A 111,516-nucleotide genomic window follows, 5' to 3' on the forward strand; every position below is an offset into this window, starting at 1 on the left:
ACCGGATCAGGGCTTGGCGGCGTGCCAGATTTCCTTGAAGTTGTCGCCCGTCTTGTCGCCCGCCTTGGCGTCCTTGGAGAACGTGTACAGCGGCTTGCCCTTGCTGGCCCACTGCTTGGTGCCGTCGTCGCGGGTGATGATGGTCAGGTCGCCCATGGGCTTGGCGTCGGCGCTGGCCATGACGGGCGGCCAGATCTTGGCGCACTGGTCATTGCAGGCGCTCTTGCCGCCGGCATCCTTGTCGAAGGTGTAAAGCGTCATGCCGGCGCTGTTGACCAGCACGCCGTCCTGGGTCTTGACGGCCTGGGCCTGGGCGCCGGCCGAAAACAGGGCGGCGGCGGAGATGGCCAGGGCTGCGGCGATGTGTTTGCGCATGGTGTGCCTCGTACGTAGATAGGGAAATTGGGAGACTGCCCCCTACAGACGCTGCCGGTCCCGGCTTTATTCCAGCCGGGCTGAAAGAAGTTGCAAAGGGTCAGCCGGCCGGCCGGACCGCGCCGGGCTCGTGACGCATTTCATATTCCAGGTCGGTCTCCTCCACGGGGATGAAGCCCAGCGCTTCGTAGAGACGCCGGGCAGGGTTGCCCTTGAGCACGCTCAGGGTGACGGGGACGCCTTCGGCGTCGGCTTCGTCCAGCACGCCTTCCAGCAGGCGGCGGCCCAGCCCGCGGCCCTGGAAGGCGGGGTCGATCTGGATCTGCACGATGCGCCAGCCGGCCGGGTCGCGGCCGTGCTTGAACAGACCGGCGGGACGGCCGTCCAGCCAGACGATGCGGGCGTCCTCGAAGCGGTAACGGATGCGGGCCAGGTGGTGGTCGTCATCCAGCGGCGCGCCCGCGCGCTGCAGGTGTTCCTGCATGGTGGTCTTGCGCAGGGTAAGCAGGAAGGGCAGGTCGTCTTCGGTGGCGGGTTGCAACGCCAGGGAGCAGGTCTGGGTCATGGAAGCGGAGGAGGTAGGGGCGTCCGGCTGCCGCGCCGACGCGATTATCAGGTTATAGAGCGGTTGCGCGGCGGACGCCAGCCCGCTGGCGCCCGCCGCGTTGACCAGGCCCCTCGACCAAGTCCTTCAAGCTGGTCCTTCAAGCCAGCCCTTTGAACCGGCCCTTCAGGCCGCGCCGCCGTTGCGCGCGCACTCCCACCCCAGCTCGGCCAGCGGTTCCACCTTGGCGCCCATGCTCTGGGCGTCGTCGGCCGCGGCGTTGCCGCCCGAGGCGCGCGCGGCAACGCCCTGCAGGATGGCGGCCATGCGGAAGAAACTGTAGCCCAGGTAGAAGCCCCAGTCGGACACGCCGGCCAGCCCGCGCGCCTGGCAATACGCGGCCACGGCCTCGCTTTCGGTGGGGATGCCCAGCGCGCCGAGATCGGATCCGGCCACGCCGCGCCAGAGCTGCGGCGATACGCGCCAGCACATGCAGTAATAGGCCAGGTCCGCCAGCGGGTGTCCCAGGGTGGAAAGCTCCCAGTCCAGCAGGGCCAGCGCGCGGGGCTCGGTGGGATGGAAGATCAGGTTGTCCAGCCGGAAATCGCCATGCACCAGGCGGGTCTCGTCGCTGGCGGGAATGTTGCGGGGCAACCAGTCGATCAGCGATTCCATGGCGGGCAGGTCGGCCGCCGGCCGGCTTTCGCGGTATTGCCGCGTCCAGCGCGAGATCTGGCGGGCGTAATAGTTGCCGGGACGGCCATAGTTTTCGAGGCCCAGCGCCGCGTAGTCCAACTCGTGCAGGGCGGCGAGCACGCGGCTGGTTTCCGCGTAGATGGCGCCGCGTTCGGCCCGGTCCAGCCCCGGCAGGCTCGGGTCGACGAAGCTGCGGCCCTGCACGTAGTCCATCAGGTAAAATGGCGTGCCGAGCAGGCTGCCGTCGGCGCAATAGTCCAGCATGCGCGGCACGGGCACCTCGCTGCGCGCCAGCGCCCGCATGACCTGGAACTCGCGGTCGATGGCGTGCGCCGAGGGCAGCAGCTTGCCCGCGGGCTGCTTGCGCAACACGTACTGGCCGCCGCCTGTGGTTACGACGTAGGTCGGATTCGACTGGCCGCCGGCCAGGCGGCGCAACGCCACTTCCTCCGCCCGCCCCGCATACCCCGCACGCACCAGGTAGGCGGCCAGCGCGTCCTGGCCGTCGAGGACGTCCGCTGCCGCGCCCGTCACGATTGCGCCCCGGCCGGGTCCTGCGCCTGCCAATGCCAGAAGTCGTCGCCTTCGTCCATCAGGAACCGCGCCAGCACCATCTTGTGCACTTCCGAGGCGCCGTCGACCAGCCGTGCCTGGCGCGCGTAGCGGTAGATCCAGGCCAGGGCCGTATCGCGCGAATAGCCGCGCGCGCCGGTCAGCTGGATGGCGGTGTCGACCGCCTTGTGCAGCGTTTCGGAGACGACGATCTTCGCCATCGAGACCTCCTTGCGCGCGTAGCTGCCCTGGTCCAAGGCGACCGCGGCGCGCATCGTCAGCAGGCGGCCGATCTCGATCGCCATGGCGCATTCGCCCAGCATCCATTGCACGCCTTCGCGTTCGGCCAGCGCGGTGCCGAAGCTCTGGCGGGTTGCGACGTAGTCGCGCGCGATCGCCAGGGAGCGGCGGGCCAGCCCCAGCCAGCGCATGCAATGCGTCAGTCGCGCGGGCCCCAGCCGGATCTGCGTGACCTTCAGGCCGTCGCCCACGCCGAGCAGGCGGTTCTCGTCGGGGATCTCCAGCCCGTCGAACACCAGTTCGCAATGGCCGCCGTGTTCCTCCGGACCCATGATGGGGATGCGCCGTTCGATGCGCCAGCCGGGCTGGTCCGCGTCGAAGAGAAAGGCCGTCAGGCCCTTGCGCGGATCGTCCGAGGTCTTGGCCATCAGGATGAAGTGTTGCGCCACGCCCGCGCCGGTGATGAACCACTTCTTGCCATGCACCCGCCACTTGCCGTCCTGCAGGGTGGCGGTGGTGCGCATCATGGACGGGTCGGAGCCGCTGCCCGGATGCGGTTCGGTCATGGCGAACGAGGAGCGCACCTTGCCGTCCACGATGGGCTGCAGCCAGCGCGCCTTCTGCGCCTCGGTGGCGACTTTTTCCAGCACCATCATGTTGCCGTCGTCGGGCGCCGCGCTGTTGAACACCACCGGCCCGAAGATCGACACGTTCATCTCTTCGTAGCAGGCCGCCATGCCGACGCGCGACAGGCCCTGGCCGCCGCGTTCGCGCGGCATCTGCAGGGCCCACAGCCCGGCGTCGCGCGCGCGGCGGCGCAGCGGCTGCAAGACTTCCTCGCGGATGTTCTCGTGTTCGTCGTAGGAGGACGGGTCCGCCTCCACCCGCAGGATATGCGTCTCGACAAAGTCCTTGATGCGCCGGCGATAGCTTTCGATTTCTGGCGTGAGGCTGAAGTCCATGTTGCGTCCCGGAGTCAAAGCGTGGAAATGAGATGTCCGCCGTCCACCACCAGGATCGACCCGGTCATGAAGGAAGAGGCGTCGGAAGCCAGCAGCAGCAGGGGAGCCGACAGCTCCCGCGCCTGCCCGAGCCGGCGCTGCGGCACGCGCCGGATCAGCGCCTGCCCCGCGTCGCTGGCGAAGAATTCGCGGTTCAGGTCGGTTTCGATGTAGCCCGGCGCCAGCGCATTGACGCGGATGCCGTGGCGCGCCCATTCCAGCGCCAGGGCCTGCGTCAGCTGGATCAGGGCGGCCTTGGAGGCGGCGTAGGCGGGCACCTGCTGGGCCACCCGCAGCCCGAGGATGGAGGCAATGTTGATGATGCTGCCGCCGCCGTGCGCCTGCATGTGGCGCCCGGCTGCCTGCGCCACGCGCCAGGTGCCGTTGAGATTGACGTCGATCACGTCCATCCAATCGGCTTCGGTGTGTTCCAGCGCCGGCCGTGTGGCCGTGACGCCGGCGTTGTTGACCAGGATGTCGATGGCGCCGCCCAGGCGCTCGGATGCGGCATCGAACAGGCCCGCGATGCTGTCGGGCTGGGTCACGTCCAACGCGATGGCGCATGCCCGCCGGTCGGGGGCGGCCAGCTCCGCGGCCAGCTGCTCGCCGGCCTGCAGCCTGCGTCCAGCCAGGGCCACGTGCGCGCCCGCCGCGGACAGGGTGCGCGCGAACTCCGCGCCCAGGCCGCCGAAGGCGCCGGTCACCAGGGCCCGCTTGTTGCGTAGGTCCTCGAACATGCTTGTTCTCCTTCGGGCGATGCCGCCGCGCGGGTCAGGCAGGCTTGTACGCCGACGCTTCCACTTCGATCAGCCACTCGGGCCGGGCCAGGGCGCGCACCACGACCAGCGTCGCGGCGGGGCGGGCCTCGCCCAGATAGGCCAGCCTGACGGGGCCGAGCAGCGGCAGCTGGCTCTCGTCCGTGATGTAGGTCACGACCTTGACGAGATCGCCCGCATGCATTCCCGCGGCCTCCAGCATGGCCTGGATGTTGCGCCAGGCGGCATGGGCCTGGGCTTCGAAGCCCTGGGCGAGCGCGCCTTCGGACGATACTCCCACCTGGCCGGCAATGTGCAGCCAGCGTCCGGCGCCTTCGGTCAGCACGCCCTGGCTATAGGGGCCCAGCGGGGCGCAGACGCCCGCGGGATTGAGTGGTTGGCCTGCCATAAGGACTCCTCGTGAAAGATCAGGCCCGGCCCGCGCCGGGCAGCAGCAGATCGAGCGTCTTGTTGAACAGCGGATAGCTTCCGCCCGCGAAATCGGTCAGCAGATCGAAATGGTTGCGCTGCGGCACCACCAGGTTTTCGACCGCGTAGCCATGGCTGGCGCAATGCTGCGAGAAGTCCCGGCTTTGCCCGCGAAAGCCCTCGGTTTCCAGGGCGCCAGCCGCGAACACCATGGGCACTTCGTACAGCGCGGCGCGCTGGTACAGCCCAAGGCTGCGGGCTTCGGCCGCGCTCATGTGGAGATCGCGGTTGATGGAAGTGCGCAGCAGCGGCTCCAGATCGAACAGGCCGCTCAGGCCCACATAGCCGCGTATCCTGCCCGCCAGGGCGGGAACCAGGTCGCGGCACAGCGCGCGGGCGGCCATGTGCCCGCCCGCGGAGTGGCCGGACAGCACGATGCGGCTGGCGTCGTAGCCGTGGCGTTCGCCCTGCGCGGTCAGCCAGGAGACGGCGGTACAGGCTTCGTCGACGATCGCGGAGACGCTTGCGTGCGGCGCCAGGGTGTAGTTGGGCAGCGCCACCGCGACGCCGCGCGCCAGGTACTCGTCGGCGATGAATGAAAAGCCGTGCTTGTCCAGGGCGCGCCAATAGCCGCCGTGGATGAAGACCAGCAGCGGCGGCGCCGGCACGTCGGGAACGAACAGGTCCAGCACGCTCGAGGGCCGTTCGCCGAAGCGCAGGTCCAGGCGCGCCTCGCGCCGGCGGCGCGTGTCCGCGCTGCGGCGCGCATAGGTAAAGTAGATCTCCTCGCGTTCGGGATGCCGGGCGCGCAGGTTGTACTGCGCTTCCTGCTCCGGATCGATCGCCTGCTCCTGGGAAGAACATGTCATCGCTTCACCTGTCTCCTGTCAGGCGCCCAGATAGGCAGCCTGTACCCGTGTATCGTCGCGCAGCGCCTGGGCGCTGCCCGAATACGCCACCCGGCCTTCCTGCAGCACGTAGCCGTAGTCCGCGGCGCTCAAGGTCAGCCTGGCGTTCTGTTCGGCGATGAACAGCGTCAGCCCTTCCTGCTTGAGCCGCCGCAACGACAGGAAGATGTCCTTCACGACCAGGGGCGCCAGGCCCATGGAAGGTTCGTCCAGCATCAGCAGGCGCGGGCTGCTCATCAGGGCCCGGCCGATCGCGACCATCTGCTGCTCGCCGCCGGACAGCGTTCCCGCAGCCTGGCGGGCGCGTTCGGACAGCCGCGGGAACAGGTCCAGGACGAAGTCCAGATTGCGGCGGAATTCCGACTGACGGCGTTGCTTCAGCAGCTTGTAGCCGCCCATTTCCAGGTTTTCGCTGACCGACAGCGGCGCGAACACGCGCCGGCCTTCGGGCACCAGGACGATGCCGCGGTCGACGATGCGGTCCGCCGACAGCGTCTCTATCGCTTCGCCTTCGAAGCGCACACTGCCGCGCAGGGGGCGCAGCAGGCCGCTCAGGCTGCGCATGACGGTGGTCTTGCCGGCGCCGTTGGCGCCGAGCAGGCAGCCTATCTGTCCGGCGGGAATCTCCAGGCTGGTTTCCCGCAAGACGTCGCCGGCGCCATACGAGGCGCACAGGTTGGTGATTTCAAGCATCGGGCATGTCCTCCCCGAGATAGGCCTTCAGGACCAGGGGATCGACGCGCACCGCGTCGGCCTGGCCTTCGGCGATCTTGCGGCCGTAGTTCAGGACCAGGATGTCGTCGCACAGCTGCATGACGAAGCTCATGTTGTGCTCGACCAGCAGCACGGTCACCCCGCTGGCGTTCACTTCGCGTATGACCTGGGCCACCTGCGCCACTTCGGCATGCGGCACGCCCGCGACAGGTTCGTCCAGCAGCAGCAAGGTGGGATCGGCGGCCAGGGCGCGGGCGATTTCCAGGATCTTGGCCTGGCCGAAGCTCAGGTCCGCGGCCAGTACATCGGCGTGGCGGGCCAGATGCAGCTGTTCCAGCCGCTGCATCGCGATGTCGCGCATCTGCCGTTCGTCGCGGCGCTGGCGCGGCGTGCGCAGCATGCAGGCCCACAGGCCGGAGCCGAAGCGCGCATGGCAGCCCACCATGACGTTCTCCAGCACCGTCAAGTCCTTGAAGATCTGCAGGTTCTGGAAAGTGCGGGCGATGCCCAGCCTGACGCGCTGGTGCGGCGGCAGGCCCCGCACCGAGCGGCCGCGAAAGCGTACGTCGCCGCTCCCCGGCAGCAGCAGGCCCGCGACGATGTTGAACAAGGTGCTCTTGCCCGCGCCATTGGGGCCGATGAGGCCCTTGATCTGCCCTTGTTTCAGGTCGAAGGACAGGTCGGCAAGCGCGGCCAGCCCGCCGAAATTGATGCCCAGGTCCCGCACCGACAGGAAATCGTGATCAGCCATGGCGCACCTTTCCCTTCGTTGCCGCTACCGGGGCTGCGGGCAGGCTTGCGGAGCGCCGGCACAGCCGCTGCGCCAGTCCTGCCAACCCGCCCGGGAAGAACATCAGGACCAGAATCATGCCCAGCCCGAACAGCAGCAGCTCCACGTCGTGGAAGGCGCGCAGCAGTTCCGGCACCGCGGTGTAGACCAGCGCGCCGAACAGCGGTCCCCAGTACTTGCCCCAGCCTCCGACCGCGACCATGACCAGCAGCAGCACCGACGCGGAGAAACTGAAGGTTTCCGGCGACGCGAACTGGTTGAAGTGGACATAAAACGTGCCCGCCAGGGCCGCGACCGCGGCGCAGAGCACGAATACCGCCACCTTGAGCGCATAGGTGTTGATGCCCAGGCTGGCCGCGCCGACCTCGCTGCCGGCCACGCTGATCATGGCGCGGCCGATGCGCGAGCGGGTCAGGTTGAGGAAGCCCCACATCAGCAAGAGGCCCGCGGCCCAGGCCAGATAGAAGAAGCGCCGGTCGGTATCGAAGGCATAGCCCGCGATGGTGATGGGCTCAACCCCCGACAGGCCGTTGGGGCCGCCCGTGAAGTCCACCAGTTCGACGAACAGCACGGACAGGATAGCGTTGAATCCCAGCGTTGCCATTGCCAGGTAGTGCCCCCGCAGCCGCAGCACGGGCAGGGCGATCAACAGCGCCGCCGTGCTTGCGATCGCCAGCGCGGCCGGGATGGAGGCGAGCGCGGGAAGGCCGTACTTGGCCGACAAGGCGCCGCTGACATAGGCGCCCAGGCCGAAGAAGCCGGCCTGGCACATGGAGATTTGTCCGCAGTAGCCCATCAACAGGTTGAGGCTGGCGATCAGCATCAGGTTGATGCTGAACGTCACCGCCAGGCCCACGGCATAGCTGTTCGGCGCCACCAGCGGAAACAGCAGGAACAGGCCCCACAGCGCCAGCAGGATGCGCAGATCGTGGCGCGCGCCGTCCCCGGGCGGATGGATTTCGGATTTCATCGTCACCCCCTTCAGACCTTGTTGATTTCGGCTTTGCCCAGCAAGCCCTGGGGACGGTAGAACAGCACCAGAAGCAGCACGATGAAAGACAGCGCGTCCTTGTACTGCGAGGAAATCAGGCCGCCGCCCAGCGCTTCGATCACGCCCAGCAGCACGCCGCCCAGCAAGGCGCCTTGCAGGCTGCCCAGGCCGCCCAGCATCGCCGCGCTGAAACCCTTGAAGCCGAGCATGGTGCCGTGGTCATAGGACGTGAAGGTCAGCGGCGCGATGATCACGCCCGCGATGCCGCCGGCCAACGCCGCCAGCACGAAGGCCACCGTCACCGAGCGCCGCACGTTGATGCCGACCAGGGCGGCTGCATCGCGGTCGATGGCCGTGGCGCGCAGGGTCTTCCCCAGCAGCGTGCGCTCGAAGAAGAAGTGCGTGCCCAGCATGAAGAGCAGCGCCACCCCCATCACCCAGAAACTCTGCGGCGGAATCTGCGCGCCGGCCAGCGGCACCGGAGCGTCGCCGGAAAATGCGGGATAGCCCATGGGGGTCTTGCCCAGCCCCAGCATCACCAGGCTTTTGGTACAGATGGCCAGGCCGATGCTGAGCAGCGTCACCAGCAGGGGCGCGGGTTTCTTCAGCGGATGGATCACCAGGCGTTCGGACAGGCCGCCCGCCAAGGCCACCAGGGCCACCGCCGCGAGGCAGGACAGCCATAACGGCAGTTCGGCTACCGCGTAACAGGCCGCCGCCACCATGCCACCCATCATGACCCATTCGCCCTGGGCGAAGTTGATGGCGTCGGTGCTCTTGAAGATGACGTTGAATCCCACCGCCACGATGGCGTAGATGCTGCCGGTGGTGATTCCGGCGACCAGCAGTTGGATGATTTGCGCGGACATGTCCATGGCAAGGCCCCGGCGCCGGCTCAGTTGGGACGGCGCTTGGAAAGCGCGATGCCCGGCAGTTCGACGCCGAACTCGGCCAGGCGCCGCGTCACCGTCTCCAGATACGACCACAGGACCTCGTACTCCCGGTCGGCGGACGCGGCGCCCAGGCCGGCCTCGGCCGTCAGCGCGCTGGCTTGGCTTTCTGGGCCGTCGGGTTCCGCCAGCCAGGGGCAGTGATAGCCACGCAGTTCGATATCGTTCAGATAGCCCGACACGGCCTGGGCCACGGCGGCGCGGTCAGCGTCTGACCAGGCTGCCGCGCGTTCGGCCACATAGAGCCAGCCGAAGGTGGCATGGCGCTCCTTCGCCTGGACGCACTGTTCCAGGATGCGGCGCGCAACCGGTTCCCGGGCGTTCTCCAGGTAGGCCCGGAACAGTTCCAGTTCCAAGCCGTCTTCCACCGCGGCGTGCGTGGCGAAGAAGGCGTCGGCATTGCAGGCGGCATCCAGCACCTGGCGATGCCGGCACTGGTTGAAGATGGCTTCCTGCTGCGGACTGGGCGGGCGGTTCAGGTAGCCGCCCAGTAGCGTGGCGTAGCGGTGGAAGCACTCGATCTGCCAGGCTTCCTCGGTGTTGCGCACGGTGAGGAAGTACTTGGGGTCGGACTCGCGGCCGCTCTCCAGGCACAGGCGCACCAGGAGTGCCGGCGTTTCGCTCAGGCCCGCGTATTCCACCCAGGCGCGGCGGCTCCAGGTCAGGCGGGCCGCGTCGCGAACCCGCGCATCGAGCGCGCCGAGGTCCAGGCTGGCCCAGGGAATATCGGTCTCCGGCGCCCAGCGCTGCTGCTTGCCGGTTTCGTACAGTTCGCGGATCGAGGTAATGGACTGCTTGAGCGTCAGCGGGAAGCGGCGCTCAACGGGAATTCTGGTCGTAGCTGCGTTCATGACGGGTCCTCGGATTCAGAATTCGCCGATCTTCGGGTGGTGCAGCAGGGGCAGGTGCACGCCCCAGGGCTCCATCTGGCGGCGCACGCGCTGCACCGTTTCAACGAACAGGGGTTTTTCCAGTTCTTCGACCGTGGAGCCGAGGCCGGCTTCCCAGGTGAGCCGGTCCACTTCCATCTCGGCGCGGGAGGCCGGGTTGTCGGGCGCCAGCCATGCGCTGTGATAGCCGTTGAGCTCGACCTTTTCCATCATGTTGATCACCGCGTTTTCCACCACCTTGATTTCGGCGGCGGACATTTGCGGAATGCGGTGGTCGAGAAAGCGCCAGCCGAACGCGCAGTGCCGCACCTCGTCGCGCATGATGCGGGCGCAGATCTGCTTGGCGACGGGGTCGCGGGTGATCTCGACCAGGTGGCGGAAGACGTCGAACGCGATTTCCTCGGCGGCGCAGACCAGCGCGGCAAGGATCGCCTCGACCGACACTTCGGGGTCCAGCGCCATCTTGCGCACGCCATGAGTGGCGACGGACCCTTGGTATGCGGCTTGGGCAGGCTGCTCCATGTAGCCGCCCAGCGCTTCGGCCATGCGGTAGCAGGCTTCGGCGTGGCGGCTTTCCTCTTGCGAGCGGATGGTGAAGAACAGCCGCAGGTCGGGTTCGCACTTGTCGTGGCAGAAGCGGATCTGCAGGGCCGGGCTTTCCGAGATGGCGCCGTATTCGCTCCAGGCGCGGCGGCTCCAGTACTGGCGGGCCGCGTAGCGTTGCTCGGGCGTGTACTGCGTAGCGTCGAACAGATGCCAGTCGATGTCGGTGCGCGGGTCCCACTGCTTGACCGTTGCCAGGTGGTAGAGGTCGCGGATCTTGGGGATCCGGGTGTCCAGATCCAGCGGAAAGATGCTCTCTGGATCGTCGAGGATCGTACGCGGCTCGGCGCTTGCTACGTTCATGACTGCACTCCCTGGTTTGCAGCGCCCGCGGCGCGCGTGAGTGGAGGTTGCGGAGATGGAACTGCTTTACTTGTAGTCGGCCAGCCGGAACTGCCCGTCCCGGTAGCCGAGCATGACGATGTCGTCCTTATCCAGGCCCGAGTGGCGCTGGGGCGAGAAATTGAAGACCCCGCCCACGCCCTGGTAGCCGGTGATGGCGGTCAGCTGTTCGCGGGTCTTTTCCTTGTCGCCGCCGCTCTTGTCCAGGGCGGCGCGCGCCAGCATGATGGCGTCGTAGGTCTGGGCCACGAACTGGTTGGGCTTGCGCTTGTAGCGGGCCTCGAAGCGCTTGCTGAGATCCATGATGCGCGTCTTGATCGGATCGGCGTCGGGCAGGTCCTGGCCCACCGGGAACTTGACGCTGACCAGCAGCAGGTCCTTGACCGAGTCGCCGGCCAGCTTCATGTAGCGCTGGTCGACGAAGCCGTAGCTGTGCACCAGCGTGAGCTTGTCCAGGCCCAGCTGCTGCGCCTGCTTGATGAACACCACGCCAGCCGGGGTGACGGTCCAGCAGATGATGGCCTGCACCGATGCATTCTTGATGCGCGAGAGCTGCGGGGTCAGGTCGGTGTCGGCGGGGTTGAAGGATTCATACGTGATGTCGATGCCGCGCTTGGCGGCAAGCCGCTTCATCTGTTCGACGGCGCTCTGGCCGAAGCCGCTGTTGTCGGCCAGCAGGGCGGCGCGCTTGATGCCCTTTTTGTCGAAGTAGTCCAGCACCCGGTCGATGACCTGGTCGTCGTCCACGGTGCTCTTGAACACATACTTGCGTTCCGCCACCGGCATCACGATCTGCATCGAGCCTTCGGTGGAGATGAAGGGCGTGGCGGCCTTGTCCACCATCGGCAGCATGGCCATGGCGATGCCGCTCATGTTGCCGCCGCCGACGATGATGTCCACCTTGTCCTGGGACAGCAGCCGCTTGGTGGCGTTGATGGCCTTGGCGGTCTGGCTTTCGGCGTCGTAGAACACCCATTCGACCTTCTTGCCGCCGATGCCGCCGGCGGCGTTGATATCGTCGATGGCCATTTCCATGCCGGCCTTCATGTCTTCGCCCAAAAAGGCGGCGGGACCGGTCACGGACAGGATGGATCCTATCCGCACCGTATCCTGCGCGCTGGCGGCGTGCATGCCCAGCATCAGCGCGGCGGCCGGCAGCGCAATGGCCGCGCGGCGCGAGAACTCCAGAAACGTCTTAATGCAAGTCATGGTGCTACTCCTGTGCCTGATGCGGGATTAGAGGGGTGCAGCAACTTCCACGAACAGCGAAAACGTCGGCGGTCTAGTTCTCCGTCGCGCCGGGTGGATTGCGGAACTCGAGCGAGTCCGACACCTGGTCCGTCTTGCCTGCGCCGTTCAGCAGCGGCACGCGCACCGAGTACCGGACCTGGTCCGCGCGGTAATGCGACAGGCCGGACATGACCGGCCGGTCCTGTTTATCGAAATACACCAGGTGCCGCGTCAGGACCGGATCGCCGGGCAAGAGACTGAGGTAATCGGCATGTTCGGCCTGCACCGCGCCGCCCTCGATCTTGAGGTTGCCGTAGGCCAGCTCGACCTGACGGCCGATCAGCTCGAGCAAGGAGCCGGCTTCGGCCTGGCGGGCGTCGATGTGCGGGATGCGGTCGGTGCGCACATAGCGGTAGTCGATCGAGATCGGCACTTGCTGGACCGTGCGCCGGCGCAGGATGCTCCAGACCGGCGTGCCGGGCGCCACGTCCAGTTCGCGCGCCACGGCGGCCGAGGCAGGTTCCTGCGCGCAATGCAGCACCCGCAGGCTGAGGGGGCGGCCATGGGCGGACCATTGGTCGATGAAATCCATGGCCGGGCTGAACTGCTCGTCGATCTTGGGGGCGCAGACAAAGGTGCCGGAGCCGCGCACCCGCCGCAGATAGCCTTCGTCCACCAGTTCCTGGATCGCCTGGCGCACCGTCATGCGGCTGACGTTGAATTGTTCGCTCAGTTCGTGATCGGTGTGGAAGCGGTCGCTTTCCTGCTGCCAGTTCAGGATCATCATCAGCACGCGCCGCTTGATCTGCACATAGAGCGGCAGAGGGGAGTCGCGGTCCAGCGCCACGGGGCTGCTGGAGACGGGGGACTCGCTGCGGACGTTCGTAAGAGTGGACATGACAGCTGGTTTCCGGAATATGTATATAGGATTTGTATATTTGTCTAGTTAACTAGACTTTATGATATATTGATTTCGAAAGTCAAGTACGGATTAGCGATATGAATATTTCTACGCTCGACCTTGCGCTGGCGCTTGCGCCGCATAGCCTGGATGCCGTTCTGTCCTTTGATCAGCCCGCCTCGCTGGACCGGGCGGACGTGCTCATATGGAATCCCGCCGGCCTGTACCCCGTGCTGGAGGCGGCCTGCGAACGCGCCGATCCGCCGGTGCTGGGCGTGGGCGCGTCGGAATGGCTGCTGGCCACCAGCCGCCACTGGCGCGAGCAATTCAAGCGCCTGCTGGCCGCGGGCGGCACGCTGGCGGTGCTGGTGCCCGCGCCGCGCACGGTGGGCGTGCACACCTTGCAGGACATCCTTCCCTACGACTGGTCCGATCCGCTCTGGCCACGGACGGTGCGCAGCCAGCCGGTCGACGGCGATGCGCTGCCGCGGCAGGCGGGCGAGCCTTTCCGCACGCTCTTCACCGAAGCCGCGCGCTGTTTCCAGCCCTGCGCGACACTGGCCGAGGCGCCGGGCGCAAGCATCCTCGAGGATGGCCAGGGCATGACGCTGGCGAGCTATGCCAGCGAACCGCCGGGCCGCCTGCTGCTGCTCCCGGCGCTGGCCTCCGATCTGGCGCAGGACGAGGCCGGCTCGGCGCTGTTCCTGCAGGAGTTGCGCCGCTGCATCGAACGCCTGGGCCAGCGCAGCGGCGTGCGTCTGGCGGGGTGGCTGGACCTGCAGCGCGGCCCGGCAGACGAGAAATTGCACGCCCGCCGCGCGCAATGCCTGCGCGAGCGCCATGCGCTCGACCTGGAATTGCAGGAACTGGACCGCGCCATGGCCGAACGGGACTTCTTCAAGCAGCTGCTTGCCGGCGAAGGCCTGGGAGCGGGGCTGGCGGCCGCGGAAGTCTTCCGCCGCAAGAGCGCGCCAGTGCATGCGGACTGGGTAGAGAAAGACCTGCACATCGTCGAACTCGATCAGCGCAACCTGCTGCTCAAAGTGCGCCTGGCGGACGAGCCGCTGGACGCCGCGGCGCTGCGCCGGCTGGAAGACGCCCGCGTGCGGGTGGCGGATTACTTTTCCCGGCCCACGTCCATCCTGGTCGCGGACTGCGCCGACAACGCCTTGCCGCCGTCCGCGCGCGCGCCGCGCCGGCATGCCGTGCTGGAGGGCCTGGACGATGCCTATGTGCTGAACGGGCTGCACCTGTATGGCTGGCATCTGGAAACTTCCGGCGACAGTCCCGACCGCCTGCTGCAGCGCTTGATGCAGGCGGACGCGGACCTGAGCGATTCCCTGCTGCGCGCGACGCTGCGCGGCCTGACCCCGCTAGCCGACGCCTGAAGGGCGCGGTGAGCGTTTCGCTTCTGTGAGACTCCGATGCCCGCCGACACCCACGACCATCATGCGCAGGATATCGAACGCAACAGCGCCAACCATCTGGCGCTTTCGCCGCTGACCTTCATCGAGCGCGCGGCGAAGGTCTATCCGGAACGCACCGCCATCGTCCACGGCGCGCTGCGCCAGAGCTGGCGCGAAACCTATGCGCGCTGCCGCCGCCTGGCCAGCGGGCTGGCGCGCCTGGGCGTGCGGCCCGGCGATACGGTGGCCGTGATGGCGCCCAACATCCCGGCGCTGTACGAGGCCCATTTCGGCGTCGCCATGGCGGGCGCGGTGCTCAACGCCCTGAACACCCGGCTGGACGCGGAGACGCTGTCCTTCATCCTGGAGCATGGCGCGGCGGCGGTGCTGCTGACGGACCGCGAGTACGCGCCCGTCATGGCGCAGGCGCTGGCCAAGACCCGCAGGCGGATCCGCGTGGTGGATATCGACGATCCCGAATACGGCGGGCCGGGCGAGCCGATCGGCGAAATGAACTACGAAGCGCTGCTGGAGATGGGCGACGCGGCGGCCGAATTTGCGTGGCCGGAGGACGAATGGCAATCGCTGTGCCTGAACTACACCTCCGGCACCACTGGCAGCCCCAAGGGCGTGCTGTACCACCATCGCGGCGCCTATCTGAATGCGATGGGCAACGCCTTGGCCTGCGATATGCGCCAGCATGCCGTGTACCTCTGGACCCTGCCGATGTTCCACTGCAACGGCTGGAGCTTTCCCTGGACCATCGCGCTGCTGGCGGGAACCAATGTCTGCCTGCGGCGGGTCGAGGCCGGCGCCATCTTCGACGCCATTCAGGCGCATGGCGTTGATTATTTCTGCGCGGCGCCGGTGGTGCTGGGCATGCTCATCAACAGCCCGCCCGAAATCAAGCGGCGCGCGGTTCGGCCGGTGCAGGTGCTCACCGGCGGCTCTCCGCCTCCGGCCGCCGTCATCGCGGCGATGGACGAACTGGGCGTAGACGTCACGCACCTGTACGGCCTCACGGAGAGCTACGGTCCGTCGATCAGTTGCGCCTGGCATGAAGCCTGGAGCGACCTGCCGCTGGATGAACAGGCGGGGCTCAAGGCCCGCATCGGCGTGCGCAAGCACACGATGGAACAGGTCCGCGTGCTGGATCCCGCCACGATGGAACCGGTGCCGCCGGACGGCGTTACCGTGGGCGAGATCATGATGCGCGGCAATACGCTCATGAAGGGTTATCTGAAGAATCCGCAGGCCACGGCCGAGGCCTTCGCGGGAGGCTGGTTTCACACCGGCGATCTGGGCGTGGTGCACCCCGACGGCTACATGCAGATCAAGGACCGCGCCAAGGACATCGTGATATCAGGCGGCGAGAACATATCGACCGTCGAGGTCGAGGATGCGTTGTACGCGCATCCCGCCGTATTGGAAGCCGCCGTGGTGGCGCGGCCGGACGCCAAGTGGGGCGAGACGCCTTGCGCCTTCGTCACGCTGAAGGAGGGCGGCGCGGCGACGGCGGAGGAGCTGGCCAGCTTCTGCCGGGGCCGCCTGGCCGGCTTCAAGGTGCCGCGCACTTTCGTGTTCGGCCCGTTGCCCAAGACCGCCACGGGCAAGATCCAGAAGTATCTGCTGCGCGAACAGGCGCGACAACTGTGAATGCGTCGCCGCCGGCGCGGCTTTACGCGCGCTGCAGCAAATCCAGCGCATGCGCGTCAAAGCGCCGCAGGTTCGGGAACACAAGCCCCAGGTCCTCGCGGCTGGCGCCGAACCAGCCGCCCAGTGACGCGCCGAGCTGATCCACGGCCAGGGTCGGCAAGAGGCGGCCGTTGTCGACGAAGCCGGGGCCGTCCAGGGCGATTTCGGGGTGGCTGCCGTAGTAGCGTCCACCCTTGACCGCGCCGCCCAGCACGAAGTGGTGCGAGCCCCAGCCATGGTCGGAGCCGTTGCCGTTGGAACCCAGGGTGCGGCCGAACTCGGAGGCGGTGAAGGTGGTCACCTGGTCCGCCACGCCTATCGCGGACAAGGCCTGCTGGAACGCGGCCAGTGCCTGGCCCAGTTCCTTCAGCAACGCCGGGTGGGTGTCGTTCAAGCCGGAGTGGTTGTCGTAGCCGTTCTGCGAGACGAAGAAAACCTGGCGGCGCGCGCCCAGCGCCTGCCTGGCCGCGATGATGCGGGCGACGATCTTCAGCTGCTGCGCCAGGGGCGACGAGAAGTCGCCCGGCACGGCCACGTCCGCGAGCGCTGCGCGCAGGCGGCCGTCGGCGTCGATGGACTGGGCGGCGATGCGCGACATCTCGCGCTCCATCAGGTGTTCGCGCGGCTGCGTGATCAGCTGGCGCAGCAAGGCCGTGCAGGCGCTGGATCCATACATGTCGCGGCCCAGCAGGTCTATCTGCGTGGAGCCGTGGATGCCTACGCGGTATCCGGCGATCTTGCGTCCGGCCAGCAGCACGCTGCTGCCGCCCGCGGTGATGCCCGTGAAGGTGCGCTGCGCGTTGGCGTCGGCGAACAGATCGGTCAGCCTTCCGGCCCAGCCCGACGCCGCGCCTTCCGGCGCCAGCGCCTGCCAGTACGACTGCTGGTCGTTGTGCGAGAACAGCTTGGGCGGCAGGGGGACACGCGCGCCTATGTATTCCTGCTTGGATGTGGGTACAACCAGCGGGCCTATGTTCAGCAGCACCGCCATGTCGCCGCTTTCATACAAGGGCTTGAGCGGCGCCAGCGATGGCGCCAGCGCGAACTGGGCGCCGCCGGGCGCGGGCTCCTTGCCGCGCAGCGCCGTGGCCTGCAGGGTGTTGCGCGGCAAGGCGATGTCGGTGCGCGCCTGGGCGTAGGCCTTGTAGGCGGCCGTGTCATAGGGCACCAGCGAGTTGTAGGGGTCGTTGCCGCCGTACAGGAACACGCAGACCAGCGCCTTGTACGAGGAGGCCGGCGCCGATTGCGCCGCGGCCGCGCCCAGGGCCGCCAGGTTCAGCGCCAGCGGCGCGGCGGCGCCCGTGGCGCCCAGCGCGCAGGCGCGCAGCAGGAATTCGCGGCGGCTGGTTTGCGCGTCGTGGCGGGAATTCTTCATTTCTGCACCAGGTATTCGGGGCTGGCGGCCACCAGCATGATGGCGGCGCGCACGCGGTCGCGCGGCCGGCCCGCGGGTATCGTGGCCACGGCGCGCGCGATGCTGCCGGCGGTCTCGGCGGAATAGGCATCGCCCGCCAGCAGCAGCGCCACCCGCGCCACCAGGGCGGCCGGATCCTGCGCCAGCGCGATCTCGGCGGCGTAGGGCGTCTGCAGATCCTCCCAGCCCCGGTCCACATAGATGGCCAGGAAATTCAGGTAGCCGGCAATGCTGGTTTCGTCGGTGATCTGCAGTTCCGGCGCGACCAGATGCCGGCGCGCCAGCTCGGTCACCGGCGGCACGTAGCGCGGGCGGAAGAAATTGAAGACGCTGGCCGACCGCATCGGGCTCTGGGCCAGCCGGATCGTGTTGTCGGTGGTGTCCGGCATGGCCCAGGCGCCGTTGTTGGAGGTGGCGCCGAAGGCCCGCGCCCAGGCCGCAAAGCGCACGATGGGCTCGCGCACCTTGCCCCAGCCGGGCGCGGCCAGGTCCGGGTTGCGCGCCTCGGGGTCCAGCAGGACGGCGCGCACCACGGCTTTCAGGTTGCCGCGCGTGCCGCTGCCGTCGTCGTCGAAGGCGGCCGACACGCGCGCGACATAGGCGCGGCTGGGATTGCTGGTGACCAGCCGCTGGATCAACTGCGTGCCGATGAAGGGCCCCACGTTGGGATGGGCGCAGATCACCTCCATGGCGCGCTTGAGCGACAGGTGGCCGTCGGTCCCCGCCGGCACCACCGCGCCCAGAAAGCGCTTTTCAGCCAGCGAGTGCAGCGCGTTGTTCAGGGCCATGGGGCGCCGGTGGAATTCGACGTCGGTTTCCGGGCCGTTGATGTCCCAGCCGGTGAACACCTTGGCCAGTCCCTGCACGTCGGCGTTGGTGTAGGTCTCGACGGGTGCGCCGTTGACCATCCGGACGGACCCGTCCGCCTCCAGCTCCAACAGGCCGATGCTGAACAACTGCATGACCTCGCGGGCGTAGTTCTCGTCCGGATGACGGCCGGTCTTGGGATCTTCCTTGCGGTTGCCGCGATAGGTCAGCATGCAGCCCATCGACAGGTTTTGGGTGACGGCCGTCAGCAGCTGCCGGTAATTGCCCAGGGCATGTTCCGCCAGCAGGTCCATGAAACCCGCGGCGCCGAACAGCGGCCAGGACGCGGTGATGGACGATACGCCCACCACGAAGATCTCCGACAGCGCGAACGCCACCCGCGTGCGGACCTGATCCGGGGCGGAGATGAACTTGCGCCACAGCGTGGATTCCAGCGGCGCGTTGATGCCGTTGCCCTTGAATTCCTCGGTGTTCTTGCGCTGCTGCAGCAGCCAGTCGAAATGGGTCTGCGACGGCGGCATGGCCAGCTGCGCGTCCAGCCAGGCCGCGTAGCCGTCGCGCGCCACGGCGTCGATGTCGGCGGGCGTGGGGCCGAACGTGGCCTGCGCCAGGAAACGGGAAGCCTGGCCCGGGGTCGGTTTTGCAGGGGAAGTATCGGCGGACTGCGGCGCAGCCGCTGACGGCGTAGCGGACATGCGCGGCACCTCGTCGAATGCGAAAACCTACGGTACTGAAGCCCCGGGCGGGCTTCAATACCGTCATTCGGACGAGAGACTAGTCCTAAAGCATGAGCTTCAGACCGAACGCGTGATGCCGCCGTCGATGCGGATGTTCTGGCCGGTGATGTAGGAAGAAGCGTCGGAAGCGAGGAACGCGATCAGGTCGGCGACTTCTTCGGCGGTGCCGTAGCGGCCCATCGGAATACGCGTGCGGCGGTCTTCCTTTTCCGGCAGGCTGTCGATGAAGCCGGGCAGCACGTTGTTCATCCGCACATTGTGTGCGGCGTACTCGTCGGCGAACACCTTGGTGAAGGCGGCCAGCCCGGCGCGGAATACGCCTGAAGTCGGGAATAGCGCTTCCGGTTCGAAGGTGGCGTAGGTCGAAATATTGACGATGGCGCCGGATTTCTGCTGCTTCATCACCGGCGCGACCAGGCGCGCGATGCGCACCACGTTCAGCAGATAGAACTCCATGCCCAGGTGCCAGTCCTCGTCGCTGATCTCCAGCAGGGGGCCCTTGGGGCCGTGGCCGGCGCTGTTGACCACGGCATCGATCCTGCCCCATTTCTGCTGGGTGGCGTCCACCAGCCGCGCCAGGTCCTCGGGCGAGCGGTTGGACCCCGTGACGCCCAGGCCGCCCAGTTCCTGCGCCAGGGCTGCGCCCTTGCCGGAGGAGGACAGGATGGCCACGCGCCAGCCGTCGGCCGCCAGTTTGCGCGCCGCCGCCGCGCCCATGCCGCTGCCGCCGGCGGTGACGATCGCCACTTTTTCCGTGCTCATGCTCACTCCTGGTCTTGAATTATTTGGGAGCGGCCATTGTAGAAGCGGGAGCGACCCGCCACACCACATTGCCGACGTCGTCGGCGGTCAGCAGGCCGCCCTGGCGGTCTATCGCCACCCCTACCGGCCGGCCCTGGGCTTCGCCGCTTTCGTTCAGAAAGCCCGTCAGCACGTCGCGCGCCGGCCCGTCGGGCTTGCCGTCGCGAAAGGGCACGAAGATGACCTTGTAGCCGCTGCGCGGATCGCGGTTCCATGAGCCGTGCTGGCCCACGAACATGCCGTCCGTGTAGGGCGCGGGCAGGCGCGACCCGCTCGACCAGGCCAGCCCCAGCGAGGCGGTGTGCGGACCCAGCGCGTAGTCGGGCACGATGGCGCGCGCCACCAGGTCGGGGCGCGGCGGCTGGACCCGGGTGTCGACGTGCTGGCCGAAATAGCTGTAGGGCCAGCCGTAGAAGCCGCCGTCCCGCACCGAGGTCATGTAGTCGGGCACCAGGTCGCTGCCCAGTTCGTCGCGCTCGTTGACGGCCGTCCACAGCGTCTTGCCGTCGGGCGCCCAGGCCATGCCCACGGGGTTGCGCAGACCGGTGGCGTACAGGCGCTTGTTGCCGCTGGCCACGTCGATTTCCCAGATGGCGGCGCGGCCCTCTTCGATGTCCATGCCGTTTTCGCCGACGTTGCTGTTGGATCCCACGGATACATACAGTTTGCGGCCGTCGGGGCTGGCCAGCAGGTTCTTGGTCCAGTGATGATTCAGGCCCGCCGGCAGGTCGGTGACCTTGACGCCGGGGGCGCTGATGCGTTCTTGGCCGTTTTCGTAGGGAAAGCGCAGCACGGCGTCGGCATTGGCGACATACAGCTGGTTGCCGATCAAGGCCATGCCGAAGGGCGAGTTCAGGCCGTCGAGCAAGACGCTGCGCGTTTCGGCGACGCCGTCGTGGTCGGCATCGCGCAGCAGGGTGATGCGGTTTGCGCTCGGGGTCCGGGCGCCGGCGCGTTTCATCACCAGGCCGGCGACCCAGGCCTTGAGGCCGCCGGAAGCCGATTCGGGCTTGGGCGGCGCATTGGTCTCGGCCACCAGCACGTCGCCGTTGGGCAGCACGTACAGCCAGCGTGGGTGGTCCAGGCCGCTGGCGAACTGCGTCACCGCCAGGCCGCTGGCTGCCACCGGATGCGCACCCGCGGGCCAGCCGACGGCCTTGGCGGTCTTCACGGTGGGGATGGCGGTGGGATTGGGGGCGGGCAGCTGGGGCGACGGACCCATGCCGGCTTCGACCGGCAGCGTGGCCATTTCGCCGCAGGCGTTGAGCGTGGCGGCGGCCATCACGGCGGCCAGCAGGATGCGGGGTGTGGGCATGACGCATGTTCCGGGGGCGGTGAGGTCCATCATACGCTTGGACCTCCGCGGACCCTGGGGCGATCAGCGCATCTGGAACGCTTCCTGATGCCAGCGCACGGGCTGGGTGCCCAGCTTGCGCAGGCCGCGCCTGAGCGCGTCGGCCAGGCCGGCGGGCCCGCAGAACCAGACGTCGGCGACGCGGCCCGCGGCCACCTCGCCCTGCGCCAGCGTACCGGCCGTCAGCGTGTCGCCGTCGCGCCCGCTGTGGATGGCGAGCGTCACGCCGTCCAGCGCTGCGCAGCGTTCCTTGAGCAACGGCACGAAGGGATCGGTTGCAGCGTCGCGCACGCAGTAGTGCAGCCACACGCGCGGCGTCGGGGCCTGCCGGTCCTGCAGCGCCTCCAACCATGCGAGAAACGGCGTGACACCGATACCGCCCGCCACCCAGACCTGCGACGTCGAGGCCGCGTCCGGGGTCAATTGAAAGCGCCCGTATGGGCCTTCGACAGTTACCGGCTGGCCGATGCGCAGCGTGCGCGCCAGGCTGCGGGTGTAATCGCCCAGCGCCTTGATCTGGAACGTGACGCGGCGTTCGCCCTGATGCGGGGCGCTGGCGATGGTGTAGGGATGGGCGCCTTCCTTGCGGTCGAACGTGACGAAGGCGAACTGTCCCGCCTGGTGCAGCTGCCAATTGCCGTCGAGTTCGCAGCTGACCTCCAGGATGCCGCCTGGCTGGTGCGTCAGCGACACGATCCTGCCTTGCGCGCGGCGGCCGCTGCCCACGCGTCCCAGCAGCGCCACCAGCGCGGCATAGGAACCGGCGGCCAGCAGCGGAATCAGCAGCAGGCCGACGGGGCCGCTCCAGTAGCGCGCGGGCGCCAGCGCCGCCGTGTGGAACGCCAACGCCAGGAACAGCACAGGCATTGCGCGGTGCAGGAGACGCCATCCGCGGTAGGGAAAGCGCCGCCACAAGGTGATTGCGAGCATCGCGAGCAGCAGGTAGATCGACCATTCGCCCAGGTCCTTGGCCAGGCCGCGCGAGCTTTCAAAGAGCGTCAGCACGACGTCGCGGGCGGGGCGGTTGCCCGCGTCCGCCAGGCTTTTCAACGGGCCGCTGGCCAGCTTCAGCAACCAATGCGCGGCGCCTGCTGACACGGCGAGGATGCCGGCCCATTTATGCAGCCGGTAGATCTTGTCCATGCCGCCCAGCGGACGCTCCAGCCACGCGGGCCGCAGCGCCAGCAGCATGATCAAGGCCATCAGGCCGATGGACCAGACGCCGGTGAGGTAGAGGCCTTGCTGGCGCGCCACCCAGTACCAGGCGCCGGCGGCCGGCGGCTGCAGGATGAACGCGTCCAGGCCCCAGGCCAGGGTGAGGACTAGCAAGAAGCCGCCTACGGCGGCGCCGGTTCCTATCGGTTTCATGATGGCATCCGTGTTGGGGCGCTCGGCCCGCCGGATGCGGGCCGAGCGTGGGAAGGCGTGCGGGCGCCGGCGCTTCAGTCCTTGATGCGGCTGCGCAGGACGGCGCCGCTCTGGGCATCGACCCGCAGCTTCACGCGCTGGCCTTGGGCGTTGTCGGCCTTGACGTCGTAGCGGCCGTGCTCGAGCTCGATCTCGGTGATGTTGCGATAGCCGGCGGCGGTCAGCGTGTCGTAGATCTGGCGCACGGTCAGCGTCGCGTTGGCGGGCGCCGTGGCGGCGGGCTGGACCGGCGCCGGGGCGGGCGTCTGGGCGTGCACGGCGGCGGCGCCGGTCAGGGTTGCGGCGCCAAGCGCCAGGGCGGCCAGGGTGTTGCGGATTGCGGTCATGGAATGGCTCCTAGGTTGTTGCGGGTTGCCGGAATGGCGACCATGACCGCATTATTCGGGTGTGCGGATGAACCAATTCTGAAGCTGCCGTTCACGTGCCGTTCATTTTCCAGGCGCTATAAATGGGCGGACAATCGCCGCTCATGGCGAACTCCGAATTGCGGAAGGAAACATGACCCGAGCAACGCGTACCCGAATCTGGCTGTCCTGCGGCGCGCTGATGCTGGCGCTGGCCGCGGGCCCCAACGCGGGGCTGGCCGATGAAAGCGACCATGAACAGGCGCGCCAGGCCTTGCAGGCCGGCAAGGTGCTGCCCCTGCGCTCGGTGCTGGACATCGTCGAGCGCGATTATCCGGGGCAGGTGGTCAAGGTCGAATTCGAAGAGGACGACGGCGAGTTCATCTACGAGATCCGGCTGCTGCAGAGCGGCGGCCGGCTGGTCAAGCTGAAGATCGACGCGCGCGACGGCAAGGTGCTGGGCGTGAAGGGGCGCGACATCCAATTCCGGGACAAGCACTGATGCGCATACTCGTAGTGGAAGACGAACCGACGCTGGCGACGCAACTGGCCGACGCCTTGCGCCAGGCCGGCTATACCGTCGACACCGCCGCGGACGGCGGAACGGCCCAGTACATGGGCGCGGTCGAGGCCTACGACGTGGTGGTGCTGGACCTGGGCCTGCCGGTGATGGACGGCCTGACGGTGCTCAAGCAGTGGCGAGCCGGCGGCCAGGGCATGCCGGTGCTGATCCTCACTGCGCGCGACAACTGGCACGAGAAGGTTGCCGGCATCGATGCCGGGGCGGACGATTACCTGACCAAGCCCTTCCACATGGAAGAGCTGCTGGCGCGGGTGCGGGCGCTGTTGCGCCGCTCCAGCAGCCACGCCAGCGCGCAATGGCGCTGCGGCCCGCTGATGCTGGACACGCGCCTGGCCAAGGTCACGGTGGACGGGCAGGCGCTGTCCCTTACGAGCCATGAATTCAAAGTGCTGGCCGTGCTGATGCAGCGCGCGGGCGAAGTGATTTCGCGCAGCGAGCTGACCGAGCATGTCTACGCCCAGGACCACGACCGCGATTCCAACACCATCGATGTGTTCATCGCGCGGCTGCGCAAGAAGCTGCCGCCCGACACCATCGAAACCGTGCGCGGCCTGGGCTACCGCCTGGCCGGCGGCGCATGATGCCGCAGCGCGCGCCGGGCTCGCTGCGCTGGCGCTTGCTTGCCGGCACGCTGGCCTGGATCCTGGTCACGGTGGTGCTGGCCGGATGGGGCCTGGGCAGCCTGTTCCGCCAGCACATCACCGAACAATTGCGCGCCGAACTGACCCTGCACCTGAACCAGCTGACAGCCGCGGTAAACACCAGCCCGGATGGCCGCCTGGTGGTGTCGCCGCCCTTGAGCGACCCGCGGCTGGAACAGCCGCTGTCCGGCCTGTATTGGCAGATCGACCGGCTCGACGAACAGGGCCGCGCGGTGGCCGTGGGCGCGGCGCGCTCGCGGTCGCTCTGGGACCAGGTGCTGGCGCTGCCCGCCGCGGACAGCGCCGACGGGGCGTATGAAATCGCGGGGCCGGAAAAGCATAGCCTGACGGCCCTGACGCGCACGCTGGAACCGGCCGAGACCGAGGCAGCGCCGCTGCGCCTGATCGTGGCGGCCGACAGCCAGGTGTTGGCCGAGCCGATCGAACGCTTCAACCATATGCTGTTGATTTCGCTGGGTGCGCTGGCGGCAGGTTTGACGCTGGCGGCCGTGGTCCAGGTCCTGGTCGGGTTGCGGCCGCTGGCCAAGCTCAGGCGGCAGCTCGCCGGGCAGCAAGGGGGCGCCAGCGTGCGCATCGAAGGCCGTTTTCCCAGCGAAATCCAGCCGCTGGTCGACGACTTCAACCGCGTCCTGGCCGTCAATGCCGACATGGTGCAGCGTGCGCGCACGCAGGCCGGCAATCTGGCGCACGCGGTGAAAACGCCGCTGACGATCCTGGGCAATGCCGCGGCGCGCGAGGAAGGGCCGCTGGCGGCGCTGGTGCAGGAGCAGGTCGGCATGGCGCGCCGCCAGATCGACTATCACCTGGCGCGCGCCCGCGCTGCCGCCGCGTCCGGCGCGGCAGACAGCCGCACGCCGCTGCGCAAGCCCATCGAGGGGCTGCTGCGGGTCATGCAGCGCTTGTATGCGCAGCGCGGACTGCAGCTGGAAATGCCGGCGTTCGCCGACGGCCTGGTGTTCCGCGGCGAAGAACAGGATCTGCAGGAGATGGTCGGCAACCTGCTGGACAATGCCTGCAAATGGGCCGAGCGCCAGGTGCAGGTGAGCGCCAGCGCCGCCGGGCCGGGTCAGTTGCTCATCCAGATCGACGATGATGGCCCCGGCATTGCCGACGACGAGCGCGAACGCATCTTCCTGCGCGGCGTGCGCATGGATGAACAGCGTCCCGGATCGGGCCTGGGCCTGGATATCGTGCGCGACCTGGCCAGCACCTATGGCGGCCAGGCGCGCGCCGAGCGCTCGCAGTTGGGCGGCTTGAGGGTGTCGTTGTGGCTGCCGGCCGCCTGAGGCCGGCCTCCGGGACTTACTTGACCAGCGTGACCGGCACTTCGGCCAGTTGCAGCACCTGATTGGCGACCGAGCCGATCAGGATGTTCGTCAGCGAGCCATTGCCGCGCGTGCCCATGACGATGCGGGCGCAGCCATGATCGTGGGCGTATCCGGCGATTTCCGTGGCCGTATGGCCAAATGCCACGTGGCTGGTGTAGTCGGCGCCGGTCACATCCAGCAGCTTGCGCGCCTCGTCCGCGGCTTCCTGGCCTTCGCGCAGGTAGAACTCGTCGATCATGTCCTGCGTGATCAGGCGCGACAGGCCGGCGCGGCCTTGCACGGGCGTCTGGACGTTGAGCAGATGGATGCGCGCGGCGCCAGCGCCTTGGGCGAGCTGGCGGGCGTACAGGACGGCGCGGTTGGCGTTGTCGGAGCCGTCGACAGGGACCAGGATGTTCAGCATGGATGCTCCTTGACGGTTACTTGACCAGGGTGACGGGCAACTCCGTCAGATGCAGGACGCGGGTCGCGACCGAGCCCAGGAACCAGGACGACACCGAGCCCAGCCCGCGCGAGCCCATGTAGATTTCATCGGCGTCGGATTCGTCGGCCACGCGCACGATGGTCTCGGCGGCGGCGCCTACTTCGATGTGGGTCTGGAAGGGCACGCCGGCCCGGGTCAGCAATTCGCTGGCGGCTTGCAGCGCGTTGCGGCCTTCTTCCTCGTGATAGGCGTCGATCTCGGCCTGCGACAGGCCGCGGCCGATCTTGCCGGCTTTCAGGGGGATCTGGACCGTCAGGAGCTCCACGCGTTCGACGGGATCGTAGCTGCGGGCGTCGAGCAGGGCTTGGACCGCATGGACGGCGGGCTGCGAGCCGTCCACGGGAATCAGGATGCGTTTCATGAGCGTCTCCTTGTGTGCGCCGCGGGCGGCGTTGTAGTCCACTGTATCCGAATTATTCGCCGATTCGGACAGGGGCGTCATGCGCGGGATCAAACCAGGCGCAATCAGCCCGCGCCACCGGGCGGCGGACCCGACGCAAAGTCAGCGCCAGCGCGGCTCCAGGACGTGCGCGTCGGCAGCCTGCCCGAGCAGGCGGACGGCCAGCGCGCCCAGCGCCTCGGCCGAGCCGCTGGTCTCCAGGCGCAGTCCGCCCGGGCCGCCGGCGCGCAGCAGGCCGCGCTCCTGTAGCTGGTGGCGCAGCCGGCGCGCCACCGGGGCGCCCGTTTCCAGCAACGGCACATCGGCGCCGGCGGCCGCCTGGATCGCGTCGCGCAGGAAGGGAAAGTGGGTGCAGCCCAGCACCAGCACGTCGGCGCCGGCCCCGCGCAATTCCGCCACGGGCGCGCGCACCGCGGCCTCGGCCTGGGGGCCGCTGAGCACGCCTTGCTCCACCAGCCTCACCCACTCGGGGCAAGGCCTGAACAGGATGCGGACTTCGGGCGCCTCGCGCTGGACCAGGGCGGCGAATTTGGGGCTGGCCAGGGTGCCGGTGGTGGCGAACACGCCGACCACGCCGCTCGTGGTCAGGTGCGCGGCGGGCTTGATGGCCGGCTCCACGCCGATGATGATCAGCTGCGGATGGCGCAGGCGCAGCTGGGCGATGGCGGCCGCGGTGGCCGTATTGCAGGCCACCACCATGGCCTTGGCCTGGCGCGACACGAAGTAATCGGCGATCGTGCTGGCGCGCTGCTCGACGTAGTCCTGCGTTTTTTCGCCATAGGGCACGTGGGCGGAGTCGGCTACGTACAGCAGGGATTCGTGGGGCAGGGCGTCGCGGATGGCGCGCAGCACGCTCAGGCCGCCGACGCCGGAGTCGTAGATGCCTATGGGTGAATCTGGAGTCATGGCTGCAATGCGGAGTGCGGGTGCCGGGCAGTGTAGCGCCGCGCGCTCAGACCAGGGATTCCTCGCGCTGCCGCCGCGCCTCGCCGATCAGTTTGCGGGCTGCGCCGGAGAGCGCTTCGTCGCGCCAGATCAGGTTCAGCGGCGCGCGCAGTTCCGCCGGATGGGCCAGGTTGACGTAGGCCACGCCTTCGATGTTCACGCGGCGTAGCGACGCCGGCACCAGCGACACGCCCAGGCCGGCCGCGACCAGGCTCAGGGTGGACAGCATGCGCGGCGCTTCTTGCGCCACGCGCGGGCTGAAGCCGGCGGCGCCGCAGGCGGCGATGATGGCGTCGTACAGGCCCGGCCCGCTGTGGCGGCGGTAGAGGATCAGGGATTCATCGGCCAGTTCGGCCAGCGCAATGCGCTTGCGCGCACGGCCCTTGACGGCCGGGTGGTCGGCCGGAAACGCAGCCAGCATGGGTTCCTCCAGCACGGTTTCCACCACCACGCCGGGGTCCAGGCCATAGGGGCCGCGGATGAAGGCGACGTCCACGCGGCCCGCGGCCACGCCCTCCATGAGTTCGCCGGTGCTGCTTTCCTCCAGCACCAGCCGCACGTTGGGCGCCGCTTCGCGGAAGCGTCGGATGACGGAGGGCACAAAGGGATGGAAGGCCGCCGATCCGGTGAAGCCCACGGTCAGGCGTCCAGCCTCGCCCTGCGACACGCGCCGCACGCCTTCCACGGCCTGGTCCACCAGGGCGACGATGTTGCGCGCGTCGTCCAGCAGCGCGCGGCCGCTTTCGGTCAGCTCCATGCCGCGCGGCAGACGGTGGAACAGCGTCACCCCCAGCTCCTGCTCCAGTACGCGGATCTGCTGGCTGAGCGGGGGCTGGCGGATGCCCAGCCGCGCCGCGGCCTTGGTCAGATGGGATTCCTCGGCCACGGCCAGGAAGTAGCGCAGCAATCTTAAATCTACGGATGCCATATTCAACCGATATGAATATATAGTTAGTCATATATTAGACATTATCCAAGGCGAAGAGTAGGCTGCAATCTCGTTGTCCTTCCCCCGGTCCCACTCCGCGCCGCTTCCCCGGCGCCGGCATGAAAATGATGAACGCGGCACCTTCCATCTCCGAGGCCGATTTGCGGCCCGCGCCCACTTGCGGGCAATTGTTCTATGGCTTCCTGATGCTCGGCCTGACGGCCTTCGGCGGCGCCTTGCCGCTGGCGCGCCGCATGGTCGTCGAAAAGCACCGCTGGCTCAGCGGCGCCGAGTTCACCGACCTGCTGGGCCTGTGCCAGTTCCTGCCCGGCGGCAATATCATCAACCTGTCGGTGGCGCTGGGCATGAAGTTCCGCGGCCCGCGCGGCGCGTTCGCGGCGCTGATGGGCCTGATCCTGGCGCCATCCGCCATCGTGGTGCTGCTGGGCATGGTGTACGACCGCTTCCAGAACGATCCCCACATCCAGCACCTGTTTGCCGGGCTGGCCGCCGCCGCCGCGGGCTTGTTGATTTCCATGGCGGTGAAGATCGGGTTGCCGGTGGTCAAGCGCCGCGACTGGCTGGCCGGCGTGGTGGCCACGGCTTGCTTCATCGCCATCGCCGTGCTGCGCATTCCGCTTCTGCCCACCATGGCGGTGCTGACGCCGCTGAGCATCCTGATGGTCTGGAGGCAACGTCGATGATCCATACATTGATCGCCCTGGCCCTGATCTTCTCCGAGCTGTCCGTGCTGGCGTTCGGCGGGGGCAATACCATCCTGCCCGAGATGCAGCGCCAGGTGGTGGAAGTGCACGGCTGGATGAGCGCGGCGGATTTCTCCGCGCTGTTCGCCCTGGGACAGGCGGCCCCGGGCCCCAACCTGATGGTGGTCACGCTGGTCGGCTGGCATGTGGCGGGCGGCCTGGGCATGCTGGTCACCACCATCGCCAAGTTCGGCCCGTCGTCCATCATTACCGTGATCGCGCTGGGCCTGTGGGAACGCTTCAAGGACCGTCCCTGGCGCGGCGTCATTCAGGCGGGCATCTTCCCGATGACGGTGGGCTTGGTGGCGGCCAGCGCGGCGCTCATCACCGAGGCCTCGGTGCATACCTGGCTGCTGGGCGTCATTACCGCTGTGGTGGCGCTGCTGGGCAGCCTCACCCGCATCCATCCGCTGTGGCTGCTGTTCGGCGGCGCACTGGTCGGTTTGCTCGGCATCGGTTAGCGTTAGGGCTGCTCACACCAAAAGGAGCGCCGCATGCCGCCGCTCAAGGATTTCGAGCCCGAGGACGATTCCGCTGCCGGCGCCGCCCTGCCGTTCTTCCATGCGCATCGCCGCCTGGTCGGCTGCGCCGCGCTGCTGCTGGTCATGGCGGGCGGGCTGTACGCCCTGGGCGTGCCATGGGTGCTGGCGCTATTGCTGGGATTCGATGCGGGGGCGCTGGTGTTCCTGCTGATGACGGCGCGGGTGTTCGGCCGAACCAGCGCGGCGGCCATGCGCCAGCATGCGCAGCAGCAGGACGTGGGGCGCACCGGCGTGCTGTGGAGCAGCGTGGCGCTGTCCTGCATGGTGATGATGGCGCTGTGGGTGGAGCTGCGGGGGGAGAGCGGCGTGGGCAGCGTGCTGGCCATGCTGGCGGCCGCCGCGACCATCATCCTGTCGTGGCTCTACATGAACATGATCTTCGCCCTGCACTACGCGCATGGCTATTACGGCCATCGCAACGCCATGCACAAGGGGCTGGATTTTCCCGGCACGGAAGATCCGGACTACTGGGACTTCGCCTATTTCGCGCTGGTGCTGGGCATGACGTTCCAGGTGTCGGACGTGCAGATCGTGAACCGGCGCCTGCGCCGCACGGCGCTGACGCACAGCGTCATCGCCTTTTTCTTCAACGTCTTCATCATTGCCATCAGCGTCAACGTGGCGGCGGGGCGGGCCTAGAGCGTGTCATGAACTTTGCCGCGATCGCCCGACCGTAGTTGGGTGACAGCCTGCCGCCCCTAGCCAACAGACTGGCGGGGCTTCGCTTCGTGGTCTTCAGCATGCTGATGCCGGGAAATGCTGCCAACCTGCTCCAAAGTTCATAACACGGTCTAAATATCGGCTACATCGCGCAGCCGTACGCCGGAGAAGTTGGCCGCACTCAATGCGTCAAACATCGCGCGGTCGCAGATGGGAGGTGCTCCCATGCGATCCTGGCGGAAGATATGGGCATCTCCCACAACATCCTGTTTGAACACCAAGCTGGCTCCGCCGACGAGGCTATAAAGTTTCTCGTCCTCGCCGGTCTGATAATTGTGGTCGAGCTTGATCCTCACGCGAGAAGAGGCTTCATCCAGGGCATCGAGTCTGCGCAGCACATTGCCTAGGTAGTACTGAGGGGCGGGGCTGCCGTCAGCAAGGCTGAAGTCGCATGCCACAAATGCAAACGCCTCGGCGTCCAACTGCTCAAACAGTTGCTTCAACGGCTCCGACACAATCCATATGCCAGCGAGCTCTTCCAGATCGCGTGGCATTCCGCCCTTCTCCGGTACATGAACCAGGCGAGGACGCTCCGGATACTGATCCGGCATTCCATCAGGACGTGAGACGACATTCATCCCCGGATCGATCAGCTTCTCTTCGTTGGCGATCTCGATGCCGGGAACCCTGCCGTTTCCCAAGAAGCTGGCGTCGATCAGGAAAAATTCGCCCTTTTGAGATGCGGCTTCGGCTGAAACTTCAATGGCGGTCGGTTCGGTCACGCTGGCTTCCATCATGGATGCGGGGGCAGAACGGGAATGCGGTTGAGCCGATGCTGGCGGGGCTTGGGCGCAGCCACAAGTTCCGTCGAAGTGGTCTTCAGCATGCCGATGCTGGGAAATGCTGCCGACCTACTTCAAAGTTCATGGCACGCGCTGGGTCCGCCCCTGGGTCTTGCGTCAGGCCGCGCCGCGTCAGGCCGCGCCCAGGCGCCACAAGGACGTGACTTCCTTCGAACGCGCCGCATGCAGCGGGTCGCTCGCGTCTTGCGCGCGGCCGTGAGTGGGACGCGTGTCGATGCGCTCGATCACGCGCAAGCCGGCCTGGCTGATCATCTCCAGCAGCGCTTCGCGGCTGCGCAGGCCCAGATGCTCGGCCAGGTCCGACAGGATCAGCCAGCCTTCGCCGTTGGGCGTCAGATGCGCCGCCAGTCCATTCAGGAAGCCGCGCAGCATGCGGCTGTCGGGGTCGTAGACGGCATGTTCCACGGGCGAGCTGGGGCGGGCGGGCAGCCAGGGCGGGTTACAGACGATCAGCGACACCCGGCCTTCGGGGAACAGGTCGGTCTGTTCGACGTCGACCTGCTTGGACAGGCCCAGGCGCTCCAGGTTTTCACGGGCGCAGGCCAGCGCGCGCGGATCCATGTCGGTGGCGATGACGCGCTTGCCGCCGCGGCGCGCGATCACGGCAGCCAGCACGCCGGTGCCGGTGCCGATGTCGAAGGCCACGCTGCCGCGCGGCATCGGGGTGCGCGCCACCAGGTCAACGTACTCGCCGCGCAGCGGCGAGAACACGCCGTAGTGCGGATGGATGCGGGCATTCAGCGCGGGAATCTCCACGCCTTTCTTGCGCCATTCGAAGGCGCCGATCAGGCCCAGCAGTTCGCGCAGCGACGCGACGTAGGGCTCGGCGGCGGGACCGTGGGCTTCCTCGCAGGCCAGGCGCGCGTCGGGCGCGCGGCGCAGCGGAATGCCGTGACCGGCGTCGAACGGAATCAGCAGCATGCCCAGGATGCGGGCGCGCTGCGACTGGATCTGGCGGTGCTGGTTGAAGGCGTCCAGCAGGCTGTCCACGGGTTTGCGGGGACGCTTGTCGACCCGCCGCGTGATGGCTTGCAGCAATTGCCGCGCATTCTGGAAATCGCCGCGCCACAGCAGGCCGACACCTTCGCAGGCCTGGCGGTAGGCCATGTCGGCGGTCATGGTGTCGTCCGCCACCACCACGCGCTTGGGCGGCGCGGCGCCGGATTCGGAGCGCCAGCGGGCGGCGTGCGGGGTCTGGTTTTCTTCCCAGCGGATTTCAGGGACGGTCAACGTGTCGCTCCAGCAAGGCGGGGCGCGCGGGGCAAGGTGGTCATGGAGAAAGCAAAAAGAAGGGGCGCGGGCTGCCAATGTAGCAGCTTCGCGCCCCGTCGCGGCACCCGCCTGGCTCAGTGGAACAGCACCACCGCCTTCTGCAGCGTGATCCAGATGCCCCAGGCCAGGGGAATACCCACGCAGGCCCAGGCGAACACCACCAGCGCCGCCGGCGTGCGGAACGCGGATGTTCCGACCCCGTGCGTTTCCGTGGCGACCGCGCGTTCGTGGGCCAGCGCCTTCTCGCGCGCCAGCTCTTCGTCATTCATGAAGTACTTGGGATTCACGGGCCGGATCGCCAGGTTGCACAGGAAACCCAGCACCAGCATGCCCGCCAGGATGTACATGGTGATGTCGTACACCTGGGCGCGCGGCACGCCGATGGACAGCTGGTATTCGCGGATGTAGTTCACCAGCACCGGCCCGAAGATGCCCGCCGCCGACCAGGCCGTCAGCAGCCGGCCATGGATGGCGCCCACCATCTGCGTGCCGAACAGGTCGGCCAGGTACGCCGGCACAGTGGAGAAGCCGCCGCCGTACATGGACAGGATGATGCAGAAAGCGGCCACGAACAGAGCCAGCGCGCCGATGTGCGCGGTCCAGGGGATGGCCGAATACAGCGCGAAACCCAGCACGAAGAAGATGAAGTAGGTGGTCTTGCGGCCCAGCTTGTCGGACAGGCTGGCCCAGAAAAAGCGGCCGCCGATATTGAACAGGCTGAGCAGGCCGGTGAAGCCGGCGGCGATGGCGGCGATGGCCGCCAGTTGGTTCTTGTCCAGCTGCGAGTAACCCAGCTCAGGCTGGTTGATCAGGCCGCCGCCGAACACTTCCTGCAGCAGCGGCGAGGCCATGCCGAGGATGCCGATGCCGGCCGTGACGTTCAGGCACAGCGCCCACCACACCAGCCAGAACTGCGGCACGCCCCAGACGCGCTGCACATGGACGTGGCCCTTGGTGATCATGGCGTTGCCGGCATGCTTGGCCGGCGCGGTCCAGCCCTCGGGCTTCCAGCCGGTCGGCGGCACGCGGTAGCCCAGCGCGCCCGACATCATGAAGACGAAGTACACCGCTGCCATGGTCAGGAAGGTCTGCCAGACGCCCGGCGATTCAGGCGTGGCAAAGTGGCGCATCAGCAGGTCGGCCAGCGGCGCGCCTATCATGGCGCCGCCGCCAAAGCCCATGATGGCCATGCCCGTGGCCATGCCGCGGCGGTCGGGGAACCACTTGATCAGCGTGCTCACGGGCGAGATGTAGCCCAGCCCCAGGCCGATGCCGCCGATGACGCCCGAGCCCAGCCACAGCATCCACATCTGGTGCAGGTACACGCCCATGGCGGAGATGACCAGGCCGCCGCACCAGCACAGGGCCGACACCACGCCCGCCTTGCGCGGGCCCGCGCGTTCCAGCCAGCCGCCCCACAGCGCGGCCGAGCAGCCCAGCAGCACGAAGAACAGGGTGTACATCCACCCCATGGTCGAAATCTTCCAGTCGCAATTGGTGGCGAACAGCTCGGCGACGAGGCTCATGTCCGCGGGGCAGGCCAGCGGCTTGGCGCCGCCCACCACCTTGGACAGCGGCAGCCAGAACACCGAGAAGCCATAGGCCATGCCGATGCACAGGTGGATGGCAAGGGCGGCAGGGGGAACCAGCCAGCGCGAGAATCCCGGGCCGGCGATGGTGCGTTCCTTATCGAAAAAACCCGGCTTTGAACCGGGCAGGTCCAGCGTGGCAGTGCTTTGCATGTTGTCTCCTCTTTTGGCGCCGCTCATTGGCGTGCGTGGTCCGGCATCCGGCCGGTCCCGCCGCCTTTCTCTCTTGTGGTGTTTCTGTCGTCTTGCCGGGCGCTACTGCGTTACGCCACACGGGCGAGCGGCGTGAGGCGCTGGCGGTTCTGCGTGACCGCTTCCAGCACCAGCGGGTGCAGGCGTTCCTCGCCAGCATTGCCGTCCGGACTTCTTTCGAGAAAGTTCAGAAGCTCATTGCGCATGCGCGGCTCCCAGAACTTGTGGATATGGTTGGCCACGCCTTCCAGGGCCTCGGGCCGGTCGGGCATGGCTTCGAAGAATTGGCCGATGCGGTTGGCCATGCGGATCAGATTGCCGATTTCCATGCTTGGGTCAGGTCCGGTTCAGGGGGTGATGCGTGATGGGTGGGTGTACAGCGTGGCGTCGTCGCCGCGCAGAAAGCCCAGCAGGCTGACATTGGCGTCCTGGGCCAGGCGGATGGCGAGCGCCGTGGGCGCGGACACCGAGGCCAGCACGGCCACGCCGGCCGCCGCGGTTTTCTGCACCATTTCGAAACTGGCACGGCTGGACACCACGACGATGCCGTCGCCGGCATGCATGGCCTGGCGCGCCAGGGCGCCGACCAGCTTGTCCAGGGCGTTATGGCGCCCCACGTCCTCGCGCACCAGCGCGACAGTACCGTCGGCGCCGGCCCAGCCCGCGGCGTGGGTGGCGCCGGTGATGTCGTGCAGCGCCTGGCGCGCCCGCATTTCGCGCATGGCGGCCAGCACGGCCTGGATGCGCACGGGCGAGCCGTTGGTGACGGGCGCCACCGGCCGCAGCACTTCGGGTAGCGTCTCCACGCCGCACAGGCCGCAGCCGGTGCGCCCGGCCATGGCCCGGCGGCGCGACTTCAGCCGCACTTCACAGGCGGTGGAAATTTCCAGCTGGACCACGATGCCGTCGCATTGCGGCAGCAGGTCGATGCCGCGCACGTCGCTGACGCCGTCGATGATGCCCTCGGACAGCGCGAAGCCCACCGCGAAGTCTTCCAGGTCGGCCGGCGTGGTCAGCATGGTGGCGTGGCTGATGCCGTTGAACTCCAGCGCGACCGGCGTTTCCTCGGCCACGGAGTCGGCTTCGACCCCGGGGACCAGGGAGCCGCCCCGCACGCGGGTGACCTGTACCTGCGTGCAGTCGGGGCGGGAAGGCGGGGGCGTGGGCATGGCGGCGTCCTGGCGGTTCGGGCTGAGGGTTATTTCCCGGTCAGCGCCGCCTCGCTTTCGCGCGAACGTTCGCGCAGCAGCTTTTGCTGGATGTCGGCAAAGCGCGACCACTGGCGCTGCCACTCCGAAGGCTGGGACACGCGCGTGACCTGCACGGCCGTCACCTTGTACTCGGGGCAGTTGGTGGCCCAGTCGGAGCTGTCGGTGGTGACGACGTTGGCGCCGGACTCGGGGAAATGGAAGGTGGTGTATACCACGCCCGGCTGCACCCGGTCGGTCAGCGTGGCCCGCAACACGGTCTCGCCCGCGCGGCTCTGGATGCCGACCCAGTCGCCATCCTTCACGCCGCGGTCCTCGGCGTCCTGCGGATGCAGTTCCAGCACGTCCTCGCCATGCCACATGACGTTGGGCGTGCGTCGGGTCTGCGCGCCCACGTTGTACTGCGACAGGATGCGGCCCGTGGTCAGCAGCAGCGGGAAGCGGCGCGTGCTGCGCTCGTCCGTGGGCACGTACTTGGTGATCATGAACTTGCCCTTGCCGCGCACGAATTCGTCGATGTGCATGATGGGCGTGCCATCGGGCGCTTCGTCGTTGCAGGGCCATTGCAGGCTGCCCTGCTTGTCCAGCTTTTCATAGCTGACGCCGGTGAAGGTCGGCGTCAGGCGCGCGATCTCGTCCATGATCTCGCTGGGATGCTTGTAATTCATGGGGTAGCCCAGCGCGTTGGACAGCGCCACCGTCACTTCCCAGTCGGACTTGCCATTCTTGGGTTCCATCACCTTGCGCACGCGCGAGATGCGGCGTTCGGCGTTGGTGAAGGTGCCGTCTTTTTCCAGGAACGAGGAGCCGGGCAGGAATACGTGGGCGTACTTGGCGGTTTCGTTCAGGAACAGGTCCTGCACCACGATGCATTCCATGGCAGCAAGGGACGCCGCCACGTGCTGCGTGTTGGGGTCCGACTGCACGATGTCCTCGCCCTGGCAGTACAGGCCCTTGAACGAACCGCCCAGCGCGGCCTCGAACATGTTGGGGATGCGCAGGCCGGGTTCCGGCTGCAGGGTCACGCCCCAGTCCTGCTCGAACTGCGCGCGCACCGTGTTGTCGGAAATGTGGCGGTAGCCCGGCAGCTCATGCGGGAACGAGCCCATGTCGCACGAGCCCTGCACGTTGTTCTGCCCGCGCAGCGGGTTCACGCCCACGCCTTCGCGGCCGATGTTGCCGGTGGCCATGGCCAGGTTGGCGATGGCCATGACGGTGGTGGAGCCCTGGCTGTGTTCGGTCACGCCCAGGCCGTAGTAGATCGAGCCGTTGCCGCCGGTGGCATACAGGCGCGCCGCGCCGCGCACGGCCTGCGCCGGCACGCCGGTGATTTCTTCCATGGCTTCCGGCGAGTTCTCAGGCAGCGAGACGAAGTCACGCCATTCCTTGAAGGCCTTGGCTTCGCAGCGCTCGGCCACGAAGTCCTCGGCGATCAGGTTTTCGGTGGCGATCACGTGGGCCAACGAGGACAGCAGGGCGGTGTTGGTGCCGGGGCGCACCTGCAGGTGGAAGTCGGCCTTGATGTGCGGCGAACTGACCAGTTCGATGCGGCGCGGATCGATCACGATCAGGCGCGCGCCCTGGCGCAGGCGGCGCTTCAGGCGCGAGGCGAACACCGGATGGCCGCTGCTGGGGTTGGCGCCCATCACGATGACCACGTCGGTGTGCATGACGGAATCGAAGGTCTGGGTGCCGGCGGATTCGCCCAGCGTCTGCTTCAGGCCGTAACCGGTGGGCGAGTGGCAGACCCGCGCGCAGGTGTCGACGTTGTTGGTGCCGAAGGCGGCGCGTACCAGCTTTTGCACCAGCCAGGTTTCTTCGTTGGTGCAGCGCGAGGAGGTGATGCCGCCGACCGCATCGCGGCCGTACTGGCCCTGGATGCGGCGGAATTCGGAGGCCGCATAGTTGATCGCCTCGTCCCAGGACACTTCCTTCCAGGAGTCGGTGATGTGCTTGCGGATCATGGGCTTGAGCACGCGTTCCTTGTGCGTGGCGTAGCCCCAGGCGAAGCGGCCCTTGACGCAGGAATGGCCGCGGTTGGCCTGGCCGTCCTTCCAGGGCACCATGCGCACCACTTCCTGGCCCTTCATCTCGGCCTTGAAGCCGCAGCCCACGCCGCAGTAGGCGCAGGTGGTCACGACCGAGTGTTCGGCCTGGCCCATCATGATGACGGTCTTTTCCTGCAGGGTGGAGGTCGGACAGGCCTGCACGCAGGCGCCGCAGGACACGCATTCGCTATCCAGGAAGGGCTGGTCCTGCCCCGGCGACACGCGCGATTCGAAGCCCTTGCCGGAGATCGTCAGGGCGAAGGTGCCCTGCGTTTCCTCGCAGGCGCGCACGCAGCGGTTGCAGACGATGCACTTGGAAGCGTCATAGGTGAAGTACGGATTGGACTCGTCCTTTTCGCTCTTCAGGTGGTTGGCGCCGTCGTAGCCGTAGCGCACGTTGCGCAGGCCCACCACGCCGGCCATGTCCTGCAGTTCGCAGTCGCCGTTGGCCGGGCAGGTCAGGCAGTCCAGCGGGTGGTCGGAGATGTACAGCTCCATCACGCCGCGGCGCAGGTCGTGCAGCTTGGGGGTTTCGGTGTAGACCACCATGCCGTTCTCGGCCGGGGTGGTGCACGACGCGGGATAGCCGCGGCGGCCTTCGATCTGGACCAGGCACAGCCGGCACGAACCGAAGGGCTCCAGGCTGTCGGTGGCGCACAGCTTGGGAATGTTGATGCCGGCCTCGGCGGCCGCGCGCATCAGCGAGGTGCCTTCGGGCACCGTGATTTCCTGGCCGTCTATGGTCAGGGTGACGGTTACGGCGGACTCGCGCGCCGGCGTGCCCAGGTCGCGATCGCGCTTGATGACGGTTTCTAGCATGTCGGTCTCGGGTTCAGGCCGCGTGCGCGGCAGACTGGGAGGACTCGATGCCGAAGTCCTGCGGGAAGTGGTTCAGCGCGGACAGCACCGGGTAGGGCGCCATGCCCCCCAGCGCGCACAGCGATCCGCCCAGCATCGTGTCGCACAGGTCGCGCAGCAGATGCACCTGCTGCTCGCGGCCGGGGCCGCCCGCGACGATCTTGTCTATGGTTTCCACGCCGCGGGTGGAGCCGATGCGGCAGGGCGTGCATTTGCCGCAGGATTCGATGGCGCAGAACTCCATCGCGTAACGCGCCATGCGCGCCATGTCCACGGTGTCGTCGAAGGCCACCAGCCCGCCGTGGCCGACCATGGCGGATATCTGGATGTAGGCTTCGTAGTCCAGCGGCACGTCCCATTGCGATTCCGGCAGGTAGGCGCCCAGCGGGCCGCCCACCTGCACCGCGCGCAGCGGCCGGCCGGAAGCGCTGCCGCCGCCGAAGCCGTAGAGCAGGTCGCGCAGGCTCAGGCCGAAGGCCTTCTCGACCAGGCCGCCGTGCTTGAGGTTGCCGGCCAGCTGGAACGGCAGCGTGCCGTGCGAGCGGCCCACGCCGTAGTCGCGGTAATAGGCCGCGCCCTTGGCCAGGATGATGGGTACGGTGGCCAGCGAAATCACGTTGTTGATGACCGTGGGCTTGCCGAACAGGCCGGAGATCGCCGGCAGCGGCGGCTTGGCGCGGACCACGCCGCGCTTGCCCTCGATGCTTTCCAGCAGCGAGGTTTCCTCGCCGCAGATGTAGGCGCCCGCGCCCTTGCGCACTTCCATGTCGAAGCGGCGGCCGCTGCCGTGCACGTCATCGCCCAGCCAGCCCACGCTGCGCGCCCGCGCGATGGCGGCTTCCAGGGTGTCGATGGCTTGCGGATATTCCGAGCGGACGTAGATATAGCCGTAGGTGGCGCCCACCGCCAGGCCGGCAATGGTCATGCCTTCGATCAGCACATAGGGGTCGCCTTCCATCAGCAGGCGGTCGGCGAAGGTGCCGGAGTCGCCCTCGTCGGCGTTGCAGACGATGTACTTCTGGTCGCCGGGGGTGCCTGCCACCGTCTTCCACTTGATGCCGGTCGGGAATGCCGCGCCGCCGCGGCCGCGCAGGCCCGAGGCCACCATTTCGTCGACGATCTGCCCCGGCTCCATGGCCAGGGCGCGTTGCAGACCCTGCAGGCCGCCATGGGCGGCGTAGTCCTGCAGGGACAGCGGATCGGTCACGCCGACGCGGGCGAAGGTCAGGCGTTCCTGGTGCTTCAGGTAGGGGATTTCTTCGGTCAGGCCCAGGCGCAGCGGATGCTCGCCGCCACTTAGCCAGCCGGCGTCGAACAGCGCGGCGACGTCCTCGGGCTGCACCGGCCCGTAGGCGACGCGGCCCTGCGGGGTAGTGATTTCGACCATGGGTTCCAGCCACAGCAGCCCGCGCGAGCCATTGCGCACGATCTGCACCGACAGGCCGCGGGCGTCGGCGGCGCGTTCGATGTCGCGCGCCACCGTGTCGGCGTCCATGGCCAGCGCCGCGGCGTCGCGCGGCACGTAGATGACGATGGGGGAACTCATGATTGACCCTCCAGCGTGCGGGCCAGCAGGCGGTCCAGTTTTTCCGGCGTGACGCGGGCATGGGGCAGGCCGTCGATCATCACCGCCGGCGACTGGGCGCACAGGCCCAGGCAATACACCGGTTCCAGGGTGAAATCGCCGTTCTTGCTGTTGGCGTGGAAATCACAGCCCAGCGCCGTGCGCGCATGGGCGGCGAGGCGTTCGCCGCCCATGGCCTGACAGGCTTCGGCGCGGCAGACCTCCAGGGTGTGGCGCGCCGCGGGTTCGCTGCGGAAATGGGGGTAGAAGGTGATGACGCCGTGGACCTCGGCGCGGGACAGGTTCAGGGCCTCGGCGATGGTCTGCACCGCCGCGGCCGGAATACAGCCCAGTTCATGCTGGACCGCATGCAGCACGGGCAGCAGGGGCCCGGGCTGGTCCTTCAGCCGGGCGAGTATGCGGGCGGTGGCCGCGATGGCCGGGGTGGGGGACGCTTGGGCCGCGTCCAGGGCCATCTGGCCGCCGCGGGCGCCGCCGCTGGATGCCAGATCGGATGTTGCCTCGCGCTGATGCACGTCGGTCTCCTCCTGCGTTGCTGTTGTGCCGGGCTGGATGCTATTTGGGTTTATATGTTTTTAAAAGCATATAAAAACCCCTCCAGCCGCATTATTTGTGTACTCTAACGGGGTAATTCACCGTCTTCAATAAGAAATAAATGACATATAAGTTCCGTATCGGCCTGCGGCCGCAATGGACTCTGGGCGGAGACGACGACCAGGCGCCGGTGCCATTGCAGGACATGCTGGCGCTGCTGTCGGCCATTGACGCCACTGGCAATATTGCCGGGGCCTGCCGCGCCTGTGGCTTGTCGTACCGGCATGCCTGGGGCGTGCTGCGCCGTTTCGAGGCCATCTTCGGCACGCAGTTGCTCATCACCAACCGCCGGCAAGGCACGCAGCTGGCGCCGTTCGCGCAGCGCCTGCTGTGGGCCAACCGCCGCATCGAGGCCCGGCTGATGCCCACGCTGGACAGCATGGCTTCGGAACTGCAGGAAGAGCTGGAGCGCCTGCTGCCCGAGAGCGGCCCGCATCTGCGGCTGCACGCCAGCCACGGCTTCGCGGTGGAGTCGCTGATGCAGCACATGGGCAACCGCAAGCCGGGCCTGGAACTGCGCTACCGCACCGCCATCGAGGCGCTGGCCTCGCTGGAGCGGCGCGAGTGCGACCTGGCGGGCTTCCAGGTGCCGCTGGGCGATTTCGAAGCGCCCATCATGGAGCGCTACGCCCAATGGCTGCATGCGGACGAGTACATGCTGATCCACCTGGCGGTGCGCAATGCCGGCCTGTTCGTCACCGCCGGCAATCCCAAGCACATACGCGGCATGGCCGACCTGGCGCGGCCCGACGTGCGTTTCGTCAACCGCCAGATCGGCTCCAGCACGCGCTATCTGGTAGGCCTGATGCTGCAGCGGGCGGGGGTCTCGATCAGCGAGGTCCAGGGCTACGAAACCAATGAATTCACCCATATGGCCATCGCCGCGCACATCGCCAGCGGCATGGCCGATACGGGCGTGGGGGTGGAAACGGCCGCCTGCCGCTTCGGACTGGACTTCATTCCGCTGGTGCGGGAGCGCTATTTCTTCGCCATCCGCAAGTCCTCGCTGGAGACGCCGGCCATGCGCGACCTGCTGTCCATCATGCGCAGCCCGGACTACGTCGGTTACGTCGGCCAGCTGGCGGGCTACGACGCCCGCGACACCGGCCGGTTGCAGTCGTTGCAGGAGGCCTTTCCATGAGCGCGAAACGCGATGCGCCGGGATATGATGCTCCCATGAGCAAAGTGATCTTTCTTGCCGATCGCCGCAGCGGGCCGCTGGCCCCGCTGGCGCCCGGCGAACTTCCGCCGCACGGACAGCCCGCGCTGGATCAGCGCGCGCGTCCCCTGCGCGACTTGCGGATCTCGGTCACGGACCGCTGCAACTTCCGCTGCACCTACTGCATGCCGCGCGAGGTCTTCGATAGCAGCTACACCTTCATGCCGCATTCGGCGCTGCTGTCCTTCGAGGAAATCAGCCGCCTGGCCGGCATCTTCACGCAACTGGGCGTGGAGAAGATCCGCCTGACCGGCGGCGAGCCGCTGCTGCGCAAGCATATCGAGAACCTGGTGGGCCAGTTGGCCGACCTGCGCACCCCCGCCGGCCGTCCGCTGGACCTGACCCTGACCACCAACGGCAGCATGCTGGCGCGCAAGGCCGCGGCCCTCAAGAGCGCCGGCCTTACGCGCGTCACCGTCAGCCTGGACGCGCTGGACCCGGCCATGTTCCAGGGCATGAGCGACAGCGGCTTCACGCCCGACGACGTGCTGCAAGGCGTGGACGCCGCGGCCGAGGCCGGGCTTGCGCCGGTCAAGGTCAACATGGTGGTGCGGCGCGGCCTGAACGACGGGCAGATCCTGCCCATGGCCGAACGCTTCCGCCATTCCGGCCACATCCTGCGCTTCATCGAATACATGGACGTGGGCAATACCAACGGCTGGAATCTTGCCGAAGTGGTGCCCAGCCAGGAAGTGCTGGACCGCATTGGCGCGGCCTATCCGCTGGAACCCGTGGCCAGCGGCGAAATGGGCCGGGTGGCCGAACGCTGGCGCTACCTGGACGGCGGCGGCGAGATCGGCGTCATCTCCAGCGTCACGCACGCCTTCTGCGGCGGCTGTACGCGCGCGCGCCTGTCGCCGGAAGGCAAGCTCTTCCTGTGCCTGTTCGCGCACGACGGCTACGACCTGCGCGCGCCGCTGCGCGACGGCGCCAGCGATGCCGAGCTCGCCGCCATCATCGCGGGCATCTGGGCGGGGCGCAACGACCATTATTCCGAGCTGCGCGGCCGCAACATGGCTGATCCTGCGCGCAAGATCGAGATGAGCTACATCGGTGGCTGAAGCGCCTGCCAGCAAGGGAATTGCGGGGCTGATCCTGGCGGGCGGCCAGGGCGCGCGCATGCACGGGCAGGACAAGGGCCTGGTCGTGCTGCGCGGCGAGCCCATGGTGGCGCACGTGGCGCGCCGCCTGGCGCCGCAGGTGTCGCGCCTGATCGTCAGCGCCAACCGTCATCTGGATCTCTATGCCCGCTACGGCGACGTCGTGCGGGACGGCGAAGCCGATCTGGGCGCCTGGCAAGGGCCGCTGCTGGGTATCGCCGCGGGCTTGGCGGCCGCGCAGCGGGAGGCCTGGCTGGTGGTGGCGCCTTGCGACACGCCGTTCCTGCCCGCGGACTTGGCGGCGCGCCTGGTGCGCGCGGCCGAGTCGGCCAATGCGCCCATGGCCTATGCGGTGGCGGACGGACAGCGCCATTCGGCCTGCATGGCCTTGCGCACGTCGCTATTGCCCGATCTGCTGGCGTACCTGCGGGCCGGGGACCGCAAGGTGGGGCTGTGGCAGGCGAGAACGGGCGCGGTCGAAGCCTGCTTCGATGACGCGCCCGATGCCTTCATGAACGTCAACACGCCAGATGAACTGGCGCGGGCCGAGCGCTATGCCAGCCAGTGACGCAGGTCGTAGTAGGCGACCCGGTCCTTGTCCTGCACTTGCACGTCGGCCGGCAGGCGGGCCAGACCCGTCGCCCAGGGCAGCGAGCTGATCACGCCGGAACCCTGATGTCCGTAGGGCACCAGTTCGGCGCTGCCGTCGTCGGCCAGGCGGCGCTGCACGCGCAGGAATTCCTCGCGGCTGTCCTGACGCGGATGCTCGGTGCGCAGGGGCAGCAGGCTGGTCGGCGGGAATAGTGTGTCGCGGCCCTGCATGCGGCGCATCAGCGGCGTCACCAGCAGGGTGAACACGGCGTAGGCCGATACGGGGTTGCCGGGCAGGCCGACCACGGGCTTGCCGTCGATCTGCGCCAGCGCCACCGGCTTGCCCGGCTTCATGCGCACCTTCCATAGCGCCAGTTCGCCGCCCAGCGAGGCCAGCGCGGGCTTGACCAGATCGCGTTCGCCCACCGACACGCCGCCCACGCTCACCACCAGGTCGCAATCGGCCAGCAGCGTCTTGAAGGCGGCCTGCAGGTCGGCCTCGGTGTCGCGGGCGTGCAGCACGTGCACCGGCAGGGCGCCCATGCCGCGCGCCAGCGCGGCCAGCATGGGGCCGTTGGAGTTGTAGATCTGCTCGGCCGCGCGCGGCTGGCCGGGCAGCACCAGCTCGTCGCCGGTGGTCAGGATGCCCACGCGCAACTGGCCGACGACCCGCACGCGGGCCAGGCCTTGCGAAGCCATCAGCGCCACGTGGGCGGCTTCAAGTACGGTGCCCGCGGCCAGCAGCGGCGCGCCGGCCATGGTGTCTTCGCCGCGGCGGCGGATGTGCTGGCCGGGCTTGGGCGCGCGCGAGATTTCCACCTGGCCGTCGGCTTCGGCGGTGTCTTCCTGCATCACAACCGTATCCGCGCCTTCCGGGATCAGGCTGCCGGTGAACAGGCGGATGGCGTGGCCGGGCTTGAGCGGTTCCGGCATTTCCCCCGCGTAGCAGCGCTGCTGGATGGGCAGGCGCACGCCGGCGCCCCAGTCGGCCACGCGCAACGCGTAGCCGTCCATGGCGCTGTTGTCGGCGGGCGGTATGTCCACAGTGGCGGCGAGATCGGCGGCCAGCACGCGGCCGGCGGCATCGGCCAGGCTCACCTCTTCGCTGCGTTGCAGCGGCCCTGCGGCATTGGCCAGCAGGGTCTGGGCTTGATCAAAATCCAGCATGGGTCAGTTGTCTTCTTCGCGTTGCTTGAAATGGGTGGCGAAATTGCAGGGGCGGTGGCTACTGTCCAGCTGCTCGTGGATGATCTGCGCCCAAGCGGTTTCGCAGGCGTTGTTGGAACCGGGCAGGCAGAAGATCAGCGTCTGATTGGCCGAGCCGGCAAAGGCGCGCGACTGGATGGTGGAGCTGCCGATCTCGGTGTAGGAAATTTGGCGGAACAGTTCGCCGAAGCCGGGGATTTCACGGTCCAGCAGGGGCATGATGGCCTCGGGCGTGTGGTCGCGATGCGAGAAGCCCGTGCCGCCCGTGGTCAGGATCACCTGCACTTCGGGATCGGCGATCCAGTCGCTCATGATGCGGCGGATCTGGTAGATGTCGTCCTTGACGATGTCGCGGCGCACGCACTGGTGGCCGGCATGCGCAAGGCTGTGGGCCAGCAGATTGCCGGAAGTGTCGTCGCCCGCGCTGCGGGTGTCGCTGACCGTCAGTACGGCGCAGGCCAGCGAAACAAGACTTTCGTCGCTCATGGATTCTCCTCTTCTAGACGGTGGTGTCTTCATCCCAGGACTGCGTGCGGTCCTGGTCGGATTGGCGTTGCTCCACCCAGAAGCTGCTGCCGCCCGCGAGGGTCTCGCGCTTCCAGAAGGGCGCGCGCGTCTTGAGCGCGTCGATGATGTATTCGCAGCCGCGGAAGGCGTCGCCGCGATGGGCGCTGGCCGCCGCCACGAAGACGATCTGGGCGTTGCGATGCAGCGCGCCCACCCGGTGCACGATGACCGTGCCGGCCAGGTTCCAGCGCGCGCGGGCGGTCGCGGCGATCTCTTCCAGCTCGCGTTCGCACATGCCCGGATAGTGTTCGAGAAAGAGCGTATCGGTGGGCGTGTCGGGCGCGTAGTCGCGCACATAGCCCACGAACGTGACGATGCCGCCCACGCCCGGGCCGGCGCTCTCACGCAGCGCGGCCGTGAGCGCTGCGCCGTCGAAGTCGGCTTCCTGGACGCTGATCATGGCGTTCAACCTCCGGTGACGGGTTCGAATACCGCGACCTCGTCGCCCGCCCGGATGGGCGCGGACGGCTTGGCGTGGGTCTGGTTGATGGCCAGCTTCAGGCGCGCGGAGGGCGCCAGCTGGGGGTAGCGTTCGCCCAGCGCGGCAAGCAGCTGCGCGCCGGTGGACTCGCCTTCCAGGGGCCAGGCTTCGGAGCGCTTGCCGACCAGTTCGGCCACGCGCGCGAAGTAGAGAAGATTAATCGTTGCGCCATTCACCGCTTTTTCCTCCTGCCTTGTACTTAAGGCGAACTTGCTCGATGACGATGCCCTTGTCGGCAGCCTTGCACATGTCGTAGATGGTCAGCGCGGCGACGCTGCAGGCCATCATGGCTTCCATTTCCACGCCGGTCTTGTAGCTGGTGCGGCAGGTGGCCAGCACGTCGATGCGGTGCTCGGCGTCGTCCAGCGCGAACTCGACGCCGACGAAGGCCAGCGGCAGGCTGTGGCACAGCGGAATGGTGTCGGCGCAGCGCTTGGCGGCCAGGATGGCGGCGACGCGGGCGGTGTTGAGGACTTCGCCCTTGCCCTGGCCCGGCTGGGTCAGGAGGCCATAGGCGACGGCGTTCATGCGCACGCTGGCGGTGGCGATCGCCACGCGCTCGGTGTCCGTCTTGGCGATGACGTCGACCATGCGGACTTGCCCGGCTTCATCCAGGTGGCTCAAGGTTGGGGTGGGCGTGGACATGGGAATCGGGAGCGATAATTGTTAATGATTGAAAAGGGCGGTCCCGGCTGGCCGGATCGGCCCATCGATACGCCTATGATAGACGAGCGGTGCAGGGGGCGCGATAATCGCGCCTGTAGTCATTAGAAGGACGGAAACGCTCGTCCTTCACACGTATCAGGAGACGCGCAATGCCCTTGCGGATGCCCAAACTTCGGTTAACCCGCCGGGTCGGCAAGATTCTTCTGGGTATTGCGGCATTCGTACTGGTCCTTTTCGGGGTTGCCGCCTGGCAAGTCCCCAAAGTGCTGCACAACGTCCTGGTGCAGGACGTCTCCAAGATGATCGGGCGGGACGTCTCCGTCGGCGACATCAGCTTCAATCCTTTCACGCTGACGGTCCGCGCGCGCGACCTGGCCGTGGCCCAGCCCGATTCGCAGACGCCGCTCTTGACGCTGGCCGAGCTGGACGTCAGCGCGGCCTGGACCTCCCTGTTCTGGTTTGCGCCGGTCGTCGATCGAATGACGCTGCGCGAGCCTAACATCGCCATCGTCCGCGAGGACGTCACGCGCTTCAATTTTTCTGATATTCAGCAACGAGTGGCCGAATTGACGGCCGCCCAGCCCGAGGAACCGCCCAAGCCGGACGCAGGGCTGCCGCGCTTCTCGCTGAACAACATGGTGATCGAGAACGGCACGATCACGCTGGATGACAAGGTCACCGGCCGCAAGCAGGTGGTCGACGAGCTGGGCGTGGGCGTGCCGTTCATCTCCACCTTCGGCTACGCCACCGACATCGACGTGCAGCCGCGCGTGCATCTGCGCATCAACGGCAGCCCCTTCGATCTGAACGGCGTGGCGCGCCCCTTCGACAAGGTGCCTTCGTCCACGCTGCGGGTGGCCTTCAATGGCCTGCAGCTGGAAAAGTGGGCGGACGTCTGGCCCATGCCGCTGCCGTTCAAGGTGGAAAGCGCGCTGCTGGATTCCAACCTGCAAGTGGTGTTCGAGCAGCCCAAGGACGCGCCGCCCAAGATCCGCGTGGTCGGCGACCTGGGCCTGCGGCGGCTGGACCTGCGCGACACCGCCGGGGCAAATCTCGCCGCCTGGAGCGCGCTGACCGTCACCCGCCTGGAACTGGAACCCATCGCGCGCCACGCCTATGTGGGCGAGGTGGGCCTGTGGGCGCCGCAGATCCACGTGCGCCGCTACGCCAATGCCAACCTGAACTGGCTGGACGTGGTTGCCGGGTTGAAACGATTGGGCGGCGTGGAACCGACCGCCACGCCGGTGGCCGACAAGCTGCGCAAGGCCAGCGGCCTGAATCCCGCCAAGGCGGACGGCAAGGCTGGCACGGCCGCTGCGCCGGCCCAGGGCGCGCCGGCTGCAACGGCGGACGCTGCCGCCAAGGGCGCTGCGCCAGCGGCAGCCGCCGCGGCCCCTGTCGCTGCGGGAGCGCCCGCCGCCGGTACACCCGCCGCGGGGTCGCCCGCCGCGGGATCGCCCGCCGCGGGTACGCCCGCCGCCCCTTCCGCCACGGCTGCTGCGGCAGGAACGCCAGCCGCGGACGCCGCCGCGCCCCAGCCTGCGCCTGCACCCGTGCCCGCCGAATGGAAGGTCGAGCTGGACGCTTTCAATCTGCACGAAGGCGAGGTCTATGTCACCGACGCGGTCAGCAAGCTGGACTACGTGATGACCGGCCTGGCCGCGACGGTCGAGGGCGTGGCCCTGCCGCAGGTGTCCGGCCAGCCCATCAATTTGTGGCTGACCATGGACAACAGCACCGACGGCGGCTGGCTGCGCGCCAAGGGGCCGCTGGTCCTGAAGCCGCTGTCGCTGGAACTCGGCGTGCGCCTGGGCAACATCGCGCTGGCGCCCCTGGCGCCGGCCGTGCGCAATGCGGCGCCGATCACGCTGCTGGACGGCCGCCTGGCCGCCAGCGCGCAGGTCCACGTGAAGGAAACGAACGGCGCGGTGGACGCATCGGCCAGCGCCGTGCAGGCCGACCTGACGCAATTCAAGGCCCGCGACGAATCCCTCAAGCCCGCCCTGGACATCGCGCTGCAAAGCCTGCGCGTGACCGCGGACCGCCTGGCCATGGGTCCGGGCCAGAGCAATTTCACCTTGGCCGCCGCCGGCATCCAGGGCAATGGCAAGCTCGATCTCAAGGGCGCATTCACGCCGCAGCCGCTGACGGTGAAAACCTCGGTGGACCTGTCGGAACTGAATGTCGCGTCCTTTGCGCCCTATGCGGCCTCCAGCCTGAATGCCACGGTGCGCGCCATCACGCTGGGCGCCAAGGGCAATGCGGAGTTTGCCGCCGCGGCCGGCTCGGCGCCGATGAAGGCCAGCTGGAAGGGCGGCGTCGAAGTCACCGGCGTGGACCTGCAGGACCGCGTCAACAAGGATGACTTCCTGAACTGGAAGCGCCTGGGCTTTACCGGCATGGATATCTCGGTGGCCGGCGACAAGATCGGCGCCAAGCTGGGCGATATCGCGCTCGAGGATTTCTACGGCCGCGTGCTGCTCAATGCGCAAGGCCGCCTGAACGTCATGGACCTGGTGGCGGCTCCCGGCCAGGCCGGCGGCTCCATCACCCAGGACACGCAGACTCCCGGCCGCAGCGCCGCGCCGCCACCCGCGGCGCCCGCCGCCAAGGGGGGCGGGGGCATGCCGGACATCTCGGTGAACAGCGTCACCTTGAACCGCGGCCGCATGACCTTCACGGACCGCTTCGTCAAGCCCAACTACGTGGCTGAGCTGTCCAGCATCGAAGGCTCGATCACGGCGGTGTCGTCCACCAATCCCCAGCCCGCCAAGGTCAAGGTCACCGGCCGCGTCTACACCACCGCGCCGCTGTCGATCAGCGGCGTGGTGCAACCTTTCGCCAAGTACCTGTCGCTGGACCTGAAGGCCTCGGCCAAGGGCGTGGACCTGCCGCGCTTCAACACCTATTCGGCCAAGTACGTGGGCTACCCCATCAAGCGCGGCAAGCTCTCGGTGGACCTGGAGTACAAGATCAAGGACCGCGCGCTGCAGGCCACCAACCACGTGGTGCTGAACCAGCTGACTTTCGGCGACAAGACCAACAGCCCCGACGCGACCAAGCTGCCGGTGCTGCTGGCCGTGGCCTTGCTGAAGGACTCGCGCGGCAACATCGACATCAACCTGCCGATTTCCGGCTCGCTGGACGATCCGGAGTTCTCGGTGGGCGGCATCGTGGTGCGCGTGCTGCTGAACCTGGTGGTCAAGGCGGTTACCTCGCCCTTCAGCCTGCTGGCCTCGGCCTTTGGCGGCGGCGAGGAGCTGTCGTACGTGGAATTCGCGCCGGGCAGCGCGGCGCTGACCGAGGACAGCCTGCAACGCATCGACACGCTGACCAAGGCGTTGACGGACCGTCCGGCGCTGAAGATGGACATCAGCGGCCGCGCCGATCCCAAGACCGACATGGAAGGCCTGCGCCAGGCCTGGGTCGACGCCAAGATCCGCGCCGCCAAGGCCGCCGCCACCACGCCGCGCGGCAAGAAGCCGAACCCGGCGGGCGTCGAGGTCTCGGGCGCGGAGCGTGCCAAGTATCTGGAAGAGGTCTACGACGACACGGACATCAAGGACAAGCCTCGCAATTTCATCGGCATGTCCAAGTCAGTGCCGGCGGCGCAGATGGAGGAGATGCTGCGCAGCGTGGCGCCGGTGGGCGACGAGCAGTTGCGCCAACTGGCCGATGCGCGCGCGCAGGCGGTGTATGAGAAGCTGCAAGCCCAGGAAGGACTCGCGGATCGCGTGTTCATCGTTGCGCCGCAACTGGACGCGGATGGCATCAAGGACGAGGGGCAACCCTCGCGCGTGGACTTCTCCCTGAAGTGAACCAGGCTGGTCCGGGAGGCGGCGCCCAGCCGCCCCTGCCAGCTTTTTGCCAGGAGATTCTCGATGAATGACCAGGACGCGCACTTCGACAGCCTGCTTCCGCCCTTGCGGCTGAACCGGCGGGGTTTCATGGCCACCACGGTGGCGACGGGGTTTTCGCTGGCGGCCGGCCAGGCCGTGGCGCAGACCACGATCACCACGGACGCCAGCGGCCTCGTGGCCGGCAAGGTGGACATCCCGGTCAAGGACGGCAAGATGCCGGCATACCGCGCGGCGCCCAAGGGCAAGAAGGACTTGCCCACGGTGCTGGTGGTGTCGGAGATTTTCGGGGTGCACGAGTACATCCAGGACGTGTGCCGGCGGCTGGCCCACCAGGGCTATCTGGCCATCGCGCCCGAACTTTTCGCGCGCCAGGGCGATCCGTCCAAATACACCGAGATCCCGAAGCTGCAGGCGGAAATCATCGGCAAGGTCCCGGACGCTCAGGTGATGACCGACCTGGATTCGACCGCGGCCTGGGCCGCGTCCAACGGCGGCAATCCGGACCGGCTGGGCATCGTGGGTTTCTGCTGGGGCGGTCGCCAGGTATGGCTGTACGCGGCCCACAACCCGAAGCTCAAGGCCGGCGCGGCCTGGTACGGCCAGTTGGGCGGGCAGCCTTCGGAACTGAAGCCCAAATCGGTGCTGAGCCAGGTGAATGACCTGAAGGCGAAGGTGCTGGGGGCTTATGGCGGCAAGGACGCCGGGATTTCGATGGCCGACGTGGACAAGATGCGGCTGGAGCTGGCGCAGGGGCCGGCGGCGGCGAAGGCTTCACGGATCGATGTGTATCCGGACGCGCCGCATGCGTTTCATGCGGATTATCGGCCTTCTTATCGGAAGGCTGAGGCGGAGCAGGCTTGGACGCGGATGTTGGATTGGTTCAAGCAGAACGGGCTTTGATCTTCGTAGGTTCGTTTGGGTCTTCTTGGACGCTATGGGTTCGCACGAGTCTTCGTAGGTTCCCCGAGTCTTCGTAGGTTCCCCGAGTCTTCGTAGGTCGCCCGTCGTCGCGAGCGGCGTGGCGGCTCGCGCCCACGATTGCGGTCCGGAGCGTTCGCTCCGGACTGGCCTCGGCGGCCCCCCCCGTCGTCATCTTCGTCAAGGCCTGCGGCCTTTCCTTCAGATTCCCTCGGGCGCATCGAGGTTGCGAGCCGCCACGCCGCCCGCGCCGACGGGCTGCCGCTGTCTTGGGCTGCGGCGCTGCTGGAGCCGTGGTCGGGGGCGAGTCTTGGACGCCCGTATTAATCGGCCGCGCGGGCGGCCGATTAATACATACGTCATCGTTTTAAGTGTGATTGTGATCGCTGGCGCGCATGCGCCGATTGGATTTCTTCTGGCGTCGCCGTCAAGGGGGGAGGGGTGGTGATGGGTGGCGCGCGGCGAGCAGCCGTTTGCGCATGAAGACCAGTACGCGCGCCACCCATCCGGCATTGGAGTTCAAGTGGCGATTGACCTGGCAACGGGCTTTGATGGGCGCCACGAAAAACTGCTCGTGAGATCCAAGACCACTCCTCACCAGCGCGCAGCGCCATCGGGAATCGCAAGACACCGCGTAAGCCCCCAGAGGCCGCCTGCGCGGCCGGCCGGGGGCGGGCCCCGCAAGATCCATCGCCATACCCCAACGGCGGCGAGAACCCTAAGCACACCGTTCGTCCCAGGGTCAGGGAAGTTTCAACCAGCAGAGCCAGTCGCGCCTCCGGCCCCGCCGCCGCGACTGGCGTCTGAAGAACCCGAACCGTGACCCATCAAAAACCTACTGCGCCTTCTCCCCCGGCAACCCATCACTAACCTCAGCCAACGCCCTCTTCATCTCCTCATACTCCATCACCCTCTCGTTCTGAAACCCGCCCAGCACCCCCCGGCACCCATCCACTCCCGAGCGCTTCATCTCTTCCATCATCGCCGTCCCCTGGCCCTGTCCCTTCTGGAACAGGCCGTCATACCCGCCCGAAGAAAAGCCATATTCCTGCGCATACTGCAGCAGGTTCTTGCGGGCCGTGGCCTGGTGCTGGGCCAGGTCGGGTTCGGACGCCCCGCAGGCGCGGGCGGCGCCGTTGGAGGCGCCGGCGGCGATGACGAAGGAGTCGTATTGGGCCTGTTCGGCGGCATCGGGAGCCGCCCAGGCCGTGGTGGCCGAGGCCAGCGTCAGGGCCAGGCCGGTCAAGATCTTGCGCATCGATGAATCTCCGCTAGATGCCCGCCAGCCGGCAGCGCGGCGTGCGCGGGCGGTGATTGCAACCACAACATTATGGCAATCAGCCGTTTCGAGCCCGTGTAGCCATGGTGTGGAGTCGTTTCAGACTGTGCATCTTTCTTTCCCGGACGCCGGCTGGCCAGCAAGGCGGCCGCGCAGGAACTATGATGGAGCCTGTGGGGCGCTCCTGCCCCAGTGCATTGCCCCTATTCCTCCTGGAGATCTACATGACGATCAAAGTCGGCGATCGCGTGCCGGACGGCACCCTGACCGAATTCATCGAAACCGAAACCGCCGGCTGCTCGCTGGGCCCCAACGCGTTCCAGGTCGCCGACCTGACCCGCGGCAAGACCATCGCGTTGTTCGCCCTGCCGGGCGCCTTCACGCCCACCTGCTCGGCCAAGCATCTGCCGGGCTATGTGGAACAGGCCGCGGCCCTGAAGGCCAAGGGCGTCGATGAAATCTGGTGCGTGTCGGTCAATGACGCGTTCGTCATGGGCGCCTGGGGCCGCGAGCAGAAGACCGAAGGCAAGGTCCGCATGCTGGCCGACGGTTCCGCCCTGTGGACCAAGGAACTGGGCCTGGAGCTGGACCTGATCCAGCGCGGCATGGGCGTGCGCTCGCAGCGCTACTCTGCCCTGATCGTCGATGGCGTGGTCAAGCAGCTGAACGTCGAAGGCCCCGGCAAGTTCGAAGTCAGCGACGCCGCCACGATGCTGTCGCAAGTCTGATCCCACGCAGTTCCTGTTTTACCGCTTAGCGCAGCGGGCCGCTTTCGCGGCCTGTTGCGTTGCCGCCAGCAGCGGTTGCCGACGCCATGCTCGCCACCATCTCCTCTTTTTCGTCGCTTTACTTCGCGACCTTGCTGATGCTCATCGGCACGGGTCTGTTCAACACCTATATGGGGCTCAGGCTGACAGCGCAGTCTGTCAGCGAGGTATGGATCGGCGCCCTGATCGCCGGCTACTACCTGGGCCTGGTGTGCGGCGCCCGCCTTGGGCACAAACTCATCATCCGGGTGGGCCACATCCGGGCGTTCGTCGCCTGTGCGGCGGTGGCCACCAGCATGATCCTGGCCCAGACGCTGGTCGACTCCATGCCGCTGTGGCTGGTGTTCCGCGTCATTTCGGGCATCGTGATGGTGACCGAATTCATGGTCATCGAAAGCTGGCTCAACGAGCAGACCGAAAACCACCAGCGCGGGCGCGTCTTCTCGGTCTACATGGTTGTGTCCGGCCTGGGCACCGTGCTGGGTCAACTGGCCCTGACGGCCTATGCCACGCTGGACCTGCGGCCCCTGACGCTGGTGGCCATGTGCCTGGTGCTGTGCCTGGTGCCGATCGCCGTCACGGCGCGTTCGCACCCGCCCACGCCGCTCCCGGCGCCGCTGGATATACGCTTCTTCATGCGGCGCGTGCCGTTGTCCATGACGGTGCTGTTCGTGGCCGGCAACCTTTCCGGCGCTTTCTATGGCCTGGCGGCCGTCTACGGCGCCAAGCATGGCCTGTCGACCTCGCAGGCGGCGATCTTCGTGGCCGCCGCGGTGACCGCGGGCCTGCTGTCGCAATGGCCCATGGGCTGGCTGTCCGACCGCATCAACCGCGCCGGGCTGATCCGCTTCAACGCGCTGCTGCTGGTGCTGCTGCCGGTGGTGATGTGGGGCTGGATCGTGCTGCCGTACTGGGCGCTGGTCGCCATGTCCTGTGTCTTCGGCGTGCTGCAGTTCACGCTGTACCCGCTGGGCGCGGCGTTCGCCAACGATCACGTGGAATCCGAGCGCCGGGTCAGCCTGTCGGCCGTGCTGCTCATGACCTACGGCGTGGGGGCATGTGTCGGGCCGATGATCGCCGGGGTGCTGATGTCCCTGGCCGGCCCCAGCATGTACTACGTCTTCATTTCCGCCTGCGCCCTGATCCTGGTCTGGCAGGTGCGTCCCACCCGCGTCACCGGCGCGCATCAGGTGGAAGAGGCGCCCACGCATTTCGTGCCCATGCCGGACACGCTGCAGAGCTCGCCCGCCGCGGCGGTGCTGGATCCGCGCGTGGATCCGGCCACCGACATCGCCATGGAAATGGTGCAGCCCGAAGTTGCGCCCGTGGCGGCGGCCGAACCGCCCGCCGCGGAACCGCCAGGCGACGCCGCCAAGGATACGGCGGACGACGCCGCAGAAGACGAACGCCAGATGCGCACCGGCACCTGAGGCCGGGATGGCGCCCTTACCAGGGCGCCATCAGCACGATGGCCGCCAGGGCCAGCGCGATGCCCAGCAGGTTCAGCCGGGTCAGCGGTTCGCGGAAAGCCAGCGCGCCGACCAGCGTGCCCAGCGTGATCACGCCCATGTTCATGGACGCGAATACCAGCGCGGGATGTTCGGGCAGCGATTGGTGCGCGCGGATGTAGGTCAGGATGTTGCCGAAGTTCGCCAGTCCCAGCGCCGCGCCCGCGGCCAGGTGCCGAAGCTGGCAGCGCACTCGCCGCCACAGCAGGTAGCAGAGCATCAACACCCCGGCGATGAGGAAGGCCAGCAGCAGCCCGCCCGCGAAAGCCGTGCCGGCGCGCGCCATCTGCTTGAACAGGATGTCGATGACGCCATAGCCCACCCAGACGACCAGCGGCCACAGCCACATGGCGCGGCTGTTGGCCACCGTGTCCTCGCCCGGCGCCTGCACGCGGGGCGCACGGCGCAGCAGGCAATACAAGGCGCTGGCGGCCAGCAGCGTCGCAGCCAGCTTGCGGCCGCTTACCGGTTCGCCGAACAGCAGGAAGGCCGCCAGCAGCGGGATGAACAGGGACAGGCGCTGCGCCGCGTCGCTGCGCACGATGCCGGCATGGCGCACGGCCGCCGCCATCGCCAGGAACACGCTGGGCAGCAGCACGCCCAGCGCGGCCAGCACCAGCCACGGCGTTTGCGGGGTCAGCAGCGTCGCCGGGTCCGGGCGCAGCACGGCCCAGCAGAGCAGGGCGGCGACCGCATAGTTCATGGCGATGGCCTGGCGCACGTCCACTTGGTAGCGCCGCGCCAGCTTCAGCAGCACGGCCACGGTGACGCTGCAGGCGACGCTGGCCAGCAGGTAGAGGAGGCCGGGCGTCAACGGCATGCCGTGGCGTCGTGGTGCGTGTGCTGGGCGGCGTCGATGCGCATGCCCAGGCGCTGCAGCAAGCGCTGGTCGGCTTCCATCTGCGGATTGGCGGTGGTCAGCAGGGCGTCGCCGTAGAACATCGAGTTGGCGCCCGCCATGAAGCACAGGGCCTGCAGCGCGTCATCCATGGCTTCGCGGCCGGCGGACAGGCGCACGGCGGCGCGCGGCATGGCGATCCGGGCCACGGCGATGGTGCGCACGAATTCGAACGGGTCCAGGGCTTCCACGCCGGCCAGCGGCGTGCCTTCCACCTGCACCAGGTTGTTGATCGGCACGGATTCGGGATAAGGCTCCATGTTGGCCAGCTGGGCAATCAGGCCGGCGCGTTCGCGGCGCGATTCACCCATGCCGACGATGCCGCCGCAGCACACGTTGATGCCGGCGTCGCGCACCCGGTCCAGCGTGTCCAGCCGGTCCTGGTAGGTACGGGTGGAAATGATCTTGCCGTAGAACTCGGGCGAGGTGTCCAGGTTGTGGTTGTAGTAGTCCAGGCCGGCGCTCTTGAGCTGTTCGGCCTGGCCTTCGCGCAGCATGCCCAGCGTGACGCAGGTCTCCAGGCCCAGGGCCTTCACCGCGCTGACCATCTCGGCCACCGCCTCCAGGTGGTGCGGCTTGGGGCTGCGCCAGGCGGCGCCCATGCAGAAGCGCTGCGCGCCGCCTTCCTGGGCCTTGCGGGCCGCGGCCACCACGTCCGCCAGTGGCATCAGCTTGTCGGCGTCCAGGCCGGTGTCGTAGTGCGAGGACTGCGGGCAATAGGCGCAGTCTTCGGGACAGCCGCCAGTCTTGATCGACAGCAGGCTGGACAGCTGGATGGCGTTCGGATCGAAGTGGGCGCGGTGCGTCTGCTGCGCCCGGAACACCAGATCCATGAACGGCAGCTCGAAGAGCGCCATGATGTCGGCGGCGCTCCAGGCGGGGGCGGCGGCCGGCTTGGCGATGGTCGGGACGGGGACGTAGGCGGTCTGCATGGATGGGCTCCTTTCGGTCTTGCGGGGATCGCGCCGCTTGTCGGGCAAGGGCAGGATCGGCGGATCGTAAGAAGCTGCGCAGGGTTTGCGCAATGCAGGCCATCAGCCAGAAATTAGCAGCCTGTTGCGGGTATTTTTATGGGAAATGAAAGATTTTTGGGGTTGCGGGCTACTAAGTGGCGGACATCTTCGGGGACGCCGAGGTGTCGATTATTTTGCATCTAATTGTAAATTTTTAGAGGGGGATCAGCCCTTGGCCCGCTTGTCCCGCGTCCGCACGCGCTCGTGCCCGGTAATGCCGCGGTCCCGCGCCCACACGATGGCCGCGCTGCGGCGATGCACGCCGATCTTGCTGTAAATGGTGGCCACGTGGTTGCGCACCGTGTTGCGCGACAGCTTCAGTTGCCGGGCGATGCCCTCGTCGTCGTGGCCTTGGCACATCAGGCTCAGCACCTCGCGTTCGCGCGAGGTGAGCTGCGCCAGTTCGGCCACGTCGCGCGTCGCGGGCGCGGGCTCGCGCAATTGCGCCAGCTTCTCGATGACGCTGCGGCTGAACCAGGAGGTGTCCTGCATGACAGCCTCGATCGCGGTCAGCAATTCCCCCTCGGAGCGCTTGCGTTCCGTGATGTCCTGGATCGCCAGCAGCACGCGTTGCTGGCCGCCGAGGGTCACGGGGTCGGCCGACAGCAGGCAATCCAGCCGGCTGCCGTCCGTGGCCGCCAATGCCACCTCGCGGCTGCGGGCGCTTTCGCCGCGCTTGAGGCTGGCCTCCAGTTCATCGGAGAGCTGGAGCCCCAATCCGGTCAGCGTCCGGCCTATGCCGTCCTGCGCAGAGGCGCCGGCGGCCGTGGCGAAGGCGTCGTTCAGGTCCAGCGCGAGCAGGGTCTCACCCTCGCAGACCGCCATGGGAACGGGCGCCAGACGGAACGTCTTGGAAAATCGTTCCTCGCTTTCGCGCAAGGCCAGCTCCGTGCGCTTGCGGGCTTCGAGGTCGATGAAGGTGAACAGCATGCATGGTTCGCCCTGCATGTCGATGGGCTGGCCCGCGACGATGACGAATTTCACGCTGCCGTCTGCAAGTTTCAACACGCCCTCGCGTTGCGCAATGGTCTGTCCTTCGTTGAGGCTGGCGACCGCGTTGTCCTTGTCGTCGCCGCCGTCCAGCACGTCCAGTTCATAGGCCGACTTGCCCACGACGACGTCGCGCGCATAGCCGGTCATCTCCAGGAAGCCCTGGTTTACCTTCACATAGCGCAGGTCGGACAGGCGGCAGATGAGGGCGGGCGCGGGGTTGGCGCCGAAGGCGCGCTCGAAGCGTACTTCGGCGTTGATCTGCTCGGTCTGGTCATGCAGGATCAGGACGCGGTAGTCGGCGCCGTCGCTACCGTCCAGGTTCAGGCCGCTGGCGCGCACATTACGCAGGAACGCGTCGTCGTCCTTGCGTTCCAGGTCCAGCAGCAGTTCGTCGAACGGCTCGGCCGCAGCCAGCAGATCCAGCGGATATTGGCGCGCGGGCACGCGGTGATGGTTGCGGTAGCTGAGGCTGTAGCGCTTGCGGTAGCCGGCTGGCGTGCCGCCGAGTTCATCCAGCTCATCGGCGCCATGCAGCCTGAGCGCGCTGGCATTGGCCCAGGCGATGGCGCCGTCCGCTTCGAGCAGGATGATGCCTTCGTTCAGGCCTGCGATGATGCGTTGCAGATGCTGGCGGTGCGGATGGGGAGCGGCGGCGTTCGCGGTCACGTAGTCCTCTTCTTTTCGCTGGGCACGACGAAAAGAGAATGAAGGCGCACTGAAAGCCTGTCCAGATGGCGAAATGGACGAGTCTGAGCGTAGGGGGGGATGGCGGGGAAGATGGCTGCCGCCAGATGATGCGGGCAGAAATGCAAAAAGCTCCGGAAACCGGAGCTTTCTATGGCTGGCAAGGCTAGCGCGCTTGCGAACTGCGTGATGTGCTTGGCGGAGCGGACGGGGCTCGAACCCGCGACCCCCGGCGTGACAGGCCGGTATTCTAACCAACTGAACTACCGCTCCGCAGCGGTTTACTCTGACTTCTTCAATGCACTGCGGTGTCAAGGCAGTTTGGTACTACATGCCAGAAAGACTGGCGTCCCCTAGGGGATTCGAACCCCTGTACTCACCGTGAAAGGGTGATGTCCTAGGCCTCTAGACGAAGGGGACCTGAACAAAACAGAACAACTTTACTACTGTACTGCTTACTGGTGGAGGTAAGCGGGATCGAACCGCTGACCTCTTGCATGCCATGCAAGCGCTCTCCCAGCTGAGCTATACCCCCCAGGATCCTCGATGTCCCAAACTTCAGACAACAAGGTCTCACACTATATAAAGCAAAAAAGCCCCGAAAACGGAGCTCTTGAAAGACTCTGAGCGAGAGCTTTTGGCGGAGCGGACGGGGCTCGAACCCGCGACCCCCGGCGTGACAGGCCGGTATTCTAACCAACTGAACTACCGCTCCGCAGCGGCGTACTCAACTACATTGTCACTTCAACTGCATCACTACATACTGCTGCCAGAAGAACTGGCGTCCCCTAGGGGATTCGAACCCCTGTACTCACCGTGAAAGGGTGATGTCCTAGGCCTCTAGACGAAGGGGACTTGGACTTGCAAACTGGTACTGCATCCTTCGCCGTTGACTGGTGGAGGTAAGCGGGATCGAACCGCTGACCTCTTGCATGCCATGCAAGCGCTCTCCCAGCTGAGCTATACCCCCGTCTTTCTAATCAACCCGTTCAACGTTTTACGAAATCGAACACACGTTTTACCGAGTGCTTTTTCGTAGTTCGTTGCCGGTTTTGTTTAGTGCCGTTGGCGAAGAAACGAGATTATGCACGAACTAAATTTGGTGTGCAAGTCGCTTGGCGGCAAAAAGCAAAAAAGTCGGGAAAAAAAGGGGGGTGGAAGGCGATTTTCGCCCGATTTTGCTCTTTTTTTGCTCAGGGCGGGCCAGCATGATTGATGCAGAAATCAAGTAAATCAAAGACTTGTGAGAATGGTATCGTGAGCGAAAAATTTTTTCGCCGATCCGGAGAATTTTCTGCGCCGGACCCGCACGCACGGACATCGCCATGAGCAGCAAGACTTCGTTTCCCACGCGGCCGCTGGGCCAGAGCGGCATGGACATCACCCGCATCGGGCTGGGCGCCTGGGCCATCGGCGGCAGCGGTTGGGCGGTGGGCTGGGGGCCGCAGGACGATGCTGATTCGGTGGCGGCGATCCGCCGCGCCGTCGAGCGCGGCATCAACTGGATCGACACCGCCGCGGTGTACGGGTTGGGGCATTCCGAGGAAATCGTGCGCCGGGCGCTGGCGCAGATGACGCCGGACGCCCGGCCTTACGTGTTCACCAAATGCGGCCTGACCTGGTCGGCGGAGCAGCCCCAGGCGATGCCGCGGCGCACCGGCGCGCCAGCCAGCATCCGGCGCGAAGTCGAAGACTCGTTGCGCCGGCTGGGCGTCGAGCGCATCGATCTCTATCAGATGCACTGGCCGGCGGGCGACGGCACGCCCCTGGAGGTGTACTGGCAGGAACTGCTGGATCTGAAGCAAGAGGGCAAGGTCAGGGCGGTGGGTCTGTCCAACCACAATCTCGCGCAACTGCAGCAGGCCGAAATGCTGGGCCACGTGGATACGCTGCAGCCGCCGTTTTCGGCCATTCAGCGCGCCGCGGGCGCGGAGCTGATTCCGTGGTGCGAGCGCAATGGCACGGGCGTGATCGTCTACAGCCCGATGGGGTCCGGCCTATTGACCGGCGCCTTCAGCGTGGAACGCGCCCGCGCCTTGCCGGCGGATGATTGGCGCGCGCGCAACGCGGAATTCGCCTCTCCGGGCATCGAACGCAACCTGGCGCTGGCCGATGCGTTCAAGCCCATCGCCGAACGCCACGGCGCAACGGTTGCGGCGGTAGCAGCGGCCTGGACCCTGGCCTGGCCGGGCGTGACGGGCGCGATCGTGGGCGCCCGCAACGCGGCCCAGGTGAATGGATTGCTGGGCGCGGCGTCGCTGGAACTGGATGGCGAGGATATGGACGCCATCGCGGACGCGATCGAGCGCACCGGCGCCGGCAGCGGGCCGCTGCGCCCGCCGGAGGAGAGCGGCGCGCTGCCGGCCAATCTGTTCGCCTGAAGACGCCTCAGGCGCGGCGCGTCTTGCGGCCGCTGCCGAACGCGGCGATGAGCGCCAGGCCGATCAGGGCCAGCGCCGTCTTGTCGCCGAAGCGCGCGTAGGGCGTCAGCCCCGTCATGCCTTGCACGGCCACCGGCAGCACGCCGGCCTGCAGCGGCGCGAGCTGGGCCGCGACGCGGCCCTTGGCGTCAATGGCGGCGGTGATGCCGGTGTTGGTGGAGGTCAGCATCGGCCGCGCCGTTTCCATGGTGCGCAGGCGGCCGATCTGCAGATGCTGGCGCAAGGCCCAGGAGTCGCCGAACCAGCCCAGGTTGCTGACGTTCACCAGTATGGTCGCGCCCGGTTCGCCGTTGGGGCCGGGCTGCAGCGCGGGCAGCAGGTCGGGTCCGAACAGGTCTTCGTAGCAGATGTTGAATGCGATGTGCTGGCCGCCGACGGCGAAGGGCGTCTGCCGCACCGCGCCGCGGTCGAAGTCGCCCAGCGGAATGTTCAGCATGTCCACGAACCAGTGGAAGCCGGGCGGCACGTATTCGCCCCAGGGCACCAGGTGGCGCTTGTCGTAGCGCATGGCGGTGCTGCCGGCCACGAGCTGTTCGACCGGGGTATTGCCGTCAAAGCCCATGACGCTGTTGGTGTAGCGGTCGCGGCCGTCGACGCGGTCGTGCAGCGGCACGCCCATGGCGATGGTGGCGTTGCGCTGGGCGGCCAGGTCGCGCCAGACCGCCCAGACGCGCGGATCCAATTGGTCCTGGAAAATCGGCAGCACGGTTTCCGGCAGGATGATCAGCTGCGGCGCGGGCACGCCCGGCGCCGGCGGCATGGCGGCCAGGTCCAGGTGGCGCGTCAGGCTCTGGTCGAGCAGGGCGGGGTCGAATTTCTGGGATTGTCCGATGTTGCCCTGGACCAGGCGCACGTTCAGCGGATCGCCGGACGGCGTGGACCAGTCGATGCGGGACAGCGGCCAGCCGGCGGCGGCCAGGGCCAGCGCGATGCCGGCGGCCAGGGCGTGGCGCGAGCCGGCGCCGCTCTTGCGCGAGGGCTGCCACAAGCTGGCGAGGGCCGCGGCGACGAAGGCGGCCAGGAAAGCCATGCCATGCACGCCGAGCAGCGGCGCCCACCCGGCGATGGGACTATCGACCTGCGCGTAACCGATGTTGAGCCAGGGAAAGCCGGTCAGCAGCACGGCGCGCAGCCATTCGAACGCGGCCCACATCGCGGCCCAGGCCAGCGTGCCCGACAGGATGCGGGAGGGCGGAGAGCCCGCCTCCAGCGGCGCGTAGCGGCGCGCCAGCGCGCTGGCGGCGGCCGGGAACAGGGCCAGGAAGGCCGACAGCGCCAGCACCGCGGCCACGGCCAGCGGCGCGGCCAGGTCGCCGTAGCGGTGCAGGCTGATGAAAATCCAGTACAAGCCCAACGAGTAGCTGGCGAAGCTGAACAGCCAGCCGCGCAGCCAGGCCTGCTTGGCCGAAGGCGCGTACAGGGTGACGCGCGCGGCGATGGCCAGCATCAGGACCTGGGTCACCGCCAACGCCCAATCCGGCAGGGGGCCGGGCGAGAACGTCAAGGCGTGCGCGGCGCCCGCCAGCACCAGGCCGGCGGCGCCGCGCAGATTACGGCTGCGCGGGGTTTGGGTCATGCTTCGTCGGAGGGGCGGGAGGCTTGGGACGGGGCGTTGCGCTTGACGCGCAGCCAGATGGCGCGGCGCGCGTCGCCGCGGGCCACTTCCAGGCGCAGGCCGTCGAATTCGGCGGTGTCGCCGCGGCGCGGGATGCGGCCCAGCTGTCCGCCCATCCAGCCGCCGACGCTGTCGTACTCGTCGTCGGGCAACTGGCAGCCGAACACTTCATTGAAGTGCGAGATGTCGGTGGCGGCCAGGACGCGCCACTGGTTCTCGCCTTCGGGGAAGATCGAGTCTTCCTCGGTTTCGTCGAATTCGTCTTCGATGTCGCCAACGATCTGTTCCAGCACGTCTTCCATCGTGACCAGGCCGGAAATGCCGCCATGCTCATCGATGACGATGGCCTGGTGGTTGCGGCTGGCGCGGAACTCGTGCAGCAGCACGTTCAGGCGCTTGGATTCGGGGATGAACACCGCGGGCCGCACCAGCGTGCGCACTTCGATGCCGGGTTCCAGCATGCAGCGCAGCAGATCCTTGGCCAGCAGGATGCCGATGATGTTGTCACGGTCGCCCTCGTAGACGGGGAAGCGCGAGTGGGCGGTCTCGATGACCGAGGCCACCAGGTAGGGGATGGGCTGCGTGACGTCCAGCAGATCCATGCGCGAACGCGGGACCATGATGTCGCCCACGGTGCCTTCGGACACGGCGAGCGCGCCCTTGATCATCTTGTAGGATTCCGCGTCGAGCAGCTGGCGTTCGTGCGCGGCTTCCAGAACGGCCTTGATGCCTTCGCGGTCCTCGGGCTCGCGGCGCACGAGGGAAAGCAGGCGGTCTAGAAGGGATTTGGCGGCGGGTTTGGAGGAGCGAGCAGGCGTCGCTTCGGGAGCAGGGTAAGGGTCAGACATCGTCCGGGAGGACAAGTTATGGAGGGGCCAGCATAACCGATACTGGCCTGCAATTTGTAACGGCGGTCCCCAAAATGAGGGGAACCGCCGCCATCTGCGCCTTGCTGGACGCCATTTTCAGCCAATTTCTCAGGGTTGACCCGAGTCCGCGCGTCATGCCTCGACGTAAGGATCGGCGATGCGCATGGCGGCCAGCGTGGCGGTCTCCAGGGCTTCCATGCGCTTGGCGTCGCGGGCCTTGATGTGGTCGTAGCCCAGGGCGTGCAGCACGCCGTGGATGGTGAGGTGGGCGGCGTGGTCCAGGAGCGCCTTGCGCTGTTCGCGGGCCTCGCGCACCAGCACCGGCACGCACATGACGATGTCGCCGCGCGCAACGCCCAGCGGATCCACGCCGTATTCGAAGGTCAGCACATTGGTGGCGTAGTCGCGGCCGCGAAAGTCGCGGTTCAGGCGCCGGCCTTCGGCCGCGCCGACCAGCCGCAGGCTCAGTTCCGCGGCCGAAAACGTGACCAGGCCGTCCTCGGCCGCGCCCGCCAGCGCGCGTTCGGCCCAGCGGCGCAGGCGCCAGCGGGGCAGGCGGGCTTCCTCGACGCCGTATTGCACGGACAGGGACAGTTCAGGCTTCATCTTCGGCGGCGCGGTCGTAGGCGTCGACGATGCGGGCGACCAAGGGATGGCGCACGACGTCTCGGCTGGTGAATCGGGTGGTGGCGATGCCCTGCACGTCGTGCAGCACCTTCACCGCATGCGCCAGGCCGCTATCCTGGCCGCGCGGCAGGTCCACCTGCGACGGGTCGCCGGTGATGACCGCCTTGCTGCCGAAGCCGATCCGCGTCAGGAACATCTTCATCTGTTCCGGCGTGGTGTTCTGCGCTTCGTCCAGGATGACGAAGGCATGGTTGAGCGTGCGGCCGCGCATATAGGCCAGCGGCGCGATTTCGATGGTTTGCTTTTCGAACAGGCGCTGCACCTTCTCGAAGCCCATCAGGTCGTACAGCGCGTCGTACAGCGGGCGCAGGTACGGGTCGACCTTCTGCGCCAGGTCGCCAGGCAGAAAGCCCAGGCGCTCGCCGGCTTCGACCGCGGGACGCGTCAGCACCAGGCGCTGCACCGTGTCGCGCTCCATCGCGTCGATGGCGCAGGCCACGGCCAGCCAGGTCTTGCCGGTGCCGGCGGGGCCGACGCCAAAGGTGATGTCGTGCTTGAGGATGTTGTTCAGGTAGTCGCGCTGGCGCGGCGTGCGCGGACGCAGGTCGCTGCGCTTGGTGCGCAGGGCGATGCTGTCGCTTTCGTCGTCCAGGGCGGGCAGCGGGTCGGCCTCGCGGGCCTGCTCTTCCTTCAGTTCCTGTTCCTGCCGCCCGACGCCGATCTCCACCAGCCCGAGCTGGATGTCGTCGACCGACAGGGCGCGGTGCACGGCCTGCTCGTGGAAGCGGCGCAGTATCCGGCCGGCCAGCTCCGCCAGTTCGCCTTCGATGGTGACGCGGCTGCCGCGGCGCGAGAGCTTGACGTTCATGCCGTCGGCCAGCTGCCGCAGGTTTTCGTCCAGCGGGCCGCAGAGGTTGGCCAAATGGGTGTTGTCGCCGTCCAGGGTGACGACGATGGGCATGCTGCGACGGGCGCGGGAGCGGGGAGTGGTCATTCGGCCTCTTGGGGAGTGCGGTCCACGTCGGCGACCCGGGCGCGCAGCGAATTGGTGTGCGCTTCGGTGATGATGACGTCGACCATTTGTCCGATGAGCCGCGCGGGCGCGGCGAAGTTCACGATGCGGTTGTTCTCGGTGCGGCCCATCAGCTCGTTCGGGTCGCGGCGCGAGGGGCCTTCGACCAGCAGGCGCTGGCGCGTGCCGACCATGTTGCGGGCGATCGTGGCCGCCTGCTCGTTGATCAGCGCCTGCAGGCGCTGCAGGCGGCGCAACTTCACGTCCTGCGGCGTGTCGTCGTGCAGGTCGGCGGCGGGCGTGCCCGGGCGGCGCGAATACACGAACGAGAAGGAGGTGTCGAAACCGACGTCCTCGATCAGCTTCATGGTCTTTTCGAAGTCTTCCTCGGTTTCGCCGGGGAAGCCCACGATGAAGTCCGAGGACAGCGTCAGGTCCGGGCGGGCGGCGCGCAGGCGGCGCACCACGGACTTGAATTCCAGGGTGGTGTAGCCGCGCTTCATGGCCGCCAGCACGCGGTCGCTGCCGGCCTGCACCGGCAGGTGCAGGAAGGACACCAGCTTGGGCAGGCGGGCGTAGGCGTCCACCATGCGCTGGGTCATTTCCTTGGGGTGCGAGGTGGTGTAGCGGATGCGCTCGATGCCCGGGATTTCGTGCACGTATTCCAGCAGCATGGCGAAGTCGGCGATCTCGTCGCTGTCCGTCATGCGGCCGCGGTAGGCGTTGACGTTCTGGCCCAGCAGCGTCACTTCCTTCACGCCCTGGTCGGCCAGGTCGGCGACTTCCACCAGCACGTCCTCGAAGGGGCGCGAGACTTCCTCGCCGCGCGTGTAGGGCACGACGCAGAAGCTGCAGTACTTGCTACAGCCTTCCATGATGGAGACGAACGCCGTGGCGCCGTCCACGCGGGGCGGCGGCATGTTGTCGAACTTTTCGATCTCGGGGAAGCTGATGTCCACCTGCGAGCGGCCTTCGTCGCGGCGGCGCTTGATCAGGTCCGGCAGGCGGTGCAGCGTCTGCGGACCGAACACCACGTCCACGTAGGGCGCGCGTTTGACGATGGCTTCGCCTTCCTGGCTGGCCACGCAGCCGCCCACGCCGATCACCAGGTTGGGATTGGTTTTCTTCAGGTGCTGCACCCGGCCCAGGTCCGAGAAGACCTTTTCCTGCGCCTTCTCGCGCACCGAACAGGTGTTGAAGAGGATGACGTCGGCGTCTTCGGGGTTGTCGGTCAGCTCCAGGCCCTGGTCGCCGCGCAGCACGTCGGCCATTTTGTCCGAGTCGTACTCGTTCATCTGGCAGCCGAAGGTGCGGATGTACAGCTTGCGGGGGGAGCCGGCGTCGGCGGCGGGGAGGGCGGCGCTGGCGCCGTCGGGCGCGGCGTCGGCGCGCTTGAGGGTGGTTTCTTGCATGATGGTCGCCGTGACGGGTGTAGATCCCGGGGGCAGAATGGTAGGAAACCCGGGATTTTAACCCTTGCCCGAATTTGCTTCTTGGTCTGGCGCGCGCAGGCCGTTACGATAGCGTGCCGGGCTGATTCCACAGTCCAGAATATTTCTCATTTCCCGATAGCGGTACCGATGAACAGCAACCCCCTGACGCCTTCGGCGGCCGCTCCCGTATCCGACGCCGCGGCCGGTTCCGCGCCCGACCAGTTCCGCAACCCGTTTTCCGCTCTGACCTGGGTGCTGCTGGGCTGCGCGCTGGCGCTGGCCGCCAGCGCCTGCGCGTTATGGGTGGACCTGCCGTTGGCGGTGTGGATCAAGCAGTCGGTGTCCGAAGGCGTGAACGAATCCTTCGAATGGATCGGCGAACTCGGCGAAAGCGGCCCCTATATCGGCGTGGCGCTGGCCTTCTATGTGATCGGCCTGGTCGGCCTGACGCGCGGCTGGCGCAACCCGGTGCGCATGAGCTACGCCAGCATGGCGCGCGGCAGCCTGCTGATGCTGTCGACCATGGCGGTCGGCGGGCTGGTGGTGCTGGTGCTCAAGCGTTCGGTGGCGCGGGCGCGCCCCGAGCTCTTCTTCGAGAAGGGCATCTACGGGCTGGGCGAGTCTTTCTCCCGTGCCCAGCTGTACAACTCCTTCCCTTCCAGCCACACCTATGCGGCATTTGCCGTGGCGGTGGTGCTGGGCATCCTGGCGCCGCGCTGGCGCTGGGTCTTCCTGCTGCTGGCGGCGCTGGTGGCGATGAGCCGGCTGGTCAACCTGGACCACTATCTGTCGGACGTGATGACGGCCGCGGGTATCGCGGTGCTGGTCGGGCACGTATTGGCGCCCCGGGTGCTGGGCGCCAGCTACCAATGGCCTCTGCGCGCGCCCTGGCGCTGGTGGAAGAAGTAAGCCTGGTCCAGGCGGCCGGCCATGAGCCGGCTTCAGGCGGCGGCTTACGCGAAGTTCACCACCACGCGCCGGTTCGTGCGGCTTTTCTTTTCGATCTTGGTGACTGCTACGGCGCCGATTTCGCCCGTGTTGGCCACGTGCGTGCCGCCACAGGGCTGGCGGTCCACGCCGGGGATCTCGACGATGCGTATGCTGGCCGTGCCTGCCGGGGGCGCGGCGCCGATGGTGCGCACCAGATCGGGTTGCGCGGCCAGTTCCTCGGGCGTGATGCAGTTGATGCTGACGCCGGTACGGGCGTCGATCAGGGCGTTCAGGCGTTCGGTCAGGTCGGCCTTGTCCAGCGTGGATTCGGGCAGGTCGAAGTCGATGCGGGCGGAATCGGGCGAAATATTGCAGCCGGTCACCGGCGCGGGCACCAGCGAGCCCAGCAGGTGCAGGCAGGTATGCAGGCGCATGAGGCGGTGGCGCCGCGGCCAGTCGATGGCCACCGAAACGCGCTCGCCCACTTGCGGCGCGATGTCGCCTTCCAGCACGTGCAGGATGCGCTTGCGGTCTTCGGCGTAGACGGTGTCGGTGAGCGCCAGTGCGCGGCCGTCGGCCAATGTCAGCGTGCCGCTGTCGCCCGCCTGGCCGCCGCTGCGCGCGTAGCAGACGGTCTCGTCCAGTTCGACGCCCTCGGGGCTGACCGCGATCACGGTGGCCTCGCACCGGTCCAGATAAGGGTCTTCGTCGAAACGCTTGCGGGTGGAATGCATGTAAAGGGTCTCCGGATGTTCTGGGTTTTTTTGCAAGGCGAGGCGGACAGTCAGGCCAGGATCTTCAGGCCGTCGGCTGTTTCGATCTGCGCGCTCAGGCGCGGCGGGCCGTCAGTCTGTTCCAGCTGGATCAGGTGGTCCGCGCCCAGCCAGGCCAGCCCCTGGCGCAGCAGTCCGGCCTGCGGATGGCTGCCGGAAAGTTGCTTGAGGACGAGGTCCTGGCGCGGCAGGCTGACGCCGGGGTAGTCGGCCACGTCCCACTGGATCAGCGTGGGCAGCAGGCCGTCGCCAGCCGCGTGGCCGGCTTCGCGCCAGGCGGGCAGGCTGCCATCGTCCGGCACCGTCAGCCGCCAGCGCAAATGGCCGCGCTCCATGGGGATGGCGGGAGGAATGCGCGCGGGATGCTCGGCCTGCATGCGGGTCAGATCCTGCGGCGCTTCGACCCGTGCCGCCCAATGCGCCAGGTAGGGGCCCTGGGCGATGCGGGCGCGGACGGCGTCCTGATCGAGCCCGAACCAGCGCGGCCGCGCAGGCGCCGGGGCCTGCGGATCAATGGCAATGACTTCAAGGTAGATGCCGCCGGCCATGCCCAGCACCCGGTTGTGGGTGCCCATGCGCGGATGCGCGCCGCCGCCCGAGGGGGCGATGCCGAGCAGTCCGGCGACGTATTCGGCGCCGCTGTCCAGGTCCGCGGCGGCGATGACGAGGTGATCGATGACGAGTTTCATGGTGCGGCTATGGTAGCGAATCCGCGCGGATCCGTACCCGTACAGCGCGACGGGGGGCGGCGGTACAGTGTCAGACGCCCAGGTCCCGGCGCTTCAGCACCCGGTCTATCAAGCCCCATTCCAGCGCTTCTTCCGCGCTCATGTAGCAGTCGCGGTCCAGTGTGCGCTCGACGTCTTCGTAGCTGCGTCCGCAGTGCTGGGCGTAGACGCGCGTGACGCGGTCCTTGGTCCTGCGCATTTCCTCGGCGTGGATGAGCACGTCCGAGGCCTGGCCCTGGAAGCCGCCCAAAGGCTGATGCACGTGCACGCTGGCATTGGCCAGCGCGCATCGTTCGCCGGGTTCACCCGCCATCAGCAGGAACGAGCCCATGGAGCGCGCCGTACCCATGCACAGCGTGTGCACCGGCGCGGTGATGAACTGCATGGTGTCGTACATGGCCAGGCCGCTGGTGATGACCCCGCCAGGAGAGTTGATGTAGAGATGGATGGGCTTGGTCGGGTTCTCGGATTCCAGGAACAGCAGCTGGGCGCAGACCAGCGCCGACACCGAGTCGTTGACTTCGCCGTTCAGGAAGATGATGCGGTCGCGCAGCAGCCGCGAATAGATGTCGAAGGACCGCTCGCCGCGGCCGGATTGCTCGACCACCATGGGTACGTATTGCATCACGTCCTGCATGGACGAATCTCCTGGGTTGCGATTGCCTTGCGCTTGGGCCGGGTTCAGGCGGCGCGCATGAGGAAGGGGCTGGCGTCGTTGGCGGCGAGGCGCCCGCGGCGCTCCAGCCGCGCGTCGTCCAGCGCGTGGATGATGCGCAGGAGCGTGCGGCCGTCGGCGACGGGCCGGATCTGGAAGGTCACCAGGCTTTCGAGGAAAGGCGGTTCCTCGTCGCGCATGCGGTATCGGACTTCTTCAGCTGGCGTCGCGTCCGCGGGTTCGGCGCTGGCCAGCGCCCGTCCAGGCAGCCATTGTTCGCGGAATTCGGGGATGCTGATGGCGCGCCAGACTTTTTCGGGCGGCGCGTCGAGTTCGTATTCGAGCACGATGTCCTGGGGCGGGTCTTGCGGCGCGGTCGGCTTCATTGGTCCATGTCCTTGAGCAGGGCGTTCAGGGCTTCGATGCGGGCCGGCCAGTAGGCGCGGTACTTCGCCAGCCATCCGGCAATGAGCGCGAGTCCGTCGGGGTCGACTTCATAGTTCACGAAACGGCCTTGTTTTTCCTCGCGCACCAGGCGCGCCTTGCGCAGCACGGAAAGGTGCTGCGACATGGCTGGCTGGCTGATCTCCATGCCCACGCGCAGGGCGCTGGCGTTCATGCCGCCGGCGGCGAGCTTTTCGAAGATGGCGCGGCGGGTCGGATCGGCCAGCGCCTTGAAGATGTCGTTTTCGAGCATGACAATACATTAGTCAATACTTATGTATTGGTCAAGCGGAGGGCATCCTGTGCGCGTCCGCGAGCCGTTTGCGATCGCGGCTGGCACAATGGCGCCGGACCTGTAGCCGGGAGCGATGCCGTGGCTTTTCTTTTATTCCCCGTCTTGTTCGCGGCCAGCCTGCTGATCAGCCTGGCGGCCAGCGCCGTGCACGGCCGCCGTCATGGTTGGACGGCCCCGGCCACGCGGCGGTGGCTGTTCGTGGCGGGATGTCTTGTGCTTTCGTATCTGGGCGGCCTGGCGCTGGTCATTCATGACCCGTATTTCGACGACAACGGGGTGCCTGAATTCATTCCGTGGCGTTTCCGCTGGACCTGGGCCTGGCTCTACGCCGGCTTGCTCCAGTTCGCCGTGGTTCCCGGCGGTCTGGCCCTGCGGTTCCTGGCCAGGCGCAAGGCGGCAAGCGCCGCGCAATAAAAAACCCGCCGCAATGCGGCGGGTTTCTCTTCAAGCGGAAACGGATCAGGCGGCTTCGCCTTCCTCGCCTTCCTTCTTGACCGGCTTGACCAGGTCTTCGCGCTTGACGCCCAGCCACATGGCCAGGGCCGCGGCCACGAACACCGACGAGTAGATGCCGAACCAGATGCCGATGGTCAGGGCCATGGCGAAGTAGTGCAGGGTGGGGCCGCCGAAGAACAGCATGGCCAGCACCATCATCTGCGTGGAACCGTGGGTGATGATGGTCCGCGAGATGGTCTGCGTGATGGCGCTGTTGATGACTTCGTGCACGTCCGCCTTGCGGTACTTGCGGAAGTTTTCGCGGATCCGGTCCATGATGACCACGGATTCGTTCACGGAGTAGCCCAGCACCGCCAGCACGCCCGCCAGCACCGACAGCGAGAATTCCCACTGGAAGAAGGCGAAGAAGCCCAGGATGATCACCACGTCGTGGAGGTTGGCGATCACGCCGGCGACGGCGAACTTCCATTCGAAGCGGAAGCCCAGGTAGACCATGATGCCGATGACCACGACCAGCAGGGCCATCAGGCCGTTGTGCAGCAGCTCCTGGCCCACTTGCGGGCCCACGAACTCGACACGGCGCAGCTCGACGCCGGAATCGGCGGTCTTCAGCGCGGCCATGACGGTTTCGCTCTGGGTGGCCGAGGTCTGGCCTTCCTGCAGCGGCAGGCGGATCATGACGTCGTGCGAGGTGCCGAAGTTCTGCACCTGGAAGTCGGTGTAGCCCAGCTTGGAGACCACGCCGCGCACGTTTTCAAGCTGCGCCGTCTGAGCGTAGTTGACTTCCATGACCGTGCCGCCGGTGAATTCGATCGACAGGTGGAAGCCGCGCGTGACGATGAAGAAAACAGCCGCCAGGAATGTGACGAGACTGATGATGTTCAGCACCAGCGCGTGGCGCATGAACGGGATGGTGCGGTGAATACGGAAAAATTCCATTTTTCGCCTTAGGCTTTATCTGTGGCGGGCGGCCGGGCCGCCCGCGCTCATGTTCAGTTGGTCTTCGGTTTCCAGACTTCACCGATGGAGATCGACGTGAGCTTCTTCTTGCGGCCGTACCAGAGGTTGGCCAGCGCGCGCACGCCCACCACCGACGAGAACATCGAGGTCAGGATGCCCAGCACGTGCACCACCGCGAAGCCCCGGATCGGGCCCGAACCGAAGGCCAGCAGCGCCAGGCCCACGATCAGAGTGGTGAGGTTCGAGTCGAGAATGGTGCCCCAGGCGCGCTCGAAGCCATGATGGATGGCCTGTTGCGGACTGGCGCCGGCGCGCAACTCTTCCCGTATCCGTTCGTTGATCAGCACGTTCGAGTCGATGGCCATGCCCAGCGTCAGCGCGATTGCCGCGATGCCCGGCAGGGTCAGCGTGGCCTGCAGCATGGACAGCAGCGCCAGCAGCAGCAGCACGTTCATGGTCAGGCCGATCGTGGAGAACACGCCGAACAGGTGGTAGTACAGGATGATGAAGGCAGCGATAGCCAGGAAGCCGTACAGCGTCGAGTAGAAGCCCTTGGCGATGTTGTCCGCGCCCAGGCTCGGGCCGATGGTGCGTTCCTCGATGATGGACATGGGCGCAGCCAGGGCGCCGGCGCGCAGCAGCAGCGCGGTGTCGGCGGCCTCTTCGGAGCTCATGCTGCCCGAGATCTGCACCTGGCCGCCGGCGATTTCGCCGCGGATGACCGGAGCCGTGACCACTTCGCCCTTGCCGTTTTCGAACAGCAGGATGGCCATGCGCTTGCCGATGTTGTCGCGGGTGACGTCGCGGAAGATGCGGGCGCCCTTGGAGTCCAGCGTCAGGTGGACGGCGGCCTGCTGGGTCTGCGAGTCGCGGCCGGGCTGGGCGTCCTGCAGGTTTTCGCCGGTCAGGATGACCTGGCGGCGGACCAGGATGGGACGGCCGTCGCGGTCGTTGTAGCGTTCAAGGCCGAAAGGCACGCTGCCGCCCAGCAGCGCGGCCTGCGCGGCGGGGGAGTCGTCGACCATGCGGATTTCCAGCGTGGCGGTGCGGCCCAGCAGTTCCTTGGCCTTGGCCACGTCCTGCACGCCGGGCAGCTGCACCACGATGCGGTCGGCGCCTTGCTGCTGGATGACCGGTTCGGCCACGCCCAGTTCGTTGATCCGGTTGTGCAGCGTGTTGATGTTCTGCTTGAGCGCGGAGTCCTGCACGCGGGTGACGGCGGCCGGGTTCAGCGCGGCCATCAGCAACGGCTTGCCGTTTTCCGTGCGCTCGGTGAACTCCAGGTCGGGCAGGCGGCTGCGCAGGGTGGAGATGGCGCGGTCGCGGTCGTCGGTGTCGGCGAAGGTGGCGGCAATGGCCAGGCCCGAGCGTTCGACGCCGGCCACGTTGACCTTCTGGTCGCGCAGCACGGAGCGCACGTCGGCGGCCAGGGAGTCGTAGCGGGCGGTCAGGGCGCCCTGCATGTCCACTTGCAGCAGGAAGTGCACGCCGCCGCGCAGGTCCAGGCCCAGGTACATCGGCTTGGGCGCGAACCAGCCCAGGGCGCGCATCCAGGCGGGCGAGGCGGGCAGCAGGTTCAGCGCGACCGTGTAGTGGGGGTCGCCGGCGACGGTGTTGAGGGATTTGTCGATCAGGTCGCGCGCCTGCAACTGCAGGTCGGTCGACGTGAAGCGGGCGCGCACGGTGCCGAGCGTGCCGTTCTGTTCGTAATAGACCCCTTCATTGGGGATCTTGGCGTCGGTCAGGATCTGTTCGACCCGGCTCAGCATGGCGGGATCGACCTTGATCGTGGCCTTGGCGCTGGAAACCTGGACGGCCGGGGATTCGCCGTAGAAGTTGGGAAGCGTGTACAGCAGGCCGATGATGACCGCGACCAGGACCGTAATGTACTTCCAAAGGGGATAGCGGTTCATTGCCGGCTACTTCATGTAAAAGTGATGAAAGGGCCGCCCGGGCGACAAGCGCGGCGGGCGGCGACAGGGCCATCAAGCAACAGGAGCCCGATGGGGGCTCCTGTGGGACGCTTACAGGGCCTTGATGGTTCCCTTGGGCAGCACGGTCGAGACCGAGGACTTCTGCATGATCACTTCGACGGGCTTGTCGGCCAGTTCGGAGACTTCGACGGTGACGTAGCTGTCGTTGACCTTGGTGACCTTGCCGAGCATGCCGCCGGCGGTGACCACTTCGTCGCCCTTGGCCAGGGCGGCGATCAGGTTGCGGTGTTCCTTCTGGCGCTTCATCTGGGGACGGATCATCAGGAAGTAGAGGATCACGAACATCAGGATGATGGGCAGCATGCCCATCAGCGCGTTACCCTCGGGGGCGGCGGCCTGAGCCACGACGAGGCTGGCGGTATCGATAACGGACATTGAATTCTCCTGCGTTTAGTCTGTTTGGGTGTTTGTATCTAGTGTTTTTATGCGCCCATCCCCGCGCGAGCCATGGATAGGGCAAGCCGACTATTGTATATAGGTCCTGAAATTCTAATCCACCCCCCGCGCCCGGTCTGCCGCGAACTGCGCGCGCCAGGCGTCGAAGCGGCCTTCGGCGATGGCTTCGCGCATTTCCTTCATGATGGTCAGATAGAAATGCAGGTTGTGCAGGGTGTTCAGGCGCGCGCCGGTGATTTCATTGGCGCGCTGCAGGTGGTGCAGGTAGGCCCGCGAGAAATTCGCGCAGGTATGGCAGCTGCAGCTGGGGTCCAGCGGGCGGGTGTCGTCGCGGTACTTGGCGTTGCGGATCTTGACGTCGCCAAAGCGCGTGAACAGCCAGCCATTGCGGGCGTTGCGGGTCGGCATGACGCAGTCGAACATGTCCACGCCGCGGCTCACGCCTTCGACCAGGTCTTCCGGCGTGCCCACGCCCATCAGGTAGCGCGGCGCCTGGGCCGGCAGCTTGGGCGTGACGTGCGCCAGGATGCGCATCATGTCTTCCTTGGGCTCGCCGACCGACAGGCCGCCGATGGCGTAGCCGTGGAAGCCGATGTCCTGCAGCCCGGCCAGGGATTCGTCGCGCAGGGCTTCGTACATGCCGCCCTGGACGATGCCGAACAGGGCGTTGGGGTTCTGCAGGCGGTCGAATTCCTCGCGCGAGCGGCGGGCCCAGCGCAGCGACATGCGCATGGAGCGGGCCGCTTCTTCGACGGTGGCGGGGCGGCCGTCGATTTCATAGGGCGTGCACTCGTCGAACACCATGACGATGTCGGAATTCAGCGAGCGCTGGATGCGCATGGATTCTTCCGGCGTCAGGAACAGCCGCGCGCCGTCGATCGGGGAAGCGAACTTGACGCCTTCCTCGGTGATCTTGCGCATGCCTTGCAGGCTGAACACCTGGAAGCCGCCGGAGTCGGTCAGGATGGGCTTGTCCCACTGCATGAAGCCATGCAGGCCGCCGTGCTTTTCCATGATTTCCGTGCCTGGGCGCAGCCACAGGTGGAAGGTGTTGCCCAGCACGATCTGCGAACCGATCTCCTTCAGTTCGTGCGGCATCATGGCCTTGACGCTGCCATAGGTGCCGACAGGCATGAAGATGGGCGTCTCGACCACGCCGTGGTTCAGCGTGATGCGGCCGCGGCGGGCGCCGCCGTCGGTGGCGAGCAGTTCGAAATTCAGTCCGGTCATGGGGCGGGGGACTCGATAAACATGGCGTCGCCATAGCTGAAGAAGCGGTAGCGCTCGGCGACGGCGTGGGCGTAGGCGCGGCGTATGGGTTCTACGCCGGCCAGCGCCGACACCAGCATCAGCAGGGTCGACTGGGGCAGGTGGAAGTTGGTGACCAGGGCGTCGACGACGCGGTACCGGTAACCGGGGGTGATGAAGAGGCGGGTGTCGCCCTGGGCGGCGGCCAGCGGCAGGCCGAGGGCGGTGCGCCCTTCGGTCTGGGCGGCGGCGGATTCCAGGGCGCGCACGCTGGTGGTGCCGACGGCGATGACCCGGCCGCCGCGGCTGCGGGCGGCGGCGATCGCGTCGACCGTGGCTTGCGGCACGGTGAACCATTCGGCGTGCATGATGTGATCGGCCAGATTGTCCACGCGCACCGGCTGGAAGGTACCCGCGCCCACGTGCAGCGTGACGAAGGCGCGTTCCACGCCCATCGCCGCCAGGCGATCCAGCGTGGGCTGGTCGAAGTGCAGGCCGGCGGTGGGCGCGGCCACCGCGCCGGGTTCGCGCGCGTAGACGGTTTGATAGCGTTCGTCGTCGCCGCTGTCGGCCTCGTGCGTGATGTAGGGCGGCAGCGGCGTCGCGCCGTGCGCGTCCAGCAGATCCAGCACGGGGCCGGGAAAGCGGATGTCGAAGAGTTCGCCTTCGCGGCCCAGCACGGTGGCGTCGAAGGCGTCGGCCAGGCGCAGCACCATGCCCGGACCGGGCGACTTGCTGGCGCGCACGTGGGCCAGGACGCGGTCGGGTTCGGTGATGCGTTCGACCAGCACTTCGATCTTGCCGCCGGTGATCTTGTGGCCGTTCAGGCGCGCCTTGATGACGCGGGTGTCGTTGAAGATCAGCAGGTCTTGCGGACGCAGCAGCGAGGCCAGGTCGGCGAACTGCCGGTCGTGCAGCTGGCCGGCGCCGTCCAGGTGCAGCAGGCGGCTGCCGGTGCGTTCGGCGGCGGGCGCCTGGGCGATGAGCTCGGGCGGCAGTTCGTAATTGAAATCGGCAACGGTGAGGGACTGGGTCACGCGGCTATCCGTCCGGCAAGGGCGGCAAAAAGAGGGCGAAAACGGGCCAGGCGGGCCCGGGGCAACCCTGTATTGTAAAGCGGCCGCAGGATCGGGCTGCCCGGCCCGGGGACGGATGGCCGCTCCGGCTGCGTTCAGCGCGCCGGGCTGCAGCCCAGCCGGCGCGAGCAATCCGCCGCCGCCGCCGTCAGCGCCCGCACCGGTTCGCCGTCGGCCGACAGGTCGAATCCCCCATGCAGTCCCAGGCTGGTGATGGCGCCGGCCAGATGGCCCTGCGCATCCAGCACCGGCACCGAGGCCGAATTGATGCCGTGCAGCAGGTGGCCGCTGACGCTGGCGTAGCCGCGCTTGCGGGTCGCCTGCCACTGGCGGCGCAGCGCGGCGGGCAGATCGGCGGGCGGTTCCGCCGCATCCAGCATGCGGGCGGCCTCGGGATCATGCGCCTGCAGCGCCTCCCATTCGGACAGCGCCCGCGGCAGGGCCAGGGCCTCGGGCAGCCAGGCGGCGAAGACCCGGCCGGTGGCGCTGTTGAGCAGCGGCAGCACCGAGCCCACCCGCACGTTGACCGTCACCGGCAGTCGCGCGTCGCGCCATTGCACGATGGTGGGGCCGTGCTGGCCCCATACCGCGATGAACACGGTCTGGCCGATGGCGGCGCTCAGGCCGTCCAGGCTGCCGGCCGCCAGTTTCACGAAATCCACTTCGGCCAGCGCCGCCAGTCCGGTGTGCAGCGCCTGCGGGCCCAGCCGGTAGCGGGCGCTGGCCGCGTCCTGTTCCACATAGCCGCGCCGCTCCAGAGACACCAGGTAGCGGTGCACCTTGGCGCGCGGCATGTCCAGGCTGCGACCCAGCTCGGACACGGACAGGGCGCCGCCCAGTTCGGCCAGCCGGGTCAGCACGTCCAGGGCGATTTCGGCTGATTGGATCCCCGTGCTGCTATCTGTTGACATGAGTTTGTCTCTTATTAGAATACGTGTATCACTAAAAAATACAGCGCTTGCCAGTCACTGGCAACGTGGAGACCAGCAAGAACGCAGCCGCGCCGCGCTGCGAGGCCGTGCGGACAAACCCGCAGCGAGCCCCCCGAGGTGCCCGCCCGCCGGGTTCCCCGCCGTATAAACAGAGTTCCACGCCGTAGCGGATCGGCGCAAAGCATAAGACATCCGCGTATCCAAGGAGACTCCGCATGACCCCTCGTCGTACCCTCATGGCCGCCGCGCTGGCCGCCCTGCTGGCAGCGGGCGCCACGCCCGCGCTGGCCCAGGTGAAAATCGGCGCCACGCTGTCCACCACCGGTCCCCAGGCCTCGCTGGGCATCCCCGAACGCAACACGATCAGCCTGCTGCCCACCGAGATCGGGGGCGTCAAGGTCGAGTACGTGGTGCTGGACGACGCTTCCGACACCACCCGCGCCGTCAGCAATTCCCACAAGCTGATCTCGGAGAACAAGGTGGACCTGATCGTCGGGTCCACCACCACGCCCAACACCATGGCCATGCTGGACACGGTGGCCAGCGGCGCCACCCCGGTGATCACGCTGGCTTCTTCGGCGCGGCTGATCGAGCCGGTCGACGACAAGCGCCGCTGGGTGTTCAAGACGCCGCACTCCGATTCGCTGATGGCTGAGGGCATCGCGCGCCACGCGGCGGCCAATGGCGTGAAGAAGCTGGCCTTCATCGGCTTCAACAACGCGCTGGGCGAGACCTTCTGGGTGGAAATCGAGAAGGCGGCCAAGAAGCACGGCATCGAGGTGGTGGGCAAGGAAGCCTTCGCGCCCACCGACACGTCCGCCGTGGCCCAGACCCTGAAGGTGATCGGCGCGGCGCCGGACGCCGTGGTGGTCGGGGCCTCCGGCACGCCCGCCGCGATGCCGGCGCGGGCGCTGCGCGAACGCGGCTACAAGGGCAAGATCTACTTCAACCACGGCGTGGCCAACAACGACTTCCTGCGGGTCTGTGGCGACGCTTGCGAGGGCGCCTGGGTGCCGGTGGGGCCGGTAATGGTCGCCGACCTGCTGCCGGATACCAACCCCGTCAAGTCCACCGCCCAGGCCTTCGCCAAGAAGTATGAGGCGGCCAACGGCGCGGGCAGCGTGTCCCTGTTCGCCGCCTACACCTGGGACGTCGGCCTTCTGCTGCAGCAGGCCATCCCGGTGGCGCTGAAGACGGCCAAGCCCGGCACGCCCGAATTCCGGGCGGCGCTGCGCGACGCGCTGGAGAACGTCAAGAACCTGCCCACCGCGACAGGTGTGGTCAATATGAGTCCCACCGACCACAACGGGCTGGACGAGCGGGCGCTGGTGATGGCGACCGTGGCTTCCGGCAAGTGGCGCCTTCAAAAATAAAGCGCTCCACGGGAGCGCTTGCGGGCCCGCGCCGCCCGCAAGCGCCCCAGGTTTTGTATGCTCTCGGTTTTGCAGGACGAGCAACCGGGTGGGCGTGGCATGACGGGACAAGCATATAAGCGTAGGGGCGGGCTGAAGCGATGGCTGGCCGGCGGGCTGCTGGCCGCGGTGGCGGGCGCGGCCTGGGCGCAGGTGCCCGGCCTGCCGCCCAACGTGGTGAACGCCTGGAAAGCCAGCAAGCTGCCCGACAGCTCCCTGTCCCTGGTGGTGCAGGAAGTGGGCGGGCCGCGCCTGGTGGCGCTGAATGCCAAGGAGTCGCGCAATCCCGCCTCGGTGATGAAGCTGGTCACGACCTGGGCCGCGCTGTCCGAGCTGGGACCCAACTACGTCTGGCGCACCGAATTCATGACGGCGCCCGGCGCGCGGCCCGATGCCAAGGGCGTGCTGAGCGGCCCGCTATACCTGCGGGCTGGCGGCGATCCGCAATTCCTGCTGCAGGACCTGTGGGTGCTGCTGCGCGAACTGCGCCTGCGCGGCGTCAAGCAGATCAACGACCTGGTCATCGACCGCAGCATCTTCGGCCAGGTCGCGACCGACCCAGGCGCCTTCGACGGCGCCCCGGACCGGGCCTACAACGCCAGCCCGGATGCCCTGATGGTGGGTTTTGGCGCAATGCGGTTGCTGTTCACGCCGGACCCCGCCGCCAACAAATGGGTGCCGCTGATCGATCCGCCGCTGCCGGGCCTGAAGATCGAGGGCCGCGTCGAATGGAGCGATGCCCGCTGCCCCGGGCCTCCCGTGGTGACGACCGAACCCTTGATCACCCAGCAGGGCGTCACGATCCGCGTGAACGGCAAGGTGGCCGGCTCCTGCGGCGAATTCAGCCTGTACCGCCTGGCGCTGTCGCAGCCCGACTACGCCACCGAAGTGTTCCGCATGCTCTGGAAGGAGCTGGGCGGCACTTTCAAGGGCCAGGTCCGTTCCGGCATGGTGCCGCCTGACGCGGTGGTGCTGGCCTCGCACGATTCGCCCACGCTGGCCGAGGCGATCCGCCAGATCAACAAGCGCAGCAACAACGTCATGGCGCGCACCTTGCTGCTGACCCTGGGCGCCGAGCGCGGCCGTCGGCCCGCCACCGTCGCCAGCAGCGAGGCCGTGGCCAAGGGGCTGCTGGCCAAGCAGGGCCTGGATATGCCCGAGCTGGTCATCGACAACGGCGCCGGCTTGTCGCGCGACGCGCGGGTGTCGGCCGACAGCCTGGCGTCGATGCTGACTGTGGCCTGGAACTCGCCGGTCATGCCCGAGTACATTTCATCCTTTGCGATCGCGGGGGTGGATGGCACGGTGCGCCGCCGCCTCAAGGGCGATGGCACCCTGGGCATGGCCCACCTGAAGACCGGGTCGCTGCGCGACGTGCGTTCCATCGCAGGCTACGTGCTGGGCGCCAGCGGCAAGCGCTACGTGGTGGTCAGCATTGTCAACCACGAACAGGCCGGCGCCGTGCGCGCCTTCGACGACGCCCTGATCGCCTGGCTCGCTGAACAATGACCATGCCTGCGCCTCGCCGGCGCGAATCTTCGGATCATCCTGCGGGCGGTCAATAACAATTCCCTTCCAAACCGTTTACGATCCTCAAATGTGGCTCGACGGCGGGGCGATGCAAAGCGCGCCGCGCCGTCATGGTTCCGCCTGAGGCGAATACCCTGTCTATCAATACTCTGGAGAGTTACGCACATGCCCGTGCACGAAATCCGCCATCCGCTGATCCGCCACAAGCTCGGGATCATGCGTCGCGCCGACCTCAGCACCAAGAGCTTCCGTGAGCTGTCGCAGGAAGTGGGCGCGCTGCTCACGTACGAAGCGTCCAAGGACCTGCCGCTGGCGCCCGCCACCGTCGAGGGCTGGTGCGGCTCGGTGCAGGTCGAAAAGATAGCCGGCAAGAAAGTCACCGTGGTGCCCATCCTGCGCGCCGGCATCGGCATGCTGGACGGCGTGCTCAGCCTGATTCCGGGCGCCAAGGTCAGCGTGGTGGGCGTGGCCCGCAACGAAGAAACGCTGGAAGCGCATACCTACCTGGAACGCCTGGTGGGTGAACTGGACCAGCGCCTGGCCCTGATCGTCGACCCGATGCTGGCCACCGGCGGCTCCATGGTCGCCGCCATTGATCTGCTCAAGCGCGCCGGTTGCAAGGAAATCCGCGCCCTGGTGCTGGTAGCGGCGCCGGTCGGTATCGATACGGTTCTGGCCAAGCATCCCGACGTGCACATCTACACCGCGTCCATCGACGACGGCCTCAACGAGCACGGCTACATCATGCCGGGCCTGGGCGACGCCGGCGACCGCATTTTCGGCACGACGCAGAAGACGGAATAGCGGCCGGGGTACGGCCACGAACAAAAACGCCAGCCCGCAGGCTGGCGTTTTGCATCGGGCCCACGGCCCCTCAGGCCGCCAGACGCTCCATGCGTCCGTCCAGGTGCTGGCCGAACCACTGCAATTGCGAAGCCAATCCCGCCACCTCGCCCACGATCAAGAGCGCCGGCGAACGGATCGCGTGCTCGGCGGCCAACGCCGGCAATTGCTCCAGCGCGCCAGACAACACCCGTTGCTCGGGCCGGCTGCCGTTCTCGATCAGCGCGAACGGCGTGTCCGCCGAGCGGCCGTGGGCCAGCAGGCGGCTGGTCAGCAGATCCAGCTGCCCCACGCCCATGTAGAAGGCCAGGGTCTGTTTTTCACGGGCCAGCGCGGGCCAGTCCAGGTTGTCCTCGTCTTCGCGGCAATGCGCGGTGACCAGGCGGACGGACTGGGCGTGTTCCCGGTGCGTCAGCGGAACGCCGGCATAGGCGGCACAGGCCAGCGCGGCGGTGATGCCGGGCACTACTTCATAGCGCACGCCGTGCGCGCGCAGGTATTCCAGTTCTTCACCGCCGCGCCCGAAGATGAAGGCATCGCCCCCCTTGAGCCGCACGACGCGGCGGCCGGCGCGCGCGTGCTCGACCATCAGCCTGTGGATGCGGGCCTGGGTGGCGTTGTGGTCCTCGCCGGGCAGCTTACCGACCGATACGCGCTCGGCGTCGCGGCGCGCCAGCGACATGACGTCGGCGCTTACCAGGCGGTCATGCAGGATCACGTCGGCCTCGTTCAGCGCGCGCAATGCCTTCAGCGTCAGCAGGCCGGGGTCGCCGGGGCCAGCGCCCACCAGCACCACGCTGCCGGCGTCGGGCGCCCCCGGCGCCGCCAATGCCGCCGCCAGCGCGGCTTCGGCCTGGGCCGGCTGCTGCTGGCGCAGGAAGCCGGCCACCGGGCCGTCCAGCAGCCAGTCGTAGAAGCGGCGGCGCGCGCCCAGGTCGGGATGACTGGCGCGGATGCGCTTGCGATAGCTGGCGGCCAGCCCGGCCAACTGGCCCAGGGTGTGGTCGAACAGCGATTCGATGCGTTCCCGGATGCGCCGCGCCAGCACCGGCGCCACGCCGGACGAGGAAATCGCGACGATGACCGGCGAGCGGTCGACGATGGACGGCACCTGGAAGGACGACAGTTCGGGATCGTCCACCACGTTGCTGAAAATGCGCCGGACGGCGGCGGCCTCCGAGACGGCGGCGTTGGTCTCGCGGTCGTCGGTGGCCGCGACCGCCAGCCAGACTTCGTCGAGCCAGGCGGGATCGAAGCGGCCGGACAAATGGCGGATGCGGCCTTCGGCGGCCAGCGCGGCCAGGGCGGGCGTCAGTTCCGGCGCGCCCACCAGCACGTCGGCGGAGGCTTCCAGCAGCGACAGCGTCTTGCGTTCGGCGACGGCGCCGCCGCCCACCACCAGGACCAGCCTGTCTTTCAGATCGGCAAAAATCGGGAAAAGCTTCATGAATGCCAGCCTCGGGCGTACCCGGCATAGTGTCGTTGGATCATAGGAAGGGGGCTTCATCCCCACAACTTTTGATTTCTTTGTTCCATATAACCAAAGCTTATTAAGTGGATTTGCCCAGCCAGGCGCTCATCTCCACGACCTCCCGGGCGACCTCGCCCAGCCGCTTCTGGCTTTGCATGGCGCGCTGGCGCAACAGGCCGTGGGCCTCATCCTCGGAAATCGACCGCGCCTTCATCAGGATGCCCTTGGCCTTTTCCACCCATTGGCGGTCGGCCAGGCGCAATTGCGCGTCGCGCAGTTCTTCGCGCCGCGACTTCTCCATGGCGAAGCGCTCGATCGCCACCGTCAGCAGCGGCTCGATGCGTCCGGCAGGCACGTCGCCCACCACGTAGGCGGCGACCCCGGCGCGCAAGGCGCTGCGTATGGTTTCGCGGTTGCCGTTGTCGGTGAACATCACGACCGGGCGGTCGCTGTGTTCGCTGGCGACGCACACGTTCTCCAGCGTGTCGCGGCCGGGGGCGTCGCTGTCTATCAGCACCACGTCGGGCGCGGCCTGCGCGATGGCGGCGGCCAGATCCATGTCCGGCGCCATTTCGGCCACGACATGTACGCCCGCTGCGGCCAGCGTCTGCCGCAGCGACGCCGCGCGTCCTTCGCCATCGTTGAGCAGCATGACCTTGAGCATGAGATTCCCCTCTGATGCTTCCTGTCACGCAAGTTCCATGCCATCGCATTCTTCGACGACGGCCAGTCGGTGCGCACAGCGCCGGAGCGCGCCTGGCACATGGATGGTGCGCTGCCGCAACCGACGGTGCACCAAGTTGGTTCGCACCCCGTTTCATGCCTTGCCCGCTGGCCCGGCGCGATGCGGAGCAGCGCTAGTGCAGGCGCGGCCTGGCGGCGAGCCAGGCAATATCCCATTCTTTCTGGCACGCCATTTGCTTCAGTGGAAGCGGGCGGCCAACGAAGGTCGGCCCACGCAACGCGCCGCAATCAGCGGCAAGGGACAACGACGTTCCGCAGCGCCACTGGATGGAAATCCATGGCGCGCGGGACGTTTTTTTTTGCCAGGAGCCATGCATGACGCCATCGACCCATAGCCCCTCCACCGACGCCGCCGCGGGCGGGGATCTCAGCGCCAACGCCGCACGCCGCAAGTGGCTTTGCGGCACGGCGCGCGCGGTGGCCGGCGCCAGCCTGCTGTCGCTGGTCGATCCGCTGGTGCGGGCCGGCGCCTGGGCCGCCGGCACCGACGCGCCCGAGAAGACCGAGGTCAAGATCGGCTTCATTCCGCTGACCGATTGCGCTTCGGTCGTGATGGCCTCGGTACTGGGCCTGGACAAGAAGCACGGCGTGACGATCACGCCGTCCAAGGAAGCGTCCTGGGCCGCCGTGCGCGACAAGCTCATGAACGGCGAGCTGGACATGGCCCACGTGCTGTACGGCCTGGTCTACGGCGTGCACCTGGGCATAGGCGGGCCGAAGAAGGACATGGCCGTGCTGATGAGCCTGAACCAGAACGGCCAGGCCATCACGCTGTCGAACAAGCTGCTGGCGGCGGGCGTGCGCGACGGTGAATCGCTGGCCAAGCTGATGGCGTCCGACAAGCGCGAATACACCTTTGCCCAGACCTTTCCCACCGGCACGCACGCGATGTGGCTGTACTACTGGCTGGCGACCTACGGCATCCATCCCATGAAGGACGCCAAGGTCATCACCGTGCCGCCGCCGCAGATGGTCGCCAACATGCGCGTGGGCAACATGGACGGCTATTGCGTGGGCGAGCCCTGGGGCGCGCGCGCCATCCTGGACAAGATCGGCTACACCGCCGTCACTTCGCAGGGCATCTGGACCGACCACCCCGAGAAGGTGCTGGGCACGAGCGCCGACTTCGTATCGCGCCACCCGAACACGGCGCGCGCGGTGACCGCCGCCATTCTTGAGGCCGGCAAGTGGATAGACGCCTCGCCCGCCAACCGCCAGAAAACCGCCGAGACCATCGCTGCCAAGTCCTATGTCAACACGGACGCCAGCGGCATCGTCGACCGCATGCTGGGCCGCTACGACGATGGGCTGGGGAAAAGCTGGACGGACGAGCACGCCATGCGCTTTTACGCCGACGGCGCCGCCAATTTCCCATACCTGAGCGACGGCATGTGGTTCCTGACGCAGCACAAGCGCTGGGGGCTGCTGAAGGAACATCCCGATTATCTGGCGATGGCGAAACAGATCAACCGGATCGACCTCTACAAGCAGGCCGCGCAGGCCGCCGGCGTGGCGCTGCCGGCCAGCGAGATGCGCACTTCGAAACTCATCGACGGCGTGGTCTGGGACGGCAGCAACCCTGCTGCCTACGCCGACGGATTCAAGGTCCGGGCCTGAGCGCCGATACAAAAGGGGCATGCAATGTCTGACGCAACGAGTATGAGCCGCGGCGATGAACTCCTCGCCCTCTGGCGCGAACGTCTGGAGTCCGCGCTGCGGGCCGTGGTGGGGCCCGTGGCGGGCTTCGCGCTGTTTGTGCTGGTGTGGCAGGTGGTGGCGATGCGGATACCGGAAATCCCCACGCCGGGCGTGACCTGGCGCGCCGCCGTGGAACTGTTTTCCGATCCGTTCTACGACAACGGCCCCAATGACAAGGGCATAGGCTGGAACCTGCTGGCATCGCTGCAGCGCGTGGCGCTCGGCTTCGGCCTGGCCGCGCTGGTCGGCATCCCCGCGGGTTTTGCCATCGGCCGCTATGCGGCGGTGCGGGCGATGTTCTCGCCCATCGTCAGCCTGCTGCGGCCGGTGTCGCCGCTGGCCTGGCTGCCGCTTGGACTGCTGCTGTTCAAGGCGGCCAACCCGGCCGCCATCTGGGCCATCTTCATCTGTTCGATCTGGCCGATGATCATCAACACCGCGGTCGGCGTGGCGCGCGTGCCGCAGGACTATCTGAACGTGGCGCGGGTGCTGAATCTGTCGGAATGGAAGGTGACCACCAAGGTGTTGCTGCCTGCCGTGCTGCCCTACATGCTGACCGGGGTGCGCCTGTCGATCGGCACTGCGTGGCTGGTGATCGTGGCCGCGGAGATGCTGACGGGCGGCACGGGCATCGGCTTCTGGCTTTGGGACGAGTGGAACAACCTGAAGGTGGAGCACATCGTCATCGCCATTTTCGTGATCGGCATCGTCGGGCTGCTGTTGGAAACTCTATTGGTTGCCCTGGCCCGCCGCTACACCTACACCGAGGAATAGCGCCATGAAGAAATACGTACGCATCGAGCGCGTGGGCCAGACGTTCAATACCCGCAAGGGCGCTTTCGTGGCGCTGCGCGACATAGACCTGACCGTGGAGCAGGGCGAGTTCATCACGCTGATCGGCCATTCCGGCTGCGGCAAATCGACCCTGCTCAATCTCATCGCCGGCCTGACCCGCCCCACCAGCGGCGTGCTGCTGTGCGCGGAGCGCGAGATCACCGGCCCCGGCCCGGACCGCGCCGTGGTGTTCCAGAACCATTCGCTGCTGCCCTGGCTGAGCTGCTTCCAGAACGTATATCTGGCGGTGGAGCGGGTGTTCGGCGCCAAGGAGAAGCGCCCGCAGTTGGTCGAGCGCACACGCGCGGCGCTGGACCTGGTGGGCCTGTTGCCGGCGCAGAACAAGCTGCCGCGCGAGATTTCCGGCGGCATGAAGCAGCGCGTGGGCATTGCGCGCGCCCTGGCGATCGAGCCGGGCGTGCTGCTGATGGACGAGCCCTTCGGCGCGCTCGACGCGCTGACCCGCGCGCACCTGCAGGACGAACTGCTGAAGATCGTCGCCAAGACGCGCACCACCACCGTCATGGTCACGCACGACGTCGATGAAGCCGTGCTGCTGTCCGACCGCATCGTGATGCTGACCAACGGTCCGGCCGCGACCATCGGCGAAATCCTGCCCGTGCCGTTGTCCCGTCCGCGCGACCGCGTGCGGCTGGCCAATGACGCGGCCTATCTGGCGTGCCGGGCCGCGGTGGTGGACTTCCTGCACCGCCGCCATGGCAACCCCGAGCGCTCGCAGGCGGCGCTCCAGGCCAACGCGGCGCTGGATGCCGACCCGCAGCCGCTGGCCGAGGCCGGGGCATCGCGCGCAGCCGCGTAGGGGCCGTCATGGAGGCGAAGCAGAAGCTGGTGGTGGTCGGCAACGGCATGGCGGGCATACGCACGCTGGAAGAACTGCTGAAGCTGACGCCCGATCTGTACGAGATCACGGTATTCGGCGCCGAGCCGCATCCGAACTACAACCGCATCCTGCTGTCGCCAGTGCTGAGCGGTGAACAGAGCTTGCGGGATATCGTGCTCAACGATGAGGACTGGTACCTCCGCCACGGCATCCGCCTGTTGTTGAACCGCAAAGTTGTGGGCGTCAACCGCGCCCGGCGCATCGTGCTGGCGGACGATGGGTCCGAGACGCCCTACGACCGGCTGCTGTTGGCCACCGGCTCGAAGCCGTTCATCCTGCCTGTGCCGGGCAGCGATCTGGACGGCGTCGTCGCCTTTCGCGATATCGGCGACGTGAACCAGATGATAGAGGCGTCCTCGCGCTACCGGCACGCGGTGGTGATAGGCGGTGGCCTGTTGGGCCTGGAGGCCGCCAACGGCCTGGCTGCGCGCGGCATGGATGTGGCCGTGGTGCATTTGGGGGCATCGCTGCTGGACCGGCAGCTGGACGGCGGCGCCGCGGCCATGCTGCGCCGCGGGCTGGAGGTGCGCGGCCTGAAGTTCCTGCTGGGGCGCCAGACCCGCGAGATCCTGGGAGGGGCCGACGGGCGGGTGCGCGCGCTGCGCTTCGCGGACGGGGAAGAGATTGCGGCTGACCTGGTGGTGATGGCGGTGGGCGTCAGGCCCGACACCGAACTGGCCGAGCGCTGCGGCCTGCATGTGAACCGCGGCGTGGTGGTCAGCGATACCTTGCAGACCTATGACCCGCGCATCTACGCGGTGGGCGAATGCGTCAGCCATCGCGGCACCGCCTACGGCCTGGTCGCGCCCCTGTACGAACAGGCGAAGGTGGCGGCCAACCATCTGGCGCTGCACGGCATCGGCCGCTACGAAGGCAGCGTGACGTCGACGCGGCTCAAGGTCACCGGCATCGATCTGTTTTCCGCTGGCGATTTTGCCGGCGGGCAGCAGACCGAGTCGATCACGCTGGCCGATACACCAGGCGGCGTCTACAAGAAATTGGTGATCCGCGACGACAAGCTGGTGGGCGCCTGCCTGTACGGCGACACGGCGGATAGCGCCTGGTATGTGCGCCTGATCCGCGAGGGCCGGCGCATCGGCGCATTGCGCGAGCGGCTCATGCACGGCGAAGGCGCCGCGGAGGAATAGGAAATGGATGCGCCCATGGCTCGCCTGATCGATAGCGTGGACGCGGCGCCGCAAGGCGTGCGCGAAGTGGCGTCGGTATGCTGCTATTGCGGCACCGGCTGCGGCGTGCGGGTGCAAACGCGCGATGGCGCGGTGCTCCGCGTGCGCGGCGACGAGCAGCATCCGGCCAACCATGGCAAGCTCTGCAGCAAGGGCCTGGCGCTGGCGGACACGGTGCGGCGCGACGGCGCGCGCGTGCTGTCGGCGCAATGGCGCGAGACGCGCGCCCACCCCCAGCGCGCCATCGCGCTGGACCAGGCGCTGGATATCGCGGCGGCCAAGCTGGCCGACACCATTGCGCGGCATGGCCCGGACGCCGTGGGCTTCTACCTGTCGGGGCAGTTGCTGACCGAGGATTACGCGGTCTTCAACAAGCTGGCCCGCGCGCTGGCCGGCACCAACAACATCGACACCAATTCGCGCCTGTGCATGTCCAGCGCGGTCTCGGGCTACAAGCGCACGCTGGGCGCGGACGCGCCGCCGGCCTGCTACGAGGACCTGGACCTGGCCGACACGGTGCTGATCGCCGGCTCCAACATGGCCTATGCGCATCCCGTGCTGTTCCGGCGGCTGGAGGCCGCGCGGGCGCGGCGTCCAGGCATGAAGGTCATTGTCGCGGATCCTCGGCGTACCGATACCGCGGCCTTCGCCGACCTGCACCTGCAATTGGCGCCGGGCACGGATGTGGCCATGTTCCACGCCATGCTCAATGTCATGGAGCAGGAGGGGCTGCTGGACCACGGCTACATCGAGCGGCATACGGAAGGCTTCGAGCCCCTGATGGCGCGCGCTCGGCGGTACACCCCGCAAGCCGCGCAGGAGATCTGCGGCGTGCCGGCGGAGGACATCGTCCAGGCGGCGCGCTGGTTCGGCGCGGCCGGCGCGGCGCTGTCGCTCTACACCATGGGCTTGAACCAGTCGGCCAGCGGCACCGACAAGAACGCCGCCCTGATACATCTGCATTTGGCGACCGGGCAGATCGGCAAGCCGGGCGCGGGGCCGTTTTCGCTGACGGGGCAGCCCAACGCGATGGGCGGGCGCGAGGCGGGCGGCATGGCCACGCTGCTGCCGGGCCATCGCGATCCCGCGTCGGCGGCCGACCGCGAGGCGGCCGCCGCGCTGTGGGGCGTGGACGCCTTGCCGCGGGCGCCGGGCGCCACCGCGCTGGATATGTTCGACGCGGCGCGCGAAGGTCGCATCAAGGTGCTGTGGATCGCGGCCACCAACCCGGCGCAGTCCCTGCCGGATCAGGCCCGGGTGCGCGCTGCGCTGGAGCGCGCCGAGTTTGTCATCGTGCAGGAGGCGTACGCGGGCACCGAAACCCTGGCCTACGCCGATCTGGTGCTGCCCGCTGCCACCTGGCCCGAGAAGTCCGGCACCGTGACCAACTCGGAGCGCCGCATCAGCCGGGTGCGGGCGGCGATCGATCCGCCCGGCGACGCGCAGCCGGATTGGCGGCTGGCGCAGGCGGTCGCGCTGCGCCTGGCTGCCCGCATGGCCCCGCACAAGGCGGCGCTGTTCGACTACCGGGATGAAAGCGAGGTCTTTGCCGAGCATGCCCGCACCACGGCGGGCCGGGACCTGGACTACAGCGGGCTGGATTATGCGGCGCTGCATGCGTACGGACCGCAGCAATGGCCGTACCGGCAAGGTCAGGGCACGGCGCGCCTGTATGCCGATGGCGTGTTTCCCACGGCCAGCGGACGCGCCCGTTTCTGCGACGTGGATTACCGTCCGGTCGTCGAAGCCGCTACGCCGGAATATCCGCTGCGGCTCACCACCGGCCGCCTGCGCGACCATTGGCACACCATGGCGCGCACGTCGCTGGCCCGCGTGCTGACGCAGCATGTCGAGGAACCCTGGGTGTCCATGCATCCCGAGGACATGCGCCGGCTCAAGCTGGACCCGGGCGCGCTGGCCAGGCTGGCGTCGCGCCGGGGTAGTGTGGTGCTACCCGTGCAGGCGGACGATACGCTGACGCCGGGACAGGTGTTCCTGCCCATGCATTGGGGCAGCGCCTACATGGCGGGGCTGGGAGTGAACGCGTTGACCAACCCGGCCGCCGATCCCATTTCGCGCCAGCCGGAACTCAAGCACAGCGCCGTGTCGGCCGTACCGGCAGGCCTGCCATGGCAGGCCGCGGGCTGGCTGCAGGGCGACAGCGCCATGTTGCGCGCGCGGCTGGCGCCCTGGCTGGGACGCTTCGATTACGCGGTGGTCCTGCCGGCGGGCGCGGGTGGCGTGCGGATGCGCCTGGCGGCCTGCGCCGCGCCGCCGGCAGAGGTCCTGGATGCGATGGCGGATGCGCTGGACCTGCACCTGCCCGACGTGGCTTTCGACGATCCCGCGCGCGGCCAGATGCGCAGGGTGAGGGTGGAGCAAGGCGCTTTGCGCGGCTTTTTGCTGACAGGTGATCTGCGGGCGCAGGATGCGCTGTTGTCCTGGGCCGGCGGCGGTGACGCGCCGGCCAGCGTGGCGGCGCTGCTGACCGGACGGATTGCGGGCGCGGTCCGCTCGCGCGCAGTCTGCGTCTGCAACGGCGTGAGCGAGGCCGCGATTCTTGCCGGTATCGCCCGGGGCTGCGATCTGGCGGCCTTGAAGACTGCGCTGGGCTGCGGCACTGGCTGCGGTTCCTGCGTGCCGGAGATCCAGGTCCTGATCGGCCGCGCCGCGCCCGCCGCCGCGCCGGCGTAGCCGCTGCCAGCGTGGTCGCGGCCGACACGTTCCGACACGCGCCGCGTCTCGCAACCGGTGTAGTATCAAGCCAGCCATGCGCCAGGCGCGGGCGGTTTTCATCCGGATTCATGGAGTGGCTTGTGACGATGCGAAAAATGGCATCCCTGATTTTTACGGCGGGCGCGCTGGGCGCGGCCGCCGCGGCGCAGGCCGGCGTGTGCGATGCGCAGTTCATGCATGACGGCGGCACGGTGCAACTGACGGGCACCGGCAATCTGGCGCTGGGCGCCGACCTGTCTTTCGCCGAAGTTACAAAAAGCAATGGCGACAACTGCCGCGCGCGCGTGCAGGGCGTGGCCACGTTCAGCTATGCGGGCCTGCCCCCGGGAAAGTCCAAGCTGGATTACCTGATGACGGTCAAGGGCGGCCAGGCCACCTTCCTGCGCTATGCCACCGCGGGCGAGGCGCCCAAGCCTTCCGAAGGCCAGTTCGACCTGCGCATGCTGGGTCTCTTCGCCTATGACGGCAAGCTCAGCGCCGGCCAGAAATTGCCTGGCTCGTCGTTCCGCTTGAAGATCGGCAAGGAAGCGCCCGTCGGCGGCCAGCCCAGCACCACGGTGCGCATCGGTGAGAAGACCGTGGGGCAGAAGGCTGCGGTGAATACCGCGCTGGGCTCGCAGTCTTGCCATCCGATCACCTACACCCGCAATTCCGATCCCACCATGGCCACGTTTCAGGGCCTGACGATCCCCATCCCGGGCATGAACACCACCGTGACGGACTGGTACTGTCCGGCGATCAATCTGGTGATGAAGCAGGACATCGATCAGGGCGGCGTCAAATCCGCCGTTGAGATTACGCAAATCAAGTAGCACACCGTAGCAAGCGCGCCGTGTCTCCCGCATGGCGGCTGGTATGATGGTTCCGTCATTGACACACAACAGGAGCTCAAATAATGGCCACGAGAAAATCCGAAGAAGTCGCAAAAGAAAAACTCATCGACAGTGTCAAGTCCAGCCTGAATGACGCCGAAAGCCTGCTGCGCGAAGCCGCCAGCAGCACCGGCGACAAGGCCAACGAATTGCGCGACCGCGCGCTGACGTCCTTGAAGCGCACGCGCGAAGCGCTGTACGAAGCGCAGGACGCCGTGCTGGAACGCGGCCGCAAGGCTGCCCGCGCGACCGACGACTACGTGCACGACAATCCCTGGCAAGCCATCGGCATCGCAGGCGTGACCGGCCTGCTGCTCGGCTTGCTGATCAGCCGCCGCTGATAGGGCAGGACATCCGGGCGGGCGGCGCGGGCGCAAGACCGCGCTTCCCGCCCGGCGTCCTTTTCAGCCATGGGTCTACGAAAATCTGTTTTCGGCGTTGCCTCCAGCGTGGTCGGGCTGTTGCGCACGCGCCTGGAACTGCTGGCGCTGGAAGCGGCGGATGAAAAAGCGCGCTTGCTCAAGCTTTTGGGCATGGCGTTTGCTGCGCTGCTGTTCCTGACGCTGGCGGTGCTGGTCTTCACCGTCACGGTCGCGGTGGCGTTCTGGCCCACTGAAGACCGCTACCTGGCCCTGGGCCTGTTGGCGGGCTTCTATGGCCTGGTCGGTGTGGCCTTGCTGGTTGCAGTGCGCCGCGGGCTGGTCTACGGCGCGCCGCCATTCGCCGCCACGCTCGAGGAACTCGGGCGCGACGCCGAATTGCTGGAGCGGGTGCGCGACGCGCAAGACGACGACGAAGCGCAGGCGCGCCGGCGCGAGGAGGGCTGAAACATGACGAAAAGGTCTCCCACCGTCGACCGCGCCGTGCGCATCGAGCTGCTGCGCGCCCGCGCCGCCATCGAACGCGAATCGCTGGCGCAGAGCATCGCGGCCACCGGACGCAAGCTGGAACCGGCCGCGCTCCTCAAGGGGCTCTTGCCCGGCCTGGCTTCGGGCGGCGCATCGCGCTGGGCCTTGCAGGCGATCAGCCTGGCGCGCCGCTATCCCATCGTCAGTTCATCGCTGTCCGCCATGATCATGCGCGGCGGCAAGCGCTCCAAGCTTTTGAAGATCGCCGGCGGCGCCTTTGTCGGCTGGCAACTGTTCAAAGCCTGGCAGAACTCGCGCCGCGATGATGATCCGTCAGATGACAGGCGCTGAAGCTATGGCGTTGCCCAACAAGAAGCCTGCCTTGAAAAAGGCAGGTTTTTTTATGCCTGGATTCAGCGCTACGCTGTGCTGTTCGAGCCAGGCCGGGCCTGGCACCATGCCCCACACATTGCAGTACCGCCCGCTATTGATCGACGCGCTCATCAGCGCTTCCTGATCCTGCCGCGATAACGCCGGTCCCGGTACGAGAGGCTGGGCAGGATTACAAGCCCAACTGCCCCCACATCTCATCCACGCGCTTCTTGACGTCCGCATCCATGGTGATGGGAGTGCCCCATTCCCGATTGGTTTCGCCGGGCCACTTGTTGGTGGCGTCCATGCCCATCTTGCCGCCCAGGCCGGAGACCGGCGAGGCGAAATCCAGATAGTCGATGGGCGTGTTTTCCACCAGCAAGGTGTCGCGCACCGGGTCCATGCGGGTGGTCATCGCCCACACCACTTCCTTCCAGTCGCGCGGATTGATGTCCTCGTCCACCACCACGATGAACTTGGTGTACATGAACTGGCGCAGGATGCTCCACAGGCCGAACATGACGCGCTTGGCGTGGCCGGCGTACTGCTTGCGGATCGACACCACCGCCAGGCGGTAGCTGCAGCCTTCCGGCGGCAGGTAGAAGTCCACGATCTCGGGCAGTTGGCGGCGCAGCAGCGGCACGAAGACTTCGTTGAGCGCCACGCCCAGCACGGCCGGTTCGTCGGGCGGTTTGCCAGTGTAGGTGGAGTGGTAGATGGGATTGCGCCGCATCGTGATCCGCTCCACCGTGAAGACGGGGAACCAGTCCTGCTCGTTGTAGTAGCCGGTGTGGTCGCCGTAGGGGCCTTCCAGCGCCATTTCGTAATCGGTGTTCGGCGGCGGGTTGACGCCTTCGGGCACGACGGGCGCGATGGCGCGCGGGTCGGAGGACGGCAGCAGATGGCCTTCCAGCACGATTTCGGCCCAGGCCGGCACGGATAGATCGCTGCCCAGCGCTTTCGCGACCTCGGTGCGGGAGCCGCGCAAGAGGCCGGCGAACTGGTATTCGGACAGGCTGTCGGGCACCGGCGTGACCGCGCCCAGCGTGGTGGCCGGGTCGGCGCCCAAGGCCACGGCGATGGGGAAGGGCGTGCCGGGATGCGCCAGGGCGTGGTCGCGGAAATCCAGCGCGCCGCCGCGGTGCGACAGCCAGCGCATGATCAGCTTGTTGGGGCCCAGCAATTGCTGCCGGTAGATGCCCAGGTTCTGGCGGCGGGCGTTGGGGCCGCGCGTGATCACCAGGCCCCAGGTCAGGAGCGGCGCCACGTCGCCGGGCCAGCAGGTCTGGATCGGCAGGCGGTTCAGGTCCACGTCCTTGCCTTCCCAGACGATTTCCTGGCAGGCGGGACTTTTGACGTTCTTGGGGCTCATGTCCCACAGCGCGGACTTCAGCATCGAGACCTTGGCCAGCGCGTCGCGCAGGCCTTTGGGCGCTTCGGGCTCGCGCAGCGAGGCGAGCAGTTCGCCGATGTCGCGCAGGGCGCTGACGTCGTCGGCGCCCATGCCGCGGGCCACGCGGGCCGGGGTGCCGAACAGGTTGGCCAGCACCGGCATCTGCGCCGGCTCGCCATTGTGCCGCGCGTTTTCGAACAGCAGGGCAGGCCCTTCCGCGCGCAGGACTCGGTCGGATATTTCAGTCATTTCCAGCCGGGTGGACACCGGCGCAGCGATGCGTCGGAGCTCGCCCATGCGTTCAAGTTGGGCGATGAAGTCTCTAAGGTCGCGGTATTTCACTACAGATCCCAGCTATTTGGTTACATATTGGGTAGACAGAGAGGTTAACATTGACTCCCTCTTTTTTAACGCAGGAGGTTTTATGCCCGATGCGTCAGTGGCCAGCCTGTTCCGAAGCCTGGCCCAAGGAGTGCACCAATATCTTGCCGAGTCCCTGCGCATTTGCTCCGTTTATCTGGGCATTGCGGTCATTGTGACGGTAAGCATGGGATTCGCCCTGCCTGGTTTGCGCGACCAGGCATTGCAAGTGCACAAAGCCTTGTTGACCGCCCTAGCGCCTTCATCCATGCAAACCGGCACCGAATCCGAAGCCGGTTCCGAACTGGGTTCCGACATGTCGTCGGCAATTGCCATGGCCGTTCCCAACGCCCCCGCCAGCAACGCCACCGGCATGCTGGGGCCAGCCCGCGTCGCCCCGCCGGCGCCCAAGCCTGTCGCCATGACCGCCACCGGTCCGCAGGCGGAAGCCTTGCGCAACTATATTTCGCGCAAGTACAAGGTCGCCTATGACGCCACCGGCCCGCTGCTGAACGTGGTGTACAAGGTCAGCCGCGAAAAGCAGCTGGATCCGTTGTTGGTGCTGGCCGTGATCGCCATCGAGTCCCGCTACAACCCGCTGGCCGAAAGCCACGTGGGCGCGCAGGGGCTGATGCAGGTGATGACCAGCGTGCACCAGGAAAAATTCGACGCGGTCGGCAAGACCGCGCTGGACCCGGCCGCAAATATCGGGGTCGGAGCCACGATCCTGCGCGATTGCATCAATCGCCGCGGTTCGATCGATGGCGGCCTGGCATGCTACGTCGGCGCCACGGGACCGGACGACAATGGCTACGGCGCCAAGGTGCAGGCGGAACGCCGCCGCCTGGCGTTGGCTTCCGGGATCGCGCTGGCGCGCGACTGATCGCCGTAATGGCCCGAATGCAAAGCGCGTCCCTTGGGACGCGCTTTGTTTTTTGGGGTGTTCAAGATCAGCCCTGCAGCAGCCGGCCGATGCGGGCGACCGCCTCTTCCAGGCGGTCCAGGCCGGTGGCATAGGAAAAGCGCATGGTGTGGCTGCCATGGGCCGGCCCGAAGTCCAGGCCCGGCACGGCGGCCACGCCGGCCTCCAGCAGCAGGCGCTGCGAGAACGCGGCGCTATCCATGCCCAGGTTGGCGATGTCGGCATAAATATAGAAGGCGCCGTCGGGCTTCACCGGCACCTGGATGCCCATGCGCTCGAATTCCGGCAGCAGGTAGTCGCGGCGCTGCTTGAAGGCCTCGCGGCGGTGCTCGAAGGTCTTCATCGCGCCCGGCTCGAAGCAGGCCAGCGCGGCGTGCTGCGCCAGCGTGGGCGCGCAGATCGCCAGGCTGGCGGCGATTTTCTCCACCGGCGCCACCATGTCCTCGGGCACGATCATCCAGCCCAGGCGCCAGCCCGTCATGTGGAAGTACTTCGAGAAGCTGTTGATGACGATGACGTCGTCGTCCAGCGTCAGGGCCGAGCGGGGCTGGCCTTCATAGGACAGCCCCAGGTAGATTTCGTCGACGATGGCGAAGCCGTCGCGGGCGCGGACCTGAGCCAGCAGCTCGGCCAGCTCGCCGTGGTCGATCGAGGTGCCGGTGGGGTTGCTGGGCGAGGCGACCAGCACGCCCTGGGTGGCGGGCGTCCAGTGGCTGGCCACGTCCTGCGCCGACAGCTGAAAGCGCTTGGCCGCCGTGCTCGGGATCAGGCGCGGCACACCGCCCGCCGCCAGCACGAAGTTGCTGTTGGCGGGGTAGGAGGGATCCGGCATCAGCACTTCGCCGCCCTGGTTGACCAGCGCCGCGCAGGCCAGCGTCAGGGCGCCGGAGGCGCCCGCGGTGACGATGACGCGGGCCGGATTGATCCGGGCGCCGAACTGTTCGTGGTAGAACCGGGCGATGGCCTCGCGCAGCGGCGTCAGGCCGGCCGAGGGGCTGTAGCCGCTGAGGCCGGCGCGGGCTGCGCGCTCCAGCGCTTCCACGACCTGGGGGGGCGCGGTAAAGTCCGGTTCGCCGATGCCCAGGCTGATAATGTCCTTGCCAGCCGCCTGCAGCGCTTGCGCCTGCTTGAATAGTTCCATTACCTGGAAGGTCAGGAAGTCGTTGGTGCGATGGGCAAGGCGGGGCATCGGATTCTCGAAGGCGTTTGTAGCGAAAAAGGAATTGTAGTCATGCAGCCATCCCGGCGCGCTTTCCTCATGGGCCGTCGTCCGGTCCGCAGCCCGTGGTCGGCCTTCATCGAGCGGCTGGGCCTGCTCTGCCAGGGTTCCGTTCGAGATCTGGGCGAGGCGGGAGAGGGCGGCCCGCGGGGCCTGCTGACGCCGGCGCGCGACGCGGATGTGGCGCACGCGCGCACGCTGTGTGCCGAATATCGCGTGACGCTGGCGCTGCACGGGGCTGAAGGACCTTTCGAGACCGCTCATGGACCAGTCCTCAGGGTGGACCCATCCGCCCTGACCGGCCTGGTGCGCCTGTCCGGCGATAGCGGGCGCTGGCGCGCGCAGCCGGGCACGCCGGTAGCGGCGCTGGCTCAGGCAGGGCTGCGGCAGTTCGCCGGCCTGCCCGGGAACATGACGCTGGCCGAGTGGCTGGCGGCCAAGGCCAACTGGCCCGCCGGGCGCTGCGCCGACTCCGGCGTGCTGGCGCTGGAGGTGATGCTGGCCGACGGCATAGAGGAAACGCTGGGGCCGTTCGGCGAGTCGGACGTCCAGCCGCTGCGTTCCGCCACCGTGCAGCGTCTGGTGCCGGCGCTGTTCCAGCTGGCCTCGGGCGGCGATGCCTTCGCCACCCGGGACGGCGAGCGCTGGCTGGGCCGCTACCGGCTGGACGCGCTCAAGCCCGACGCGCCCGCCACCGTCAACCTGGCGCATCTGCTGCTGGGGCATGGCGGCACGCTGGCCTGGGTGCAGTCGGTGACGCTGGCCGACGCCGCGCCGGCGCCGCAGCCGCAGCCGCAGGCGGAGCGGGAGGAGCCGCCTGGTCTGGCCACCACCCGGTTGGACTCCCGGGTGAAGGCTCTGTTCGACCCGGATGGACGGTTCCCCTTATTCCACATCGCGGAATAGCGACAATTTGTAAGCTGACGCTAACATGGGACGCGTCTGCTTATCCAACGGGCAGGCGGGCATTGCCGAGGTATCGCGGCGTCCGTCATCGGAATAGAATTCCCCCCTTTCGTGTCACACACTCTAGCCAGTAGCCGCCACTATGGATGCCAATCTCCGCAAAGCCGCCCTTGAATACCATGAGCTTGGACGCCCCGGCAAAATCTCGGTCACGCCGACCAAGCAGCTCACCAACCAGCGCGACCTGGCCCTGGCGTACTCGCCCGGCGTGGCGGCGGCCTGCGAAGAAATCGTGGCCGATCCGGCCAATGTGTACCGCTACACGGCGCGCGGCAACCTGGTGGGCGTGATCACCAACGGCACCGCGGTGCTGGGCCTGGGCAATATCGGCGCATTGGCCTCCAAGCCGGTGATGGAAGGCAAGGCGGTGCTGTTCAAGAAGTTTGCCGGCCTGGACGTTTTCGACATCGAGATCAACGAGACCGACCCGGACAAGCTGGTCGAGATCATCGCCGGCCTGGAAGCCACCTTCGGCGGCATCAACCTCGAAGACATCAAGGCTCCGGAGTGCTTCACGGTCGAACGCAAGCTGCGCGAGCGCATGAAGATTCCGGTCTTCCACGACGACCAGCACGGCACCGCGATCTGTGTGTCCGCCGCCTTCATCAACGGCCTGAAGGTCGTGGGCAAGGACATCAAGCAGGTCAAGGTGGTGACTTCGGGCGCAGGCGCCGCCGCGCTGGCCTGCCTGGACCTGATGGTGGACCTGGGCCTGCCGCTGGAAAACGTCTGGGTCACCGACATCGAAGGCGTGGTCTACGAAGGCCGCACCGTGCTGATGGACCCGGACAAGGCGCGCTTCGCGCAGAAGACCGACGCCCGCAAGCTGGCCGAAGTGATCCAGGACGCCGACGTGTTCCTGGGCCTGTCGGCCGGCGGCGTGCTCAAGCCGGAAATGGTCGCGGCCATGGGTCCGCGCCCGCTGATCCTGGCGCTGGCCAACCCCACGCCCGAGATCCTGCCGGAAGTGGCGCAGTCGGTGCGCGACGACGTGGTCATGGCGACCGGCCGTTCGGACTACCCGAACCAGGTCAACAACGTGCTGTGCTTCCCCTACATCTTCCGCGGCGCGCTGGACGTGGGCGCCACCACCATCACCCGCGAGATGGAAAAGGCGGCGGTGTATGCCATTGCCGAGCTGGCCGAGGAAGAGCAGAACGAAGTGGTGGCCGCAGCCTACGGCACCTTTGATATTTCGTTCGGCCCCGAATACCTGATCCCCAAGCCCTTCGATCCGCGCCTGATCGTGCGCATCGCCCCGGCGGTGGCCAAGGCCGCAATGGAAGGCGGCGTGGCCACGCGCCCGCTGGCGGACCTGGAAGCCTACGAAGAACAGCTGCAGCAGTTCGTGTACCACTCGGGTGCCTTCATGAAGCCGCTGTTCTCGGCGTCCAAGCGCATCGTGCGCGAAGGCGGTCCGGCCCGCATCGTATTCGCCGAAGGCGAGGACGAGCGCGTGCTGCGCGCGGTGCAGGTGATCGTCGATGAAGGCCTGGCCCGTCCCATCCTGGTGGGCCGTCCGTCGGTGCTGCTGACCCGTATCGAAAAACTGGGCCTGCGGCTGCGCCTCGGGGAAGACGTCGAAGTCACCAATCCCGAATATGACGAGCGCTTCCACCAGTACTGGACCACGTACTGGGAACTGATGTGCCGCCGCGGCATCACCAAGGAAATGGCGCGCGTGGAAATGCGCCGCCGCATGACCTTGATCGGCGCGATGATGGTGCGCCTGGGCGACGCCGACGGCATGGTCTGCGGTTCGGTGGGCGCGTATCACGACCACCTGCGCTTCGTGGACGAGGTCATCGGCCGCCGTCCTGGCCACAACGTGTACGCCGCCATGAACATCCTGCTGCTCAACGAGCGCACGGTGGTGCTGGTGGACACGCACGTCAACGATGAGCCCTCGGCCGAGCAGATCGCCGAATTCACCATCGCCGCCGCCAACGAGATGCGCCGCATGTATCTGGCGCCCAAGGTCGCGCTGCTGTCGCGGTCTAACTTCGGCTCGGGCAGTTCGGCCTCGGGCGCGAAGATGCGCCGCGCGCTGGAACTGGTGCGCGAGGCCGCGCCGGAACTTGAGATCGATGGTGAAATGCACGGCGACTGCGCGCTGGACGAGGCGCTGCGCATGCGCATCCTGCCGTCCTCCACGCTCAAGGGCCAGGCCAATCTGCTGGTGTGCCCGAACGTGGACTCGGGCAACATCGCCTACAACCTGTTGAAGACCGCCGCCGGCAGCAACGTCGCGGTGGGTCCGTTCCTGCTGGGCGCCAACGCACCGGTGCACATCCTGACCTCCAGCTCCACCGTGCGCCGCATCGTCAACATGACCGCGATGACGGTGGTCGATGTCAATACACCGCGTTGACGTGACGCCACCCGGTCCGGCGTGCCCGCGCACGCCGACCGGCCTGGTCCTGACGGGTGGCGGCGCCCGCGCCGCCTATCAGGTGGGCGTGCTCAGCGCCATCATGGAATTGCTGGATCCTGACTGGCATTCGCGTTTCCAGAATCCCTTTCACATCATCTGCGGCACGTCCGCCGGCGCCATCAACGCCGCCGCGCTGGCCTGCCGCGCCGACCGGCCCCATCTGGGCGTGCGCCGCATCCGCCGGCTGTGGTCTTCACTGAATACCGACATGATCTACCGGGCCGACGCGCCCGGCCTGATCCGCACCGGCGTGCGCTGGCTGGGGCTGCTGTCGCTGGGGTGGATGTATTCGGGCCTGACGCGCAAGCGGCCCCATTCGCTGCTGGACAACAGCCCCATGCAGGCTCTGCTGGAGCGGGTGCTGGACTTCCAGCATCTGCGCACCAACCTGGAAACCGGCGCGCTGTCGGCGCTGGCGATCACGGCCTCGGGCTATACCAGCGGCGAGCACTTGACCTTCTACCAGGCGCACACGCCCATCGAGCCCTGGCACCGCTATCTGCGCCTGGCGCTGCCCACGCCCATCGGCATCGACCACCTGATGGCTTCGTCCGCCATTCCGTTCGTCTTTCCGGCCCGGCAGGTGCAGGTGCATGGCAAGGGGGAGTGGTGCGGCGATGGCTCGATGCGCCAGCTTGCGCCCATCAGTCCTGCCATCCACCTGGGCGCGCATCGCGTGCTGGTGATCGGCACGGGTTTCCGCGACGAAACCCACCCGGAAAACCGCGAGGATTCGCCGCCTTACCCCTCGCTGGCCCAGGTCGGCGGACATGCGCTGGCCAGCATCTTCCTGGACGGCCTGTCGGCGGACGTCGAGCGCCTGGAGCGCATCAACTTCCTGATGGATCAGTCCGGCCCGGAAGGGGCGCAGCACGGGCATGCGCGCCGCATCGAGGTCCTGACGATCACGCCCAGCCAGTCGCTGGACGTCATGGCGCTGGAACATTTGCAGGATATGCCGACCCAGGCCCGTGCTCTTTTCCGCGTACTCGGTGTATCGTCCGATCCAGACCGTCCCGGCGGCGGTTCGCTGATGTCCTACCTCTTATTTGAATCCAGCTACACCAAGCGATTGATTGAACTGGGTTATGCCGATACGATGCAGCGTAACGACGAAGTGATCGCCTTTTTCAAGGGGGCTCAGGCATGACGCGCAATGGCCAATCTACTCTGCAGCGGCAGCTGATGCGCGGCGGTGCGCTGGCCCATGACGGGCTGGACAAGAAGGCCGTGGTGGACGCCGCCCATGAGCTTGGCCTGGCCCTGTTCGTCGCCAATTGCGATCCTGCCCGCAGCCGTTCCGCCGTGCTGCGCGCCATCGTCAAGGCAGTGGATTTCCCCGAATACTTCGGCGGCAACCTCGACGCCCTCTACGACTGCCTGTGCGATACCGTGCTGGACCACAAGACCGGCGTGGTGCTGTGGCTGTACAAGCTGCATTCGGGCGACCCGGCGCTGGAAGAAGACTCGGGCCGCATTGAAACCGTCTGCTCCGACGCGGCCGATTTCGCCCGCGAAAACGGCCGCGTTTTTGCGTATGTCATCGAACACGCCGGACGCCATCCGGACCCCGAGCCCGGGGTGGCGGCAGCGCCCTACGGCGAAGACCACTGATCCGGTTGTTTTACCAGGCCAGCAGCGCGCTGGCCGCCGACAGCAGCGCCAGCCCCGCGGTCTCGGTGCGCAGCACCCGGGGGCCGAATCGCACCGCCTGCACGCCCGCCTCGCGGGCCTGGGCCAATTCCTTGTCCGACCATCCTCCCTCCGGTCCCACCAGCAGGGTCAGCGCCCGCAGGCCGGCCGCGGCCCGCAGCGCGCCGGCAAGATCGTCCCGCGCTTCCGGGTGGCACAGCAGGCGCAGGCCGTCCGCGGGCTGCTGCAGCCATTCGGCCAGGGTGACCGGCGCGTCCACCGCCATCAGCCGGTTGCGGCCGCATTGTTCGCTGGCGGACTGCGCGATGCGCTGCCAATGCGCCACGCGCTTGTCCAGCCGGGCGCCCGACAGCTGCAGCACGCTGCGCTGGGCGGCGATGGGGCTGACGCGCGCGGCGCCCAGCTCCACGGCCTTTTCCACTACCCAGTCCATCTTGTCCCCGGAAGGCAGGCCCTGCACCAGGGTGACGCGGCCGCCCAGTTCGGCCTCGCGCGGCAGGAATTCGCCCAACTGGGCAAAACCAGCCTTGCCTTCCACTTCGAGCGTGGCGGGATACTCGCCGCCCTGGCCGTTGAACAGCGCCACGGCCTCGCCCGCGCGCAGGCGCAGCACGCGCAGCGCATGGTGCGCCAGGGCTTCGGGAAGCGCCACGCGGGCGCCGGTACTCAGGGGGATATCGCAGAAGAAGCGGGGGGCTGACATAAATGTGCGAGAACTGATTTGATGTGGAGAAGGATACTTTTGCCGCCGGGCCGTCCCAAGGCAAAAACGCCCCCTTGGGGGGCAGCTAGCCCGCGCAGCGGGCGCGGCGTGGGGGCACTTGTCCTCAGAAAGCTAGCCTAGCACGGGCCGCCTTATGGCCGATGGCGTCGGGGAAACCCCTGGATGCTAAAATCCCATGCTTCGCAACCTACTCAACTGGCCCCTATTTTGACCGTAGGCCCGCCAGCTTCAAAGAGCCTTCCGAATGAGCAATCCGACCGCCCCTAAACTTGCCTTGGCGGATGCCATCCGCGCCCTCGCGATGGACGCCGTGCAACAAGCGAACTCCGGGCATCCGGGTGCTCCCATGGGCATGGCGGAAATCGCCCAAGCCCTGTGGGCCGGCAACCTGCGTCACAATCCCAAGGATCCCGCCTGGGCCAACCGCGACCGCTTCGTGCTGTCCAACGGCCACGGCTCGATGCTGATCTACGCCTTGCTGCACCTGACCGGCTACGACCTGCCGATCGAAGAGCTGAAGAATTTCCGCCAGCTGCATTCCAAGACGCCGGGCCACCCCGAAGTGGGCATCACCCCGGGCGTGGAAACGACCACCGGCCCGCTGGGCCAGGGCCTGGGCAATGCCGTGGGCATGGCACTGGCCGAAGCGCTGCTGGCTGCTGAATTCAACAAGCCCGGCCACGCCATCGTCGACCACCACACCTACGCCTTCACCGGCGACGGCTGCCTGATGGAAGGCATCTCGCACGAAGTCTGCTCGCTGGCCGGCACGCTGAAGCTGGGCAAGCTGGTCGTGCTGTATGACGACAACGGCATTTCCATCGACGGCCACGTCGAACACTGGTTCGCCGACGACACCGCCAAGCGCTTCGAAGGCTACGGCTGGAACGTGATCCGCGGCATCGACGGCCATGACGTCGCCGCCGTGGACGCCGCCATCAAGGCCGCGCGCTCGCAATCGGAAAAGCCCACGCTGATCGTCTGCCGCACCGTCATCGGCAAGGGTTCGCCCAACATGGCCGGCACGCACAACGTGCACGGCGCGCCGCTGGGCAAGGACGAGATTGCCGCCACCCGCGCCGCGCTGGGCTGGTCGTCGGAACCGTTCCAGATTCCGCAAGACATCTACGACGGCTGGGATGGCCGCAAGCAGGGCGCCGCCGCCCAGGCTGAATGGCAGTCCGCGTTCGACGCCTACGCCGCCGAGTTCCCCGCCGAAGCCGCTGAATTCAAGCGCCGCATGAAGGGCGAAATGCCCGCCGGCTACGCCGAACAGTTCAAGGCGTTCCTGGACGCCACGCTGGAAAAGGCCGAAACCGTCGCCACCCGCAAGGCGTCGCAGTTCGCCATCACCGCGCTGGCGCCGCTGCTGCCGGAAATGCTGGGCGGCTCGGCCGACCTGACCGGCTCCAACTTCACCGACTGGAAGGGCGTTGCCGCCGTCCGTGCCGGCGATAAGGGCATCCAGTTCGGCCGCCACATCAACTACGGCGTGCGCGAATTCGGCATGGCCGCCATCATGAACGGCGTGGCCCTGCACGGCGGCTACCTGCCGTTCGGCGGCACCTTCCTGACGTTCTCCGACTACTCGCGCAACGCCATCCGCATGGCCGCGCTGATGAAGCAGCGCGTGGTCCACGTGTTCACCCACGACTCCATCGGCCTGGGCGAAGACGGCCCGACCCACCAGTCCATCGAGCACGCGGCCAGCCTGCGCCTGATCCCCAACCTGTCGCTGTGGCGTCCTTGCGATACGGCTGAAACCGCCGTGGCCTGGAACGCGGCCGTGACGCGCCCGACCAGCATCGGCATGGACGTGCACGACGGCGGCCCCACGGCCCTGTTGCTGTCGCGCCAGAACCTGCCGTTCGTGCCGCGCGACGCCGCCACCGTGGACGCCATCGCCCGCGGCGGCTATGTGCTGCGCGATGCCGAAGGCGCCCGCGCCGTCATCATCGCCACCGGTTCGGAAGTCGCCATCGCGCTGGACGCGCAGGCGCAGCTGGCCAAGGAAGGCATCGCCGTGCGCGTGGTCTCCATGCCCAGCACCGACGTGTTCGACCGCCAGGACGCCGCCTGGAAGCAATCCGTGCTGCCCAAGGGCCTGCCGCGGGTGGCTGTCGAAGCCGGGGTTACCGCCTTCTGGCACAAGTACGTGGGCCTGGAAGGCGCCGTCGTCGGCATCGACCGCTACGGTGAATCCGCGCCGGCCGGCGCACTGTTCAAGTTCTTCGGGCTGACCGCCGACAAGGTGGCCGAGACCGTCAAGCAAGTTTTGTAAAAAGGAGCTTAGTCATGACCATTCGCGTCGCCATCAACGGTTACGGTCGCATCGGCCGCAACATCCTGCGTGCCCACTACGAAGGTGGCAAGAAGCACGATATCGAAATCGTCGCCATCAATGACCTGGGCGATCCCAAGACCAACGCTCACCTGACGCGCTACGACACCGCCCACGGCAAGTTCCCGGGCACCGTCGAAGTCGACGGCGACTTCATGGTCGTCAACGGCGACAAGATCCGCGTGCTGGCCAACCGCAATCCGGCCGAGCTGCCCTGGGGCGAGCTGAAGGTCGACGTGGTGCTGGAGTGCACGGGCTTCTTCACGACCAAGGAAAAGGCCGGCGCGCATATCAAGGGCGGCGCCAAGAAAGTCATCATCTCGGCCCCCGGCGGCAAGGATGTCGACGCCACCATCGTGTACGGCGTGAACCACGGCGTGCTGAAGGCTACCGACACCGTCATTTCCAACGCTTCGTGCACCACCAACTGCCTGGCCCCCCTGGTCAAGCCGCTGAACGACAAGCTGGGCCTGGAAAACGGTCTGATGACCACCGTCCACGCCTACACCAACGACCAGGTCCTGACCGACGTCTACCACGAAGACCTGCGCCGCGCGCGTTCGGCCACCATGAGCATGATCCCCACCAAGACCGGCGCTGCCGCCGCCGTGGGCCTGGTGCTGCCGGAACTGAACGGCAAGCTGGACGGCTACGCCATCCGCGTCCCGACCATCAACGTGTCGCTGGTCGACCTGTCGTTCGTGGCCAGCCGCGACACGACCGCCGAAGAAGTGAACGGCATCCTGAAGGCCGCCTCGGAAGGCGAGCTCAAGGGCATCCTGGACTACAACACCGAGCCCCTGGTTTCGGTGGACTACAACCACAACCCGGCCTCCAGCACCGTTGACGCGTCGCTGACCAAGGTTTCGGGCCGCCTGGTCAAGGTCTCGTCCTGGTACGACAACGAGTGGGGCTTCTCGAACCGCATGCTCGACACCACCGTCGCGCTGATGTCGGCCAAGTAAGCAACACGGCTAGTCCATAGAGGGGACGGATTTGTTTTCCGCGTACGCGGAAAATGGGTTCGTCCCCTTTGTACGCCCATCGTAGGAATCCAAATATGTCCAAGGTCAACACTCTGTCCGCGCTGGCCAAGTCCGGCGCCCTGTCCGGCAAGCGCGTGTTCATCCGCGCCGATCTGAACGTGCCGTTCGACGACGCCGGCCGCATCAGCGAAGACACCCGCATCCGCGCCTCGGTGCCTGGCATCCGCATGGCGTTGGACGCCGGCGCGGCCGTCATGGTCACCTCCCACCTGGGCCGTCCCAAGGAAGGCGTGCTGACCGAAGCCGATTCGCTGGCCAAGGTCGGCCAGCGCCTGTCCGAACTGCTGGGCATGCCGGTGCAGCTGGTGCGCGACTGGGTCGACGGCGTCCAGGTCGATCATGGCCAGGTCGTGCTGCTGGAAAACTGCCGCGTCAACGTCGGCGAAAAGAAAGACGACGAAACGCTGGCCAAGAAGATGGCCGCGCTGTGCGACGTCTACGTCAACGACGCGTTTGGCACCGCCCATCGCGCCGAAGCCACCACCCACGGCATCGCGCGCTTTGCGCCCGTGGCCTGCGCCGGTCCGCTGCTGGCCGCCGAACTGGAAGCCCTGGGCCGCGCGCTGCACGAACCCAAGCGTCCGCTGGTCGCCATCGTTGGCGGCTCCAAGGTATCGACCAAGCTGTCGATCCTGCAGTCGCTGGCCGACAAGGTCGACCAGCTGGTCGTGGGCGGCGGCATCGCCAACACCTTCATGCTGGCTGCCGGCCTGTCCATCGGCAAGTCGCTGGCTGAACCCGACCAGGTCGACCAGGCGCGCGCCGTGATCGACATCATGAAGCAGCGCGGCGCCGCCGTGCCGATTCCGGTGGACGTGGTGTGCGCCAAGTCCTTTGGCGCCGACGCCGAAGCCACCGTCAAGGCGGCGCAAGACGTGGCCGACGACGACATGATCCTGGACATCGGCCCCAAGACCGCGGCGCAACTGGCCGATATCCTGAAGCAGGCCGGCACCATCGTCTGGAACGGCCCGGTGGGCGTGTTCGAGTTCGACCAGTTCGCCAACGGCACCGAGGTGGTGGCGCGCGCGATCGCCGAATCGGAAGGCTTCTCGATCGCCGGCGGCGGCGACACCCTGGCCGCCATTGCCAAGTACGGCATCGGCGAGCAGGTCGGCTACATCTCGACTGGCGGCGGCGCTTTCCTGGAATTCCTGGAAGGCAAGACCCTGCCCGCCGTGGCCGTGCTGGAAGCGCGCTACGCCAAGTAATACGGCTAGCCATGCAAGACCGAAGCCGCCCCGATGGGGCGGCTTTTTTTTATGCCGGCGCCTTGATCCCGGCCGCCCCGGTTTGGCTGGCTTGGTGTAGCCTTGGCGCAATCTGGCGCGTCTCGCGCTCGCTTCATCCCCGATTTCTCCGCAGCACCATGAACCTACGCTTCATTCCCGGCCTCAACAATTTCCGCGGCATCACCCGGGAATCGGCGCGGCGCGACATCACCGCCGGCCTGAGCGTGGCGGCGGTGGCGCTGCCGGTGGGCCTGGCCTATGCCGCCATGATGGGCGTGCCGCCGGTGGCGGGCCTGTGGGCGGCCATCGCCGGGATGCTGGGCTACGCCTTGTTCGGCTCGTCGCGCACCTTGATCGTCGGGCCGGATACGGCCACCTGCACCCTGATCGCCGCCACCCTGACCGGCATGGCGTTGACCACGCCGGAAGAGCGGCTGGTGGCCGCCACCGGCATCGCCCTGACGGTGGGCGTGGGCTGCCTGATCGCGCGCGCGCTGCGGCTGGGCGTGCTGGCCAACCTGCTGTCGCGGCCGGTGCTGATCGGCTACATGGCGGGCGTGGCGATCACGCTGGCGCTGTCGCAGTTGAGCGGCCTGACCGGCGTGGGCCTGCGCAACAGCGGCCTGGTGCATCCCTTTCTGGAGCTGTCGCGGCGCCTGCCCGAAATCCAGATCCCGACCCTGATCCTGGGCCTGACGTCCTGCGCGCTGCTGGTGGCGGTCAAGCGCTGGCGGCCGAACTGGCCCGGTCCCATCCTGCTGGTGGTGCTGGCCTGCGTGCTGTCCTGGCTGTTCAACTTCCCTGGCCTGGGCATCGCCGTCGTGGGCGAGGTGCCTGCGGGCTTGCCGGCCCTGAGCCTGCCAGTGCGCCTGGAGGGCGTGGACGGCATCCTGCTGGGCGCGGCGGGGGTGCTCGTTGTCAGCTTTTCCAGCGGCATCGTGACGGCGCGCAGCTTTGCCGCGCGCACGGGCGAACACGTGGATCCCAACCGCGAGCTGGTGGGCTTTGGCGCGGCCAACATGGCGGCGGGCCTGTTCCAGGGCTTCGTGGTGACGGGCGCGGACTCGCGCACGGCGGTGGGGCTGGTGGCCGGCGGTTCCTCGCCGCTGGTCAGCGTCACCGCGGCGGTGGCGCTGGCGGTGGTGGTGAGCCTATTGAGCGGGCCGCTGTTCTGGCTGCCGCAGGCCGTGCTGTCGGCCATCCTGCTGCTGGCCGCCATCAGCCTGTTCGACGGCCATGCCTTCATGCGCCTGGCGCGCATTTCGCGCATCGAGCTGGCCTTCGGCATCCTGGCCGCGGTGGGCGTGGTGGGCTTTGGCGTGCTGCAGGGCGTGGCGGTGTCGGTCGGCGCCACGCTGCTGTATGCGATGTATGTGTCGGGCAATCCGCGCGATGCCTTGCTGGGCCGGCTGCCCGGGGAAACGGTGCTGGGCAAGCTGCACCTGAATCCCGAAGCCCAGCCGGTGCCGGGTACGGTGATCTGGCTGTTCGAGTCCTCGGTGTGGTTCTTCAACGCCGACGCCTTCCGCCGCCGCGCGCGCGAGGTCATCGAGCAGGCGGGCGACGTGCGCTGGTTCGTGCTGGACGCCGAAGCCATGACCCAGGCCGACGCCGACGCGGTCGAGGCGCTGTATGAACTGAAGCACGAGCTGGACGAGCGCGGCATCACGCTGCTGGTGGCGGGCGGACATGGCCAGTTCCGCACCGCGCTGGAGCGCTCCGGCCTGGTCAAGAAGATCGGTCGCGACAAGATCTTCGGCAGCCCCGAGCAGGCCGTGGAAGCGATCGAACGCTGGCGCCAGGCGCCGCCCGCGGCGCTGGGCTAGCGCGCCCAGCCAAGGCGCCCCGGCCAGGCGCCCCCCTTAATCGATGATGTGATAGCCGCCGTCGATATAGATCGTCTGGCCGGTCATGCGGCGGGCGGCATCGGTGGCGAGCCAGGCGGTGGCTTCGCCCACGTCGTCGATGGACACCAGGCTGCGCGTGGGCGCCTTGGCCTGGGCGCGGTCCAGCAGCGCGTCGAATTCGGCGATGCCCGAAGCGGCGCGCGTCTTCAGCGGCCCCGGCGATATCGCGTGCACGCGTATGCCCTGCGGGCCCAGTTCCGCCGCCAGGTAGCGGGTGGCGGACTCCAGCGCCGCCTTTACCGGCCCCATCATGTTGTAGTGCTCGACCACCATCTGCGAGCCGTAGTAGCTCATGCAGAACAACGCGCCGCCGTTGCGCATCAGCGGCTCGGCCAGCTTGGCCATGCGGATGAAGGACCAGCAGGACACGTCCATGGCCTGCAGGAAGCCTTCGCGCGAGCAGTCGGTCACGCGGCCGTGCAGATCGTCGCGCGGGGCGAAGGCGATGGAATGCAGCACGAAATCCAGCTGACCCCATTCGGCGGCCACGCTGTCGAACACGGCCTCCAGCTGGCCTTCGCGCATCAGGTCCAGCGGCAAGAGCAGGGGCGCTTCCACCTGGCGGGCCAGCGGCTCCACATGCCGCAAGGCCTTGTCGTTCAGGTAGGTCACGGCCAATTCCGCGCCCAGGGCGTGAAACGCCTTGGCGCAGCCCCAGGCGATCGAATCCGCATTGGCGATACCCGTCACCAGGCCGCGCTTGCCCGCCAGCGGCAGGAGCGCGCTCATCGCTGCCTCACCAGTTCCAGCGTGTGCTGGGCGATGATGAGTTCCTCGTTGGTGCGCACCACGTAGACGCCGATGCGGCTGTCGTCGGCGGAGATGCGGGGGCCATGGCGGGCGTTGCGCTCCGGGTCCAGCTTGATGCCCAGCCAGCCCCAGTGCTCGCTGATGGCCTGGCGGATCTCGGCGGAGTTCTCGCCCACGCCGGCGGTGAAGACGATGCCGTCCACGCCGTTCATGGCGCAGGCCAGGCCTATCATGCCTTCGGCCACGCGCCAGGCGAAATACTGCAGCGCCAGCTTGGCCGAGGGCGCGTCGCTGGCCAGCAGTTCGCGCATGTCGTTGCTGATGCCGGACAGGCCCTTCATGCCGCAGTCGTGATAGAGCAGATGCTCGATCTCGTCGTGGGTCATGCCGCGTTCCATCATCCACAGCACCACGCCCGGGTCCAGGCGGCCGGGGCGGGTGCCCATGGGCAGGCCTTCCAGCGCGGTGAAGCCCATGGTGCTGTCCACGCTCTTGCCGTGCTGCATGGCGCAGGCCGAAACGCCCGAGCCCAGATGGGCCACGATGATCTTGCCGTCGGCGATGTCCGGCAGCGCTTTCTTCAGGCGCTGCGCGATGTATTCGTAGGACAGGCCATGGAAGCCGTAGCGGCGCACGCCTTCCTGGTACAGCCGTTCCGGCAGGGCGTAGCGGTCGGCCACGTCGGAGTGGCTGCGGTGGAACGCGGTGTCGAAGCAGGCGACCTGCGGAATCCAGGGCCGGCGCTCGCGGATCACGCGGATCGGCGCCAGGTTGTTCGGCTGGTGCAGCGGCGCCAGCGGCGTGAAGGTGTCGAGCTTGGCCAGGATGGCGTCGTCGATCAGCACCGGCTCGGACAGATCGGGGCCGCCGTGCACCACGCGGTGGCCTACCGCCAGCGGGGCGCCGCCCAGGTGGCCGCTAAGCCAGGTGCCGACGACTTCCTGGCCGTTGGGCACGTCGGGCGCGTGGCTGGGCGCGATCTCGCGTTCGACCAGGGTCTGGCCGGCGGCGTCGCGCACTTTCAGCTTCGGGTGCGAGGTGCCTATGCCTTCGAGCTGGCCGCCCAGGCGCGGGGCCAGCTCCTGCGCGCCGTCGATGTCGTACAGATAGAACTTGATGCTGGAACTGCCGGCGTTGATGACGAGGATGGTGTCGCTCATGTCGCTGTGATTCCGTGTTGAGGCAAGTTGTACGCGTACTTAACGGCGAGAAGAATGCCGCAGCCCGCGCTATGTGTGCCGGTCTTGATCCGGGGCGCCGCGGATCCGGCTCCGCCGGTCCGCCTGCGCCGCCCCCTTGAGGGGGCCCGCGCAAGCGGGTAGGGGGTGGGTTCCATTACACCAGCGGGCGGGCCTGCTGTTGGGCCAGGTGGTGTGCGTAGATGGCCGCAACCGCGCAGGAAGCAAGGCGCGAACGGGGGCTGTCGGCGCGGCTGGTCAGGATGATGGGTACGCGCGCGCCCAGCACGATGCCCGCGGCCTCGGCGTTGGCCAGAAAGGTCAGGTTCTTGGCCAGCATGTTGCCGGCCTCCAGGTCGGGCACCACCAGCACCTGGGCCACGCCGGCCACCGGCGAGCGTATGCCCTTGATGCGCGCGGCGTCCGGGCTGATGGCGTTGTCCAGCGCCAGCGGGCCGTCCAGCAGGCCGCCCTCGATCTGGCCGCGGTCGGCCATCTTGCACAGCGCGGCGGCTTCGATGGTGCTGGGGATGCTGGGATTGACCTGTTCGACCGCGGACAGGATCGCCACGCGCGGCTCGCCCAGGCCCAGGCCGTGGTGCAGGTCGATGACGTTGCGGATGATGTCGGCCTTGGTTTCCAGGTCCGGGAAGATGTTGATGGCCGCGTCGGTGATGAAGAGCGGTTCGGCGTAGGTCGGCACTTCCATGATGAAGACGTGGCTGATGCGCCGGCTGCTGCGCAGCCCGGTGTTGCGCGCCACCACTTCATGCATGAGTTCGTCCGTGTGCAGGCTGCCCTTCATCAGCAATTCGGCCTCGCCGCTGCGCACCAGGGCGACGGCGCATTCGGCCGCCGCGTGGCTGTGCGGCACGTCGACGATGCG

At 67.5% G+C, this 111,516-nt stretch carries 106 protein-coding genes, 6 tRNA genes and 1 pseudogene (1 of these 113 running past the window's edge); 39 read left to right on the forward strand and 74 right to left on the reverse strand.

The features are described 5' to 3' along the window. Positions 1-6 precede the first annotated feature (6 nt). The 15 genes from NGK62_RS25765 to NGK62_RS25835 form a co-directional block, all read right to left on the reverse strand. Complete coding sequence (locus tag NGK62_RS25765) at positions 7-375, reverse strand: COG4315 family predicted lipoprotein (RefSeq protein ID WP_059377825.1); 369 nt, start codon at positions 373-375, stop codon at positions 7-9. A gap of 100 nt (positions 376-475) precedes the next feature. Beyond that, positions 476-940 carry a GNAT family N-acetyltransferase gene (locus NGK62_RS25770; RefSeq protein WP_054451612.1) on the reverse strand — a complete coding sequence of 155 codons (465 nt, stop codon included), beginning with the start codon at positions 938-940 and terminating at the stop codon, positions 476-478. Positions 941-1,105: 165 nt separating this feature from the next. Then, entirely contained in the window at positions 1,106-2,149 is a 1,044-nt protein-coding gene (locus NGK62_RS25775) for a phosphotransferase (RefSeq protein ID WP_251881018.1), read from the reverse strand. Continuing rightward, positions 2,146-3,369 (reverse strand): acyl-CoA dehydrogenase family protein, encoded by a 1,224-nt coding sequence (locus tag NGK62_RS25780; RefSeq protein WP_251881020.1) that lies wholly within the window; start codon positions 3,367-3,369, stop codon positions 2,146-2,148. Before NGK62_RS25780 ends, NGK62_RS25775 begins: the two co-directional genes overlap by 4 nt. A 14-nt stretch (positions 3,370-3,383) precedes the next feature. Next, positions 3,384-4,145 carry an SDR family NAD(P)-dependent oxidoreductase gene (locus NGK62_RS25785; RefSeq protein ID WP_251881022.1) on the reverse strand — a complete coding sequence of 254 codons (762 nt, stop codon included), beginning with the start codon at positions 4,143-4,145 and terminating at the stop codon, positions 3,384-3,386. 34 nt (positions 4,146-4,179) lie between these two features. Continuing rightward, positions 4,180-4,572, reverse strand: coding sequence for a RidA family protein (locus tag NGK62_RS25790; protein WP_088142360.1), 393 nt, complete (start codon positions 4,570-4,572; stop codon positions 4,180-4,182). A gap of 19 nt (positions 4,573-4,591) precedes the next feature. Then, the gene (locus tag NGK62_RS25795; protein WP_059377845.1) at positions 4,592-5,461 is read right to left on the reverse strand and encodes an alpha/beta hydrolase; all 870 of its coding nucleotides are present in this window, start codon (positions 5,459-5,461) and stop codon (positions 4,592-4,594) included. Between the two features lie 18 nt (positions 5,462-5,479). Then, positions 5,480-6,193 (reverse strand): ABC transporter ATP-binding protein, encoded by a 714-nt coding sequence (locus NGK62_RS25800; RefSeq protein WP_059377847.1) that lies wholly within the window; start codon positions 6,191-6,193, stop codon positions 5,480-5,482. Further along, the gene (locus NGK62_RS25805; RefSeq protein WP_059377849.1) at positions 6,186-6,965 is read right to left on the reverse strand and encodes an ABC transporter ATP-binding protein; all 780 of its coding nucleotides are present in this window, start codon (positions 6,963-6,965) and stop codon (positions 6,186-6,188) included. Before NGK62_RS25805 ends, NGK62_RS25800 begins: the two co-directional genes overlap by 8 nt. Beyond that, on the reverse strand, positions 6,958-7,974 hold the full coding sequence (locus NGK62_RS25810) for a branched-chain amino acid ABC transporter permease (protein WP_251881024.1): 1,017 nt from the start codon (positions 7,972-7,974) through the stop codon (positions 6,958-6,960). Before NGK62_RS25810 ends, NGK62_RS25805 begins: the two co-directional genes overlap by 8 nt. An 11-nt stretch (positions 7,975-7,985) precedes the next feature. Beyond that, on the reverse strand, positions 7,986-8,864 hold the full coding sequence (locus tag NGK62_RS25815; RefSeq protein WP_251881025.1) for a branched-chain amino acid ABC transporter permease: 879 nt from the start codon (positions 8,862-8,864) through the stop codon (positions 7,986-7,988). 26 nt (positions 8,865-8,890) lie between these two features. Beyond that, the gene (locus NGK62_RS25820; protein WP_251881027.1) at positions 8,891-9,796 is read right to left on the reverse strand and encodes a hypothetical protein; all 906 of its coding nucleotides are present in this window, start codon (positions 9,794-9,796) and stop codon (positions 8,891-8,893) included. Positions 9,797-9,811: 15 nt separating this feature from the next. Further along, entirely contained in the window at positions 9,812-10,741 is a 930-nt protein-coding gene (locus NGK62_RS25825; RefSeq protein ID WP_059377863.1) for a ferritin-like domain-containing protein, read from the reverse strand. 66 nt (positions 10,742-10,807) lie between these two features. Continuing rightward, positions 10,808-11,989 (reverse strand): ABC transporter substrate-binding protein, encoded by a 1,182-nt coding sequence (locus NGK62_RS25830; protein WP_251881029.1) that lies wholly within the window; start codon positions 11,987-11,989, stop codon positions 10,808-10,810. 73 nt (positions 11,990-12,062) lie between these two features. Continuing rightward, positions 12,063-12,908 (reverse strand): GntR family transcriptional regulator, encoded by an 846-nt coding sequence (locus NGK62_RS25835; protein ID WP_251881030.1) that lies wholly within the window; start codon positions 12,906-12,908, stop codon positions 12,063-12,065. 101 nt (positions 12,909-13,009) lie between these two features. On the opposite strand from NGK62_RS25835, the gene NGK62_RS25840 reads away from it, so the two are divergent. After that, positions 13,010-14,299 carry a hypothetical protein gene (locus NGK62_RS25840; RefSeq protein ID WP_251881032.1) on the forward strand — a complete coding sequence of 430 codons (1,290 nt, stop codon included), beginning with the start codon at positions 13,010-13,012 and terminating at the stop codon, positions 14,297-14,299. Positions 14,300-14,335: 36 nt separating this feature from the next. After that, positions 14,336-15,973: an acyl-CoA synthetase gene (locus tag NGK62_RS25845; RefSeq protein WP_251881034.1), complete on the forward strand. Its 1,638-nt coding sequence runs from the start codon at positions 14,336-14,338 to the stop codon at positions 15,971-15,973. A 22-nt stretch (positions 15,974-15,995) separates the two neighbouring features. Here the strand turns inward: NGK62_RS25845 and NGK62_RS25850 are convergent, their stop codons facing one another. The 6 genes from NGK62_RS25850 to NGK62_RS25875 form a co-directional block, all read right to left on the reverse strand. Beyond that, complete coding sequence (locus NGK62_RS25850) at positions 15,996-17,387, reverse strand: DUF1501 domain-containing protein (RefSeq protein ID WP_251881036.1); 1,392 nt, start codon at positions 17,385-17,387, stop codon at positions 15,996-15,998. Then, positions 17,384-18,949 (reverse strand): DUF1800 domain-containing protein, encoded by a 1,566-nt coding sequence (locus NGK62_RS25855; protein WP_251881038.1) that lies wholly within the window; start codon positions 18,947-18,949, stop codon positions 17,384-17,386. Before NGK62_RS25855 ends, NGK62_RS25850 begins: the two co-directional genes overlap by 4 nt. Positions 18,950-19,048: 99 nt before the next feature. Further along, entirely contained in the window at positions 19,049-19,753 is a 705-nt protein-coding gene (locus tag NGK62_RS25860) for an SDR family oxidoreductase (RefSeq protein ID WP_118933781.1), read from the reverse strand. Positions 19,754-19,772: 19 nt separating this feature from the next. Further along, positions 19,773-21,107, reverse strand: a complete 1,335-nt coding sequence (locus tag NGK62_RS25865; RefSeq protein WP_251881040.1) for a PQQ-dependent sugar dehydrogenase — start codon at positions 21,105-21,107, stop codon at positions 19,773-19,775. A 63-nt stretch (positions 21,108-21,170) separates the two neighbouring features. Then, positions 21,171-22,514, reverse strand: coding sequence for a ferredoxin reductase family protein (locus tag NGK62_RS25870; RefSeq protein WP_251881042.1), 1,344 nt, complete (start codon positions 22,512-22,514; stop codon positions 21,171-21,173). A gap of 74 nt (positions 22,515-22,588) precedes the next feature. Continuing rightward, positions 22,589-22,900: a PepSY domain-containing protein gene (locus NGK62_RS25875; RefSeq protein ID WP_059377886.1), complete on the reverse strand. Its 312-nt coding sequence runs from the start codon at positions 22,898-22,900 to the stop codon at positions 22,589-22,591. A 220-nt stretch (positions 22,901-23,120) separates the two neighbouring features. Here NGK62_RS25875 and NGK62_RS25880 point away from each other — a divergent pair, with 220 nt between their 5' ends. From NGK62_RS25880 to NGK62_RS25890, 3 genes are read left to right on the forward strand one after another with little or no spacing between them, the layout of a single operon-like run. Further along, positions 23,121-23,420: a PepSY domain-containing protein gene (locus NGK62_RS25880; RefSeq protein WP_223283490.1), complete on the forward strand. Its 300-nt coding sequence runs from the start codon at positions 23,121-23,123 to the stop codon at positions 23,418-23,420. Next, a complete protein-coding gene (locus NGK62_RS25885; RefSeq protein ID WP_059377893.1) occupies positions 23,420-24,082 on the forward strand; it encodes a response regulator transcription factor in 663 nt (220 codons plus the stop codon). The genes NGK62_RS25880 and NGK62_RS25885 overlap by 1 nt, the downstream gene beginning before the upstream one ends. After that, positions 24,079-25,449 (forward strand): sensor histidine kinase, encoded by a 1,371-nt coding sequence (locus NGK62_RS25890; protein ID WP_251881044.1) that lies wholly within the window; start codon positions 24,079-24,081, stop codon positions 25,447-25,449. The genes NGK62_RS25885 and NGK62_RS25890 overlap by 4 nt, the downstream gene beginning before the upstream one ends. A gap of 16 nt (positions 25,450-25,465) precedes the next feature. On the opposite strand, the gene NGK62_RS25895 is transcribed toward NGK62_RS25890, so the two are convergent. From NGK62_RS25895 to NGK62_RS25910, 4 genes are all read right to left on the reverse strand, one after another. After that, entirely contained in the window at positions 25,466-25,894 is a 429-nt protein-coding gene (locus tag NGK62_RS25895) for a universal stress protein (protein WP_251881046.1), read from the reverse strand. Between the two features lie 16 nt (positions 25,895-25,910). Continuing rightward, the gene (locus NGK62_RS25900) at positions 25,911-26,336 is read right to left on the reverse strand and encodes a universal stress protein (protein ID WP_251881048.1); all 426 of its coding nucleotides are present in this window, start codon (positions 26,334-26,336) and stop codon (positions 25,911-25,913) included. Between the two features lie 141 nt (positions 26,337-26,477). Next, positions 26,478-27,281 (reverse strand): glutamate racemase, encoded by an 804-nt coding sequence (murI, locus tag NGK62_RS25905; protein ID WP_251881050.1) that lies wholly within the window; start codon positions 27,279-27,281, stop codon positions 26,478-26,480. 46 nt (positions 27,282-27,327) lie between these two features. Continuing rightward, entirely contained in the window at positions 27,328-28,248 is a 921-nt protein-coding gene (locus NGK62_RS25910; RefSeq protein ID WP_251881052.1) for a LysR family transcriptional regulator, read from the reverse strand. 125 nt (positions 28,249-28,373) lie between these two features. Here NGK62_RS25910 and NGK62_RS25915 point away from each other — a divergent pair, with 125 nt between their 5' ends. Genes NGK62_RS25915 through NGK62_RS25925 form a run of 3 tightly spaced genes read left to right on the forward strand, consistent with a single transcriptional unit; the run spans position 28,374 to position 30,193 of the window. Further along, complete coding sequence (locus NGK62_RS25915) at positions 28,374-28,952, forward strand: chromate transporter (RefSeq protein WP_059377906.1); 579 nt, start codon at positions 28,374-28,376, stop codon at positions 28,950-28,952. Next, on the forward strand, positions 28,949-29,473 hold the full coding sequence (locus NGK62_RS25920; RefSeq protein ID WP_059377909.1) for a chromate transporter: 525 nt from the start codon (positions 28,949-28,951) through the stop codon (positions 29,471-29,473). The genes NGK62_RS25915 and NGK62_RS25920 overlap by 4 nt, the downstream gene beginning before the upstream one ends. Positions 29,474-29,506: 33 nt before the next feature. Further along, entirely contained in the window at positions 29,507-30,193 is a 687-nt protein-coding gene (locus tag NGK62_RS25925; protein WP_251881054.1) for a DUF1345 domain-containing protein, read from the forward strand. Between the two features lie 152 nt (positions 30,194-30,345). Here NGK62_RS25925 and NGK62_RS25930 read toward each other — a convergent pair whose 3' ends face one another. The 8 genes from NGK62_RS25930 to NGK62_RS25965 all read right to left on the reverse strand — a co-directional run bounded on the left by NGK62_RS25930 (position 30,346) and on the right by NGK62_RS25965 (position 40,344). Next, positions 30,346-30,996 (reverse strand): imm11 family protein, encoded by a 651-nt coding sequence (locus tag NGK62_RS25930; RefSeq protein WP_251881056.1) that lies wholly within the window; start codon positions 30,994-30,996, stop codon positions 30,346-30,348. 192 nt (positions 30,997-31,188) lie between these two features. Further along, a complete protein-coding gene (locus NGK62_RS25935; RefSeq protein WP_251881058.1) occupies positions 31,189-32,307 on the reverse strand; it encodes a methyltransferase in 1,119 nt (372 codons plus the stop codon). 116 nt (positions 32,308-32,423) lie between these two features. Further along, positions 32,424-34,091 (reverse strand): OFA family MFS transporter, encoded by a 1,668-nt coding sequence (locus tag NGK62_RS25940; protein WP_059377919.1) that lies wholly within the window; start codon positions 34,089-34,091, stop codon positions 32,424-32,426. 110 nt (positions 34,092-34,201) lie between these two features. Further along, positions 34,202-34,459: a formate dehydrogenase subunit delta gene (locus NGK62_RS25945; protein WP_118933773.1), complete on the reverse strand. Its 258-nt coding sequence runs from the start codon at positions 34,457-34,459 to the stop codon at positions 34,202-34,204. Between the two features lie 18 nt (positions 34,460-34,477). After that, the gene (fdhD, locus tag NGK62_RS25950; protein WP_251881060.1) at positions 34,478-35,299 is read right to left on the reverse strand and encodes a formate dehydrogenase accessory sulfurtransferase FdhD; all 822 of its coding nucleotides are present in this window, start codon (positions 35,297-35,299) and stop codon (positions 34,478-34,480) included. 29 nt (positions 35,300-35,328) lie between these two features. Beyond that, positions 35,329-38,205: a formate dehydrogenase subunit alpha gene (fdhF, locus tag NGK62_RS25955; protein WP_059377926.1), complete on the reverse strand. Its 2,877-nt coding sequence runs from the start codon at positions 38,203-38,205 to the stop codon at positions 35,329-35,331. A gap of 13 nt (positions 38,206-38,218) precedes the next feature. Further along, entirely contained in the window at positions 38,219-39,790 is a 1,572-nt protein-coding gene (locus NGK62_RS25960) for a formate dehydrogenase beta subunit (RefSeq protein ID WP_118933771.1), read from the reverse strand. Further along, on the reverse strand, positions 39,787-40,344 hold the full coding sequence (locus NGK62_RS25965; protein ID WP_059377930.1) for a formate dehydrogenase subunit gamma: 558 nt from the start codon (positions 40,342-40,344) through the stop codon (positions 39,787-39,789). The genes NGK62_RS25960 and NGK62_RS25965 overlap by 4 nt, the downstream gene beginning before the upstream one ends. 140 nt (positions 40,345-40,484) lie before the next feature. Between NGK62_RS25965 and NGK62_RS25970 the strand changes: the two genes are divergently transcribed. Genes NGK62_RS25970 through mobA form a run of 3 tightly spaced genes read left to right on the forward strand, consistent with a single transcriptional unit; the run spans position 40,485 to position 43,310 of the window. After that, positions 40,485-41,564: a substrate-binding domain-containing protein gene (locus tag NGK62_RS25970; RefSeq protein ID WP_059377931.1), complete on the forward strand. Its 1,080-nt coding sequence runs from the start codon at positions 40,485-40,487 to the stop codon at positions 41,562-41,564. A 35-nt stretch (positions 41,565-41,599) separates the two neighbouring features. After that, on the forward strand, positions 41,600-42,703 hold the full coding sequence (moaA, locus tag NGK62_RS25975) for a GTP 3',8-cyclase MoaA (RefSeq protein WP_059377934.1): 1,104 nt from the start codon (positions 41,600-41,602) through the stop codon (positions 42,701-42,703). Beyond that, positions 42,696-43,310: a molybdenum cofactor guanylyltransferase MobA gene (gene mobA, locus NGK62_RS25980; protein WP_251881062.1), complete on the forward strand. Its 615-nt coding sequence runs from the start codon at positions 42,696-42,698 to the stop codon at positions 43,308-43,310. Before moaA ends, mobA begins: the two co-directional genes overlap by 8 nt. Here the strand turns inward: mobA and NGK62_RS25985 are convergent. The 5 genes from NGK62_RS25985 to moaC are packed head-to-tail and all read right to left on the reverse strand — an operon-like array spanning position 43,295 to position 46,232. Continuing rightward, positions 43,295-44,500, reverse strand: coding sequence for a molybdopterin molybdotransferase MoeA (locus tag NGK62_RS25985; protein ID WP_251881064.1), 1,206 nt, complete (start codon positions 44,498-44,500; stop codon positions 43,295-43,297). The two genes, mobA and NGK62_RS25985, sit on opposite strands and share 16 nt — an antisense overlap. A gap of 3 nt (positions 44,501-44,503) precedes the next feature. Continuing rightward, the gene (gene moaB / locus NGK62_RS25990; RefSeq protein WP_251881066.1) at positions 44,504-45,025 is read right to left on the reverse strand and encodes a molybdenum cofactor biosynthesis protein B; all 522 of its coding nucleotides are present in this window, start codon (positions 45,023-45,025) and stop codon (positions 44,504-44,506) included. A gap of 13 nt (positions 45,026-45,038) precedes the next feature. Further along, positions 45,039-45,506 (reverse strand): molybdenum cofactor biosynthesis protein MoaE, encoded by a 468-nt coding sequence (locus NGK62_RS25995; RefSeq protein ID WP_059377938.1) that lies wholly within the window; start codon positions 45,504-45,506, stop codon positions 45,039-45,041. 5 nt (positions 45,507-45,511) lie between these two features. Then, a complete protein-coding gene (locus tag NGK62_RS26000; protein WP_059377940.1) occupies positions 45,512-45,763 on the reverse strand; it encodes a MoaD/ThiS family protein in 252 nt (83 codons plus the stop codon). Then, positions 45,744-46,232 carry a cyclic pyranopterin monophosphate synthase MoaC gene (gene moaC, locus NGK62_RS26005; RefSeq protein ID WP_042794830.1) on the reverse strand — a complete coding sequence of 163 codons (489 nt, stop codon included), beginning with the start codon at positions 46,230-46,232 and terminating at the stop codon, positions 45,744-45,746. Before moaC ends, NGK62_RS26000 begins: the two co-directional genes overlap by 20 nt. A gap of 170 nt (positions 46,233-46,402) precedes the next feature. Between moaC and NGK62_RS26010 the strand changes: the two genes are divergently transcribed. Both NGK62_RS26010 and NGK62_RS26015 read left to right on the forward strand, forming a co-directional pair. Next, entirely contained in the window at positions 46,403-50,071 is a 3,669-nt protein-coding gene (locus NGK62_RS26010) for a DUF748 domain-containing protein (protein ID WP_251881068.1), read from the forward strand. Between the two features lie 63 nt (positions 50,072-50,134). After that, entirely contained in the window at positions 50,135-51,013 is an 879-nt protein-coding gene (locus tag NGK62_RS26015; protein WP_251881070.1) for a dienelactone hydrolase family protein, read from the forward strand. An 853-nt stretch (positions 51,014-51,866) separates the two neighbouring features. On the opposite strand, the gene NGK62_RS26020 is transcribed toward NGK62_RS26015, so the two are convergent. Then, a complete protein-coding gene (locus NGK62_RS26020) occupies positions 51,867-52,289 on the reverse strand; it encodes a hypothetical protein (RefSeq protein WP_118933850.1) in 423 nt (140 codons plus the stop codon). A gap of 245 nt (positions 52,290-52,534) precedes the next feature. Between NGK62_RS26020 and NGK62_RS26025 the strand changes: the two genes are divergently transcribed. After that, the gene (locus tag NGK62_RS26025) at positions 52,535-53,038 is read left to right on the forward strand and encodes a peroxiredoxin (RefSeq protein WP_054451571.1); all 504 of its coding nucleotides are present in this window, start codon (positions 52,535-52,537) and stop codon (positions 53,036-53,038) included. A gap of 86 nt (positions 53,039-53,124) precedes the next feature. Continuing rightward, the gene (locus tag NGK62_RS26030) at positions 53,125-54,507 is read left to right on the forward strand and encodes an MFS transporter (protein WP_059380246.1); all 1,383 of its coding nucleotides are present in this window, start codon (positions 53,125-53,127) and stop codon (positions 54,505-54,507) included. Positions 54,508-54,523: 16 nt separating this feature from the next. On the opposite strand, the gene NGK62_RS26035 is transcribed toward NGK62_RS26030, so the two are convergent. The 10 genes from NGK62_RS26035 to NGK62_RS26080 form a co-directional block, all read right to left on the reverse strand. Next, positions 54,524-55,399: an EamA family transporter gene (locus NGK62_RS26035; protein WP_165867922.1), complete on the reverse strand. Its 876-nt coding sequence runs from the start codon at positions 55,397-55,399 to the stop codon at positions 54,524-54,526. After that, entirely contained in the window at positions 55,396-56,415 is a 1,020-nt protein-coding gene (gene bioB / locus NGK62_RS26040) for a biotin synthase BioB (RefSeq protein ID WP_251881072.1), read from the reverse strand. Before bioB ends, NGK62_RS26035 begins: the two co-directional genes overlap by 4 nt. A 246-nt stretch (positions 56,416-56,661) precedes the next feature. Next, positions 56,662-58,155 carry a PAS domain S-box protein gene (locus NGK62_RS26045; RefSeq protein WP_251881074.1) on the reverse strand — a complete coding sequence of 498 codons (1,494 nt, stop codon included), beginning with the start codon at positions 58,153-58,155 and terminating at the stop codon, positions 56,662-56,664. A gap of 214 nt (positions 58,156-58,369) precedes the next feature. Next, positions 58,370-58,446, reverse strand: a tRNA-Asp gene (locus NGK62_RS26050). A 71-nt stretch (positions 58,447-58,517) separates the two neighbouring features. Further along, positions 58,518-58,593, reverse strand: a tRNA-Glu gene (locus NGK62_RS26055). A 39-nt stretch (positions 58,594-58,632) separates the two neighbouring features. Next, positions 58,633-58,708 (reverse strand) — tRNA-Ala (locus NGK62_RS26060). A gap of 103 nt (positions 58,709-58,811) precedes the next feature. Further along, positions 58,812-58,888: transfer RNA gene (locus NGK62_RS26065), tRNA-Asp, on the reverse strand. 64 nt (positions 58,889-58,952) lie between these two features. After that, positions 58,953-59,028 (reverse strand) — tRNA-Glu (locus NGK62_RS26070). A gap of 39 nt (positions 59,029-59,067) precedes the next feature. Beyond that, positions 59,068-59,143, reverse strand: a tRNA-Ala gene (locus NGK62_RS26075). A gap of 123 nt (positions 59,144-59,266) precedes the next feature. Further along, positions 59,267-59,509: a hypothetical protein gene (locus NGK62_RS26080; RefSeq protein ID WP_251881076.1), complete on the reverse strand. Its 243-nt coding sequence runs from the start codon at positions 59,507-59,509 to the stop codon at positions 59,267-59,269. On the opposite strand from NGK62_RS26080, the gene NGK62_RS26085 reads away from it, so the two are divergent. Next, positions 59,499-60,554, forward strand: coding sequence for an aldo/keto reductase (locus NGK62_RS26085; protein ID WP_118933855.1), 1,056 nt, complete (start codon positions 59,499-59,501; stop codon positions 60,552-60,554). The genes NGK62_RS26080 and NGK62_RS26085 overlap by 11 nt on opposite strands. A 7-nt stretch (positions 60,555-60,561) precedes the next feature. Here the strand turns inward: NGK62_RS26085 and lnt are convergent, their stop codons facing one another. The 5 genes from lnt to miaB form a co-directional block, all read right to left on the reverse strand. After that, positions 60,562-62,190: an apolipoprotein N-acyltransferase gene (gene lnt, locus NGK62_RS26090; RefSeq protein WP_251881077.1), complete on the reverse strand. Its 1,629-nt coding sequence runs from the start codon at positions 62,188-62,190 to the stop codon at positions 60,562-60,564. Continuing rightward, positions 62,187-63,077 (reverse strand): CorC family transporter, encoded by an 891-nt coding sequence (locus NGK62_RS26095; RefSeq protein ID WP_118933857.1) that lies wholly within the window; start codon positions 63,075-63,077, stop codon positions 62,187-62,189. The genes lnt and NGK62_RS26095 overlap by 4 nt, the downstream gene beginning before the upstream one ends. Before the next feature lie 153 nt (positions 63,078-63,230). Next, on the reverse strand, positions 63,231-63,704 hold the full coding sequence (gene ybeY / locus NGK62_RS26100; protein ID WP_059380240.1) for an rRNA maturation RNase YbeY: 474 nt from the start codon (positions 63,702-63,704) through the stop codon (positions 63,231-63,233). After that, the gene (locus NGK62_RS26105) at positions 63,694-64,719 is read right to left on the reverse strand and encodes a PhoH family protein (RefSeq protein ID WP_059380239.1); all 1,026 of its coding nucleotides are present in this window, start codon (positions 64,717-64,719) and stop codon (positions 63,694-63,696) included. The genes ybeY and NGK62_RS26105 overlap by 11 nt, the downstream gene beginning before the upstream one ends. Next, positions 64,716-66,149 (reverse strand): tRNA (N6-isopentenyl adenosine(37)-C2)-methylthiotransferase MiaB, encoded by a 1,434-nt coding sequence (gene miaB, locus NGK62_RS26110; RefSeq protein WP_054451562.1) that lies wholly within the window; start codon positions 66,147-66,149, stop codon positions 64,716-64,718. Before miaB ends, NGK62_RS26105 begins: the two co-directional genes overlap by 4 nt. 168 nt (positions 66,150-66,317) lie before the next feature. Here miaB and NGK62_RS26115 point away from each other — a divergent pair, with 168 nt between their 5' ends. Next, on the forward strand, positions 66,318-67,079 hold the full coding sequence (locus NGK62_RS26115) for a phosphatase PAP2 family protein (RefSeq protein WP_251881079.1): 762 nt from the start codon (positions 66,318-66,320) through the stop codon (positions 67,077-67,079). Positions 67,080-67,123: 44 nt separating this feature from the next. On the opposite strand, the gene NGK62_RS26120 is transcribed toward NGK62_RS26115, so the two are convergent. The 5 genes from NGK62_RS26120 to NGK62_RS26140 all read right to left on the reverse strand — a co-directional run bounded on the left by NGK62_RS26120 (position 67,124) and on the right by NGK62_RS26140 (position 69,953). Beyond that, on the reverse strand, positions 67,124-67,834 hold the full coding sequence (locus tag NGK62_RS26120) for an alanyl-tRNA editing protein (RefSeq protein WP_118933860.1): 711 nt from the start codon (positions 67,832-67,834) through the stop codon (positions 67,124-67,126). A 50-nt stretch (positions 67,835-67,884) separates the two neighbouring features. Further along, positions 67,885-68,562, reverse strand: coding sequence for a VOC family protein (locus NGK62_RS26125; protein WP_118933861.1), 678 nt, complete (start codon positions 68,560-68,562; stop codon positions 67,885-67,887). A gap of 70 nt (positions 68,563-68,632) precedes the next feature. Continuing rightward, positions 68,633-69,238: an ATP-dependent Clp protease proteolytic subunit gene (locus tag NGK62_RS26130; protein WP_054451559.1), complete on the reverse strand. Its 606-nt coding sequence runs from the start codon at positions 69,236-69,238 to the stop codon at positions 68,633-68,635. A gap of 44 nt (positions 69,239-69,282) precedes the next feature. After that, positions 69,283-69,642, reverse strand: coding sequence for an SRPBCC family protein (locus NGK62_RS26135; RefSeq protein ID WP_251881081.1), 360 nt, complete (start codon positions 69,640-69,642; stop codon positions 69,283-69,285). After that, positions 69,639-69,953 carry an ArsR/SmtB family transcription factor gene (locus NGK62_RS26140; protein ID WP_059380234.1) on the reverse strand — a complete coding sequence of 105 codons (315 nt, stop codon included), beginning with the start codon at positions 69,951-69,953 and terminating at the stop codon, positions 69,639-69,641. The genes NGK62_RS26135 and NGK62_RS26140 overlap by 4 nt, the downstream gene beginning before the upstream one ends. A gap of 120 nt (positions 69,954-70,073) precedes the next feature. Between NGK62_RS26140 and NGK62_RS26145 the strand changes: the two genes are divergently transcribed. Then, positions 70,074-70,409, forward strand: coding sequence for a hypothetical protein (locus NGK62_RS26145; protein ID WP_124260389.1), 336 nt, complete (start codon positions 70,074-70,076; stop codon positions 70,407-70,409). A gap of 45 nt (positions 70,410-70,454) precedes the next feature. Here the strand turns inward: NGK62_RS26145 and secF are convergent, their stop codons facing one another. The 6 genes from secF to NGK62_RS26175 form a co-directional block, all read right to left on the reverse strand. Further along, complete coding sequence (gene secF / locus NGK62_RS26150) at positions 70,455-71,390, reverse strand: protein translocase subunit SecF (protein WP_054451555.1); 936 nt, start codon at positions 71,388-71,390, stop codon at positions 70,455-70,457. A 53-nt stretch (positions 71,391-71,443) separates the two neighbouring features. Beyond that, entirely contained in the window at positions 71,444-73,324 is a 1,881-nt protein-coding gene (gene secD / locus NGK62_RS26155; RefSeq protein WP_059380232.1) for a protein translocase subunit SecD, read from the reverse strand. Positions 73,325-73,435: 111 nt separating this feature from the next. Next, entirely contained in the window at positions 73,436-73,780 is a 345-nt protein-coding gene (gene yajC / locus NGK62_RS26160) for a preprotein translocase subunit YajC (RefSeq protein WP_054451553.1), read from the reverse strand. 114 nt (positions 73,781-73,894) lie between these two features. Continuing rightward, a complete protein-coding gene (gene tgt, locus NGK62_RS26165; protein WP_251881083.1) occupies positions 73,895-75,031 on the reverse strand; it encodes a tRNA guanosine(34) transglycosylase Tgt in 1,137 nt (378 codons plus the stop codon). Next, the gene (gene queA, locus NGK62_RS26170) at positions 75,028-76,086 is read right to left on the reverse strand and encodes a tRNA preQ1(34) S-adenosylmethionine ribosyltransferase-isomerase QueA (RefSeq protein WP_118933866.1); all 1,059 of its coding nucleotides are present in this window, start codon (positions 76,084-76,086) and stop codon (positions 75,028-75,030) included. Before queA ends, tgt begins: the two co-directional genes overlap by 4 nt. Before the next feature lie 134 nt (positions 76,087-76,220). Further along, entirely contained in the window at positions 76,221-77,036 is an 816-nt protein-coding gene (locus NGK62_RS26175; RefSeq protein ID WP_251881085.1) for an IclR family transcriptional regulator, read from the reverse strand. Between the two features lie 236 nt (positions 77,037-77,272). On the opposite strand from NGK62_RS26175, the gene NGK62_RS26180 reads away from it, so the two are divergent. The 3 genes from NGK62_RS26180 to upp all read left to right on the forward strand — a co-directional run bounded on the left by NGK62_RS26180 (position 77,273) and on the right by upp (position 80,803). Then, the gene (locus NGK62_RS26180; RefSeq protein ID WP_059380228.1) at positions 77,273-78,430 is read left to right on the forward strand and encodes an ABC transporter substrate-binding protein; all 1,158 of its coding nucleotides are present in this window, start codon (positions 77,273-77,275) and stop codon (positions 78,428-78,430) included. 99 nt (positions 78,431-78,529) lie between these two features. Further along, positions 78,530-79,978: a D-alanyl-D-alanine carboxypeptidase/D-alanyl-D-alanine endopeptidase gene (gene dacB, locus NGK62_RS26185; RefSeq protein ID WP_251881087.1), complete on the forward strand. Its 1,449-nt coding sequence runs from the start codon at positions 78,530-78,532 to the stop codon at positions 79,976-79,978. 186 nt (positions 79,979-80,164) lie between these two features. Next, positions 80,165-80,803, forward strand: a complete 639-nt coding sequence (upp, locus tag NGK62_RS26190) for a uracil phosphoribosyltransferase (RefSeq protein ID WP_054451547.1) — start codon at positions 80,165-80,167, stop codon at positions 80,801-80,803. Positions 80,804-80,873: 70 nt separating this feature from the next. Here upp and cysG read toward each other — a convergent pair whose 3' ends face one another. Continuing rightward, positions 80,874-82,289, reverse strand: coding sequence for a siroheme synthase CysG (gene cysG, locus NGK62_RS26195; RefSeq protein ID WP_251881089.1), 1,416 nt, complete (start codon positions 82,287-82,289; stop codon positions 80,874-80,876). Positions 82,290-82,392: 103 nt separating this feature from the next. After that, on the reverse strand, positions 82,393-82,977 hold the full coding sequence (locus NGK62_RS26200) for an ANTAR domain-containing response regulator (RefSeq protein ID WP_059380225.1): 585 nt from the start codon (positions 82,975-82,977) through the stop codon (positions 82,393-82,395). A gap of 395 nt (positions 82,978-83,372) precedes the next feature. Here NGK62_RS26200 and NGK62_RS26205 point away from each other — a divergent pair, with 395 nt between their 5' ends. The 9 genes and pseudogenes from NGK62_RS26205 to NGK62_RS26245 all read left to right on the forward strand — a co-directional run bounded on the left by NGK62_RS26205 (position 83,373) and on the right by NGK62_RS26245 (position 92,484). Further along, on the forward strand, positions 83,373-84,674 hold the full coding sequence (locus NGK62_RS26205; protein WP_251881091.1) for a CmpA/NrtA family ABC transporter substrate-binding protein: 1,302 nt from the start codon (positions 83,373-83,375) through the stop codon (positions 84,672-84,674). A gap of 24 nt (positions 84,675-84,698) precedes the next feature. After that, complete coding sequence (ntrB, locus tag NGK62_RS26210; protein WP_059380223.1) at positions 84,699-85,529, forward strand: nitrate ABC transporter permease; 831 nt, start codon at positions 84,699-84,701, stop codon at positions 85,527-85,529. A 4-nt stretch (positions 85,530-85,533) separates the two neighbouring features. Continuing rightward, the gene (locus NGK62_RS26215; protein WP_118933870.1) at positions 85,534-86,409 is read left to right on the forward strand and encodes an ABC transporter ATP-binding protein; all 876 of its coding nucleotides are present in this window, start codon (positions 85,534-85,536) and stop codon (positions 86,407-86,409) included. A gap of 8 nt (positions 86,410-86,417) precedes the next feature. Further along, positions 86,418-87,620 (forward strand): annotated as a pseudogene (locus NGK62_RS26220) (NAD(P)/FAD-dependent oxidoreductase); the annotation flags it as partial. 21 nt (positions 87,621-87,641) lie between these two features. Continuing rightward, the gene (locus NGK62_RS26225; RefSeq protein WP_251881095.1) at positions 87,642-90,371 is read left to right on the forward strand and encodes a nitrate reductase; all 2,730 of its coding nucleotides are present in this window, start codon (positions 87,642-87,644) and stop codon (positions 90,369-90,371) included. 128 nt (positions 90,372-90,499) lie between these two features. Next, positions 90,500-91,225 (forward strand): hypothetical protein, encoded by a 726-nt coding sequence (locus NGK62_RS26230; RefSeq protein ID WP_373429137.1) that lies wholly within the window; start codon positions 90,500-90,502, stop codon positions 91,223-91,225. An 83-nt stretch (positions 91,226-91,308) separates the two neighbouring features. Then, positions 91,309-91,626, forward strand: a complete 318-nt coding sequence (locus NGK62_RS26235; protein ID WP_013395739.1) for an ElaB/YgaM/YqjD family protein — start codon at positions 91,309-91,311, stop codon at positions 91,624-91,626. A gap of 69 nt (positions 91,627-91,695) precedes the next feature. After that, entirely contained in the window at positions 91,696-92,112 is a 417-nt protein-coding gene (locus tag NGK62_RS26240; RefSeq protein ID WP_059380220.1) for a phage holin family protein, read from the forward strand. A 3-nt stretch (positions 92,113-92,115) separates the two neighbouring features. Further along, positions 92,116-92,484: a hypothetical protein gene (locus NGK62_RS26245; RefSeq protein ID WP_118933872.1), complete on the forward strand. Its 369-nt coding sequence runs from the start codon at positions 92,116-92,118 to the stop codon at positions 92,482-92,484. Here the strand turns inward: NGK62_RS26245 and NGK62_RS26250 are convergent. Both NGK62_RS26250 and ubiD read right to left on the reverse strand, forming a co-directional pair. Further along, complete coding sequence (locus NGK62_RS26250) at positions 92,467-92,637, reverse strand: hypothetical protein (protein ID WP_165867921.1); 171 nt, start codon at positions 92,635-92,637, stop codon at positions 92,467-92,469. The genes NGK62_RS26245 and NGK62_RS26250 overlap by 18 nt on opposite strands. Positions 92,638-92,695: 58 nt before the next feature. Beyond that, complete coding sequence (gene ubiD, locus NGK62_RS26255; RefSeq protein ID WP_118933873.1) at positions 92,696-94,240, reverse strand: 4-hydroxy-3-polyprenylbenzoate decarboxylase; 1,545 nt, start codon at positions 94,238-94,240, stop codon at positions 92,696-92,698. A gap of 82 nt (positions 94,241-94,322) precedes the next feature. Here ubiD and NGK62_RS26260 point away from each other — a divergent pair, with 82 nt between their 5' ends. Beyond that, positions 94,323-95,141: a lytic transglycosylase domain-containing protein gene (locus NGK62_RS26260; protein ID WP_059380216.1), complete on the forward strand. Its 819-nt coding sequence runs from the start codon at positions 94,323-94,325 to the stop codon at positions 95,139-95,141. Positions 95,142-95,208: 67 nt separating this feature from the next. On the opposite strand, the gene NGK62_RS26265 is transcribed toward NGK62_RS26260, so the two are convergent. Then, on the reverse strand, positions 95,209-96,369 hold the full coding sequence (locus tag NGK62_RS26265) for a pyridoxal phosphate-dependent aminotransferase (protein ID WP_118933874.1): 1,161 nt from the start codon (positions 96,367-96,369) through the stop codon (positions 95,209-95,211). 42 nt (positions 96,370-96,411) lie between these two features. On the opposite strand from NGK62_RS26265, the gene NGK62_RS26270 reads away from it, so the two are divergent. The 4 genes from NGK62_RS26270 to NGK62_RS26285 all read left to right on the forward strand — a co-directional run bounded on the left by NGK62_RS26270 (position 96,412) and on the right by NGK62_RS26285 (position 101,413). Further along, positions 96,412-97,305 carry an FAD-binding oxidoreductase gene (locus tag NGK62_RS26270; protein ID WP_118933875.1) on the forward strand — a complete coding sequence of 298 codons (894 nt, stop codon included), beginning with the start codon at positions 96,412-96,414 and terminating at the stop codon, positions 97,303-97,305. A gap of 142 nt (positions 97,306-97,447) precedes the next feature. Continuing rightward, a complete protein-coding gene (locus NGK62_RS26275; protein ID WP_251881097.1) occupies positions 97,448-99,736 on the forward strand; it encodes an NADP-dependent malic enzyme in 2,289 nt (762 codons plus the stop codon). Beyond that, positions 99,717-100,949: a patatin-like phospholipase family protein gene (locus NGK62_RS26280; RefSeq protein ID WP_223283379.1), complete on the forward strand. Its 1,233-nt coding sequence runs from the start codon at positions 99,717-99,719 to the stop codon at positions 100,947-100,949. The genes NGK62_RS26275 and NGK62_RS26280 overlap by 20 nt, the downstream gene beginning before the upstream one ends. Continuing rightward, on the forward strand, positions 100,946-101,413 hold the full coding sequence (locus NGK62_RS26285) for a barstar family protein (RefSeq protein ID WP_059379497.1): 468 nt from the start codon (positions 100,946-100,948) through the stop codon (positions 101,411-101,413). Before NGK62_RS26280 ends, NGK62_RS26285 begins: the two co-directional genes overlap by 4 nt. Before the next feature lie 10 nt (positions 101,414-101,423). Here the strand turns inward: NGK62_RS26285 and NGK62_RS26290 are convergent, their stop codons facing one another. Next, positions 101,424-102,155, reverse strand: a complete 732-nt coding sequence (locus tag NGK62_RS26290; protein WP_251881099.1) for a 16S rRNA (uracil(1498)-N(3))-methyltransferase — start codon at positions 102,153-102,155, stop codon at positions 101,424-101,426. Between the two features lie 265 nt (positions 102,156-102,420). Here NGK62_RS26290 and tkt point away from each other — a divergent pair, with 265 nt between their 5' ends. The 4 genes from tkt (at position 102,421) to NGK62_RS26310 (ending at position 108,621) form a co-directional block, all read left to right on the forward strand. Further along, positions 102,421-104,457: a transketolase gene (gene tkt / locus NGK62_RS26295; RefSeq protein WP_059379495.1), complete on the forward strand. Its 2,037-nt coding sequence runs from the start codon at positions 102,421-102,423 to the stop codon at positions 104,455-104,457. 14 nt (positions 104,458-104,471) lie between these two features. After that, positions 104,472-105,482, forward strand: coding sequence for a type I glyceraldehyde-3-phosphate dehydrogenase (gene gap / locus NGK62_RS26300; RefSeq protein ID WP_013395726.1), 1,011 nt, complete (start codon positions 104,472-104,474; stop codon positions 105,480-105,482). A gap of 95 nt (positions 105,483-105,577) precedes the next feature. Then, positions 105,578-106,774 carry a phosphoglycerate kinase gene (locus NGK62_RS26305; protein WP_118932804.1) on the forward strand — a complete coding sequence of 399 codons (1,197 nt, stop codon included), beginning with the start codon at positions 105,578-105,580 and terminating at the stop codon, positions 106,772-106,774. 158 nt (positions 106,775-106,932) lie between these two features. Beyond that, positions 106,933-108,621 (forward strand): SulP family inorganic anion transporter, encoded by a 1,689-nt coding sequence (locus tag NGK62_RS26310; protein WP_251881101.1) that lies wholly within the window; start codon positions 106,933-106,935, stop codon positions 108,619-108,621. Positions 108,622-108,657: 36 nt separating this feature from the next. Here the strand turns inward: NGK62_RS26310 and fabI are convergent, their stop codons facing one another. The 3 genes from fabI to NGK62_RS26325 all read right to left on the reverse strand — a co-directional run. Beyond that, on the reverse strand, positions 108,658-109,431 hold the full coding sequence (fabI, locus tag NGK62_RS26315) for an enoyl-ACP reductase FabI (RefSeq protein ID WP_059379492.1): 774 nt from the start codon (positions 109,429-109,431) through the stop codon (positions 108,658-108,660). Further along, on the reverse strand, positions 109,428-110,612 hold the full coding sequence (locus NGK62_RS26320; RefSeq protein WP_251881103.1) for an acetate/propionate family kinase: 1,185 nt from the start codon (positions 110,610-110,612) through the stop codon (positions 109,428-109,430). Before NGK62_RS26320 ends, fabI begins: the two co-directional genes overlap by 4 nt. A gap of 175 nt (positions 110,613-110,787) precedes the next feature. Continuing rightward, on the reverse strand, positions 110,788-111,516 hold the 3' portion of the coding sequence (locus NGK62_RS26325) for a phosphate acetyltransferase (protein ID WP_059379490.1). The gene runs 216 nt beyond the window's last position; only the last 729 of its 945 coding nucleotides appear in the window; its start codon lies off the right edge, out of view — the gene reads right to left on this strand; its stop codon occupies positions 110,788-110,790.

The sequence above is a fragment of the Achromobacter sp. Marseille-Q4954 genome, assembly GCF_943737025.1.
Taxonomy (GTDB): Bacteria; Pseudomonadota; Gammaproteobacteria; order Burkholderiales; family Burkholderiaceae_B; genus Achromobacter; species Achromobacter bronchisepticus_A.

Bases quoted from the DNA above. Each gene is read 5' to 3' on its own strand.
- NGK62_RS25785 (WP_251881022.1), bottom strand. From the start codon at position 4,145: ATGTTCGAGGACCTACGCAACAAGCGGGCCCTGGTGACCGGCGCCTTC.
- NGK62_RS26015 (WP_251881070.1), top strand. From the start codon at position 50,135: ATGAATGACCAGGACGCGCACTTCGACAGCCTGCTTCCGCCCTTGCGG.
- NGK62_RS26240 (WP_059380220.1), top strand. From the start codon at position 91,696: ATGGGTCTACGAAAATCTGTTTTCGGCGTTGCCTCCAGCGTGGTCGGG.
- moaC (WP_042794830.1), bottom strand. From the start codon at position 46,232: ATGTCCACGCCCACCCCAACCTTGAGCCACCTGGATGAAGCCGGGCAA.
- NGK62_RS26260 (WP_059380216.1), top strand. From the start codon at position 94,323: ATGCCCGATGCGTCAGTGGCCAGCCTGTTCCGAAGCCTGGCCCAAGGA.
- NGK62_RS26215 (WP_118933870.1), top strand. From the start codon at position 85,534: ATGAAGAAATACGTACGCATCGAGCGCGTGGGCCAGACGTTCAATACC.
- NGK62_RS25915 (WP_059377906.1), top strand. From the start codon at position 28,374: ATGATGAACGCGGCACCTTCCATCTCCGAGGCCGATTTGCGGCCCGCG.
- NGK62_RS26085 (WP_118933855.1), top strand. From the start codon at position 59,499: ATGAGCAGCAAGACTTCGTTTCCCACGCGGCCGCTGGGCCAGAGCGGC.
- murI (WP_251881050.1), bottom strand. From the start codon at position 27,281: ATGACTCCAGATTCACCCATAGGCATCTACGACTCCGGCGTCGGCGGC.
- NGK62_RS25850 (WP_251881036.1), bottom strand. From the start codon at position 17,387: ATGAAGAATTCCCGCCACGACGCGCAAACCAGCCGCCGCGAATTCCTG.
- ybeY (WP_059380240.1), bottom strand. From the start codon at position 63,704: ATGAAGCCTGAACTGTCCCTGTCCGTGCAATACGGCGTCGAGGAAGCC.
- NGK62_RS26275 (WP_251881097.1), top strand. From the start codon at position 97,448: ATGGATGCCAATCTCCGCAAAGCCGCCCTTGAATACCATGAGCTTGGA.
- dacB (WP_251881087.1), top strand. From the start codon at position 78,530: ATGACGGGACAAGCATATAAGCGTAGGGGCGGGCTGAAGCGATGGCTG.
- secD (WP_059380232.1), bottom strand. From the start codon at position 73,324: ATGAACCGCTATCCCCTTTGGAAGTACATTACGGTCCTGGTCGCGGTC.
- NGK62_RS25800 (WP_059377847.1), bottom strand. From the start codon at position 6,193: ATGCTTGAAATCACCAACCTGTGCGCCTCGTATGGCGCCGGCGACGTC.
- NGK62_RS26285 (WP_059379497.1), top strand. From the start codon at position 100,946: ATGACGCGCAATGGCCAATCTACTCTGCAGCGGCAGCTGATGCGCGGC.
- NGK62_RS26265 (WP_118933874.1), bottom strand. From the start codon at position 96,369: ATGCCCCGCCTTGCCCATCGCACCAACGACTTCCTGACCTTCCAGGTA.
- miaB (WP_054451562.1), bottom strand. From the start codon at position 66,149: ATGCAAGAAACCACCCTCAAGCGCGCCGACGCCGCGCCCGACGGCGCC.
- gap (WP_013395726.1), top strand. From the start codon at position 104,472: ATGACCATTCGCGTCGCCATCAACGGTTACGGTCGCATCGGCCGCAAC.
- NGK62_RS26095 (WP_118933857.1), bottom strand. From the start codon at position 63,077: ATGTCTGACCCTTACCCTGCTCCCGAAGCGACGCCTGCTCGCTCCTCC.
- NGK62_RS25795 (WP_059377845.1), bottom strand. From the start codon at position 5,461: ATGACATGTTCTTCCCAGGAGCAGGCGATCGATCCGGAGCAGGAAGCG.
- NGK62_RS25815 (WP_251881025.1), bottom strand. From the start codon at position 8,864: ATGTCCGCGCAAATCATCCAACTGCTGGTCGCCGGAATCACCACCGGC.
- NGK62_RS25895 (WP_251881046.1), bottom strand. From the start codon at position 25,894: ATGCTGAACATCCTGGTCCCTGTCGACGGCTCCGACAACGCCAACCGC.
- NGK62_RS26205 (WP_251881091.1), top strand. From the start codon at position 83,373: ATGACGCCATCGACCCATAGCCCCTCCACCGACGCCGCCGCGGGCGGG.
- cysG (WP_251881089.1), bottom strand. From the start codon at position 82,289: ATGAAGCTTTTCCCGATTTTTGCCGATCTGAAAGACAGGCTGGTCCTG.
- NGK62_RS26130 (WP_054451559.1), bottom strand. From the start codon at position 69,238: ATGCAGGACGTGATGCAATACGTACCCATGGTGGTCGAGCAATCCGGC.
- NGK62_RS26125 (WP_118933861.1), bottom strand. From the start codon at position 68,562: ATGAAACTCGTCATCGATCACCTCGTCATCGCCGCCGCGGACCTGGAC.
- lnt (WP_251881077.1), bottom strand. From the start codon at position 62,190: ATGACCCAAACCCCGCGCAGCCGTAATCTGCGCGGCGCCGCCGGCCTG.
- NGK62_RS25995 (WP_059377938.1), bottom strand. From the start codon at position 45,506: ATGATCAGCGTCCAGGAAGCCGACTTCGACGGCGCAGCGCTCACGGCC.
- upp (WP_054451547.1), top strand. From the start codon at position 80,165: ATGCCCGTGCACGAAATCCGCCATCCGCTGATCCGCCACAAGCTCGGG.
- NGK62_RS25780 (WP_251881020.1), bottom strand. From the start codon at position 3,369: ATGGACTTCAGCCTCACGCCAGAAATCGAAAGCTATCGCCGGCGCATC.
- NGK62_RS25855 (WP_251881038.1), bottom strand. From the start codon at position 18,949: ATGTCCGCTACGCCGTCAGCGGCTGCGCCGCAGTCCGCCGATACTTCC.
- tgt (WP_251881083.1), bottom strand. From the start codon at position 75,031: ATGACCGGACTGAATTTCGAACTGCTCGCCACCGACGGCGGCGCCCGC.
- NGK62_RS25810 (WP_251881024.1), bottom strand. From the start codon at position 7,974: ATGAAATCCGAAATCCATCCGCCCGGGGACGGCGCGCGCCACGATCTG.
- NGK62_RS25860 (WP_118933781.1), bottom strand. From the start codon at position 19,753: ATGAGCACGGAAAAAGTGGCGATCGTCACCGCCGGCGGCAGCGGCATG.
- NGK62_RS25770 (WP_054451612.1), bottom strand. From the start codon at position 940: ATGACCCAGACCTGCTCCCTGGCGTTGCAACCCGCCACCGAAGACGAC.
- NGK62_RS25825 (WP_059377863.1), bottom strand. From the start codon at position 10,741: ATGAACGTAGCAAGCGCCGAGCCGCGTACGATCCTCGACGATCCAGAG.
- NGK62_RS25910 (WP_251881052.1), bottom strand. From the start codon at position 28,248: ATGGCATCCGTAGATTTAAGATTGCTGCGCTACTTCCTGGCCGTGGCC.
- moaB (WP_251881066.1), bottom strand. From the start codon at position 45,025: ATGAGCGACGAAAGTCTTGTTTCGCTGGCCTGCGCCGTACTGACGGTC.
- NGK62_RS26290 (WP_251881099.1), bottom strand. From the start codon at position 102,155: ATGTCAGCCCCCCGCTTCTTCTGCGATATCCCCCTGAGTACCGGCGCC.
- moaA (WP_059377934.1), top strand. From the start codon at position 41,600: ATGAGCAAAGTGATCTTTCTTGCCGATCGCCGCAGCGGGCCGCTGGCC.
- NGK62_RS26175 (WP_251881085.1), bottom strand. From the start codon at position 77,036: ATGTCAACAGATAGCAGCACGGGGATCCAATCAGCCGAAATCGCCCTG.
- fdhF (WP_059377926.1), bottom strand. From the start codon at position 38,205: ATGCTAGAAACCGTCATCAAGCGCGATCGCGACCTGGGCACGCCGGCG.
- NGK62_RS25840 (WP_251881032.1), top strand. From the start codon at position 13,010: ATGAATATTTCTACGCTCGACCTTGCGCTGGCGCTTGCGCCGCATAGC.
- bioB (WP_251881072.1), bottom strand. From the start codon at position 56,415: ATGCAGACCGCCTACGTCCCCGTCCCGACCATCGCCAAGCCGGCCGCC.
- NGK62_RS25835 (WP_251881030.1), bottom strand. From the start codon at position 12,908: ATGTCCACTCTTACGAACGTCCGCAGCGAGTCCCCCGTCTCCAGCAGC.
- ntrB (WP_059380223.1), top strand. From the start codon at position 84,699: ATGTCTGACGCAACGAGTATGAGCCGCGGCGATGAACTCCTCGCCCTC.
- NGK62_RS26230 (WP_373429137.1), top strand. From the start codon at position 90,500: ATGCGAAAAATGGCATCCCTGATTTTTACGGCGGGCGCGCTGGGCGCG.
- NGK62_RS26225 (WP_251881095.1), top strand. From the start codon at position 87,642: ATGGATGCGCCCATGGCTCGCCTGATCGATAGCGTGGACGCGGCGCCG.
- NGK62_RS25820 (WP_251881027.1), bottom strand. From the start codon at position 9,796: ATGAACGCAGCTACGACCAGAATTCCCGTTGAGCGCCGCTTCCCGCTG.
- NGK62_RS25885 (WP_059377893.1), top strand. From the start codon at position 23,420: ATGCGCATACTCGTAGTGGAAGACGAACCGACGCTGGCGACGCAACTG.
- NGK62_RS26280 (WP_223283379.1), top strand. From the start codon at position 99,717: ATGTCAATACACCGCGTTGACGTGACGCCACCCGGTCCGGCGTGCCCG.
- tkt (WP_059379495.1), top strand. From the start codon at position 102,421: ATGAGCAATCCGACCGCCCCTAAACTTGCCTTGGCGGATGCCATCCGC.
- NGK62_RS25805 (WP_059377849.1), bottom strand. From the start codon at position 6,965: ATGGCTGATCACGATTTCCTGTCGGTGCGGGACCTGGGCATCAATTTC.
- yajC (WP_054451553.1), bottom strand. From the start codon at position 73,780: ATGTCCGTTATCGATACCGCCAGCCTCGTCGTGGCTCAGGCCGCCGCC.
- NGK62_RS25900 (WP_251881048.1), bottom strand. From the start codon at position 26,336: ATGAAACGCATCCTGATTCCCGTGGACGGCTCGCAGCCCGCCGTCCAT.
- NGK62_RS25845 (WP_251881034.1), top strand. From the start codon at position 14,336: ATGCCCGCCGACACCCACGACCATCATGCGCAGGATATCGAACGCAAC.
- NGK62_RS26245 (WP_118933872.1), top strand. From the start codon at position 92,116: ATGACGAAAAGGTCTCCCACCGTCGACCGCGCCGTGCGCATCGAGCTG.
- NGK62_RS25870 (WP_251881042.1), bottom strand. From the start codon at position 22,514: ATGAAACCGATAGGAACCGGCGCCGCCGTAGGCGGCTTCTTGCTAGTC.
- NGK62_RS26115 (WP_251881079.1), top strand. From the start codon at position 66,318: ATGAACAGCAACCCCCTGACGCCTTCGGCGGCCGCTCCCGTATCCGAC.
- NGK62_RS25875 (WP_059377886.1), bottom strand. From the start codon at position 22,900: ATGACCGCAATCCGCAACACCCTGGCCGCCCTGGCGCTTGGCGCCGCA.
- NGK62_RS25865 (WP_251881040.1), bottom strand. From the start codon at position 21,107: ATGCCCACACCCCGCATCCTGCTGGCCGCCGTGATGGCCGCCGCCACG.
- NGK62_RS25830 (WP_251881029.1), bottom strand. From the start codon at position 11,989: ATGACTTGCATTAAGACGTTTCTGGAGTTCTCGCGCCGCGCGGCCATT.
- NGK62_RS26105 (WP_059380239.1), bottom strand. From the start codon at position 64,719: ATGACCACTCCCCGCTCCCGCGCCCGTCGCAGCATGCCCATCGTCGTC.
- NGK62_RS25790 (WP_088142360.1), bottom strand. From the start codon at position 4,572: ATGGCAGGCCAACCACTCAATCCCGCGGGCGTCTGCGCCCCGCTGGGC.
- NGK62_RS25940 (WP_059377919.1), bottom strand. From the start codon at position 34,091: ATGCAAAGCACTGCCACGCTGGACCTGCCCGGTTCAAAGCCGGGTTTT.
- NGK62_RS26235 (WP_013395739.1), top strand. From the start codon at position 91,309: ATGGCCACGAGAAAATCCGAAGAAGTCGCAAAAGAAAAACTCATCGAC.
- NGK62_RS25925 (WP_251881054.1), top strand. From the start codon at position 29,507: ATGCCGCCGCTCAAGGATTTCGAGCCCGAGGACGATTCCGCTGCCGGC.
- NGK62_RS26025 (WP_054451571.1), top strand. From the start codon at position 52,535: ATGACGATCAAAGTCGGCGATCGCGTGCCGGACGGCACCCTGACCGAA.
- NGK62_RS26030 (WP_059380246.1), top strand. From the start codon at position 53,125: ATGCTCGCCACCATCTCCTCTTTTTCGTCGCTTTACTTCGCGACCTTG.
- NGK62_RS25765 (WP_059377825.1), bottom strand. From the start codon at position 375: ATGCGCAAACACATCGCCGCAGCCCTGGCCATCTCCGCCGCCGCCCTG.
- NGK62_RS25960 (WP_118933771.1), bottom strand. From the start codon at position 39,790: ATGAGTTCCCCCATCGTCATCTACGTGCCGCGCGACGCCGCGGCGCTG.
- secF (WP_054451555.1), bottom strand. From the start codon at position 71,390: ATGGAATTTTTCCGTATTCACCGCACCATCCCGTTCATGCGCCACGCG.
- NGK62_RS26305 (WP_118932804.1), top strand. From the start codon at position 105,578: ATGTCCAAGGTCAACACTCTGTCCGCGCTGGCCAAGTCCGGCGCCCTG.
- NGK62_RS26320 (WP_251881103.1), bottom strand. From the start codon at position 110,612: ATGAGCGACACCATCCTCGTCATCAACGCCGGCAGTTCCAGCATCAAG.
- fabI (WP_059379492.1), bottom strand. From the start codon at position 109,431: ATGAGCGCGCTCCTGCCGCTGGCGGGCAAGCGCGGCCTGGTGACGGGT.
- NGK62_RS26020 (WP_118933850.1), bottom strand. From the start codon at position 52,289: ATGCGCAAGATCTTGACCGGCCTGGCCCTGACGCTGGCCTCGGCCACC.
- NGK62_RS26010 (WP_251881068.1), top strand. From the start codon at position 46,403: ATGCCCTTGCGGATGCCCAAACTTCGGTTAACCCGCCGGGTCGGCAAG.
- NGK62_RS26180 (WP_059380228.1), top strand. From the start codon at position 77,273: ATGACCCCTCGTCGTACCCTCATGGCCGCCGCGCTGGCCGCCCTGCTG.
- NGK62_RS25890 (WP_251881044.1), top strand. From the start codon at position 24,079: ATGATGCCGCAGCGCGCGCCGGGCTCGCTGCGCTGGCGCTTGCTTGCC.
- NGK62_RS26135 (WP_251881081.1), bottom strand. From the start codon at position 69,642: ATGAAGCCGACCGCGCCGCAAGACCCGCCCCAGGACATCGTGCTCGAA.
- NGK62_RS25880 (WP_223283490.1), top strand. From the start codon at position 23,121: ATGCTGGCGCTGGCCGCGGGCCCCAACGCGGGGCTGGCCGATGAAAGC.
- NGK62_RS26270 (WP_118933875.1), top strand. From the start codon at position 96,412: ATGCAGCCATCCCGGCGCGCTTTCCTCATGGGCCGTCGTCCGGTCCGC.
- NGK62_RS26120 (WP_118933860.1), bottom strand. From the start codon at position 67,834: ATGCATTCCACCCGCAAGCGTTTCGACGAAGACCCTTATCTGGACCGG.
- NGK62_RS25920 (WP_059377909.1), top strand. From the start codon at position 28,949: ATGATCCATACATTGATCGCCCTGGCCCTGATCTTCTCCGAGCTGTCC.
- fdhD (WP_251881060.1), bottom strand. From the start codon at position 35,299: ATGCCCACGCCCCCGCCTTCCCGCCCCGACTGCACGCAGGTACAGGTC.
- NGK62_RS26200 (WP_059380225.1), bottom strand. From the start codon at position 82,977: ATGCTCAAGGTCATGCTGCTCAACGATGGCGAAGGACGCGCGGCGTCG.
- NGK62_RS25970 (WP_059377931.1), top strand. From the start codon at position 40,485: ATGACATATAAGTTCCGTATCGGCCTGCGGCCGCAATGGACTCTGGGC.
- NGK62_RS26250 (WP_165867921.1), bottom strand. From the start codon at position 92,637: ATGAGCGCGTCGATCAATAGCGGGCGGTACTGCAATGTGTGGGGCATG.
- NGK62_RS26310 (WP_251881101.1), top strand. From the start codon at position 106,933: ATGAACCTACGCTTCATTCCCGGCCTCAACAATTTCCGCGGCATCACC.
- NGK62_RS26140 (WP_059380234.1), bottom strand. From the start codon at position 69,953: ATGCTCGAAAACGACATCTTCAAGGCGCTGGCCGATCCGACCCGCCGC.
- NGK62_RS25945 (WP_118933773.1), bottom strand. From the start codon at position 34,459: ATGGAAATCGGCAATCTGATCCGCATGGCCAACCGCATCGGCCAATTC.
- NGK62_RS25985 (WP_251881064.1), bottom strand. From the start codon at position 44,500: ATGCTGGATTTTGATCAAGCCCAGACCCTGCTGGCCAATGCCGCAGGG.